Here is a 112,895-nt window from a genome sequence, read left to right on the forward strand (position 1 = left end):
AGGCACGGACGCATTGGATCGCGACCGCGCGGGTGCTCGGAGCAAGGCGCTCTCACCTCGTCGGCGCGACCGGGCTCGAGGCGCTTGCCGTCGGCATGGCGGCGGCGCTCGTGGGGCTGCCTGCCGGCTATGGCGCGACCGCCCTCGGCTGGCAGCAACTCGTGAAGGCCTACCCAGATGCCCTCATCCCGCCAAGCCTCGCCATCCCGCCGTGGGTGGGCCTGGCACTGCTCGCGCTGCCATTGACCATCGCGGCGATCGTGGGTGCGGTGCCTGCCTTCTGGGCCGCCAAGGTGACACCGGCGGCAGCGCTCAAGCCCGTTGCCCCGATGTCCACGGCACAGGTGTCGCGACCGGTGCCGCTGTGGCCGCTGCTCGCACTGTGGGCCCCGCTGGCCCTCCTCACGTCGACCTCCATCTCGGCGGTCCTCAACGAGTCCGGCTGGGCCGGCTTCCTCGCGTCGACGATGCTGGGCTGGATCACGATCGGCGCGCTGTGGGCGGCCACCGCGGTCGCCAGCATCATGCTCGTCATCGAGATCGCCCGGCGAGCGGTCGCAGCCACGACGGCGCTGCTCGGCCGGGGCAGGCGTCCGTGGCAGATCGCAGCGGCCGACGCGCTCGCGGGCCGTCCCCGCCAGGGCTCCGGACCTGCGGCGGTCATCGCGGTCGCTGCCGCGGCGTCGATCGGGCTTCTCACGTGGCTCGGGCTCGCCGCCTGGGCGCAAGCCGAGGCGGGGACGCTCTCCGACGACAGCCCCGTGCGACTCTTCGCCTCCGCCTACAACTGGGGTTGGGGCGACGGCACTCAGCCCACCGAGCAGTGGGCGATGATCCTCGCTTTCGGGACGCTGGTGCTCGTCGCGCTCGCGACGTTCCTGGCAGGGCGCGCGGCGACACGTGCCGAGGCGGACGCGCAGGCCGCGCTCGGACTCGATGGAGGCTCGGCGCGAGCGAGCGCCGCGGTCGAGTTCGCGCTCCCGCTGGTCGTGGGCCTCGCGGTAGGCACCCTCGCAGGCGTCGCGGGCGCGGTCGGCGTGTTCCACCGGTACGTCGGCCTCTACACGTGGGTCGACGAGAGCACGCAGGTGCTCGATGCCCATGAGGTCGGGCCCTGGTGGGCGCTCACGCACCTCACCCACGCGGCCGTGCCAGTCGTCGAGATCGTGCTGGTCGCGCTGCTGTGGATCGCGGCAGGCGCCGCAGTCGCCGCCGTCACGACCAAGGTGACCGCCCGACCGCTCGCACGGCGCGGCGCCTGACCCCGCCCCGCGTCGTCTCCGCACCACCACGCCCGTCCCGCACCGTCCCCTGCTCGCCACTAGGCTGGCGACGGAACGAGACAAGGGAGTTCACCGTGGCCGACTACGCAGGGGACATCACGCCGCAGCAGGCTTGGGAGATGATCGAGGACGGCGCGGTCCTGGTGGACGTGCGCACCGCCGCGGAGTGGCAGTGGGTGGGCGTCCCGGACACGGCCGCAGCGGGCTCCGCACCGATCCAGATCGAGTGGGTCACGTGGCCCGGCGGCGGACAGAACGCGCAGTTCCTGAACCAGCTCTCCGAGGCGGGCCTGTCCGCGGACGGCGACCGGCCCATCGTCTTCCTGTGCCGCTCGGGGCAGCGCTCCATCGCGGCGGCAACCAAGGCCACCGAGGCGGGCATCGGCCCGTCGTACAACATCGTCGGCGGCTTCGAGGGCGGCCCTGACGACGCCGGTCACCGCGGCTCGACCGCCGGGTGGAAGGCCTCGGGCCTGCCCTGGCGCCAGAGCTGAGGTGGGGGCCTACGACCTCCCGCTCGAGGAGCTCGAGCGGTACCGGCCCCGCATCGACGAGCCCGACGACTTCGACGACTTCTGGCGCGTCACGCTCGCCGAGTCTCGTGCGCTCGCGCACGCGCCGACCGCTGAGACGATCGACGCGGGACTGAGCCGCATCGACGTCGCCGACGTCACGTTCAGCGGCTTCGGCGGCGACCCGATCCGCGCCTGGCTGTCGCGCCCGACGGGCACGGACGGCCCGCTTCCGACGATCGTCCAGTTCCAGGGCTACGGCGGCGGCCGCGGGCTGCCCGTCGAGCACACGCTGTGGCCCTCGGCGGGCTACGCACACCTCATGGTCGACACCCGCGGGCAGGGCGCGGCCGGCTGGGGAAGCGTGGGCGACACCCCCGACCCGCACGGCGCCGGCCCCTCCGGAGCGGGCTTCATGACCCGCGGCATCCTCGATCCGCGCGCGTACTTCTACACGCGCGCGATGACCGACGCCGCGCTCGCGGTCGATGCCGCCGCCGCGCTCCCCGGGGTCGACCCGTCGCGGATGATCGTGGCCGGAGGGTCGCAGGGCGGGGCGCTCGCGATCGCGGCGGCGAGCCTGAGCGACCGCCCGGTCGGGCTGCTCGCCGACGTGCCGTTCCTCAGCCACATCCGCCGCGCCGTGGACCTCGCGGACACCGACCCGTACGCCGAGGTGCGCCGCTACCTCGCCGCCCAGCGCGACCACGTTGACCGCGCGTTCCGGACGCTGAGCTACATCGACACCGCCAACCACGCTCGCCGCGGCCGCGTGCCCGCGCTGTGGTCGGTCGCGCTCATGGACACGATCTGCCCACCCTCGACCGTCTTCGCGGGCTTCCACCGCTACGGCGAGCTCGGCGGCGAGCCCGCCAAGCGCATCGAGGTCTACCACTACAACGACCACGAGGGCGGCGGGGCGCTCCACCTCACGCGGCAGCTGGAGTTCGTGCGGGAGCTGCTCGGCTGAGAGTTGGGGCGCGCGGGCTCCTTCACGTCTCCACTCGACCCGCATGCTTCCTGGTGGGACATGAGTGCAGGAACCACGCAAGATCCTGCACTCATGTCCCACCAGCGCGCGATGGCGGGGCGGGGGCAGCCGTGCGGCACGGAGGCCGAGACGCTCCACCACCCCCGAAGATCACGAAAAGGTCACGGCCGACATTGAGGGTTGCATTGTTGCCGCAGGAAACCTAATGTCGAACTATCGAAGCGCATCGACGCGCTTCGATCGGCGAGACGATGGGGTCCGAGATGGCGACTGTGGATGACGTGGCGAAGGCCGCGGGCGTATCCATCAGCACCGTCTCGTACGCGCTGAGCGGCAAGCGCGCCATCTCCCAGGAGACGCGCGAACGCGTGCTCAAGGCCGCGGCCGAGCTCAACTACCAGCCCCACGCGAGCGCCCGGATGCTCGCCGCGAACCGCTCCCACATCCTCGCGGTGACCGCACCCCTGCACGCCGACACCGATTCCACGGTCCACATGCAGTTCGCGATGGAGGTCACCAAGGAGGCGCACAGCCTCGACTACGACACCCTGCTGCTGGTCCACGACGACACGATGCAGAGCATGCGGCGGGCCGCAGCGACCGCGCTCGCGGACGGCGTCATCGTCCTCGACGTCGACGCGGAGGATCCGCGCGCCGACCTCGCCCGCAGCCTCGACTACCCGGTGGTCTTCATCGGCATCCCCCACGATGCTCGCGGCCTCATCTGCGTGGACATGGACTTCGAGGAGGCTGCCCGCATGTCGGTGGACCGCCTGGCTGACGCCGGCCACACCTCGATCGGCATGATCTCCCACCCGCGCCTCACCGTGCAGCGCGGCTCCAACTTCCCGCTCCGCTTCCGCGACGCCTTCATCGCCAGGTGCACGGAGCGGGGACTCGAGCACTCCGTCGCATACCCCCTCGAGCACTCCGCCCGAGAGTCCGTCGACGAGCTGCTCACCGCGCTGCCCAACATGACCGCGCTGGTGCTCAACACCAGCTCGGACGTGGCGGCCGACGCCTCGTCGGCGCTCGCAGCGCACGACCTGACCATCCCTCACGACGTCTCCGTCATCGCAGCCGGAGCCGCCTACCCGACGCACCGGTTCCCGGTGCCTCTCGACAGGATCCCGCTCGACGCCGAGGCGTCCTGCACCGCCGCGGTCGACCTGCTGGTCGCCGCCATCGACAGGGGGGAGCGCGAAGCGCGCACCGTCCTGATCCCGCCCGAATACCAGGATTTCGGCTCCGTCCGCGCCGTCGCGGTCGGGATCGAGAAGGCGACCCAGCACTAGTCCGGAAGCACCACGCCCCCGCGCTGGCTCGCCAGCATCGTCGAAGCGCTTCGATGACGATGCGGAACCATCAGGCCTGCGAGGCCGACTACAAGGAAGTAGGAGAGAAATGAAGCACCGCACTGGAGCAGCGGCCGCCGTGCTCGCCATCGGCGCGCTGGCCCTCACCGCTTGTTCGTCCGGAGGGGACGACGCCGACGCCTCGGCATCTGGCTCGAGCTCGGACGGCGCCGCCGCCGACTACACCGGCGAGACCCTCACCGTCATGCACTACGAGGGCGAGGACTCGGCGATGGGCATCGCCTGGAACAAGGCCATCGAGATCTTCGAGGAGGAGACCGGCGCCACCGTCGACCTGCAGACCACCGCATTCGAGGACCTCAACGCCTCGGCCGAGCAGCTGTTCGACTCGTCCGACGCGCCAGACGTGTCCGAGTACAACAAGGGGAACGCCACCGCCGGCCAGCTCGCCGCGATCGGCGTGATCCAGAACCTCGACGACGCGTACGCGGAGTACGGCTGGGCCGACCTGCTGGGCGAGGGCGTCGACACCATCGCGATGTACGACGAGGACGGCATCATGGGCTCCGGCTCGTACTACGGCGTCCCGAACTACGGCGAGTTCGTCTTCATGTACTACAACCAGGACATGTTCGACGAGTACGGCATCGAGATCCCGACCACGATGGACGACCTCGAGGCCGCGATGCAGACCTTCGTCGACAACGGCGTCACGCCGCTGACCACGTCGGCACAGGAGTACCCGATGGGCCAGCTCTGGTACCAGCTCGCGCTGAGCCAGGCCGACCGTCAGTGGGTGAACGACTACCAGCTCTACGAGAACCCGGTTGACTGGACCGGCACCCAGGTCACGTACGCCGACGACACGCTCGTGGACTGGCTCGACAAGGGCTACATCTCCTCCGACGTCTCCGGCATGACGGCCGAGGACGCGGGCCTGCAGTTCATCAACGGCGAGGCGCCGATCTTCTACTCCGGCTCGTGGTGGTACGGACGCATGCTGTCCGACATCACGGACTTCGACTTCACGATCGCCAACTTCCCCGACACCACCCTCACGCCGGGCTCCGGCGGCAACATGTGGGTGATCCCGGTCGAGTCGAAGCAGCCTGAGCTCGCGAAGATCTTCATCGACATCACGATGAGCCCCGAGGTCCAGGCCCTGCTGGGCGAGTCCGGCGGATTGCCGGTCGCGGCCGACACGGCCGACATCCAGGACGAGGACGCGCAGAAGCTCATCGAGGTCTTCAACGAGGTCAACGACCGTGACGGCCTCTCGTTCTACCCCGACTGGCCGACGCCGGACTTCTACGGCGACCTCAACTCGGTCATGCAGGGACTCGTGAACGGTGACTACGACGCCACGGCCGCCGGGTCGCAGCTCGAGTCCTACTACGAGGACTACGTCTCCACCGTCCGATAACCACACCCCTTGACGGCGGGGCCCGGGTCCACGGGTCCGGGCCCCGCCAGAGACGGACCCCTCCATGTCTTCCTCCCTCCCCCTCGTGCGCGAGAAGCGCCCCAAGAAGCGCACCGCGGAATCCGCGCGGATCCCGGAGCGCAGCGGCAGCAAGCTCGGCTACTGGCTGTACTTCATCCCCGGCACGATCGCGGTCGGCGTCATCATCTTCTACCCGCTGGTCCGGAACCTGCGGCTGAGCTTCTTCCACTGGCGCGGAGGCCGCGCCGAGGAGAGCTTCGCTGGCCTCGAGAACTGGACCGCCCTGTTCTCCGACCACGAGTTCCTGCAGTCGTTCCAGAACATCTTCCTGGTGATCATCGCCATGGTGATCGTGCCGACGCTGCTCGGCCTGGTCATCTCGGCGCTGCTGTTCGACGTCGTCGGCCGCCGCTTCAGCGGCAAGCTGTCGAGCTTCCTGCGCGCCACGTACTACCTGCCGCAGATCCTCCCGATCGCGGTCGCCGGCGTCATGTTCAGCTGGATCCTCAAGCCCAACACGGACGGCGTGCTCAATCAGTTCCTGTCCACGATCACGGGTTCGACGGTAGAGATCAACTGGCTGGGCGGGTCGTACGGCACCGCCATGGGCTCGGTCATGGTCCTCATGATCTGGATCCAGATCGGCTACCCCGTCGTGATCTTCATGGCGGCCCTGGGTCGCGTCGAGCCGCAGCTGTACGAGGCCGCGGAGCTCGACGGCGCCAACTGGTTCCAGCGCTTCCGCGCGATCACGCTGCCGATGATCCGCCCCGAGGTGTTCGTGGTCTCGCTGACCACCACGATCGCGGCCCTCAAGGTCTTCGCCCCGGTGTTCATCCTCACGGGCGGCGGCCCCACCAAGTCCACCTATGTGCCCTCGTTCTACGCGTACAACGAGTTCATCAACGGCACCGACAAGGGCTACGCGGCCACGATCGCGTCGGCCATCACCATCGTCGTCTTCGTGGTCGCGGTGATCTTCATCCGCGTGCAGAACGCCGTCGAGAAGAAGGAGGCGTGACGCCATGACCACCCTGACCGCATCGTCCGGCAAGGCCACGAGGACGGAAGCGCCGGAGCAGGCCAACAACAAGTCGCGGCCCCGCACCCCGGCCGAGTGGATCCTCATGGTCCTCGCGGCGCTCGGCGCCGCGATCATCGTCTTCCCGATGCTCCTGCTGCTGCTCAACGCGTTCAAGTCCCCCGCGGACTACGCGAACTCGAGCCCGCTGGACTGGCCGGAGGCGCTCGACTTCACGGGCATCAAGACCTTCTGGGAGACGCAGAACTTCCCACGCGCGCTGTGGAACTCGGTCTTCATCTCCACGATGGTCGCGATCCTCGCCGTGGTCCTGTCGGTGCTGAACTCGTTCGCGATCGGCATCGGCCGCGTGAAGGGCCGGACGTGGATCGTCCTCGTGTTCCTCATGGCGAACCTCATCCCCCAGGAGATGCTTTTCGACCCGCTGTTCAAGCTCTACGACGACTGGGGCCTGCTGTCGAACCCGTGGTCCGTCATCATCACCTTCACGGTGATCCAGGCGGCCTTCGGCACCTACCTGCTGTCGAGCCTCCTGGGCACGTTCCCCAAGGAGATCCTCGAGGCCGCCGCGGTCGACGGCGCCAGCCGGGGCAAGATCCTCCGCTCGGTGATCGTGCCGATCATCCGGCCGACGCTGTCGGTCCTCATGGTGTTCTTCTTCATCTGGACGTGGAACGAGTTCCTGCTGCCGCTGGCCTTCCTCAACACGTCCGACTCGCTCACGGTGCCGCTGCTGCTCGAGCAGCTCAACGGCGAGCGTCAGACCGACACCACCACCCTGATCGCGGGCACGCTCATCAGCATCATCCCGACGATCATCTTCTTCCTCATCTTCCAGCGCACCCTCACGCGCGGCATCACGGCAGGAGCAGTCAAGTGAAGTTCACCGACGGGTTCTGGATGCGCCGCCCCGGCGTCACCGCCCACTACGGCCAGGAGGCCTACGACGTCTGGGTCGACGGCTCGACCCTCGAGGCCTACGCCCCGACCAAGCGCATCGTCGGGCGCGGGGACGTGCTCAACCTCCCGATGCTCACCGTGACCCTGTCGTCGCCCCTCGAGGGCATCGTCAGGGTCCGCATCGACCACCACCAGGGTGCGCATCGCTCCCCCGGCTTCGCGCTCCCTGGCGCGGTCGAGGGCACGGGCACGGCTCACACGGACGATGCGGGAGGCACGCTGGTCTCGGGCCCGCTGACCGCTCGGGTCACCAAGGGCGCGCCGTGGCAGCTCGACTTCGAGGTGGACGGGGTCCGGGTCACAGGCTCGGGCCACAAGTCGATCGGCTACATCGAGCTGGGCAAGGAGTCGACGGTCACCGCAGAGCCCGCGGGCGTCACCGGGTACACCGAGGACGGCATGGCGCCGGCGCGGACGTACGTGCACGAGCAGCTCGACCTCGACGTCGCGGAGACGATCTACGGCCTGGGCGAGCGCTTCGGCGCGTTCGTGAAGAACGGCCAGTCCGTCGACATGTGGAACGCCGACGGCGGGACCAGCTCCGAGCAGGCGTACAAGAACATCCCGTTCTACCTGTCGTCCAAGGGCTATGGCGTCTTCGTCAACCACCCCGAGCACGTGAGCTTCGAGGTCGGCACCGAGACGGTCGAGCGCGTCCAGTTCTCCACGGCGGGCGAGTCGCTCGAGTACTTCGTGATCGCGGGCCCCACGCCCGCGGACGTGATCCGCCGCTACACCGCGCTGACGGGCCGCCCGCCACGCGTGCCCGCGTGGTCGTTCGGCCTGTGGCTCACCACGTCGTTCACGACCGAGTACGACGAGGCGACCGTCACGAGCTTCGTCGACGGCATGGCCGAGCGGGACATCCCGCTGTCCGTGTTCCACTACGACTGCTTCTGGATGCGCGAGTTCAACTGGACCGACGGCGTGTGGGACGACCGCACGTTCCCCGACCCCGAGCTCATGCTCAAGCGGATGCACGAGGACAAGGGCCTGCACGTCTCGGCCTGGATCAACCCGTACATCGCGCAGCGCGGCACGATGTTCAAGGAGGGCGTCGAGGGCGGCTACCTCGTGAAGCGCCCCGACGGCACCATCTGGCAGTGGGATCAGTGGCAGGCCGGCATGGGCCTCGTCGACTTCACGAACCCCGAGGCGAAGGCCTGGTTCCAGGCGTTCATCCGGCGGCTCGTGGAGCAGGGCGTCGACGCGATCAAGACCGACTTCGGCGAGCGCATCCCCACGGACGTGGTGTGGCACGACGGCACGGATCCGATGACGATGCACAACCTCTACACGCAGCTGTACAACGAGGCAGTGTTCGAGGTCCTGAAGGACGTCAAGGGCGAGGGCGAGGCGGTGCTGTTCGCGCGGTCCGCGACCGCGGGCGGCCAGACGATGCCCGTGCACTGGGGCGGCGACAACTCGTCGTCCTACGTGTCCATGGCGGAGTCGCTGCGCGGCGGCCTGTCGCTGCTCTCCTCGGGCTTCGGCTACTGGAGCCACGACATCGGCGGCTTCGAGGGCACCCCCGACGCGAGCGTCTTCAAGCGCTGGCTGGCGTTCGGCCTCATGTCCTCGCACTCGCGCCTGCACGGCTCGAGCAGCTACCGGGTCCCGTGGGCCTTCGACGACGAGGCCGTCGACGTTGCGCGCACGTTCACGAAGCTCAAGCTGTCGCTCATGCCGTACCTGTTCCGGACGTCGGCGCAGACGGCAGAGAGCGGACTGCCGATGATGCGGCCGATGTTCATGGCGTTCCCGGGCGATCCCGCGACGCAGCACCTGGACCGCCAGTACATGCTGGGCGACGACCTGCTCGTCGCCCCGGTGTTCACGGCGAACGGCGACGTGACGTTCTACCTGCCGCCCGGCATCTGGACGTCGCTGCTCACCGGCGGCAGGGTGGAGGGCGGCCGCTGGGTCACCGAGCACCACGGCTTCGAGTCGATGCCGCTGTACGTCCGCGAGGGCGCGGTGCTGCCGCGCGGCACCCGCACGGACCGCCCCGACTACGACTTCCTGACCGAGGTCGAGCTCGAGGTGTACCCGGGCGCCGACGGCGACCGGCGCATCGTCCTCGAAGGATCCGATGGCGCGACCGACACGGTCACCGTGTCCGTGAAGGACGGCGAGGCGACGGCATCGTCCACGTCCGGGCGCGCCTACACGGTGACGATGATCTGACGCTCTCCCCCACTCCCTGAAGGGGCCCTCGCCGCGAGGCGGGGGCTCCTTCACGTCTCCACTCGACCCGCATGCTTCCTGGTGGGACATGAGTGCAGGAACCACGCAAGATCCTGCACTCATGTCCCACCAGCGCGCACGGGCCAGGGACGATGCGGGCGCGGCCGGGTCGCGCGGGTCCAGGAACGATGGCGTTCGGCCGCGGTTCGGGCATGATGAAAGCAGCGAGGACGTCGCACCGCCCCCGCGGAGACGAGGAGCACGCCCATGACCGAGACGCGACCGCGGCTGCTCCTCGCCGAGGACGACCCGCAGCTCGGCCCCATCACCGCGCAGGTGCTGGGTGAGAGCTACGACGTACGGCTCGAGGTCGACGGCGCCGACGCCTTCGAGGCCGCGCGCCATGGGGGCTTCGACGTGCTGGTGATCGACCGGCGCCTGCCCTCGCTCGACGGCGTCGCGCTCATCGAGAGGCTGCGCGCGGCCTCGGTGACCACCCCCGCCCTGATCCTCACCGCGCTCGGCACCGTCCAGGACAAGGTCACGGGCCTGGACGCGGGCGCGAACGACTACCTGGTCAAGCCGTTCGAGTTCGACGAGCTGTTCGCCCGCCTGCGCGCGATCCGGCGGACGACAACGCCCGAGGAGGAGCCGACCCTGAGCATCGGGGCGTGGACCTTCGCCCCCGGGTCCCGCACCATGAAGGCGTCCGGCTCGGGGCGGAAGGTGCTCACCGAGCGCGAGACGGAGCTGCTCCACCTGCTCGCCGCGCATCCCGAGCGCACCTTCACCCGCGAGGAGATCCTCGACGCCGTCTTCGACTCGACGGACACCCCCGGCACGGTCGACACCTACGTCCACTACCTGCGCAAGAAGACCGCGAGCGACGTCGTGACGACCGTGCGAGGCCGCGGCTACCGCGTGGGCGCGCCGTGACTCCTTCCTCGCCGCAGGCCGAGGGGGACGCGCGCCTGGTGCGCGAGGCCTCGCGCCGCGTCGGGTTCTGGATCGCCGCCTCGCTGTCGGTGCTGGTCCTCGTCGTGCTCGTCACCGAGGTCGTGATCGTGCTGGACCAGGTCCCGCTCGGTCAGCTCGTCGACCCGAGCCGCGACGAGCCCGTCATCACGGTCGAGGGGCGGGACGTCATCTGGGGCGGCGCGCTCGTCGGAGTCCTCGCCGTCGTCGTGTCCGGCGTCCTTGCGCTGGCGGCGACCAAGCGCGCGGTCGCTCCGCTCGTCGACGCCCTCGGCAGGCAGCGCCGCTTCGTCGCCGACGCCTCCCACGAGCTCCGCACGCCGCTCGCGATCCTCGACGCGCGCCTGCAGCTGCTCGAACGCTCGATGGACGGGGACGATGCGAACCTCACCCTCGTGCGCCAGCTGCGGGAGGACTCGCGCGGGGTGATCGGCGTCGTCAACGACCTCCTCGACTCGATGGAGCCGGCCACGCAGGACGAGCCGACGCCCACGCCCGTCGCCCCGGTCGTGGACGATGCGGTGGCGGCCCTGGGCATGCTCGCCCAGGAGCGGGGCGTCACCGTGACGAGCGTGCCCGCGGAGGACGCCCCGTCCGCCCTGGTCGCGCGGGCGGGCCTGCAGCGCTCGCTCGTCGCACTCCTCGACAACGCGATCAAGCACTCGCCCGAGGGCGGCACCGTGACCGTCGCGTGCAGCTCGGAGCGGGCCATGGTCGCGATCGCCGTCGCTGACCAGGGACCCGGGATCCGCGGGATCGACCCGGCGAGGGTGTTCGACCGCTTCGCCCGCTCCTCCGACGCGACGGACGGCGGCGGGTCGGCGCGCACCGGCTTCGGCATCGGGCTGAGCCTGGTGCAGGAGACGGTCGGACGCTTCGGAGGCGCGGTCGAGGTCACCGACACGTCGGCGTCGGGGACCACGATCACGATGCGGCTGCCCCGCTCCAAGGCCTGAGGCCGCATCGTCCTCGCCACCCGCAGGCAACTGACGACCTCCCCGCCGCTGAGTACGCTGACCTCATGACCGACGCCGACGTCCCCGCGTTCCGCCCCGACACGCTCGCCGTGCGCGGCGGCCTGCACCGCACGCCCTTCGATGAGATGGCCGAGCCCATCTTCATGACGCAGGGCTACATCTACCCGACCGCCGCCGAGGCCGAGGCCGCGTTCGCGGGCGAGATCCAGCGCTACCAGTACTCGCGCTACGCGAACCCGACGGTGACGATGTTCGAGGAGCGGCTCGCCGCGATCGAGGGCGCCGCTGACTGCTTCGCCACGTCGACCGGCATGGCCGCGGTGTTCGTGTCCCTCGCGGCCGTCCTCAAGCAGGGCGACCGGCTCGTCGCCTCGCGCGCGCTCTTCGGCTCGTCCATCAACGTCTTCGACGACTACTTCGCGGGCTGGGGCATCACGGTCGACTACGCCGATGCGACCGACCCCGCCGACTGGGAGCGCGTCCTCGCGACTCCCGCGACGGCGGTGTTCCTCGAGTCGCCCACCAACCCGATGCAGGACCTCGTGGACATCGCGCACGTGGCCGGGCTGTCCCACGAAGTGGGCGCGCTGCTGATCGTCGACAACGTGTTCGCGACCCCGCTCGGCCAGAAGCCGCTCGAGCTCGGGGCCGACGCGGTCGTCTACTCCGCGACCAAGCACATCGACGGCCAGGGCCGCGTACTCGGCGGCGCGGTCCTCGGCGGACTCGAGTACGTCGACACGGTGCGCCAGCTCGTGCGCAACATCGGAACGTCGCTGTCGCCGTTCAACGCGTGGGTGCTGGGCAAGTCGCTCGAGACCCTGAGCGTGCGCGTGAAGGCGCAGGCCGCATCGGCCCTGGACCTCGCCACCTGGCTCGACGCCCACCCCAAGGTCGCGGTCGCCCGCTACCCGTTCCTCCCGTCGCACCCGCAGCACGAGCTCGCCAAGCAGCAGATGACGCTTGGCGGCACCCTGGTGACGATCGACATCGCGCTGCCCGACGGCGTCGACCCGCACGGCGACGAGGCGAAGGCCGCCGCGTTCCGCTTCATGGACGCGCTCCAGGTCATCGACATCTCCAACAACCTGGGCGACGCGAAGTCCATCGCGACGCACCCGGCGACGACCACCCACCGCAAGATCGGCGCCGAGGGTCGCGCCAAGGTCGGCATGTCGGCCGCCACGGTGCGCCTCAGCATCGGGCTCGAGGACGTCGAGGACCTTCGCGAGGACCTTGACCGCGCACTCGCGGCGGTCTAGCAGGGACGATGCTGGGGGCACCGACAATGCAGGAACCAGGGACGATGCGGGGGACAGGGCGTCCTGGCTCGCTCGGCCGCGGTCGGCGTCGCCGAGGCGGGAGCCCGCGGTGACCCGAGCCTCGGACGCGACCGCGCACGTGCGCGACCGCGCGCTCACCGCCCCCGCCGCCGACTACGGTGCCCCCGAGGACGCCGAGGCCTGGCTCGCGGGGATGGACGTCGCGATGCCCGGCGTCGTCGTGACCCTGATCTGCGGCTGGGACGGCACCACGTCCCTGCTCATGAGCACGGGCGGCGGCATCGTCGGCGCGGGCACGCACGACGCGGTCCGCCACGCCGCGCACGCCTTCCTCGTGGAGGCGGGCGCGTGGGTCGACGAGATGCTCCCCCTGCCCGACCTGTCGTTCCCCGACACGGACCGCGTCCGCTTCTTCGTGCGCCAGGACGACCGGTGCGTCGTCGCCGAGGCCTCCGACCTCGAGCTCGCCGAGGGCAGGCACGATCTCGCCGGCCTCTATGAGCTCGCGCAGGCCGTCGTCACCCAGGTCCGCAGGGCGACGGCCCACCACTGAGCCGACCGCGTCCGCGAGGCCGGCACCCTCCACGCGACGCCTCCTGGCCCCTGACCATCGCGCGCACACGGGATATTCTGGGCGCAGGCCCGAGGGGCCAGGCGTCGAGCGCGAGGGGAGAGAGCATGTTCCTCCCCGAGACGGGCGTGACCGGCCGCGTCCCTCTCTCGATCCGCCTCATCGGCAGCACCGGGATCCGCAGCGCGATCATCGTCGCCCTCATCGCCGTCCTGTACCTCGTGGGCCTCCCGCTGCTCGACGTCGTCCTGCGCGCCCCTGCCGTCGACGCGGGCCGCATCGTCGCCGCCCAGGGCACGAGCGTCGTCCCTCCCGAGGACTGGGCGTACGACGCCGACTCCGACACGTTCCACGTCTTCACCCAGGCCGGCGCGACCCTCATCGTCACCCCGGTGATCGAGGTCAGCGGCACGCTCGAGGAGGCGATGCAGCCCACGCGAGACCAGCTCGAGGGCGACGCCGAGGGTCAATGGGTCGTGAGCGAGCCGCAGGAGTTCGAGACCATCGCGGGCGACCCCGCGATCCTGCTGTCGGCCCAGAACGCCACGGACGCGCAGCTCGTGTGGATCGTCCAGCACGACGATCAGCAGGTCTCGGTCGTGATGACGTCTCCCGCGACATCGCTCGAGACCGTCTTCGGCTCCGCGCAGGCGCTCGTCGAGTCGTTGCGGTTCAGCGGGAGCACCTCATGATCGCTCCCCGCACCACCTCCGTCATCGACCTGCACCATCCCGTGCTGTGGGTCGGGATCGCGCTGTTCTCGGCCGGCGCGGCAAGGCTCGTGCCCACGGTCTACACCGCGCTCGTCACCGAGCCGGCGCTCGGCCTCCTCGCGTTCTCGCTGTGGACCGCCTACGGCGTCGTCGCGGGCCTGCTCATCTACCGGTTCGAGATGTTCGAGCGCCGGTCGATGCGCACCACGTCCGTGGCGTATCTGAGCGGCGCGATCCTCGTGGCGGGCATCGCGATGGTCGCGGCGCCAGCGATGCACGGTGTCCTCGCGTCCCTGCGAGGCGAGCCCTCCTCATGGGACTCCGCGATCGCGGCCCCCCTCGTGGAGGAGCCCCTCAAGATGCTCGTCGTCGTCGCGCTCGCGATGATCCCCGGCGCGCGCGTGAGATCCGCGTCGGACGGGCTGTTCTTCGGCGTGTTCGTGGGGCTCGGATTCCAGGTGACCGAGAACTTCCTGTACTCGACGCAATGGTCCGCCCAGGGCGCCGACGCGTCCGTCGTGCTCCAGACCTTCGTGCTGCGGGGGTTCGTCACCGGCCTGTGGTCGCACGCGACGTACACGGCGATCACGGGCGCCGCCGTCGGATACTTCTTCGGCTCGGTCAGCAGCCCTGTGCGGCGATGGTCGGTGCTCCTCGGGTCGCTCGGCGCGGCCATGCTCCTGCACGGCTTCTTCAACTCGCCGCTGATCCAGCTGGGCACGGTGCCGACCGCGATCATCAAGGGCATCCCCGTGCTCATCCTCGCGCTCGCGACCCTGCGCTGGGTGCACCTGCGCGAGCGGCGCGCGCTTCACCTCGACGCGCGCGACCTGGTCCCGGACGAGCACGTCAGCGCCGTCGACTTCGCGAGCCTCGAGTCGCGCCGCGAGCGCCGCCGCAATCGCCGTGCGGTGGCAGAGCGCTTCGGCCCGGTCGCCGCGCTGGCCTTCGCGCGCTTCCAGCGAGCGCAGCTCGACGCTCTCATCACCGCGCACGACGACGGAGTCGGCTCAGTGCGCTACAACCAGGCGATCCAGGAGCTCGAGCATGCGCGCCGGGCCCTCGAGTTCGCGCAGGAGAGCAGCAGCACGGGGGCTCCCCCACGACGGCCGAGCGCGCCCGAGCCCACCCGGCCGACGCGTGAGGCGACGGCCACGCAGGAGATCCCGGCGTCGCGCGACGGCGGGAGCACCCCTCGCGAGGGTGCTCCGGATCAGCGCGCGGACGCCGACCGGTAGCCCGCGAAGCCTCGCAGCCGCAGGGAGTTGCCGACGACGAACAGGCTCGAGCCGCCCATCGCGGCCGCGGCGATCATCGGGTTGAGGATGCCGAGCGCCGCGAGCGGGATCGCCGCCGTGTTGTAGGCGAACGCCCAGAAGAGGTTCCCGCGGATCGTGCCGAGCGTGCGGCGCGACAGGGCGATCGCATCGGCCGCGGCCCTGAGGTCGCCCGAGACGATCGTGAGGTCCGAGGCCTCGCGCGCCACGTCCGTGCCGGTCCCGACCGCGAGGCCCAGGTCGGCCTGCGCGAGCGCGGGGGCGTCGTTGATGCCGTCGCCGACCATCGCGACGCGCGCACCCTCGGCCTGAAGGCGGGCGACGACGTCGGCCTTGTCGGCGGGCAGCACCTCGGCGATCACGCGGTCGATGCCGACCTCATCGGCGACAACCTTCGCTGCCCGCATGTTGTCGCCCGTGAGCAGCACGACGTCGAGCCCGAGGTCGCGGAAGGCCTCCACGGCCTCCTTCGAGGTGGGCTTGACGACGTCGCTCACGACGAGCAGCGCCTCCGCGACGAGCGGCTCCCTCACCGCGAGCACCCCGGTCCCCAGACCCCCGGACGATGCGGCACGTCCGGCCAGCACGGCCGTGCGACCTTCGCGCTCGGCCGCCTGGGCGAGGCTCTCGATCTCCTCGGGCACCTCGTCGAACAGGCGGCGCGAGCCGACGTGGACCTCGGCGTTCGCCCCGTCAGCGCCCGCGCCCTTGACCGTGGCGACCACGCCCGAGCCCGCGAGCGCGCGGAAGCCCTTCACGGGGACGCGGGTGGGACGCGCCTCGGCGATGGCCTTGGCGATGGGGTGCTCCGAGCGGGCCTCGACCGACGCGACCGCGTCGAGCAGCGCGTCGGCCTCCTCCGCGTGGTCACCGGCCGCGATGGCCGAGACGAGGGTCATGCGCCCCTCGGTGACCGTGCCGGTCTTGTCGAGGACGATCGTCGTGACCTCGCGGGTGTCCTCGAGCGCCTCGGGACCCTTGACGAGCACCCCGAGCTGGGCGCCCCTGCCGGTGCCGACCATGATCGCGAGCGGGGTCGCGAGGCCGAGCGCGCACGGGCAGCTGATGATGAGGACCGCGACCGCGGCGGTGAAGGCGTCCGCGGCGCCGTGGCCCGTGACGAGCCAGCCCGCGAGCGTCAGGAGGCTCAGCGCGATGACGGCGGGCACGAAGATGCGCGCCACGCGATCGGCGAGCCTCTGCACGCGCGCCCGCCCGTTCTGCGCCTCGTCGACCATGCGCGCGATCTGGGCCAGCATCGTCTGGGAGCCGACGCGCGTGGCCTCGATCGTGAGGGCGCCGTCGGTCGCGACCGTGCCGCCGACCACCTCTCCACCCTCCACGACCCGGACGGGCACGGACTCCCCGGTCACGAGGCTCGCGTCGACCGCCGCCTCTCCCTCGACGACGATGCCGTCGGTCGCGACGATCTCGCCGGGGCGCGTGACGAAGCGCATCCCGATCTCGAGCGCGGCGCGGTCGATGACGGTGCCGTCCTCGAGGGTCGCGGTCGAGGCCTGGTGCGTGCTGAGCGCGCGGATCGCGTCGCCCGCGCGAGCCGACGAGCGCACCTCCATCCACTTGCCCAGCAGGATCAGGGTGACGATCACGCCGCCCGTCTCGAAGTAGACGTGCGTGTGGGCCATCGAGCCCGTCGCGTGGCCGACCAGGACGACCGTGGACCACGTCCAGGCGGCGACCGTGCCGATCGTGACGAGCGTGTCCATCGTCGTCGCGAGGTGACGGGCCGCGCCGATCGTCGCGCGATGGAACGGCCACGCGGACCACGCGATCACGGGGGTCGCGAGGACGAACGCGAGCCACTCCCAGCCGTCGAACTGCAGCGCCGGGATCATCGAGATCGCCATGAGGGGCACGGTGAGGGTGGCCGCGACCGTGAAACGGCGCCGGTAGTCGGCGATCCGCTTGCGGTCCGACTCGGCGTGCTGCTCGTGCTCGTGCGCGAGCTGGTCGCCGTCGGCCTGCTGCTCCGGGACCTGGTAGCCGAGCGAGGTGATCGTGGCGCGCATCATCTCGGCGAGCGCCTCGGGATCGATCGTGCCGTCCGCCTGCACGGTCGCGCGGCGGGTCGCGAAGTTGACGGTCGCGTCGGCGACGCCGTCGAGGTGCGACAGGCCGCCCTGGATCGTGGCGGCGCAGCTCGAGCACGTCATGCCCTCGACGGGGAGGGTGACGGGGGCGGCGTCCGGGCTGGTTCCGGGGGCGGTGTCGGTGGGGGTGGTCATCGGGGTCTCCTCAAGGGAGCAGGCATCAGCTGCCTACAGGTGACATGTCGAGCGCCTTGGCAGGCATCAGTGGCCTGCAGGTGCATCCGGGGTGGGGCGGAGCGGCCGACGCGGGGGTGACGTGGCCGCTCCGTCCCGTCCGGGGTCTGAGGTGAGGTCAGCTCTGGGGCGAGGTCAGACGACCGAGTAGCCGACGCCGGTCACGGCCTCGTCGATCGCGAACTCGAGGTCGTCGGCCGGCACGGTGCCGTCCGTGAGGACCTTGACGGCTCCCGAGGCGACGTCGATCTCCGCGCCGGCGATGCCGGCGGTCTCCTCGAGGGCCTTGCGGACCTTGCTGGCGCAGCCGCCGCAAGTCATGCCCTGGACGGTGATGTCGATCGTGGACGCCATGGAGTGCTCCTTCTGGTCGAGGCTTCCCTTCGGGAACGCCGGATGACCTCGAGGCTAGACCTTCCAGTGGAGGGGAAGGTCAAGCGGGGCGCTCAGCCCTCGCCGACGACTCGATAGCCGAGCCCCGTGATGGCGGCCTCGGCGAGCATCTCGAGGTCCTCGGTGGGAACGGTGCCGTCAGGACGCAGGGCCGCCCGATGCGTGACGGGGCTGACCCCTGCGGACGCGACGCCGGGAAGCTGGAGGAGACCGTCGCGGATCGTGGTCGCGCAGCCCGCGCAGGTCATGCCGGCGATCCTCAGCTCGACATCGCCGCTCGCGGGCGCGCCCGACCCTGCGGGGCCGTGCGAGCCGGCCACGCCGGGACCGGCATCCGCGCCTGCGCCGCGCGGGTCGGCGGCCGCCACCCGGTCGGCTCTCCGGGGAGCGGGCAGCCGGAACCTCATGCGCCGGCCCTCACGGGGATGGACGCACCGAGGTGCGCCTTGGCGCTCGCATGGCCATGGCCCTCCGCCCGGCCCGCCTCGATCACCTGGCACCGGGCGGGATCCGTGCACGCGCCCGGGTCGAGAGTCGACGCTCGCGACTGCATCGCGAGGAGCTCTGCCTTCGCGGCGAGCAGGCTCTCGATCTGACGCTCGATGTCCTCGAGGCGACGCTCGAGCAGCTCGCCGGTGTGACGGCACGTGGACTCGCCCGCGCGCTTCATCGCGAGGATCTCCCCCGCCTCGGCGAGCGACAGCCCGGCCGCCTGGGCGTCGCGGATGAAGCGGAGCTGGTCGAGCGCGTCCTCGCCGTAGTCGCGATAGCCGTTGGAATGGCGCGGAGCCTCCTCCATAAGACCGATCTGCTCGTAGTAACGGATCGTCTTGGCGGTGACGCCGGCCTGAGCCGCGAGATCTCCGATGCGCATGATTCCAGTTTACTGGAAGGTATGGCGCCTTCCGCGGACGGCGCAACCGCAGGCGTTCCCGACGATGCAAAGGGACTTTCTCGCCCAGACCACACCCCTGGGACTAGGGTCAAGGACATGCGCACCTCACCTCGCAGACTCGGCCTGCTCGGCGGCATCACCTGGCACAGCACCCTCGTCTACGAGCGCCTTCTCCACCAGGGCGTGGCCGCGGCGATTCCGGACCGCACCGCCGACCTCGTGATCCGCCACTACGACTTCGGCGACGTCGGCCAGTCCCAGCATGCGGGCGACTGGGTCGGGCTCGCCCGCACCTTCGCCGCCGACGCGAAGTGGCTCGTCGCGGGCGGCGCCGAGGCGATCATCATCTGCGCGAACACGATGCACGTGGCCGCCTCCTCGGTCCAGGCCGCGGTGGACGTGCCGGTGATCCACATGATCGACGAGACGGCCAAGGCGATCAAGGCGCAGGGCCTCGACACCGTCGCGCTGCTCGGCACGGGCTTCACCATGAGGATGCCGTTCTACCGCGAGCGCATGGCCGCGAACGGCGTCACGGTGCTCGTCCCCGAGGAGCCGGAGCTCGAGCAGGTCCACCAGCTGATCTACAGCAAGCTCACCCACGGCATCGTCGACGACGAGGGCCGGGACCTGGTGCGGGACGCCACCGCGCGCCTCGTGGAGCGCGGCGCGCAGGGCGTGATCGCGGGCTGCACGGAGATCCCGATGGTGCTCACCGCCGACGACATCGACATCCCCTACTTCGACTCCCTCGAGATCCACGCGGAGGCCGCCCTCCAGTTCTGCCTCACCTGAGCCGATATCGTTCTTGAACTCGGGAAGGAGGGAGGGCGATGACGCTTCCCTCGCGCGTACCTCCGCCTGGCCGCGGCGCGCCCTCATGGGCCGCCCGCGACCAGCTCGTCGCCGCCCACCTGCGCTTCGACGCGATCGACCGCGATGCGGCGGCCCACGCGGCGATGCTGCGCGGCCTCGGGCTCACGAGAGTCATCTGGGACAGGTTCGACGAGGACCCGGGCTCGCGCGTGACCGCCCTCGACGCGCTCCGTCGCGAGGGCATCGCGCTCGACGGCATCTGGGCGCCCCACCCCCTGCCCGACCTCGGGGAGCCCGAGTACGCGAGCCGCTTCGGCATCGTCCCCGCAGGCCTGCGCAGCCTCCTCGACATCGCCACGCGCCGAGGCCTCTCCCCCGACATCTGGGCGCCGATCGCGTTCGACCCGCCCGGCGCGCCCGCGCCGCTGTCCGACCGCGGCCATCAGGTGGAGGTCGAGCGGGCGGCGGACCACCTCACGCCGCTCGTGCGGCTCGCGCACACCCATCGGCTGTGCGTGGTCCTCACCAACCACGGCGGGTGGGCCGGCGAACCCCGGACGATGCTCGACATCGTCGACGCGCTCGCGCGGCGGGGCCTCAAGAACGTCGGCATCGGGCTGCAGCTGCACCACGCGCAGCACCACGCCGCCGACCTCGACGAGACGCTGACGATGCTCGGCGACTCGCTCGTCGCGATCGTCGTGTCCGGGGTCGACGCCGGTGCCGAGCTCTCGGGCAGGCTGGTCCTCCCGTTCGGAGCCGGCAGCAGGGACCGCTGGGTCTCGCACGTCCTCGTCGACTCGGGCTGGAACGGCCGGGTCGTGGTCCACGCCGTCGGGCACGACGACGCGGGAGCGCGCCTCGCCGACAGCATCGAAGGCCTCGAGTGGGCGGTGGCGCGAGTCGCGGGCGACCGGTCGCCGAAGCCCACGCAGCGGATCGTCGAGCCCACCTGGCCGCCGGGCTGGGCGTGGCGCCCCGACACCGACGCCCAGCCCGCCTCGCAGAGCGCTCCCCCACGGGCGCCCCTGCCCACGCCGTACGGACAGCCCGAGCCGAGACGTGCCGTCGCGCGCACGGATGCGGCCGCCTCCTTCGTCGCCGGGACGCACGGCAAGCGGCCACGCCAGGCCACGCCGCCGACGTCTCCCGTGAACGCAGCGCCCCCGGTGCCCCCAACCGCCACGCCCGCGGCCCCGAGCCCCGCATCGTCCACGTCGTCAGCGTCGCCCCAAGGCAGCCGGGCGCCTCAGGCGCCGCTCACCCGTCGGCCCGGGCTCGCCGCGGCACGCTCGTTCCTGCCCCGACGCCGACGCAGCGTCGTCCTCGCGCCGCGACCCGGCGAGCGCATCGTCCTCATGGCCCCGGCCGCGCTCCTGGGGCCGCCGACGGCGCCGAGCCCGGCCGCGCCCACCCCGGCCGCAGCTCCGACGGCACCCGACACCATCGACCGCTCGCGCATCGACTCCGAGGCCCCCGACCCCTACTCGGGTGCGCTGCACGCGCTCCTCACGCACCTCGAGAGCGTCGGCTTCACGGGCGCGCCGCGCTCGTTCGGCTGGGACGACCAGGGCCGACACCTGGTCGAGTTCGTGCCCGGCACCAGGCTCGACGACCCCGCCGCGCCCGCGGGCGTGCTCGATCCGGTGCGCATCGGCCGGTTCGTGCGTGACATGCACGACGCGCTCGAGCACTTCGTGCCGCCCGTCGACGCGCAGTGGTTCGAGGGGATCCCGTCTCCCGGGCAAGACCTCGTCGTCCACCAGGACCTCGTCCCGTCCAACCTGGTGCTCCGCGCCGACGGGACGCTCGCCGCGATCGACTGGGACGCCGCCGCGCCCGGCACGCGGCTGTGGGACCTGGCCCATGTGGCGCACTCGTTCGCGCCGCTGTACAGCGAGGACTCGGACCTGCGCGGCAGCACCGAGCGGCTGCGCGGGATCGTGGACGGCTACGGTCTCGACGAGGCCGAGCGGGAGCGGCTCGTCCCGCTGCTCGCCCAGCGCTCGGCGCGGATGTACGACTACCTCGAGACCATGGCCCGCACCGGCGTCTCGCCGTGGACGGACCTGTGGCAGCGCGGCGTCGGCGCCGTGTGGCGGCGCGATGCGGCGTGGATCCGCGCGCACGAGCAGGACTGGCGCTGGGCGCTGCTCGCCGACGCCGTCGTCAGGTAGGAGCCTCCGGAGGGGCGACGGCCCTCGCTACCAGCCGATCTCGGCCAGCAGCTCCTCGGCCGTCTCCTTGGCGGCGCGGTCGACGTTGTCGACCACCACATCGTCCAGGTTCAACTCCTCCAGGACATCGTCGAGCTCGACCGTGCGAGCGTTCGCCCAGTCGCGCCAGTAGCCCTCGGGCTCGCGGTTCTCGATGCGCGCGCGGCGCACGTCCAGGGGCGCCGTGACCCTGGCCACGATCACCTCGGGCGCACCGACGTCCGACGCGAAGGCGCGCGACCAACGAGCGCGATCGTCGACGTCCTCGACCACGCGCGGAACGACGATGCAGCCGTAGCCTCGATGCCGGTACACGGGCGCGAGATGGGTGAGCGCCGAGAACATGAGCTCCTGGTGATACGGGTCGTCGTCACCCGAGGGCGCGGCCTGGCACAGCGAGTCCGCGTCGATGAAGGCCGCGCGGGCGCCGCGCTCGCGCAGGACGTCGAGCACGCCCGCCGCCACGGCGGTCTTGCCCGCGCCGATCGTGCCGTTGATCACGAGCAGGCGCGTGGGAAGGACCCGCGAGTAGCAGAGCGTCCCCGGGTCGTCCTTCCACTCGCCATAGTTCGCGATGCGGTCGTAGCCGACGCGCTCGTACAGGTTGATCGCCTCGGGCTGCTGGTCGCCGCTCTCCAGGACGATGCGGGTCGCGCCGGCGCGTCGCGCGACGGACTCCGCCGCGCCCATGAGCGCGCGCGAGTGGCCTCGACCGCGGTGCTCGGGGTGGACGTACAGGCGCTTCAGCTCCATCGCGCCGGCCTCGTGATACGGCGACCAGCGCAGCAGCACGGTCGCGACAGGCTCGCGGTCCGCGTAGCCCACGAGCGAGGCGACGAAGGTGGGGAACACGGTCTCGATCACCAGGTCCGGGTCGTCGTAGCGTTCCATGAGCTCGAGCTGCTGGTCGTGCCACAGGGCGAGCGCCTGGGGGTCGTCGGCCGCGACCTCGCGGATCGTGATCATGGCTCCACCGTATCCGGCTCGCGGGCGCTCGCACGTCAGGCGATCGCGGGCGCCGGAATGGTGTCACGCGCCCTACTGTTGAAGGCGAGGATGGCCGCGCCTTCGCGCGCGCGGCGCCTCGTAGGAAAGGCAGTGGAAGGACGATGCTGAGGATCGGGTTCCTGTCGTTCGGCTGGTGGTCGGCGGCGCCGGGCTCGCGCGTGCGCACCGCCAAGGACGTCGTCGACGACACCCTGCGGCTCGCCGAGGCGGCCGAGGACGCGGGGATGGACGGCGCCTGGCTGCGCATCCACCACTTCGAGCAGAACACCTCATCGCCCTTCCCGCTGCTCGCCGCGATGGCCGCGCGCACGTCGCGCATCGACCTCGGCACTGGCGTCATCAACATGCGTTATGAGAACCCCCTGTACATGGCCGAGGCCGCCGCGACCGCGGACCTCGTCTCGGGCGGACGGCTCCAGCTCGGCGTCTCGCGCGGCTCACCCGAGCCCGCGGCCGACGGGCCCGGCACCTTCGGCTACCCGCTGCCGGTCGGCGTCACGCCCGCCGAGGACGCGGCGGAGCGGATCGCGCGGTTCCGTTCCGCGATCGCTGGCGAGGGGATCGCGGTGCCCGGCTCCCGCGCTCACGCGCTGCCCGGCGAGCTCCTGCCGATCCAGCCGCAGTCCCCCGGGCTGCGCGACCGCATCTGGTACGGCGCTGGCGGCAACGAGTCCGCGCGACGCGTCGGCGAGCTCGGCATGCACCTCATGTCCTCGACCCTCGTCGCCGAGGCCACCGGCGAGCCGCTGCCCGTGATCCAGAAGCGTCAGATGGACATCTTCCGCGCCGCGTGGCGCGACGCGGGGCACCCCGGCGAGCCCCGCGTGTCCATCTCGCGCTCGATCATGCCGATCGTGGACGACGAGACCCGCACCTACTTCGGCCCGCACCTCGAACGCGACCTCATGGGCGCGAACCGCGACCAGATCGGCGAGCTCGACAACGCCGTGTCGACGTTCGGCAAGACCTACGTGGGAGACATCGACAAGCTCGAGAAGGAGCTGCGCGACGACGAGGCCGTGATGGACACGGACACCCTGCTCGTCACGATCCCGAACCAGCTCGGCGCGGACCTCAACCGCACGACGTTCGAGGCCTTCGCGGAGCTGAGGAACCGCCTCAGCGCCTGACCTTCTCCATGCACTCCGCACGGATTCGCGCGCGGCGCGCCAGCGTGTCGCCGACTGTGTCGGCGTGTCGGCCGCGTGTCGGATTCAGATCCGTGCGGAATGCATGGGGCGCACGCGCGAAGTCGGCGTCCCTGGGCCGGAATCCCCGGGACGCCGACGATCGAGCGTCAGTCCACCGGGTGGGCCGCCGCGAACATCCCGCTCGGGTCGTAGATCGCCTTGAGCTCGCGCAGGCGGGCCAGCGACGTCCCGAAGCCGGGTCCGTGCGGGGCTCCGCCGTCGATGAACGTCAGTGCGAGCGCGGGCGCGTGCCACGGGGCCATCGCCGCGACGACCCCGTGCACGGCCTGCTGCGCGACCGCCGCCGCCTCGGGCACGGGCACCATCGCGATGCCCGCGACCAGGTAGTCGGCCGCGAGCGCTCCGACGGCCCCCGCATCGTCCGGGCGACGCGAAGCCGCCCCGCCCACGTGCCGAACCTCGGCGAAGGTGAGCCCCGGAGTCGTCGTGGCCGCGGCGATCCAGGCGTCCACGGCATCCTCCGTGAACGCGGTCAGCGTCGCCCCGGCCGAGGCCGCGGGCGACGGCTCGGGCGGGTCCATGTGCATCTGGACGACGGCGCCCGACGGGATCCTCGCGATCGTGTCGAGCTCGGGAGCCAGGGCCCGCAACGGGGCGGCGAGCCGCTCGGCCTCCTCGTCGTCCCCGAGGAACACGCCGTCGATGACGACGACGCTGCGCCCCGACAGGAACGGCGGCAGCTCGGGCAGCGGCGGGAAGTGCATGACCCTGAGCGACGTCGAGACGGTCTCGGGAGCGAAGCGCGTCCACTCGGCCCACGCGTGAGCGACGCGCGGCGCCGCGGCGGCGTCCCACAGGAGCATTCCCGCGACGACCTCGGAGTACGGCAGCAGGTCGATCTCGAGCGAGACGACGATGCCGAAGGCTCCCGACCCGCCGCGGACAGCCCAGAACAGCTCGGGGTTCTCGTCGGCGCTCGCACGCACCAGGCGCCCGTCGGCGGTGACGATCTGCACCGCGCGCACGCTGTTGATCGCGAGGCCGTGCGCGCGGGCGTAGAACGACAGGCCGCCGCTCAGCGCGTAGCCGACGACGCCGACGTCGCCCGAGCTGCCGTGCAGTGCGGTCAGCCCGTGGGGCGCGGCCTCGGCGAGGACGTCGTTCCACTGCGAGCCTCCGAGGACGCGCGCGGTGCGGGTGGCGGGGTCGACCGTGGCGCCCCGGAGGCCTGCGAGCGAGACGAGGACCGCATCGTCCAGGCTGCCGTCCGCGAGCGCGCCGGCGCCGTGGCCCGTGGACTGCGGGGCGACGCGCAGGCCGAGCGCCGCCGCGGCGCGCACGATCTCCACGACGTCCTCCGCGGACTCGGGGCGGGCGACCGCGAACGGCCGCTGGTCGATCGCGAGGTTCCAGGGCGTGCGGGCGGCGTCGTAGCCGAGGTCGCCTGCCAGGACGATGCGGTCGCCCAGGCGGTCCCTGAGGCGCGCCGCGGTATCGGTGGTGTCGAGGATGGTCATGTCGTGCTTCCTATCGGTGGGGACCCCCGAAGCGGGGCCGTGTCTGATGCCATCCATGGTTCGCCCGGGCCGCGGCCGCGCACCATCCCAGACCCGTGGGATCTTTCGCGCCCCCAGGCTCGCGGGGGGTGCGCATCCCCCAGAACGCTGTGCCCCCACAACCGGTGCCCCCACAACCGGTGCCCCCACAACCGGTGCCCCCACAAGTGTGGGATGGCGCGGCACGGACCCCGCGCGCACACTGAGGACATGTCAACCGCACTGGCGCTTGGCCGCGCGCGCAGCGACATCGACGTCATCTCGCGCGCGGGCCTGCCGCTTCACACCTTCATGGACGAGGCCACCGCGGTCGTCGAGCGCGCGCTCCCGATCGTCGGCGGATGCCTCGCCACGCTCGACCCGTCCACCGCCATGGTCTCGAGCAGCCGCAAGTTCTCCGACATGGCAGGCCGCAACGAGGGCGACATCCTGTGGGCGCGCGTCGAGTACGGCGAGGAGGACGCGACGTCCATCCAGTCGCTCGTGCGCACGGGGTCCGCCTCGATCGGGATGCACGACCTCACGCACGGCAGGGTCGAGACCTCCGTGCGGATGGCCGAGGTCATGATCCCGCACTACGACTTCCGCGACGAGGCGCGCGCCGTGCTGCGCGACCGCCACGGCGCGTGGGGAGCGCTCGCGGTCTTCCGCGGCGACGACGACGCCCCCTTCGAGCGCTCCGAGCTCGAGTTCCTCGACGCGATCGCGCCGTCGTTCACGCGCGGCATCCGCATCGGCATGCTCGCCCAGGTGTGCGCCGCTCGGGCCGTCCGGCCCGACGGCCCGAGCGTCGTCATCGTCGATAGGGACGATGCGGTGGCGCAGGCCAGCACGGGCGCCGCGACGCATCTGGAACGGATGGCGAGCGCGCCCAACGCGGGCGACCCGCTGTCACTGGTCCACGCGCTCGTCGCCTCGGCACGGCGCATGGCGCGGGGAGAGGCCGATCAGATGCCGCGCGCACGGGTGCGTACCGGCGACGGCATCTGGCTCGTGCTGCACGCCTCGCCGCTCGGCGGCGCAGGGGAACGCGCGGGCGACGTGGTCGTGACGATCGAGGAGGCCCGCCCTCAGGAGGTGGTCGGGCTCGTGGCGGACGCCTTCGACCTCACGACGCGCGAGCGCGACGTCACCGCACAGGTGCTGCGAGGTGCCGACACCAAGGAGATCGCCGCGACCATGCACGTGTCGCCCTACACGGTGCAGGACCATCTCAAGTCGATCTTCGACAAGGCCGGCGTCACGAGCCGCCGCGAGCTCGTGGCGCGCGTGTACTTCGACCAGTACATGCCGCGCCGCGAGGAGGACGCCGTGGGGTTCTTCGCGGCATAGACCCCGCGTCCGCGTCTGGCGAGCCTCCCGCACGGTGTTGAATCATGACCATGGCAACGATCCGCGCGGGCCTGGTGCCCGACGACGTCGAACAGTGCGTTCGCATCTGGGTGGAGGCGATCGCGCACCGCGACGGTCACGCTCCGGCGCATGAGGTGGGAGCACCGGTCCGTGAGGCATTCGCTCGCCCGCTGGTCCGGTTCGCGATCGCCACCGGGTCGCGAGCAGGTTTCGCCACCGTGGAATCGGAAGACCGAGATCCGTCGGGGGCCTACCTTCACTACCTCGCCGTCGACCCGCACGGCACGGGCTCAGGGGTCGGCGGACAACTGCTCGCCGACGCGATCTCGCACGCCGCGGCAGGCGGGTTCACCACGCTCGCGCTCGAGGTTCGCGAGCACAATGCTCGTGCGATCGGGCTCTACGAACGCGCGGGCTTCGTCGCTACGGGAGCGCCGGTCCCGCACGCGACGGCTCCGTACCGCATGCAGCCGTACGTCCTCATGCTGCGCTGAGTCTGGCGGCGCGCTACGGGCGCTCGGCCTCGGAGTACACGACGCGGAAGCGCTCGCACACGACCGGCATCTCCGGAGAGAAGCCCGAGGTCGAGTACTCCTCCCAGAACTCGGCGTGCACGGCGCGCCAGTGAGCGAGCGACAGGTCGCCCTCGCCCTCGGACGCCGCATGCTCCTCGTCCACCTCGTGGAACGGCATCGTGCGGATGTCGGTGGTCTGGACGACCGCCCGCGGAGCCCCATCGCCGTCGACGATGATGTTGACCTCGCCCACCTCGGGAAGCGGGTCCTCGTCGGCCTCGAAGTCCCACAGCGCAGAGGCGGTGCCGGTCTTCGCTCCGGCGAGCACGAGCTCGAGCAGCTTCGCCGCCTGCGCGCGGGTGCCGCCGAACGCCCACGCCGCGGGAACCTCAGCCGGCATGCTCGGCTCGTCGGCGCGGCAACGCTCCCAGAACGCGGCGAGCGCCGCATCGTCCGGGTCGCCGGGCTCGTCCGCCCACGCGTCGCGGTCTCCCGTGAGGTCCTCGCCGTAGTGCTCGACGGTCGGCACGGGCTCGTAGAACGGGTGGAGGATGGCCTTCCACTCCTGGTAGTCGGCCGACTCGCGGAAGCTCTGCTCGTGCGCCTCGACCGTCTCCCACTCCACGGTCAGCAGGTAGGTCGAGGGCTCCTCGACCCCGCGACGCAGCGAGTGGGAACCGTAGCCGGGCTGGCGCGCGAGGAGGGGCGCGGCCGCGCGGAAGGCGCGCTCGAAGGCGGCCTCGAATCCGGGCTTGACGGGCAGGACGACGGACTCGACGATCACTGGATCTCCTCAGGGGTGGACGACGATGAACGACCCGCAAGCGCTCGGGGGCGCCGAGGATCGACGGTGAGCGACCCGCGACCGGAGTCCCCGACGGGACACCGGGTCAGGCGAGCGTCAGCAGGCCCTTGATGGCGGACGTGAAGAACGCGAGGCCATCGGTGCCGGCGCGCCCGGCCTCGACCGAGTCGGGGCCGAAGCCCTTCTCGACCGCGTGCTCGGGGTGGGGCATGAGGCCCACGACGTTGCCACGCTCGTTCGTGATGCCGGCGATGTCGCGGCGCGACCCGTTCGGGTTCCAGCCGACATAGCGGAACGCGACGCGGCCCTCGGCCTCGAGCTGGTCCAGGGTGTAGTCGTCGGCGACGTACTGGCCGTCCTGGTTCTTGAGCGGGATGACGATGTTCTCGCCCTCGCGGTACTCCGTGGTCCAGCTGGTCTCCGCGTTCTCGACGCGCAGCGTCTGGTCGCGACACACGAAGTGCAGGTGGTCGTTCTTGATCATCGACCCGGGAAGCAGGTGCGACTCGGTCAGCAGCTGGAAGCCGTTGCAGATGCCAAGCACGGGCATGCCGCCGTTCGCGGCGTCCACGACCTTGTCCATGATCGGGGCGAAGCGGGCGATCGCGCCGGCGCGCAGGTAGTCGCCGTAGGAGAAGCCACCGGGCAGCACCACGGCGTCGACGCCCTCGAGGCTCTCGGAGCCGTGCCACAGCGGGACGGCCTCGGCGCCGGCGAGGCGCACCGCGCGCGCGGCGTCGCGGTCGTCGAGCGTGCCGGGGAACGTGACGACACCGATGCGGGCGGTCATGCTCAGACGTCCTCGACGGCCACGGACACGACGTCCTCGATGACCGGGTTGCTCAGCAGGGTCTCGGCGGCCTTGCGGGCGGCGGCGAGAACCTCATCGGTCACCTCACCGTCCACGGTGAGCTCGAAGCGCTTGCCCTGGCGGACCTGCGCGAATCCCTCGATCCCGATGCGGGGAAGGGCGGAGGAGACGGCCTTGCCCTGGGGGTCAAGGATCTCGGGCTTGGGCATCACGTCGACGACGATGGTGGGCATGGCGCCAGTCTACAAGCACGGAAGCGCGCCCGAGCCGGGCCGCCGAGCGGCGGCCGAACGGCGCCTGACGGCTACAGCCCCGAGCCCGCGAAGGACTGGGTGACGTCCTCGTCGACCGTGAGCAGGCACACGAGCTGACGGTCGTCGACGTCCCAGCTGTCCTGCGTGGGGAACATGGTCGAGATGTAGATCGAGGAGTCGACGTAGGCGACACCCACGTAGTCCTCGAACTCGTCGTCGCACGCCTGCTTCACCTCGTCGTACAGCGCGTCCTCGTCGAACTCGGTGTCCGTGGTCTCGGAGACGTAGTAGACCTCCGCGTCGTGCGCCTCGGTGCAGTCCACGACGGGGATGGTGCCGGTCTGTGTCGCGTCGCCGCTCACGACGCCGTCGGTGTCGAGGCACTGCCCGACCTCGAAGTCCTGGAGCACCGGGCCCTCGAGGATCCCCTGGATCGTCGAGCAGCCCGTGAGGGACGTGGTGACGAAGCCGAGCAGGGCGATCGGGGCGAGGATACGGGCGCGCATGAGGCATGAACCTAGCAGCGCGCACCCGGCCGCATCATCGTCCTGTGCGGGGATTCACACCCGACCGACGCGTCGTCCCCGCGCCGCCCGCGTACGCTTGGACGTCGCCCGAAGGGAGGGAACCGATGGATCTGCTCACGAGCGTCGCGACCGACGCGATCCTCGACGACGCGCTCGGCGCGCTCCGCGTGGTCCTCGAGTACCTCGGCACGGTCGCGTTCGCGATCTCGGGCGCGGTCGCCGCGAGCCGGCGCCGCATGGACCTGGTCGGGGCCGTGGTCCTCGCGGGCGTGGTCGCCGTGGGCGGAGGGACGATGCGCGACCTCCTGCTCGGCAAGCCCGTCTTCTGGATCGAGAACCCGGCGCTCGTGGTGGTCGCCGTCGGCGTCGCCCTCGCGATCGCGCCGTTCGCGCGCAAGCGTGACCTCGGCGCGTTCGCCCGCCACCGCATCGTCGAGTACTCCGATGCGGCGGGACTCGCGATCTTCGTCGTCATCGGCACGGGCCTCGCGCTCGACGCCGGCGCGCACCCGGCAGCGGCCGTCATCGTCGGCATCGCGAACGGCGTGGGCGGCGGCGTGCTGCGCGACCTGTTCTCCGCGCAGGTGCCCGAGGTGTTCTGGAACGGCCAGCTGTACGCGACCGCGGCGCTCGGCGGCGCGATCGTCTACTGGGCGCTGTGGGCGTGGGGCCTGCCGCCGCTCGTCGTGTTCTGGATCCCGCTGCTCGTGATCCTCGCGCTGCGCGTGCTGTCGCTCAAGCGCGGCTGGGGCGTGCCGTCCGTGGCCGTGGTCCAGAAGCGCGAGCTGCAGAACGAGAGCCGCGCGTAGCGGGTCAGCACGTCCGCCTGGACCCGAGCTCCTGTTCGCAGGATCAGGGCGCCTTGCCACGTGTCCGGGCACTTTCTGACACAGTGCGCGTGCGCTCGACGGCGTGTCCTCCGCGACACGCGGGAACGCCGTCCCGCGATGTGTCAGAAAGTGCCCACACCGGGGGCGGAGAGCTGCGCGGCAGGTTGGATCAGTCGGCGCAGGGCGGATCAGTCGGCGCAGGGCGGATCCGCCCGGCAGGTGAATCAGGTCGGCACTGAGGTCAGCCCGCGCAGGCGTGGCCCGCGAGCACCGGCAGCGTGGCGTCCGGCTCTTCCTCCATGCGCTCCGCGGGCGTCGATACGGGAGGCTCGACGTCGTACCAGACCAGCAGTTGGCGGCCGCGCTCGACCACCGAGTAGGAGCCCTCGGCGAACGGGTGATAGCCGTCATCACCAGGAACGTAGGCGACCTGGGTGATCACGAGCCCGTCGCGCTCGTAGATGGACCCCGAGCTGCCCATGAGGAACGACTTCTCGAGCACGACATAGCCGGTGTCGCAGCCGTCGACCTCGAGCGCGACCGCCGTGTCCTCGAGCGAGAACAACCAGATCAGACCGGCGACTCCGCACGCGCCGAAGGTCACCACCCGCGCGGGGACGAGCAGCAGGTACCACCACCGGTTCCCAGGGATCACGCACAGGAGCAGCGCCAGCACTCCTAGCCCCAAGAACACCGCGAGCTCTTGAAGCGCATACGAGTCCTGGCTCCCGAGGAGCACGCGGGTGCCTCCCTCCGAGCGCACCGCGACCACGGTGACCCCGGCGTAGAAGGCGACAAGGATCGCGAGCGCGACGCCACAGGCAGCGATCAACCCCCGCCGCGCGCGCCCTGAGAGCAGTCGATCGGAGACGGCCGGCTGCGTCGCGGTGGTAGGAGCGGCGCGCGATGGGTCGTCGCGGGGTTCTGTCGGGAGCACTCAGCAGATCCAGTCGTAGTCGATGACGTCCGTCGTGAGCCAGCCGTCGCTGACGCCGGAATCGGACACCCAGTAGGCGAAGTCGCCCTCGTAGATCACCATCGTGCCGATGTCGTCTCCCGGGTCCGGGGGAGCGATGGAGGCTGCCGCGACTGCGCGCGCCGCGGAGGCCGCAGCGGCGACTGTTCCCGCGCCGATGGGCAGATAGACCGGGTCGACGAGGGCCGCGGCTTCGGTCACGCCGGCGTCCTCGAGGGGGTCGTCGGGGAAGTCCGCGAGGTTGGTCGGCTGGTACGGATACCAGGCGACGCCGTCGATCGTCAGCGACTCGTCCCCGCACGCCGGGTAGTACTCGACAGCCTCACGCACGTCGATCACGGCGCCGGGCGAACCGTGATCACCGTGCTCATCGCGCGACGCATCGTCCCCCGCCGAGCAGCCCGCGAGCACAGCGACGACGACCGCGCTGACAAGAATCCCCCTGATCCCCATACCGGTACAACGCACAGCGGCGCGGAAAGGTTGGGGTTCGCTCAGCACTCCCACGCGTACTGGATCTCGTCCATGGTGAGCCACGTCGCCAGGTCGCCCGAATCCGACTCCCAGTACGCGAGCTCGCCCACGTAGATCACGAGCGTGCCAGTGTCGTCCCCCGGGCCGGGCGCGACGACCGCGGGAAGGACGACCGCGGACGACTCGGTCGAGGCCGTCACCGCGAGCGGATCATCGGGGAAGGCGTCGAGGTTCGTCGGAGTGAACGGATACCAGGCGACGCCGTCCCGGCGCAGCACCTCGTTGCCGCACGCCGGGTAGTACGAGACGTCCTCGTCCGCCTCGAGCACGTCGCCGGGAACGCCGTGATCCCCGCGGCCATCGAGCGAGATCCCGTCGGAGGCGTCACCGGTGGGAGGCGGGTCGTCGATCGTCTGAGCGCAGCCCGCGAGCGCCGCTCCCGTGACGGCCACCGCCGCCAGCCACCGCATCGTCCTCATGCAAGATCGACGACCGGGCCGCCCGAATCGTTGGGCGGCGGCCGCGAGATCAGTGCTTGGCGAGCCTGTCGAAGGCCTCGACGTACCGCTGGCGCGTGCGCTCGACCACGTCCTCAGGAAGGGCGGGAGGCGCATCGTCCGACTTCTTGTCCCAGCCCGACTCCGCCGAGGTGAGCCAGTCGCGGACGTACTGCTTGTCGAAGCTGGGCTGAGCGTGGCCGGGCTCCCACTCGTCCATGGGCCAGAAGCGGCTCGAGTCGGGGGTGAGGACCTCGTCGGCAAGCAGGATCTCGCCGTCCGCGGTGCGGCCGAACTCGAACTTCGTGTCGGCGAGGATGATGCCCTTCTCGGCGGCGATCTCGTGGGCGCGCGTGTAGACCGCGAGCGTGAGGTCGCGCAGCGCCTCGGCGTCCTCGAGCCCGATCATCTCCACGACGGCCTCGAAGCTGACGTTCTCGTCGTGCTCGCCCACCGCGGCCTTGGCGGCGGGGGTGAAGATCGGCTCCGGCAGGCGCGAGCCGTCGACCAGGCCTTCCGGCAACGGGATGCCGCAGACGGTGCCGGACTCGTTGTACTCCACGAGGCCCGACCCGGTGAGGTAGCCGCGCGCCACGCACTCGACGGGGAACATGTCGAGCCGCTTGCAGACCATCGCACGGCCCTCGACCTCGGCGGGCACGGGCGCCTCGACGGTGTGGTTGGGGACGATGTCCGCGACCTGATCGAACCACCACAGGCTCAGGCCCGTGAGGATGCCGCCCTTGCCGGGGATCTCGGTCGGCAGCACCCAGTCGTACGCGCTGATGCGGTCCGAGGCCACGACGAGGACCACGTCACCGCGCGGGTGCGGCTCGGCGGGCTCGTAGAGGTCGCGGATCTTGCCTGAGTAGACGTGCTTCCAGCCCGGCAGCTCGGGGGCGGTCGGCGGGACGACGTGGCCGGGCATCAGGCCTCCAGGAGGTTCTCGCCGGCGGCGGCGCGCTCGGCGATGTCGGAGCGATGGTGGGATCCGTCGAGCTCGATCGGCGCGACGCCCTCGTAGGCCTTCGCACGGGCGGCGGTCAGGTCCGCGCCCTGACCGACGACAGACAGCACGCGGCCGCCCGAGGCGAGCAGGTGGCCCTCACCGTCGGACGAGGTGCCCGCGTGGAGGACGTGGACGCCGTCGATGCGCTCGGCCACCTTGATGCCCGTGATGCGGTCGCCCTTGCGGGGGTCCGCAGGGTAGCCGTGGGCGGCGACGACGACCGTCACCGCGGCGCCGTCCTTCCACTCGAGAGGGGGCTGCTCGGCCAGGCGACCCTCGGCCGCCGCCATGAGGACGCCGCCGAGCGGGGTCGCGAGCTGGGACAGCACGACCTGCGTCTCAGGGTCGCCGAAGCGCGCGTTGAACTCGACGACGCGCGTGCCCTTGGAGGTCAGCGCGAGGCCGCAGTAGAGGACGCCGATGAAGGGCGTGCCGCGACGGGCCATCTCGTCGACGGTGGGCTGGGCGACGGTCGCGACGACCTCATCAACCAACCCCGAAGGCGCCCAGGGCAGCGGCGTGTAGGCGCCCATGCCGCCCGTGTTGGGACCGGCGTCGGCGTCGTAGGCGCGCTTGAAGTCCTGGGCGGGCTGGAGCGGGATCACGGTCGTGCCGTCGCAGAGGCAGAAGAGCGAGACCTCGGGGCCGTCGAGGTACTCCTCGATGACGACCTGGCCGCCCGCGCTCACGATCGCCTCGCCGTGCGCGAGCGCCTCGGCGCGGTCGGACGTGACGACGACGCCCTTGCCGGCCGCGAGCCCGTCGTCCTTGACCACGTGCGGGGCGCCGAACTCGTCGAGCGCGGCGGCGACCTCGTCGACCGTGGTGCACACGCGGGGCGCGGCGGTCGGGACGTTCGCGGCGGCCATGATCTCCTTGGCGAACGCCTTGGAGCCCTCGAGCATCGCGGCCTCGCCGCTGGGCCCGAACACGGGGATGCCCTCGGCGCGCACGACGTCGGCGACGCCCGCGACGAGCGGGGCCTCGGGGCCGACGACGACGAGGTCAGCGTGGACCAGGGCCGCGAGCGCGGCCACGGCGACGCCGTCGTTCGCGTCGACCGAGTGCAGCTTCGCGATCTCGCCGATGCCGGGGTTGCCCGGGGCGGCGTGGAGCTGGGTGACGGCGGGGTCAAGGTGGAGCGCGCGGGCGAGCGCATGCTCGCGGGCGCCGCTTCCGACAAGAAGGACGATCACGCCCGCGAGTCTACCGACGGGTCTCCCACCATCGCCGCCTGAGGACCGCGATGACGGTCCACGCCACGGCGAACGTGAGGACCCACGAGACGGACGAGCGGAAGAAGAACGCCCAGATGACGCCCACGACGAGCCCCTCGATGAGCGCGCCGCGCACGTAGCCGACCATCCGCCTGTCCATCCGCGCCCCCTCCAGCGTGCGTGGCCCCATCCTTGCATGCGCCGCGCGCCGCGCCCTTGCTCCCGGCGGCGCCCGCATCGTCCCGTCCCACCTGCTGAACCCGGTTTCCTCGACACTCCGGTTGCCGACTGAACGAACGTTCAGTACCGTCGTTGCTATGGGAACCATGGACGATGCGACCGTCGCCGACTCGCTCGCGCCGGGTCGCGAGGGCCGCGCCACAGCCCCCGCGAGCGCGCGGGACCAGATCCGCGCCTGCGCGCTCGAGCTGTTCGCCGAGCGCGGCGTGGCCGGCACGAGCGTGCGCGACATCGCCGCCTGCGCCGGCACCTCGCCCGCGAACGTCCTGCACCACTACGGCTCCAAGGAGGGCCTCCGGGCGGAGGTCGACGCCGAGGTCGCCGCACTGTTCGACGTGGCCGCGGCCGCGCCGCCCGAGGAGATCGCCGCCGCCATGGCCGCGGACCAGGGGTCCGGGAGCTTCGCGGAGCTGCTGCTCACGCAGGTCCCGCCCGACTCCCCCGTGCCCGCCTACGTGCGACGTCTCCTCCTGGACGGCGGCGACGCGGGTCGCCACCTGTTCCGCGGCTGGTTCCAGGCCGCGAGGACGATGCAGGAGGGCCTGGTCTCCACGGGCGCCGCCCGACAGCCGGCGGACCCGGACGCCCGCGCGGCGTTCCTGCTCGTCAACGACCTCGCGATGATCCTGCTGCGCGAGCACGTCGCCGACGCGATCGGCACCGACCCGCTGACCCCCGAGGGCGCGGCCCGCTGGACCGTCGACGCCCTCGACGTCTACCACCACGGCGCGTTCCACGTACCTGCCAGACCCACCGAGACCGACCCGACCCCTGCATCGTCCCTTCCCCACCCACCGAGCCCGACCACCAAGGAGCACGCATGAGCACCGACACCACCGTCGCGACCGACCGCGGCGTCCGCGTCACCGGCCTCACCAAGGTCTTCGGCGAGGGCGACAGCGCCGTCCACGCCCTCAAGGGCATCGACCTCGACATCCCGTCGGGCGAGCTCGTGGTCATCCTCGGGCCGTCGGGCTCGGGCAAGACGACGCTGTGCAACATCATCGGCGGCATCGAGACGTCGACGGACGGCAAGGTCGAGGTCGCGGGCGTCGACATCAGCGACGTCGCGCCGGCCAAGCTGTCCGACTTCCGGCGCGACCACGTCGGCTTCATCTTCCAGTTCTTCAACCTCATCCCCACGCTCACGGCGCGCGAGAACGTCGAGGTGATCATGGAGATGACCGGCCGCGGCGATAAGGCGCGCGCACCCGAGGCGCTCGAGGCGGTGGGCCTGGGCGACCGGATGGACAACTTCCCGTCGCAGCTCTCGGGAGGTCAGCAGCAGCGCGTGGCGGTCGCGCGAGCGCTCGCGACCGACCCCGACATCCTCTTCGCCGACGAGCCCACGGGCGCGCTCGACCTGCCCACCGGCCAGCAGATCCTCGGACTGCTCCAGGATCTCAACCGGCAGGGCAGGACGATCATCATCGTCACGCACAACGTCTCGGTCGCCCAGATCGCGGACCGCGTGATCACCCTCGTGGACGGTCAGATCGCCTCGATCGAGCGTCACGACAGCCCCGCCGACGCCGCCGACGTCACCTGGTGAGCACGATGCAGGCGCGCACCAAGAAGACGTATCGGGACCTGTGGCGACAGCGCACGCAGGTCATCGCGGTCGGCATCACCATCGCGCTCGGCGTGATGCTCTACGTCGCGACCGCCGGCGCGTTCCAGAACCTCACGGTGTCGTACGAGCAGACCTACGACCGCCTGGCGTTCGCGGATCTCACCGCGCTCGGCGGCGACTCGGAGGCGGTGGTGCAGGCCGCGCTCGACGCCGGTGCCGAGCAGGCGATCACGCGCACGCAGGTGGACCCACCCATGCTCATCGGCGACACGAAGCTGCTCGGACGGGTGGTCGGGCTGCCGACCGACGGCCGCGCGGCCGTGGACGACGTCGGGGTGATCGAGGGCTCGTATCTCGACTCGGGGGCGACCGACGAGGTGCTCGTCGAGAGGCACGCCGCCGACACCTTCGACCTCGCGGTGGGCGACACCCTTCAGGTCTACTCGGCGACAGGCTGGCAGGACGTGACGGTGCAGGGGATCGTCGAGTCCGCCGAGTACCTGTGGCCCGCCCGCAGCCGTCAGGACGCCCTGTCCGACCCGCACTCCTTCGCCGTGCTCTACGCCTCCGAGGACGCGGTCCAGTCGTGGGCGGGCACCGGGCCCAACCAGGTGCAGGTGCTGCTCCCGTCCGGCGACGACGATGCGCTCGAGGCCGACGTCACCGCCGCCATGGAGTCCGCCGGGGCCACCTCGGTGACCACGCAGCTCGAGCAGGCCTCGCACGCGACGCTCAACGAGGACCTCGAGGGCTTCGACGAGATGTCGAAGGCCTTCCCCGCGCTGTTCCTCATCGCCGCGGGCGTCGCCGCGTGGGTGCTGCTCACGCGCCGCATCCTGCAGGAGCGCCCCGTGATCGGGACCATGATGGCCGCCGGCGCGCGTCGCGGTCGGGTCCTGCGGCACTACCTGGGCCAGGGGCTGATCATCGGGCTCGCGGGCGCGATCGTCGGCGCGGCGCTCGGAGCCCTCGCGAACGGTGCGATCACGTCCGCCTACACCGGTGCGCTCGGGATCCCCGACACCGTGGTCGAGACCCACCCGTGGATGATCGCGCTGGGGCTCGTGTTCGGCGCGGTGGTCGGCATGCTCGGCGCGCTCGGCCCGGCCATCGTCGCATCGCGCACCTCCCCCGCGCAGGCCATGCGCCCCGTGGCGGACGCCTCACCTCCCGGGCCATGGAGCCGCTTCGTGGCCCGCCGGCAGGGGCTTCCCGTCGGCCTGCGCATGGCGCTGCGCGACGTCGCCCGCTCCAAGCGCCGCACCTTCGCAACGATGCTCGGCTCGGTGCTCGCGCTCGTGCTGGTCCTCGCGTCCGCCGGGATGATGGTCTCGATCATGGACGCGATCCGGACGCAGTTCGACGACGTCGTGCTCTCCGACGCGGCGGTGGCCGCGCAGCCAGGCACGGAGATGCTGAGCACGCTCGAGGGAGTGGACGGCGTCGACGTGGTCGAGACCACCATGAGCGGGTCCGTCACCGTCATCAGCGAGGACGGCAGCTACGCGACCAGCCTCACCGGCTACGAGACCGACACGATCATGCACGGCTTCCGCGACTCCTCAGGAGAGGCCGTGACCCTGCCGGAGGACGGCATCCTGGTCGGCCTCGCGATGCAGGACATGCTGGGGGTCGAGGTCGGCGACACCGTCACCCTGTCCACCGATGCGGGGGACCTGCAAGCGGCCATCGAGGGATTCGTGGACGAGCCGATGGGCACCGCGGTCTACGCCTCGCTCGCGACCGCGACCGAGGCGCTCGGCTCGGCCTCGGTCGACCAGTTCGCGCTCACGTTGGACGACGGGGTGGACCGCGACGCGATGCGCGACACCATCACCGGACTCGACGGCGTGGTCGCCTACCAGGACCAGCGGGCCATCCTGAGCTCCGTCGAGCAGTATCTGGGCCTGTTCTGGGCGTTCATCGGCGTCATGGTCCTGCTGGGCGCCGTGCTCGCGCTCGCGGTGATGTACGTGACGATGGCCGTGAACGTCGTCGAGCGCACGGGTGAGCTCGCGACGCTGCGCGCGGCGGGCGTGCCGCTGCGGCGGGTGGCCGGAGCGATCGCGACGGAGAACATGCTCGCGACAGTGATCGCGGTCCCGTTCGGCCTGGTGCTCGGAGTGGTCGCGGCGGACGGATTCCTGCAGACCTTCAACAACGACATCTTCTCGCTGTCGATCGACTGGCCGTGGTGGTCGCTGCCCGCGGCCGCCCTGGGCGTGCTGCTCGCGGCGCTCGTATCCCAGTGGCCGGCGTCGAGGCAGATCGCCCGGGTGGACATCGCGAGGGTGGTGCGGGAGCGGGCGTCCTGATCCAGGAACCTGTCGCGCCCCGGCGGGGCATGTGGGGCGGGTCCGCGTTGCGGGCCCTGCACCCGTGTCGCGTCATGGAAAGGCGCATGCGGGTCGGCTGACCCCTGGCGGACGTCCGCTCACGCGACTCGTCGCCGCCCATAATCCCCCAGGGCGACGGAGGCGTGATTCGCGAGCCGGGCGCCCGCCAGAGGCCCCTCAGCGCACGGCGGCCGATGGCGAGCCGCCGCGACGCGTGCGCCAGAGGAGCACGCAGTGCCACCTTAAACGCGGAGGCTTTCCTCCGCAAGAGGACATGTCACCGAAGCCACGTCGTCGCATCGCTCTTGCACGTACGCGCTGGCAGTCGCTCAGTGCGGGGATCCGCACCGCAAGCAGCGCTCATGGGCTACCAGCGCGCAGAGTGGCGGGAGCCGGGCGGACACCAGGCAGCACGCGGCACGGTCCTGCCGCCGAGCACGTCGGGGCTCAGCCCTCGACGGCACCCACCCCCAGCCGGACGTTGGGCACGCCGTCCACGGGACCCCACTCCACCGTGAGCCACCGATGGGTGCTGCTCGAGGAGTACATCGCCGAGCCGGCCCCGCCGTCTCCGAAGGTGACGACCGGATCGTCGCCCACCCCGTCCCAGTCACCCTCATCAAGATAGGCACGCAACGAGGCCTCGGCCTGCTCGATGTCGGTCACCTCGTACGTCGCGGAGACCCAGGCAAGGCCGCCTCCCGCAGGGTCGGGGATCAGCGCGCCCCGGTCGACCTCGTAGTCGAGCAGCTCGACCCCGGACGTGAGCGCATCACTCGGGAGCAGGGCGCGCTCCGTGGCCGCATCGGGAAGCAGCGACCAGACCGCGCCCCCAAGACCGAGGACGACGATGACCGCAGCCGCCCCGAGGACTGCGCGCCTGCGACCGCGAGCCGATTCCGCCACTCCAGCCTCCTCTGCCCGCCGCACCCGCTCCTGCTCTCGCACCGATCGCGCCGGCTCACGCCGATGCGCCCTGGAATCGCACCACGCCCGAAATCGGGGCCCTGATCAGGCGTGGCGCGATGCTAGCGCGCTCGGAGCCGGCGACAGAGGTGACAGACCGGTCAGCGCGTGTGGATGAGGTCGTGACGAGCGATGATCTCGTCGCGCGCGGGACCCACGCCGATCGCGGAGATGCGGCAGCCCGAGATCTTCTCGAGCGCGAGCACGTAGTCCTGGGCGTTCGCGGGCAGGTCCTCGAAGGTGCGCGCCTTCGAGATGTCCTCGGTCCAGCCGGGGAAGGTCTCGAAGATCGGCGTCGCCTTCGCGAAGGCCGCCTGGTCCTGCGGGAGCTCGTCGTAGCGCACGCCGTCCACCTCGTAGGCGACGCACACCGGGATCTCCTCGATGCCCGTGAGGACGTCGAGCTTGGTGAGCACCAGGTCGGTGAGGCCGTTGATGCGCGACGCGTAGCGGCAGATCACCGCGTCGTACCAGCCGCAGCGGCGGGGACGCCCGGTGGTGGTGCCGAACTCGTGGCCGACGTCGCGCAGGCGGTCGCCCCACTTGTCGAGCAGCTCGGTCGGGAACGGTCCCTCGCCGACGCGCGTGGTGTACGCCTTGACGATGCCGATGACGGAGTCGATCGCGGTCGGGCCGACGCCCGAGCCGGTGCATGCGCCGCCGGCCGTCGCGTTGGAGGACGTGACGAACGGGTACGTGCCGTGGTCGACGTCGAGCATCGTCGCCTGGCCGCCCTCGAACAGCACGTTCTTGCCCTCGGCCAGCGCCGACGCGAGCACGAGTCCGGTGTCGGCGACCATCGGCGCGATCTCGTCGCGGTAGCCGAGCAGCTCGTCCGCGACCTCGTCGACCGTGATCGCGCGGCGGTTGTAGACCTTGACGAGCATGTGGTTCTTGGGGGCGAGCGCGCCCTCGATCTTGTCCCGCAGCAGCTCCTCGTCGAACAGGTCGCCGACGCGGATGCCGAGGCGGTTGATCTTGTCGGCGTAGGTGGGGCCGATGCCGCGACCGGTGGTGCCGATCTTCTTCTTGCCGAGGAAGCGCTCGGTCACGTTGTCGAGCGTGCGCGCGTACGGCGTGATGAGGTGCGCCGCGTTCGAGATCAGCAGCTTGGAGGTGTCGACGCCGCGCTCCTGGAGCGCGTGGAGCTCTCCGAACAGCACGCGCAGGTCGATGACCACGCCGTTGCCGATCACGGGGGTGACTCCTGGCGTGAGGATGCCGGACGGCAGCAGGTGAAGCGCGAACTTCTGGTCCCCGACGACGACCGTGTGGCCGGCGTTGTTGCCGCCGTTGAACTTCACGACGTAGTCGACGCGCGAACCGAGCAGGTCGGTCGCCTTTCCCTTGCCCTCGTCGCCCCACTGGGCTCCGACGATCACCACACCAGGCACGGTGCTGCTCCCCTCACCCCGGTGCTTCGCCGGGGGCTTGGTCGATTGTTGGGACGATTGCGCCCCGATTCATAAGGTTATCCGGCCAGGACGATGCGGCGGTCACCGCACGCCGCAGGGTCGCCGATCGCTCGGCACAGGCCGGAACGTGGCTGAGCCCCCGGGGTCGAGGACCGCGGGGGCTCAGCTCACGAGTCGGATCGTCAGATCTTCTTGCCGACCGAGCCGAGCTGCTGGCAGGCCTCGACGACGCGAGCGGCCATGCCGGCCTCGGCGAGCTTGCCCCAGGCGCGCGGGTCGTAGGCCTTCTTGTTGCCCCACTCGCCGTCGACCTTGAGGACGCCGTCGTAGTTCTTCATCATGTGGTCGACGACCGGACGCGTGTACGCGTACTGGGTGTCGGTGTCGATGTTCATCTTGATGACACCGTGCGAGACGGCCGTGGCGATCTCCTCGGCGGTCGAGCCGGAGCCACCGTGGAAGACCAGGTCGAACGGCTTGTCCTTGCCGAACTTCTCGGCGGCGGCGGCCTGGATGTCACCGAGGATCTCCGGGCGCAGCTTGACGGCACCGGGCTTGTAGGCGCCGTGCACGTTGCCGAACGTCATGGCCGTCATGTAGCGGCCCTTCTCGCCCAGGCCCAGCTTCTCGATGGTCTTGATGCCGTCCTCGGGGGTCGAGTAGAGCTTGTCGTTCACCTCGGCCGAGTGGCCGTCCTCCTCGCCACCGACGACGCCGATCTCGATCTCGAGGATCGTGTCAGCGGCCTGCGACATCTCGAGGAGCTCCTCGGCGATCAGCAGGTTCTCGTCCATCGGCACGGACGAGCCGTCCCACATGTGCGAGTTGAAGATCGGGCCCTTGCCGGCGGCGATGGACTCGGCCTCGAGCTTGAGGATCGGCTTCAGCCACTCCTCGAGGTAGACCTTGTGGCAGTGGTCGGTGTGCAGCGCGATGGTGACGCCGTACTTCTCGGCGACGACGCGGGCGTAGGCCGCGAGCGCGAGCGAGCCGACGACCGCGTCCTTGATGGTCGAGCCGGAGGCGTACTGACCGCCACCGACGGAGACCTGGATGATGCCGTCGGACTCGGCCTCCGCGAAGCCCTGGATGGCTGCGGTGACGGACGAGGACGACGTGATGTTGATCGCGGGGAATGCGTAGCCGCCGGCCTTGGCGGCGTCCAGCATCGCGGCGTAGGACTCAGTGGTGGCGATAGCCATGGGTTGCTCCTGAGATTGTGCGGATGGAACCGCTTGTCATTCTTGCAGACATCGGGACGATGCGCGGGCGGGCTTTGGTCCCGCGGAAGGCCCAGGACGATGCGGGGATGGGCGCGCCCATCCCTCACATCCGGGTGCTGCTCGCCGATGAGGAGACGAGGTCCAGTCCCAGGAGCCAGGAGGGTGCAGGTGGAGAGCTCCCGCATCCTCGTCGTGGACGACGACGAGATGATCCGCGCGCTCGTAGGCGCGGTGCTCGGCCTTCACGGCGCCGACGTGATCGAGGCCTCCTCGGGCCCCGAGGCCCTCGACATCCTCTCCATCGAGACCCCCGACCTCGTCATCAGCGACGTGATGATGCCGGACATGAACGGCTTCCAGCTGATCACCAAGCTGCGCAGCCAGGCCGAGCTGAGGTCGGTGCCGGTCCTGTTCCTCACGTCGCGGATCGATCCCGGAGACGCGACCACCGGGCTCAGGCTCGGAGCGAACGAGTACCTGCGGAAGCCGTTCACACCCGATGACCTCGTCGCGCAGGTGAGCAGGCATCTCGAGTCCCCCGACGGCGCCGGCGATGCCACGATCGCGCGCCTCCTCCCGAGCGGCGACGGGCTCGCGAGCGCGATCGACGCGGCCCGCGCGGACGGGCATCGCGTCGCGGTGGCCCGCCTCGCCATCGCGGAGCGCCTCATGGTGCAGGCACGGTTCGGGGTCGACGGATGGGACGACATCCAGGAGCAGCTCGCGTCCCTCGCGGTCGCGGGGCTCGGCGAGCGGGTGGTCCTCGGAACGGACGACGGCGATCTCGTCGTCGCTCTCGTCGACCACGCCCCGCGCGGCGTGGCCTCCTCTCTGTCGGCGCTCGGCAAGGCGGTCGCGGACGCCGACCTGTCCGTGAGGGGCGAGTCGGTCCGGCTCACCGCGAGCATCGGGTGGGCCGCCGCGACCGGCGAGGTCTCGAGCGCCGCCGTGATCCGGCGCACCGCCGCCGCAGCGGCCGCCGCGGGCGAGCAGCTCGACCTCGAGCCCGTGCGGTGGAGCGCCTCGCTGCGCATCGACTCCGCGCTCGAGCCGTCGCGCTTCGGGCGTCTGCGCGCCCGGCTCACGACACCGTTCCAGATCGCGCTCACCTTCGCACTGGGCGTCGTCGGCCCTTTCCTCATCTACCAGGCCCTCTACCGCGTCGGGTGGGACGTCTCGACCCCCCTGTACCTCGGCATCGTCCTGTCGCTCGCGATCACCGGCGCGCTCATCTGGGCTGAAGGCCTCCACGCGCTCGACCCGGTCCGACCTCCCCAAGAGCCCGGCGCTCCCCAACCGACCGCGACGGCGATCATCGCCGCCTACCTCCCCAACGAGTCCGCGACGATCATCGACACGATCGAGTCGTTCCTGCGCGTCGACTACCCCGACCTTCAGGTGATCCTCGCCTACAACACCCCGCGCGGCCTCCTGATCGAGCAGACGCTGCGCCGCCTCGCCGAGCGGGACACCCGCTTCCTGCCGCTGCGAGTCGAGGGATCCACCTCCAAGGCGCAGAACGTCAACGCGGCGCTGCGCCACACTCGCGGCGAGTTCGTCGGCATGTTCGACGCCGACCACCACCCGCAGCCGGACGCCTTCACCCGCGCCTGGAGGTGGCTGTCGAACGGCTACGACGTCGTCCAGGGCCACTGCGTGATCCGCAACGGCGGCATCAGCCGCACCGCGCGCACGGTCGCGGTCGAGTTCGAGGCCATCTACGCCGTGAGCCACCCTGGCCGGGCACAGTTGCACGACTTCGGCATCTTCGGCGGCTCGAACGGCTACTGGCGCACCGAGGTGCTGAGGCGCACCCGCATGCGCGGGGTGATGCTCACCGAGGACATCGACTCGAGCATGCGGGTCATCGAGGACGGCGGCCGCATCGCGAACGACCCCGCGCTGATCTCGCGCGAGCTCGCTCCGACCACGTGGAGCCACCTCTGGAACCAGCGCATGCGCTGGGCCCAGGGATGGTTCCAGGTCTCCAAGAAGCACCTGAGGCGCGCGTGGCGCTCGCGCACGCTGACCCTGCAGCAGAAGGCGGGCATGACGTTCCTGCTCGGCTGGCGCGAGGTCTACCCGTGGGTGAGCCTCCAGATGTTCCCCCTCATCGCCTTCCTCGCCTGGCGGGACGCCGGCATCGAGAAGCTGGACTGGTTCATCGCGATCTTCGTGCTCTCGACGCTCTTCACGCTCACGGTGGGCCCCGCGCAGACGCTGTTCGCCTGGCGGCTCGCCGCGCCGGACATCAGGCGCCACCGCGCCTGGTTCTGGATGTACCTGCTGTTCGCATCCCTGTTCTACACGGAGTGGAAGAACATCATCGCGCGCGTCGCGCAGGTCAAGGAGACGTTCGGCGACCGTCAGTGGAAGGTGACCCCGAGGATGTCCGGACGATGAGCGAGAGATCGAGGATCGCGGGCGTCTGGCGGGCCCTCTCGGAGTCGCCGCTGGGCGCCCGCCGTGCGCGCCGGGAGATGCTGTCCGTGGCGATGGGGACGTCCGTGTTCGACTCGATGGCCTCCACCGCGCAACGGCTCCTCGGCGCCGATGGAGCGGCTGTCGTCCTGCGCGCCGACGGCCGCCTCCTGGTGATCGGCTCCTCCGGGCTCGACAGGAGTCCTGCCGCGCACCCGACCGCGCTGCTGTCGGAGACGCTCGTCGGCGCCTCCCCGCTCGCGGTCCACGACACCGAGGAGGCGAGCGTGCCTGCCGGCGCGATCCGCTCCTTCCTCGGAGCGCCGTTCGACCTCCGGGACTCGGCCAGGGGCGCTCTCGCGGTCATGTCGAGCGAGCCCCGCGCGTGGACCGACGAGGACCTCGGCCTCCTCGCGGACCTCGCGCAGTGGCCCGAGGCGGAGCTCGCGCGGATCGACGCCTCAGCCCGGCTCGAGGTCGCGCAGACCGCGCTCGACAGCGCCGAGCGGGTCTTCAACGCGATGGCCGAGGGAGTCGTCGGCCTCGACAGCGACGGCACTGTCGCGCTCGTCAACGCGTCCGCCTCCCGCATGCTCGGGTGGGAGCCGTCGGAGCTGATCGGGCGGGAGCTGCACGCGCTCGCCCACTTCCAGCGCGAGGACGGGAGCGCCTACCCGCACACGCAATGCGCGGTGCTCTCGACGCTCGCGGACGGGGCCGCACGCACCGCCCGGAGGGAGACCTTCTGGCGTCGGGACGGCTCGCCGCTGCATGTGGACCTCTCCGTAGGCGCCCTCGTGGACGCGGATGGAGCGAATGCCGCGATCCTCGTCTTCGACGACGTCTCCGAGCGCCTGGACCTGGAGCGGGTCAAGGACGACTTCGTCTCGATGGTGAGTCACGAGCTGCGGACCCCTCTCGCCGCCGTCCACGGCTCGCTCGAGCTGCTCGAGGACCTCGGCGACGATCCGGACGCGGGGGCGCAGATGCTCGGGGTCGCGCAACGCAACACGGTCCGACTCATGGGCCTCGTGGACGACATCCTCGACCTCGAACGAGCCGCGACCGGACGCCTGCAGATCGACAGGACCGGGTTGACCGTCCAGGACGCCATGGCCGAGGCCGCGGAGGCGGTCTCCGGCCTCGCTGCAGCGGGCGACGTCGTCGTGCGTGTCCTTCCGACCCAGGCCCGATGCTGGGGAGACAGAAGGCGCATCGTCCAGGTGCTCACGAACCTCGCGAGCAACGCGGTGCGGTTCTCGGAGCAGGGCGCGACCGTCACGATCAGCGCGCACGGCGACGATGCGGGACTGCGGATCGACGTCGTCGACACGGGTGCCGGCATCGCGGACTCCGCCCAGGCTCACGTCTTCGACCGGTTCTGGCAGGCGCCCGGAAGCGCGCCGCGCGGCAAGCGTGGCTCGGGGCTCGGCCTCGCGATTGCCCAGTCGATGGCGCGAGCGCACGGCGGCTCGATCACCGTGCGCAGCGCGCTCGGAGAGGGGAGCACCTTCTCGCTCAATCTTCCCGTGCGTGCCGGCCAGAGCGCGGTGCCGGTCGACCGACGCGCCCAGGGGGTGGAGGCATGACCAGGACGATCCTCGTCGTCGACGACGAGCCCGACCTGCGCGCGATCGCGCGCGTCGCGCTCGAGGTGATCGGCGGGCTCACGATGGTCGAGGCCTCGGACGGGGACGACGCGGTGGCGGCCGCGCTCGAGGAGGTCCCGGATGCGGTCCTGCTGGATCATCTGCTTCCCGGCGACGACGGGCTCGCGGTCGCGGCGCGGCTGCGGGCTCTGCCCGCGCTTGCACGCACCCCCATCCTCATGATGAGCGCCTCCCCCACGCCGCCCGTCTCGGACGACGTCGACGGCTTCATCCCCAAGCCCTTCGCGCCGCGAACGCTCGCGGCTCAGGTCGCCGACGCCGCGGGGTGGTCCTCGTGAGCGCGCAGGACGCCACCGCGATCATCGCGGCGCTGTGGGAGCGATTCCGTCCCACCGTGGCCGAGCGCCTCGACACGCTCGACGCCGGGCTCGACGCGATCCGCGCCGACGCGCCCGGCACCGCACCGGCCGTGAGGGACGCGCACCGCGCGGCCCACAACCTCGCGGGCGCGCTGGGGTCGTACGGACGCCCCGACGGCAGCGTCGTCGCCCGCCGGCTCATGGCAGAGCTCGACGCGCCTCGACCCGACGCCGAGGCCGTCGCCGCGCTGGTCGCCGAGGTCAGGGGGCACTGTGCCTGATCCCGCCATCGCGTCTGAGACCAAGGCACCCCGAACGCCTGCTCGCCCCGAGCCGGGCGCCACGATCATCCCCACCGACGAGCCGGCGCGCGCGGTCGGCGCGCGCTTCGCGGGGCTCGAGGGCTACCGCGGGATCGCCGCGCTGCTCATCGTCGTGTTCCACGTGTTCCAGCAGATCGACAACGCGACGCCCGACTCGTTCGGCGCGGAGGCCTCATGGGGCTACCGCGCGCTCCACGGCCTCGACGGGTTCGTGAGCCTGTTCTTCGTGCTGTCGGCCTTCCTGCTGTACCTGCCGTACGTGCGTGGCGTCGTCGCTGGCGGCGACATGCCGAGCGCCCGAGCGTTCCTCGTGCGCCGCGCCGCGCGCATCGTCCCCCTGTACCTCGTGGCGATCCTGGTGGTCTGGTCGTCACGCAACTGGGGGCTGCTCGACGCGAACTGGCGCGACCTGCTCGAGCACCTCACGTTCACCCAGGTGTACGACGACTCGCGCATCTTCTACACGATCGGTCCCGCCTGGTCGCTCGCGATCGAGGTGCAGTTCTACGTGCTGCTCGCGGTGATCGGCCTGGGGCTGTCCTGGCTAGCGCCGAGGCTGTCCCGAGGGGCGGGGCTCGCGCTCGCGACGGCCGCTCCTGTCGTGCTGTTCGCGGGCAGCCTCGCCTACAAGCTGCACGCCTGGCTCGTCCTGGGCGCCGCGGGCGACGACTGGAGCGTGTGGTTCGGCCTGCCTGCGAAGCTCGACGAGTTCGCGCTGGGCATGCTGCTCGCGGTGATCGCGGCGATCCGGACGGAGCGCGTGGGCCGCGCCACGGCGCTGGCGCTACGGTTGGGCGGCCTCGCGGTGCTCCTTGGCGCGCTCGCGCTGAGGCCCACAGGGGCGGCCCTGCACGCGTGGTTCCACACGGCCACCGCAGTCGGCTTCGTGCTGATCCTTGCCGCGAGCGTCCTCGGCGCGGACGACCGGTGGTCGCGCGCGCTCGCGACGCCGGCGCTCGTGGCGCTCGGCGCGATGAGCTACAGCCTGTACCTCTGGCATGAGCCCTTGATCCTGCTGCTCGATGGGCATGGGCTGCTGCCGGGCGCGAGCGGCTTCGGCGGGCTGGCGATCGACCTCGCGATCGCGCTGCCGCTGTCGATCCTCGTCGCGTGGCTCAGCTATCACCTCATCGAGCGGCCGGGGAACGCGATCCGCGGGCTGATCGATCGGCGCGGGCGGGCCCGGAACTACTACAACGGCGACTAGCCGCGCATCTGTCAGCCGCCGTGTCCCGCGGCGATGTCACCGTGCTGGCGCACCCACGCGTGCATCGCGATCGCGGCGGCAGCGCCCGCGTTGATGGATCGGGTCGACCCGTACTGCGCGATGGCGAGCGTCGCCTGCGCGACCTCGCGCACCTCGTCCGTCAGCCCGACCGATTCCTGGCCGAACACGAGGACGCACTCGCGCGGCAGCTCGTAGGTCTCAAGCGGCACGGAGCCGGGGAGGTTGTCGATGCCGATCACGGGCAGGGACGATGCGGCGGCCCACGTCGCCAGGTCGTCGGCCGTCGGGTGGTGGCGGACGTGCTGGTAGCGGTCGGTGACCATCGCGCCCCTGCGGTTCCAGCGTCGTCTGCCGACGATGTGAACCTCCTGCGCGAGGAAGGCGTTGGCGGTGCGCACGACGGAGCCGATGTTGAGGTCGTGCTGCCAGTTCTCGATCGCGACGTGGAACGGGTGCCGACGCTCGTCGAGGTCGACGACGATCGCCTCGTGCCGCCAGTAGCGGTAACGGTCCACCACGTTGCGACGGTCGCCCTCGCGCAGCAGCTCGGGGTCCAACCGCGGGTCCTCGGGCCACGCGCCCTCCCACGGCCCCACGCCGTGCGTCGGCGCCTCGTCCGACGCAGCGGCCCCGTCTCCCGGGCCTGCCGTCTCCGTGTCCTGCTCCACGCGAGACAGCGTAGTCACGCCTCGAGCGCCCGGGGCGCGGACCGATCCACCTTCCTCCCGAGCGAGATGTCAGCCCTGCGCCCCGCGGCGTCCCCCTCGCTCCATCCCTCCCACGAGGTGAGCACGCGCCGCCGCGCCGTGCGGAGGTTCGGGAACATGTCGTCGTACGCGAGCTCGACCTGCCGCGCGCGGTCGACGAGCACCATCTCCGAGCCGGTACCCTCCGACTCGGCCTCGCGCAACGCACCCGCATAGAAGTCCGCCAGGCGCTCGGCGACGGTGGCCGTGTACGACGACGCGAACGCCTTCCTTCTGGACTGCGAGCCGCCGTAGGCCTCCATCTCGAGCCGCATGGCAGGCAGCAGGGTCTCCACGAGCGCGGCGACGATCGTCAGGTCGGACGCGAACCCGACCGCGATGACCCGGCGATCGCCGTGGATCACGCTCTTGCACGAGAAGACCCTGGCGATCGCGCACACGAGGACGACCTGGTCCTTGAGGTACGTGCCCGACAGGTCGAAATCCCGCGTGGTCGGTCGAGCCGCCTCCTCGGCGGTCATCCGCACCCCGGCCTCGTCGATCGCGAGGCGCACCATGAGCTTCTCGGCCCTCTCCCTCGCGAGCGCGCGCTCCTCCGGATACGGCGAGCCGCCGTCAGCGATCCTGAGCAGCGTCCTGACGCGGTCGAGCAGCTGTGCCTGTGTCGCCATGTGGCCCCCCTGAGGAATCGGCGTGGGGACCAGGCTCGCACCGGGGTGTGACAGTTGGCTCGCCCGTCCGCCCACCCTGGGGATAGCGCCTACGGGGCGAGGTCGATGTGGAGAGCGGCCGCGGCGGCCTTCGCGCGCAGGCGCGCGTGCTTGACGTCGTCGCCCCGCGCTACGGTCACCGCGACGCGGCGACGTCCGTCGACGCGCGGCTTGCCGAACAGCCGCAGGTCAGCTCCCGCGACCCCGAGCGCCTTGTCGACCCCGGAGAAGACGGGCACGCCGCTTCCCTCCGCGAGCACCGCGCACGACGCGGACGGGCCCCGCAGCGGCTGCGGCCCGACCGGCAGGCCCAGGATCGCGCGCGCGTGCAGCGCGAACTCGGACAGGTCCTGAGAGACGAGCGTGACCAGCCCCGTGTCGTGAGGCCGCGGCGAGACCTCGGAGAACAGCACCTCGTCGCCCTTCACGAACAGCTCGACGCCGAACACGCCCCAGCCGCCCAGGGACTCCGTGACCGCGCCCGCGATCCTCTCGGCCTCGGCGAGCGCCGCATCGGACATCGCCTGCGGCTGCCAGGACTCTCGGTAGTCGCCGTCCTCCTGGACGTGCCCGACCGGGGACAGGAACGTGGTGCCTCCCGCGTGACGAACCGTGAGCAGCGTGATCTCGTAGTCGAAGTCGACGAAGCCCTCGACGATCACCCGCTCCCCGCCCGCGCGACCGCCCTCGACCGCGTAGGCCCACGCATCGTCCATGTCCTCAGGGGACCTCACGACCGACTGGCCCTTGCCCGACGACGACATCACCGGCTTGACGACGCACGGCGTCCCCAGCCGCTCGACCGCGGCGCCGAAGTCCCCCCGCGAGGACACGAACTCGTACGGGGACGTCGGCAGGCCGAGCTCCTCGGCAGCGAGGCGGCGGATGCCCTCGCGGTCCATCGTGAGTCGGGTCGCGCGGGCCGTCGGGACGATGCGGGTGTCGCCCTCCGCCTCGACCTCCAGGAGGACGTCGGTCGCGATCGCCTCGATCTCGGGGATCACGAGGTGCGGGCGCTCGGAGACGATCACGGCGCGGAGCGCGTCGGCGTCGAGCATGTCGACCACGTGGCTGCGGTGCGCGACGTGCATCGCGGGGGCGCCGTCGTAGCGGTCGACGGCGATCACCTCGACGCCAAGGCGCATGAGCTCGATCGCCACCTCCTTGCCGAGCTCGCCCGAGCCGAGCAGCATCGCGCGGGTCGCGGTGGGGGTGAGAGGGGTGCCGAGGGTGACTGCGTCGCCTGTCATGGCCACCATCGTGCCAGGCCCGCGCTCACAGGCGCCCGCCGAGCGTCACACGCACCGCGTACCCTGATCCCGTGCCTATGACGACAGCGCTCGCCGCCACGCCCCTGCCCGCCCTCCTGCCCGACTGGATGGACCCCGACACGCTCATCAACGGGTTCATCGCTCAGTACGGCACGTGGGCGCTCGCCGCGATCTGCGCGATCGTCATCATCGAGACCGGCCTCCTGTTCCCCTTCCTCCCCGGTGACTCGCTCCTGTTCACCGCGGGCCTGTTCACGGGCACCGGGCAGATCCACCTGCCGATTTGGGCCGTCGCCGGCATCCTCGGGCTCGCCGCGTTCATCGGGCCGCAGTCGGGCTACTGGATCGGGCGGCTCTCGGGACCGAAGATCTTCAACCGGCCCGACTCGCGCTTCTTCAAGAAGGCGTACATCGACCGCACCCACGCCTTCTTCGAGCGGTACGGCGGTCGCGCGATCGTGCTCGCGCAGTTCGTGCCGTTCGTCCGCACGTACATCCCCGTCGCCGCGGGCGTCGGGAAGATGCCGTACCCGCGGTTCATCAAGTTCAACGTCATCGGCGCGCTCGTGTGGGGTGTCGGCGTGACGCTGCTCGGCTACTGGCTCGGCCGCTTCGACATCGTGAAGGACAACATCGAGGTCGCGCTGATCCTCGTGGTGTTCGTGTCGATCATCCCGATCCTCGTCGAGACGGGGAAGCACTGGCTCGAGGCCCGCAAGGCCGCGCCGGCGCTCGAACCCACCGAGGACTGACCCGCCAGAACCGGGTACCTGGTGATCGCCCGCCCGGCACCTGACTGGAGCTGATCGCGAGGCGAGACCGACCTATCGACCCGTCGCGTAGTCGGTGAACACGAACGGCGGCACCGCGTCGCGCACGGTCGACACCGCGTCGAGCACCGCGTCGAGGTCCGACAGGTCGGACGGACGCTCCTTCGCCACCACGAGCGCGTCGCCCTCGATGAAGACGATGCGCCCCTTGAGCACGGGCGCGAGCAGCGCCTCGATCACGGTCGGCGCCAGGACGGCGTGAGCGAACGCGGGGTCGTCGGCCGTGACGCGCCACCGCTTGTTGAACTCGTCAGACTCCACGTCGATGTCCCGCAGCCTGAGCGCGCGCATCACCGCGTGGTCGGGTCCGAACGCGAGAGGCGGGAGCGCCCCGGGAAGCCCGATCCACGTGATCTGCCACGTGTGGGTGTCCGAGTCGGAGGTGCCGTTGGTCGACGTGCCGCTCGAGGTCTCGTAGACGTACAGGAACGTGGTGAACCACAGGCCGTTGCGCTCTCCCGAGACGACGTCCATCGCACGGCGCCGCCACCCGTCCTCGAACGGATGCGTGCTGAACCGATGAGTGAGCGCCGGGTCGGACGCCCAGTACCGGTAGCCGTGGGCCGACGCGTACGCGCGCACCGCGTTCCGTCGGCGGAAGTAGGACACGATCGCCCACACCGCGAACGCGACGAAGCCGACGAACATCGCGACCATCAGCACCGGCACGACCGCGAACAGACCGGTCTCAAGCCCCGACGAATCCCCGAACGGATCCACGCCCCACCCCTTTCATGGCACTCGATGCCCCCGGACAGACTCTAGCGGGCACCGAACCGGCACGGCTCACACCTCGGGAGGTCGCCGGGTCAGCGAACGGCGCGGGGGCCCGCCTCAGACACGACGAAGGCCGGCCCCGCGGACGCGGGACCGGCCTCGTGCGCTGCTGTGCGCAGCGATGACGGTTCGACTCAGGCGAGCGCCTTCGCCTTGATCGCCTCGAACTCGGCCTCGGTGATGGCGCCCGCATCAAGCAGCTCCTTGGCCGCCTTGATCTCCTGAGCGGCGCCGGCCTCGGTCATGAGTCCCTTGGTGTACTCGACCTGCGCTGCCCGCATCTGCTCGGCGGCGGCCACGTCGCGCGCCGACATCGACTTGCCGCGCACCAGCACGTAGACGAGCGCGCCGACCACGGGGCAGATGATGACGAACGCGGCCCACAGGAACTTGCGGAACCCGCCGAGCTCGCCGTCGCGGAAGATGTCCATGATGATGCGGAACACCAGGAAGATGAACGCGACCCAGACCATGATCCACAGCGTGAACAGCAGGATCTGGAAGAAGTTATGGATGAAGTCCATGGCCAACCCCTCTTGAGGAGAACCGCGCGGGTGCATTCGACCCGCGTCCCTCCCAAAGTAGCGCGATTACCAGGCGAAGGGGTGCCTATTTGACACGGCAATGGTTCGATCGTCGCGGAGCGAGCCATGCGCCGCGCCTGTGAGTCCGCACCTGACGGCGGGACGCGCGGAGCGCGCTGACGTCAGAACTGCACGCCCGGCACCTGCCGCGCGGCCTCGACGATCTCGAAGTACTCCTCGCGGTGGAAGCCGAACGCCCCAGCGATGAGGTTGGTCGGGAAGGTCTCGACCTTGGTGTTGAGCGAGCGCACGTTCGCGTTGTAGAACCGGCGCCCCGCTGCCACCCGATCCTCGGTGTTCGTCAGCTCCTGCTGGAGCTGGAGGAAGTTCTGGTTCGCCTTGAGATCCGGGTACGCCTCCGCGACGGCGAAGAGCCTGCCGAGCGCCTGGGTCAGCACGTTCTCCTGCTGCGCCTGCTCGGCCGGACCCGAGCCCGGGGCCGCCGCGGCAGCGCGCGCCGCCGTCACCTCGTCGAGGGTGGAGCGCTCATGCGCGGCGTAGCCCTTGACCGTCTCCACCAGGTTGGGGATGAGGTCGTGCCTGCGCTGGAGCTCCACGTCGATCTGCCGCCACGACTCCTGCACCAGGTTCCTCAGGCGCACCAGCCCGTTGTACTGGGCGACCGCCCAGACGACGATCAGCGCGACGACGACGAGCACGATCCAGCCGACGGTGTCCATGACCCTCCCTCGAGTTCTCCGTCGATGCTAGCGGGGAAGGCCAGAGGCGGACCAGGGCCCCACGCGGCCGCGCCCGTGGGCCGCGCGTCAGAGGCCGCGCGTGCGCGGGTCCATCCTGAGGATGTCGAAGTCGTCCTCGTGCGATCGGCGGGCACCCTCCGCGTCGGGGTCGACGCCGGTCCAACGACCGCTCGTGAGCGCACCGGGCGTCGTCGCCCACGACGGCGCAGAATCGGCGAAAGGGCGAGTGGCCGCGCTTGCGCACGCTGGCCGCCCGTAGTCCTGGACCACGTGCTCGCGGATCTGCCTCGCGATGCCGGTGAGCGCGCCAAGCCTGGACGCGAGCGTCCCGACGCCCTGCGACCCCTCTCTCCACGCCATGAGCGCGGACCCGTCCAGGCGAAGCGCGAGACCTTCGGCATCGGGTCTGAGGAGGCGCGCGATCATCAGCGGGTTCAGGATCGCGTGCGCGTAGCGCGGGTCGTCCGCGAGCACCCGCCACCGCCTGTTGAACTCATGCGACTCGACGTCGACGTCCCTGCCGCCGAAGGCCTTGACGGCGCGGTCCGCGACGCTCTCGGGGACGATGTCCAGCCTCGGCAGCGCGACGGGGAGCTCGACGAGCGTCACCTGATAGCGGTAGTGCTCGGTGCGCGTACGCCGCCCGGTGCCGGTGGAGAACCACAGCAGCTCATCGCGCGCGGGTGCTGACCAGTCGGTGCGCTTGATCTCGAAGCAGTGCGTGAAGGTCGCGCACCGCGCGCCCGAGAATGTGCCCGAGAGCACATCCTCCTGCCGCTGATCCACTCCCTCGCCGAAAGGCAGTCCGTCGAACCTGGCCGAGTACTCGAACGCCCGCTCGCGATACTCCCAGCCATGCATCGCAGCGAACTCGGTGAGCTCGCGGCGATGGCGCCATCGTCCGTACTGGTCCCACCCGAACCAGCCGACGCCCGCGACGATCGCGAGCAGGAGCGCGACCGAGCGGCCCGCTGCGCCGGCGAAGAGGAAGAGCACACCGAGGATCGCCGCGACGAGCACGACGATCGCGCCGCTCGTCCCTCGCATCCTCAGCCGGGGCCCCATGGGGCCCACCCTAGCGAGGCGGCCTCGAACGCTACAGGCCCAGGTCCTCGAGCCCGTACAGGTACAGGTAGGGAAGGCCCTCGGCCTCGATCTTCTCCTTCGCGCCGGTGTCTCGGTCCACGATCACGGCGACGGCCACGACCTCGGCACCGGCCTCGCGCAGCGCCTCGACCGCGGTGAGCACCGATCCGCCCGTCGTCGACGTGTCCTCGACGGCGACGACCCTACGGCCCGCGACGTCCGGCCCCTCGATCCGACGCTGCAGCCCGTGCGCCTTGGACTCCTTGCGCACCACGAACGAGTCGAGCTCGAGCCCGCGCGACGCGGCCGCGTGCATGAGCGCGGTCGCAACCGGGTCCGCGCCGAGCGTGAGACCCCCCACCGCGTCGACGTCGGCGGGGCCGAATCCGGCCTCCTCGAGCGCGTCGAGCAGCACGTGTCCGACGAGCGGCGCCGCACGGTGGTGCAGCGTGATGCGGCGCAGGTCCACGTAGTAGTCGGCCTCCTTGCCGGAGGCCAGGGTGATGCGGCCGTGCACCACGGCCAGGTCCTTGATGAGATCGCGGAGCTGCTCGCGAGGCGTACCGGAGGTCATGGCCCCCAGCCTACCGACGCATCGTCCCGAGTCTCCCGCTTCATGCACTGCGCACGGATCCGAATCCGACACCCCGACGACACGCCGACACGAGCGGCGACACGCTCGCGCGCCGCGCGTGAATCCGTGCGCAGCGCATGGGGTGGTGCGAGTCAGCCCTCGCTCTGACTCCTGCGACGACGGGTGAGGCGCGCGGGCAGGAGCCGCAGGCCCGCGCCCGCGAGCCCGTACATCGCCGACGGCGTCACGACCGTCTGGCCGCGGCGCAAGGCCGCGAGCGCGCTCGTCACCACCTGCTCGGGCTCGAGCCACAGCGCCGAGGGGAACTCGTCGCGCATGTGGACGAGCTCGTCGGAGTCGTGGAACGACGTCTCGACCAGGCCCGGCAGGACCACCGTCGCCGTCACAGGAGTGTCCGCGAGCTGCCCCGCGAGCGCCTGCGTGAACTCCACGACCCACCGCTTGTGCGCGGCGTACGTCGAATTGCCCAGGTGCGCCGCGATCGATGCGACGTTGAGGATCGCGCCATGCCCGCGGGAGATCATGCCCGGCAACGCGGCGTGGCTCAACCGCATCGGCGCGGTCACGAGGACATCGAGCATGCGCTTCTCGTCCTCCCACGTGCTGCCGAGGAAGCCCTTTCCCAGCCCGAAGCCGGCATTGTTCACGAGCAGGCTGACCGGGTTGTCGGGATCGGCCACACGCGCGGCGACGAGCTCGAGTCCTTCCGGGTCGGCAAGGTCGGCGGCGAGGATCTCCGCGCGCTGCCCCGTGGCCGAGGCGATCACATCCGCGATCTCGCTCAAGCGATCGCGCGAGCGCGCCACCAGCACCACGTCGTGTCCCGCGGTGGCGAGCTGCCACGCGAACTCCTCGCCCAGGCCCGCTGAGGCCCCCGTCACCAGTGCCGTCGCCATGGCACCAGGCTACTGGGACCCGGAACGGCCCCGCCTCGCCCCGCGCGCCGCACCACCACGCGAGCCCGTACCCTGGTCGCCATGCGTCTCGCCACCTGGAATGTGAACTCCGTCCGCGCCCGCGAGGAGCGGATCCTCGACTGGCTCCGCCGCTCCGAGACCGACGTGCTCGCGATGCAGGAGATCAAGTGCAAGCCCGAGCAGTTCCCGCTCGCGGGCTTCGAGGAGCTCGGCTACGAGGTCGCGATCCACGGCCTCAACCAGTGGAACGGCGTCGCCATCGCCTCACGCGTGGGCCTGGACGATGTTCAGGTCGGCTTCCCCGCCCAGCCCGCCTTCGGCAAGCCCGGCCAGGAGCCGGTGGTCGAGGCTCGCGCGCTCGGCGCGGTGGCTGGCGGCGTGCGGGTGTGGAGCCTGTACGTGCCCAACGGGCGCGGCCTGAACGACCCTCACTACGCGTACAAGCTGGACTTCCTGGCGAAGCTGCGCGACGCATCGTCCGCGTGGAAGGACGAGCCGACCGCGCTCGTGGGCGACTTCAATGTCGCCCCGCTTCCGGCGGACATCTGGTCGGAGGAGGACTCGGAGGCCGAGACCCACGTGACGCCCGAGGCGCGCGCGGCCTTCGCGGCGCTCGCCGATCCTGGCTATGAGGAGCTGTCGCGGCGCTTCCTGCCGGACGACGGCACCTACACGTTCTGGGACTACAAGCAGCTGCGCTTCCCCAAGAACGAGGGGATGCGGATCGACTTCGTCTACGCGTCGCAGCCGCTCGCGGCGCGGACCACGGGCTGCACGATCGTGCGGGACGAGCGCAAGGGCAAGGGCGCGTCGGACCACGTGCCCGTGGTCATCGAGATCGACTGAGTCGAGGCGTTGCTGAGTCAGTGCGCTGCTGAGCCAGTGCGCTGCTGAGCCAGTGCGCTGCTGAATCAATGCGCAGTGCGGGCGCCGATGGCGCGCTGCACGGCGGGGTCCCCGAGGGACGAGAGCCACTCGAGCAGGCTGGCGGGCGTGGCCGGGTTGGCCGCCACGACCGGCCGCAGCGTGGGCTCCGCATAGGCGATCTCGGCCAGGTCCTCGGCACGCGCGGTCGGGTCCGCGGCGAGGGCATGACCCTCGTGAAGAGTCTCATCGACCGCGTCATCGACGATCGGAGCGGAAGAATCCCCCTGGGCGCTCATGGCGGGGTCCCGATCACGTCGCTCAGCGGCCCCCACCGCCAAGGCGTCACGAATCAGGACCCCGATGACCATGAGCGGCACCAAGGGCAGCACCCACAGCAAAGGCGGGTAGCTCGCTTCCTCAATCGTCGCCAGAGCGGCCGCGGCCCCGACGAACACCACAGCGCCGATGGCAAACGCGCGGCGAGATGTCAGGGTCAGTTCTACTCTGGGCAGACGTGAGGACGCGACGATCCCTGCAAACAGAACCCCCGTGATGCCGAGAACGAATTCCTCCGCCGACCAGTGCATCACTTCTCCTTGCTGGAACCAGACCCGCCTCTCGACGAGCCTGTTATGAGACTGCCATCGGGTGACACCCGCGAAAAGCCCCCACTTATGGGGGCACCAGAACGGGGGTGTCAGTAGAGTGAGCGCAGAGATCTGGACTGGGGGTGGGCGATGCCCATGCGCACCATCGCGCTCGTGGAGGACCACGCGCTGATCGCCTTCGGCTTCCGCGACCTCATCGCGTCCACCGAGGACCTCACGCTGGCAGGGTCCGTCGAGACTGCTGCGGAGCTCGCGACGCTCGGGACCCCGCTCGACCTCGTCGTCCTCGACCTCCGGCTCGCGGACGCCTCCCTGCCGGCCGACAACGTCGCCGCGATCCACGCGTTGGGCGCCCACGCCCTCATCTACACGGGCGCTGACGACCGCCGTCTCATCCAGTCGGCCGCGCGCTCAGGCGCGCTCGGCCTGATCCGCAAGTCGGCGGCCCCCGACGTCCTGCTGGACGCGATCCGCACCGCCGCCGAGGGCCGCGAGGTGTTCAGCGCCGACTGGGCGGCCGCGATCGACGCGGACGCCGCGCTCACCGACGCCAAGCTCTCCCAGCGGGAGCAGGAGATCCTCGGGCTGTACGCCTCTGGCGAGACGGCCACCTCGGTCGCGATCCGCACGGGGCTGTCGAAGGAGACGGTCGCCGACTACGTGAGCCGGATCCGCAAGAAGTACGCCGAGGCGGGCCGCCCCGCCCACTCGCGCGTGGACCTGTACAAGCGGGCGGTCGAGGACGGGTACCTGGGGACGTCCGAGTGATGGCAGGCGCCGCCACGGTCCCCGACGCCCCCGACGCTCCCGTCCGCTCGACCGCGGGCACCACATCCCCCGGCCCCGCCGCCGAGCGGATGCTGCGCAACGTGTACCTGTCGTGCGGCATCGGCGGGCTGGTCTTCGCCGCGCTCCTGCTCCCGCGCGCCACCGATCAGCTGCAGTACCTCAGGCCCGTCTACGGTGAGGCGCTGATCCTCGTCGGGCTCATCGCGCCGATCAGCCTTGCCGTCCTCGCCCGCTGGGCCCCGCTGCGCGTCATGCGGGCCGTGGCAGGCGCGACCGTCATCACGTTCGCGGTGCTGCACCTGATCTTCCCGCTGTGCCTGACGGACGGCCTCCACTCGCTCGACGGCGCGCCGTGGCTGCAGGGGATCAACGCGCTGCACGCGGTCATCGCGACCGTCGTGTGGCAGAACCAGTGGGTGTGGCTGTACGGCGTCGCGCAGGCGCCGATCGTGATGGTCACGCAGATGGCCTCACGCGCGGAGTCCGCGGCGGCCGCCTTCCAGGACGCGATCGGCGGCACGCTCTACGCGCTCATCCTCATGGGCATGTCGCTCGCGGTCGTGCGCACCGCCGCGAAGGTGGACGAGGCCGCGGGCCGAGCGCGCGACGAGGCTGCCGCACAGGCTCGCGCGAAGGCGCTCGAACGCGAGGAGAACCGCATCAACGCGATCGTCCACGACGACGTCATGTCGGTGCTGTACGCCGCCGCCGGCCCCTCGTCGACGGACGGCCTCCAGGACCGGGCCGCCGAGGCGCTCGAGGAGATCGAGAGGCTCGCCGAGGACGTCTCCCCCGCCCGCGACTACCTTCCCGAGGAGCTCGTGGCGATGCTGAGGTCGACCGCCCTCGACGCGTCGCACGACGTGAGGTACCACGCTGCATGGGAGGGCGACGAGAGGATCCCCTCCGACGTGGCGGTCGCCATCTCGGAGGCGCTCGGGGAGGCGTTGCGCAACAGCCTGCGCCATGCCGGCCCCGCGGAGGTCGTCACCCGTCGCGTCGAGGTCGACGCCAGGCCGAGCGCCGTGAACGTCACGTGCGTCGACGACGGGGAAGGCTTCGACGGCAAGCGGGTATCCACGCGCAGGCTCGGGATCCGAGTGAGCATCATCGACCGCATGAGCGCGCTCGAAGGCGGCGCCGCAGGCGTCTCGAGCGCGCTCGGCGAGGGCACGTCGGTCTACCTGAGATGGAAGCGGCCATGAGCGGCGTCGGCGCCCGGATCGCGACGGACACGGTCAGCCTCCTGAGGCTCGACTCGCGGAAGGCGCAGCTGCTGCTCGCGTTCTACGGCGTCGCGAACATGGTCTTCGTCGTGATGACGGCGGACCTGGTCCGCAGCCCGTGGGTCTCGCTCACCGCGGTGCTGCTGGTCATGGTCGCCGCGTCGCTCCTCATCCAACCGGGCACCGACCCGTTCCCGCTGCGGGAGAGCTGGTTCGTGGTGGCGGTCGTGGTGCTCACCACCACGATGGTGTCGTGGAACCTCCCCGTCGAGGGGGAGCTCGGGCGCGCGACCTGGCATCAGGGAGCGAACGCCTGGCTGCTGTTCTTCATGTCGATCCGCAGACGCAGCGGCCTCGCGTGGCTCGGCTTCGGGCTGATGACGGCCATCACCGCGGCCTGGGGCCTCTCCTCGGGGCGCGGGGCGCTTACCGCGGTGCTGATGCTTCAGAGCCACGCCGCGACCCTCGTCGTCGCCGCGCTCTTCGGCAGTGGCCTGCACAGGGCCGCGCGCGAGATCAACGCGTTCGCCGAGCTGACCGAGCAGGCCGCCGAGGCGTCGGCCATGACGCAGGCCCGGCGCGAGATCCGGCGCCGCCGGGCGACCGAGGTGCGCGAGATCGCGAGCCGACCGCTCGAGCGGATCGTCGCGGGAGAGAGCTTCGACGAGTCCGACAGGCGCGAGATCGGCGCCACCGAGGCGGCGTTGCGGGACCTCGTGCGCGCCCGTGGCCTCACCTCGCCCGCGATCGTCACGGCCGCCAGCGCCGCCCGCCGTCGCGGAGTGGACGTCACCCTGCTCGACGACCGGTCGACGACGATCGCCGACGGCGACGTGATGACCCGGCTGTCGCACGCTGTCGCCCGCTTCCTCGACGATGCCGATGACGGCGCGGTGACCGTGCGGCTGCTGCCCGAAGGCCGCCACGCGCTGGTGACGGGCGTCGCTCAGGCTGGCGACAGCATCGTCCGGTTGGAGCTGGACGATGCGGGGGCGCCTGTGGAGCTCGAGGCGCCGGCGGGCGACTGACACGGCCCCGGGCGATGCTGGGGAGGGCGCGCGGAAGGCCGTGGAGCCGCTCGGGCGGGGATACGCGAAAGGCCGGAACTGGTGTCCCGGCCTTCGACGTTCAGCGCGCCCGGAGGGATTCGAACCCCCAACCTTCTGATCCGTAGTCAGATGCTCTATCCGTTGAGCTACGGGCGCGTGGCCCTTGCGGGCCGAGAGACAACTATACACGAATCCAGAGGACCCGATGCACAGTCGGCTCGGAGCGGAGACGGTGGGATTCGAACCCACGGATAGGTTGCCCCATCACATCCTTAGCAGGGATGCACCTTCGGCCACTCGGTCACGTCTCCTCGGCACCAAGGCCGGGGACCAGGGTACCGGTCGCGGGACCCGCCGAGCAACGCGCAGCACATCCCGTGAGCGGAGAGTGTGGGATTCGAACCCACGGAGACGGGTTACGCCTCAACGGTTTTCAAGACCGTCACCTTCGGCCGCTCGGTCAACTCTCCTTCTTGGGCGAGGCGGCCGGGGCCGCCGCAGCACCGGGCCCATTCTGCCAGCCTTCCGGCAACCCAGGGCTCACGACCTCGAGCCCGTACAGCGCTGCCACGCGCGCGAGCTCGGCGTCGTAGGTCGCGATCGTGTCGATCGCGGGGTGCGCGGCAGCCGCACCCAGGTGCAGCGCGGCGAAGGGCTTGAGGACTGCCGCCGCGTGGGTCGAGACCGTGACGTTCTGATCCGAGAACCTGATGAGCGGCATCCTCGCGCGGATCACCTCGACGACCTCGAAGGCCTTCTCCTTCTCCTCGCGCGGATACAGCTCGGCGGCCTGACGCAGCTCGGTGAGGCCCAGCTGCGTCGTCGCGACCTGCTGGATCCGGGGCACGACCCAACGGTTCCACTCCTCGAAGTACCGCACCCCTGGCAGGAAGCGGCACAGCGCGGTGCCGTCGACGTAGATCACGCCTCAAGGCTAGCCGCCCCCGGACGCGACGAGGCCGCGCCCCGCCCATGGCGGAGGCGCGGCCTCGTCTGACGATGCTGGGCCCGGGGCTCAGGCGCCCTTGAGACGCTTCATCGCGAGCTGGACGACCGCGATGAGGGCCTGCTTGGTGGCGGCCTTCTCACGCGCGTCCGTGTACATGATCGGCGTGTCCATCCCGATGCCGAGCGCCTCGCGCACGTCCTCGAGCTGGTGACGGGCGACGCCGTCGAAGCAGTTGACGCAGACGACGAACGGGATGCCCTTGCCCTCGAAGTAGTCGACGGCGGGGAAGCACTGATCCAGGCGCTCCGTGTCGACGAGGACGACGGCGCCGATCGCGCCGCGCACCAGGTCGTCCCACATGAAGAGGAAGCGGTCCTGGCCCGGGGTGCCGAACAGGTACAGCCACAGCGCGCCTGGCAGCGCGATGCGGCCGAAGTCCATGGCGACGGTGGTCGTGGTCTTACGGTCGCTGACGCCGCCGGCGTCGTCGACACCGATCGACTTCTCGGTCATCGCCGCCTCGGTGTTGAGGGGGTCGATGTCCGAGATCGAGCCGATGAACGTGGTCTTGCCGACGGCGAAGCCGCCAGCGATCACGATCTTGACGACGGTGGGCGCGACGTGTGGCGCGGTGGCCGCCGGCGCGTACGCGTCAGAGGGCTGCGATGCCATCGAGGACACTCTCCAAGAGACTCAGGGAAAGGCCGCCTTGCTCGTCGTGAGTCGAGGCGTCGTCGGCCGTTCCGCCGGTGTGGATCTTCAGGTGGTTTTCTTGCGCAAGGTCCGTCACGAGCACCCTGACCACACCCAGAGGCAGACGGGTGTGGGCAGAGAGCTCCGCCACGGACTGGTACTGACCTGTAGCGAGCTGCAGGATCGTCTTCTTCTCCGGGGTGAGACCCCTCAGAGCCTGAGGCGTGGAGAGCGACTCGACGAGCGCCTCCATCGGCAGGTCCTTGCCGGCGGCCTTCACGCGCCCGCCGGTGACCGCGTAGGGGCGGACGGCGTAGGTCTCCTCGTCGAGAGGCTCGTGTGCGTCGCTCATGACTTCCTCCTTGGCGCTCCTAGGCGCGGAGCTGCCCATCGACCGGAAGGTTCTGCCGCATCTCGGTGATGAGCTGCGGGGTGAGGGCGTTCTCGGTACGCGTGACCAGGAGCGTCATCTCGTAGCCGACAAGGCCGACGTCGCACGTCGAGTCCGCCGCGACCGCGAGGACCGAGCCGTTCGACACGGACATGAGGAACAGGAACAGCTCGTCCATCTCGATGATCGACTGACGGACCTCTCCAGCCTGGAGCTGGCGAGCGGCTCCGCGGGTCAGCGACGCCATTCCGGAGACGACTGCCGCCAGGGTGTCTCCACCCGTGCGGTCGAGGTTCTTCGACATGGCCATCAGCAGACCGTCGGCGCTCACGACGAGCGTGTGGCGCGTTCCGGGCACCGTCTGGACGAAGTTGTCCAGCAGCCATCCGAAGTTCGTGGCCTCGGGACTCAGTTCGGTCACTGCTCCTCCTTGGGGGTGTCGCTGCTCCAGGGACGGAGCACGGTAGTGGTCGAGATCATGGCTGATCCTGGCTGGGGGTCTCGGACTGACGCTGATACTCCGCGACGTCGGAGCGTGCGCGCTGCGTCCCGGAGTAGAAGCTCGAGAACCGCTGGCGGACCGCGTCGGCGTCGCGAGGCGCCTCGGCGATCTTGACCTCGGCCTCGAGCGGCTTCGGCGCCTCCGCGGCCTTGGTGCGCTCGCGCTTGGCGAGACCGGCCTTGGTCTTCTGGACCTTCGGACGCTCGGTGGCGAACGAGGCGAACTCCGAGAACACCGCCGACGCGACGTCGGACTGGTCGCCCTCGTCGGAGTCGGGCTCGGGGTTGATCTGGAATGCGGGGCTGTAGCCCACCGCGGGGCCGGCAGCCTCGAGCGCGCTCGCGCCCGCGTGCTCCCAGCCGGTGGGGTCGGCCAGCTGGTCCGGTGAGTACACCTCGGAGGCGCTCTCCCTGTGGCCCTGCTCGACCGCCGCGAGCTCGCCCTGCCAGGAGGACGCAGCGGACTCGTCGGGCATGAAGCCTCCGCCCGCAGGAACGAAGCTGGTCGGCGCGGACGGCGCGCTCGGCATCGCCGACGGGGCGCTCGGCATCGCCGACGGGGCGCTGGGCGCCACGAAGGACTGGGCCGGCGCGGCGGGGGCCGGGCTCGGGGCCGCGGGCGCAAACGCGCTCGGTGCGGGGCTCGAGGGCTGAGCCACGGGCTCCTCCGGCTGGGCGGTGGGCAGGTTCACCGGCTCGACCGCCTGCTCCGCGGGGGGCGCAGGAGTGAAGGCGGCGGGCGCGACGGCCGGCGTCAGGGCGACGGGCTCGGCCGAGAGGGCCGCCGGCGGGAGCACTGCTGCCGCGCTCGGCGCGACAGCGGAGGTCTTGCGGCTGCGGCCGAAGAGCCTGTTGAAGAACCCACCCTTGTCGGTCTCGCCCGTGGAGTCGTCGCCGATGAGGTCGTCGAAGCCGACGGCCGGCGTCGCCGCGGGGACCACGGCGGGCGGCTGCGGAGCCGCGACCTGCACCGCGGGAGCCTCGGCGGCGGGCGCAGGCTGAACCGGCTCGGGTGCCACGGCTGCGGGCGTCGCGGCCTCGACCTCCACCACGGGCGTGGGCTCGGCGAGGGCGGCGAGCTCGGCCTGCGGGGCGAACAGCGACACACGCTCGGCCTGCGGGGCGGGGGCGGCGCTCTGGGCGGGCAGCGCCGAGGCTGCACTCGGCGCCGTCGCTGCCGAGGCCGCGGAGGCGACGGACGGGGCGGTGAAGACGGCGCGCTGAGAAGGCAGTGGTGCCGGGGGCGTGGCCGGGGCCTGCGGAGCCGCCTGCTGCTCCCAGTAGGGCTCGGGCGCGAGCGCCGGCGCGACGACCTCGCCCGGCTCCTCGACAAGCGACACCGACTCGACGCCCGCGCGCGGCTCGTCGTCCTCGAGCAGCGGGATCACGAAGCCGCTGGTGTCGGCGGGCGCCTCGGCGTCCTGACTGCGCGGGTCACCGAAACCGTGCTGGATCAGGGGCGACTGTCCGGTGACCAACGGCGCCTCGCCGTTGAGCTCGGCGCGCTGGTCGGCGCGGGCGATGCCTGCGGCGAACGCCGCCGCGATTCCCGCGGTGGGGCCGATACCAGGAGTGTCAGCCGGCATCTGCGCGGACCGTGCGGTGGGCGCGGTGGGAGCGGTCGGCGCGAGCGGATCGAGCCCCGACTCAGGGAAGAACGCGTCGACGGTCGAGGCCGCAGACGGAGGGACGTCGGCCGCGCGGCTCGAACGGAACCCGCGGAACATCGCGGCGCGCTGCTCGGCGCTCTGCGGCGCGAGCTCGGATGCCGAGACCGCGGGGGTGAAGCTCGCGCCGGCCTCGCCCTCGAGCGCGGACAGCTGCTCGGCGGTCGCCCGCGCGGGAAGGCCGATGACGTTCGTGCTGTTCGGGTCCGCGGCGCTCGGCGCTGCGGGCTCGGAGGCGCGGCGACGGCGCGCGGGGAGGCCAGCGGCGGTCGCTCCAGCGACGAGGCTCGACGAGTCGACCGCGGCACCCTCGGGCGCGGACGCGGCGTCCTCACGGATGAGCCCCTCGACCGAGGAGCCGCTGTCAACGACGGGCTCGGGCGAGGCGGGGGCGGATGCGGCAGCCTCAGCGCCGGCGCCACGCGTCGGGAGTCCCCCGCGCTGCGGCAGGTCGCCACCGCGGCCGGAGAGGGGCGCGCCCTGCTGGACCGTGGCGGGGGCGTAGGAGTCCACCGACACCGGAGCGGAGCGGGCCATGCCGGCGGCCTCGGCGGGCCCGGTGAGCGGGTTCTCGATGACCTCGTCGACCACCATCGCCGACGGGCGGGTGAGGGCCGGCTGCTCCTGCAGACGGTCGTCGAACAGCGACACGGGGAGTCGGACGGAGACGACGGTCCCCGCTCCCTCGCTCGACTCGATCTCGACGGCGGCGCCGATGCGCCGGGCGATGCGGCCGACCACGAACAGTCCCAGTCGCTGCGCGCCGAGGATCTCGGACGCCTGGTGGGAGGAGACTCGCGAGTTCGCGTTGTGGAGCTCCTCGGGGTTCATCCCGATGCCCGTGTCAGCGACCTCGACGACGTAGCCGTCCTCCGACGCGATGGTGCGGACCGCGACCATCGTGCCGGGGTCGGAGAAGACGGTGGCGTTCTCCAACAGCTCCGCGAACAGGTGCGCGGTGGTGAGCGCCGAGTGGCCGACCATCTGCGGGTCGGCGTCGAGCTGCAGGTCGATGCGCTCGTACAGCTCGATCTCGGACGATGCGGTACGGATCACGTCGGACAGCGGCATCGGGCGACGCAGGCGGCGTCCGGTGTCGATGCCGGCGAGCACCAGGAGCGACTCGGAGTTACGGCGCATCCGGGTCGCGAGGTGGTCGAGCGCGAACAGCTTGGTGAGCGTGTCGGGATCGTCCTCGGAGCGCTCCATCTCGTCGATCGAGGCGAGCTGGCGGTTGAGGAGCACCTGGTCGCGACGCGCGACGTTGACGAACATCTCCGAGATCGAGCCACGCAGAGCGGCCTGCTCGGCGGCGATGGACAGCGTCGCCGCGTTGACGCCGTTGAACGCCTCCGCGAGACGGCCGACCTCATCCTCGGACTCCACAGGGATCTGCACCTCGGAGAGGTCCACGGTCTCACCCGGCATCGCGACCCGCTCCACCAGGCGCGGCAGCTCCTGGCGGACCGCGGTCGCGGTGGTGGTCAGGCGGCGAAGCGGGTTGACGATGCGGCGGGCGATCGCGTTCGCGACGACGACGGCGATGAGGAACGCCGCGACGACCGCGGCGACGACGATGAGGAGCTGGGCGGTCAGCGACTGCACGTCGGAGGTCGCGCCCGACTTGACCTCGTCCCACACCTGGTCGGCGAACGGCTGGTAGCGGGCGACCTCGTCATCGACGGCCTCGACCCAGGGCTCGTCCTGCGCCGCGACGAGCGCCGAGTCGCCGCCGAGCAGCAGGGCGGTCTGGATCGCGGTGTAGTTGGTGCCGGTCGTGTCGGATGCGGTCGACGCGAACGCCGGCACTGCGCTGAGCGTGGAGACGATCTCCGAAGACGTCTGGGCGTCCTCGAGTGAGAGGTCGGCGCGCACGGAGAGCTCGCGAAGCTCGCTCTCACCGTTGTCGCCGAACTCACCGTCGAGGATGAGGCGCTGGACCACGATCTTCTCGTACTCGAGAGACTCGGTGAGCGCGGACAGGCGTCCGAACGCATTGATTCGCGACGTGAGGGCGGCGTCCGCGGCGGCCGCGGACGCGGAGCTCGCGGCCTGGAGGTTCAGGGCGATCAGCTCGGAGTAGTACTCGAGCGTCGAGGACGAGTTCGCCGAGCCGAGCGCCGCGGACTGGCGGGTGCTCTCCAACTCCTGAAGCAGCTCGTTTCCGTCCGCGACTCGTGCGAGAACCGCGGCGTTGTCGTCGTTGTCGGCGATGTCGGCGACCGAGTCGGTCAGCTCGGTGATCGCGCTCTCGGTCGGCGTCCACGCCGCGAGCATGCCCTCGAGGAACGGCACCGGCGTGGTGAAGAGGATGCGCGAGGCGAGACCCTCGGCGTCGAGGCTGGCCGCAAGCGTGTCGAGCTGGGTCGTGGTGCCCGTTGCGCTGGCGTCGGCGCTGACGGCGAGCTTCTCGACCGCGGCGGAGACATCGGCGTAGTCGAGTCGCAGCTGGTTCGCCGCGGAGGTCGTGGGGAAGGACAGGCCCTCCTCGGTCGTCTCGATCGTGACGGAGCGGAGGTCGGGCAGGAAGTCGTCACTGGTGCCGAGCATCGACCCGACCCGCTTGATCAGCTGGTCGGCCGTTTCGGTGTCCTCCGAGGCCTCGAGCGCCGCGATCAGGTCCCCGTAGGCCTGGTTCGTCGCGAGGCGTGCGGCGGTCTGGTCGTTGCGCCCGATCTGAAGGGCGTCGAGGAAGCTGACCGCGTAGTAGCGCTCGTCGGTGAGCGCCTCACCGAGGTCACGAGCGTCATCGAGGGCGACGACGACCGTCTCGGCGTTGCGGGCGTAGCTGAGGTCGACCCAGGAGAATCCGACGACGCCGACACCGGTGAGCAGCAGCACAAGCAGCGGCACAGCGACTGTCAGCAGCATCTTGCTGCGGATACTCATTCTCTGGAGCATCGACTCTTCTCCCTCGCCCTACGAATCGTCACCCGTAGGCGTCAGCCTCGCGCATCCGGTATGCGCCGGCACTCCCTGTTATCGACCCGGTCTTCGAGAACATGAGCGCGTGTGGCCTGACTCACCCTGAGACGCTATACCGTCGTGACTATGACGGGACAGGGCCGGAGAGTGTGATGAATATCACCCGCTGCGCCACATCCGGAGGTCCGGAGGTGCTGAAACCAGCCACCTTCCGGGATCCGTCGGCGGGCCCCGGAGAGGTCATCATCGACGTTGCGGCATCTGGTGTCAATTATGCGGACGTCCTCCAGCGCCGGGGGCTCTACCCTTCGCCGCCTGGCGCTCCCGACTGGCCGGGGCTCGAGGTCGCAGGAACGGTCTCCGCGGTGGGCGAGGGCGTGACGGGACGATGCGTGGGCGACCGGGTGTGCGCGCTGACGTCGGGCGGCGGTTACGCGGAGCGGATCGCGATCCACGAGTCCCTCACGCTGCCCGTGCCCTCCGACGTCTCCATGGTCGAGGCCGCGGCGCTCGTCGAGGCCTCCTGCACGGCGCTGTCCAACCTGCGCGAGGCGTCCGCGATCCCCGGAGAGACGATGCTCGTGCACGGGGGGCTGGGGGGCGTCGGGTCGATCGCGGTGCAGCTCGGCGCGGCGCTCGGGCTGCGGGTGCTCGCGACGGCAGGCGGCCGCGCGCGCGCCGACCGCTGCCTTGAGCTGGGCGCCGCGGCAGCGTTCGACTACCGCACCGAGGACTGGGCGACCGAGGTCTCCGCCCTCGGCGGCGCGGACATCATCCTCGACGTGGTCGGCGCCGCCTACCTCGAGCCGAACCTGCGCGCGCTTGCCACGGGCGGGCGGCTCGTCGTGATCGGCATGCAGCGGGGAGCGCGAGGCGAGCTCGACCTCGGGATGCTGCTCACGAAGCGGGCTCGGGTGATCGGCACCGCGTTGCGCTCTCGTCCTCTGGCCGAACGCGCGGCGATCGTGGCCGACGTGGAGCGCACGGCGTGGCCGCTCGTGCCCGAACGCGTGCGGCCGCTGGTCCACGCGACGTTCCCGCTCGCCGACGCGGCCTCGGCGCACACGATGCTCGAGGCCGGAGGGGTCACCGGCTCGCTCGTGCTGACGGTTTGAGCCTGCGCCCGCATCGTCCTTCTGCCTCCGCCCGCCGGCAACCTGACGACGAGAGGCCGGGCTACCCGCGGTCCAGGTTGCCCGCGGCGAGCGAGGCCGCGAGCGCTGGCGAGGCGGGCAGGCGTGGCAGGAGCGTCGCCTGGAGCGCGTGATAGAGGTCGGGCTTGCCGGCCCAGACCGTGGAGGAGAGCTCGTTGGCGGTCGACAGCTCGTGATGCCACGAGCCCTTCTCCAGGTCGATGAGGTGCTCGCCCGCGAAGTCCCACCACCGCTGATAGTCGTTCGCGTAGTCGAGCGCCTTCGTCGCGCGCCACAGCACGCCGGCAGCGCCGATCGCCTCGGCGAGCACCCAATGCATCCGTTCCCGGACGACGGGGGCGCCCTCCCAGTCGGTCGTGTAGACGAAGCCCGAGTGCCCGTCGACATGCCAGCCGTCGCGCACCGCGGCCGCGTACAGCTCCCGCGCCGCGGGGATCATCCAGTCGGGAGCCGCGCGTCCGGTCTGCTGGAGCGACGATGCGCACTGCACGATCAGCCGCGACCATTCGAGCGCGTGCCCGACCGTCGCGCCGTACGGGCGGAACGGGTGCGCGGGCTCGTCCTCGTTGTAGTCGAGCAGCGGATTCCACTCGGCGTCGAAGTGCTCGGGCAGGCGCCAGCCGTTCGCGCGCCCGAACTCGTCGATCACCCGTCCCGTGATGCGGGCCGCCCGGCCCAGGAGCTCGCGATCGCCCAGCACGTCGGAGGCCGCGAGGTACGCCTCGACGGTGTGCATGTTGGCGTTGACCCCGCGGTAGTCCTCCTCATCCGACCAGTCCCGCGAGAACGACTCGCGGCTCATGCCGGCCTCGTCGTCCCAGAAGTGCTCGGTGTGGACGGCGACGGCCTCCTCCAGCAGCGCGGTCGCGCCCGGGCGGCCGATCGCGGCGGCGGAGGCGGCGGCGAGGATCACGAAGGCGTGCCCGTAGGCCTCCTTCGCCGTGTTCGTGGGGCCGTCGGCGCCGATCGCGGCGAACCAGCCGCCGTGCTCGTCGTCGCGCAGACGCCCCAGCAGCGCATCGAGGCCGTGGTCCACGTACGCGGTGCAGCCGGGCCTGCCCAGGAGCGCCCCGAGCGCGTAGACGTGGGTCATGCGGCACGTGATCCACAGCTCCACGTCGCGCGTCGCGTCGATCGCGCCCGAGTCGTCGAGGTAGCCGAAGCCGCCCCGGGCGTCGCGCGCGTCGCGGCCGAACGCGAGCAGCCTGTCGGTCTCGCCCTCGAGCCAGCGGCGGTGAGCATCGGAGGTCAGCCACGTCATGCGGCCAGACTAGCCAGGCACCAGGGGCTACGTCACGAGATGCGCGGGGCGCGCATCGTCCCTCCCCATCCCCGGACACTTTGAACCAATCTCGCCACCGACACGCGAGCGTGTCGCGGGACGATGCGGCGTGTCACCGGGGTGCCGGCATCCAGATTGGTTCGAACTGTCGGGCGGGCGCGGGGGGGGACAGGGGGACAGGGACGATGCGGCGGCCGGGCGGCGGGACGGGCGGGCCCGGCCGGGTCGGCCAGGCCGGGTCAGATCAGAGGACTGCGAGCCGCTCCGGGTCGATCAGCGGCAGCAGCACCTCGAGCACGCCGTCCTCGTCGACCGAGCCGACCACCTGGTCCGCGACAGCGCACACGCCCTCGGGGGCGTTGCCCATCGCGGCGGAGAACCCCGCCCACTTGAGCATGTCGATGTCGTTGTTGCCGTCGCCGACCGCGACCGTGTGGTCGGGGTACACGCCCAACTGGCGGCGCAGCGCCTCGAGGGCGGACGCCTTGGTCACGTTGGGCGGGGTGAGGTCGAGCCACGCGGAGTAGCCGACCGCGTAGGTCACGTCGTTGAGGCCGATGCGGTGGACCAGGTCGTCGAAGTGGCTCACGTCGGCGTCGGGCTTGCGGATGACGACGCGCGTGACCTCCTTGGCCGCGAGCTCCTCGAACGAGTCGACGACGATCTGGCGGCCGTCGAGCTCGCCCATGGGGAACTCCCGGTTCACGCGGAAGCCGACGCCGAGGTCCTCGACCGCGAAGAACGCGTCGGGCATCTCCTGGCGGATCAGGTCGAGCGCGGCGGTCGGATCGAAGGTCGTGGTCTCGACGATGTCGTAGCCGCCGGGGCTCTGGGGGTTGAGCTTCACGGTCACGGCGCCGTTCGCGCACACCGCCCAGCCCCGCCGGATGCCGAGCCGCTCGAGCACCGGCATGGTCCCGATGATGGTGCGACCGGTCGCGAGAATGACGTGCGAGCGGCACATCCTGACCTTGGAGACCGCCTCGACCACCGCATCGGAGATGTCCCCGCCCCAGTGCATGAGGGTGCCGTCGATGTCGAGCCCGACGAGGCGCCAGGCATCGCGATCGAGGGGCGGGTGCATGGTCGCCGGGTCGCGCGTCATGCGTGGCACCCTACGCCAGCGATGCGGCGGGCAGGTGAACCTGTGGACCGGCTCACACGACGGGGCGCAGGTACTCCTCGCCGCCCAGGTAGGGACGCAGGATCTCGGGCACGTAGACCGAGCCGTCGGCCTGCTGGTGGTTCTCAAGCAGCGCGACGAGCCAGCGCGTGGTGCCGATCGTGCCGTTGACGGTCGCGACGGGCTCGGTGCCGCCGGACTCGCGCTTCTCGCGGATCTTGAGGCGACGCGCCTGGTACGTGGTGGTGTTCGAGGTCGACGTGACCTCCATCCACCGCTCCTGGCTCGGGAGCCACGCCTCGCAGTCGAACTTGCGGGCCGCGCTCATGCCGAGGTCGCCGGCGGCGGTGTCGATCACGCGGTACGGAAGCTCGAGCGCCTGCAGCATGTACTCCTCGGCGGCCAGGAAGCGCGCGTGCTCCTCGGCGGCGTCCTCGGGACGGCAGTAGGCGTACATCTCCACCTTGTGGAACTGGTGGACGCGGATGATGCCGCGGGTGTCGCGGCCCGCCGACCCGGCCTCGCGGCGGTAGCACGCGCTCCAGCCCGCGTAGCGCAGCGCGCCATCCTCGAGGTCGAGGATCTCGTCCGAGTGGTAGCCCGCGAGCGCGACCTCGGACGTGCCGACCAGGTAGAGGTCGTCACGCTCGAGGTAGTAGATCTCCTCCGCGTGCTTGCCGAGGAAGCCGGTGCCCGACATCGACTCGGGGCGCACGAGCGTGGGGGTGATCATGGGCGAGAAGCCGTGGTCGATCGCGGTCGCCATCGCGGCGTTGAGGATCGCGAGCTCGAGGCGCGCGCCGATGCCCGTGAGGAAGTAGAAGCGCGAGCCCGACACCTTCGCGCCGCGCTCCATGTCGATCGCCTTGAGGCCCTCGCCGATCGCGAGGTGGTCCTGGACCTCCACGCCCTCGGCCGCGAAGTCGCGCGGCGTTCCGACGTGGCGCAGCACGGCGTAGTCATCCTCGCCTCCGGCGGGGACGCCGGGCTCGGGGATGTTGCCGAGCGACCACGCGAGCTCGACGGCCTTGGCCGAGGCGGCGTCGGCGTCGGCCTGGAGCTGCTTCACGCGAGCCGACAGCTCCTTGGTGCGCGCGAGGAGCTCCTGCTTCTCGTCGCCCTTGGCCTGCGCGACGAGCTTGCCGAGGGACTTCTGCTCGGCGCGCGCGACCTCGAACTCCTGGAGGGCGGAGCGGTTCGCGGCGTCGGCCTCGAGGACCTGATCCACGATCGCGGGGTCGTCGCCACGGGCGATCTGCGACTGCCGGACGACGTCGGGCTCGGCGCGGAGGAGCTTGAGGTCGATCATGCAGGCGAGTCTATCCGCGTGGCCGTAGGCTCGGAGCATGGTCGCCGACGTGCTCGCGATCGTCGCGGTCATCATCGCGACGGCCTCCTTGTCCCTCACCGTCGTGATCACGCGGCGGATCGGGTCGCGCGATCCCATGGCGGTTCCCCGCATGTGGCGACGGATCCTCAAGATCCAGCCGCTGCCATCGTCCATGACGCCGTTCACGACCCCCCGCGAGGGCCACGAGCAGGTCGCGTTCATCGCGAACCCCACCAAGCCCGGCATCGAGGAGCTGCGCGAGCAGGCGCTCCGGGCATGCTCGATCCGCTACCTGCCGCAGCCGATGTGGTTCTACACGACGGCCGACGACCCGGGCACGGGCCAGGCCAAGCAGGCGCTCGAGGCCGGCGCGGACCTCGTCGTGGCAGTGGGGGGCGACGGCACCGTGCGCGCCGTCGCGCAGTCGCTCGCGGGCAGCGGCACGCCCATGGGCATCCTGCCGATGGGCACGGGCAACCTCTTCGCGCGCAACCTCTCGCTGCCGCTCGGCGAGACGCAGACCCTGCTGCGCACCGTCCTCGAGGGCGACGAGCGCACCGTCGACGTCGGCTGGATGGACATCACCCGCGCCCACCCCGGCCACGGCGAGGACGGGCGCCACCTGTTCCTCGTGATCGCGGGCGCCGGCTTCGACGCCGAGATGGTCGCGGGCGCCGACGAGGGCCTCAAGAAGCGCCTGGGCTGGTTCGCCTACTTCTTCGCCGCGATCCACCACCTGGGCGAGAAGCGCATGAAGGCCCGCGTCTCCGTCGACGGCGGCCCCGAGGTCGAGAGCACCATGCGCACCGTCATGATGGCCAACATCGGGCAGCTCCCCGGCGGCATCACGCTCGTGCCCGACGCGACCATGGACGACGGCCACCTCGACATCGCGACCCTCGACGCGCGCGGCGGCCTCGTGGGCTGGACCGAGCTCTTCGGTCAGGTGATGGCCCAGGGCGCGGGCATCAAGGACACGAGCCTCCTGCGCGTGCTCAACACCTCGCGCATCGACCACGTTCGCGGCACGCAGTTCGACATCGCGATGGAGCAGCCGCAGAAGGTCCAGGTGGACGGCGAGTCCCTGGGCCGAGCCTCGAAGGTCCATGCCTTCGTGCAGCCCGCCGCGCTCACCCTGCGCGTGCCGCCGGGCACCGCGCCCAAGATCGAGTGGGCGGCGACGGACGACGCGGGCGACGATCCGAGCATCTGAGCCGCCGCCTCGCCCGCTCTCCCCACCCGCCCGGAAGGAACCATGACCGACGCGTCCCCAGCGCCGAGCGCCCCCGATCGGCCCCGCCTGGATCGGCCCCGCCTCGCGACGCTCGCGCTCGCCCAGCTGGTCGCGGGCATCGGCGTCGCGGCGGGCATCTCGGTGGGAGCGCTGCTCGCGGAGGAGATCGCGGGCACGGCGGCGTGGTCGGGGCTGCCGCAGACCGCCCTGGTGCTCGGCTCGGCGCTCGCAGCCGTGCCGCTGGCGCGCCTTGCCGGACGACGCGGGCGTCGGGTCGCGCTCACGACGGGCTACGGCCTCGCGGCGGCGGGAGCCGCGCTCGCCTTCGCCGCAGGGACGATGCGGGTCCTCCCCCTCCTGCTGGTCGCGATGTTCGTCACGGGCGGCGGCATGGCGGCCGGCCTGCAGGCGCGGTTCGCCGCGACCGACGGGGTCGCTGACCATCTGCGCGGGCGCGTGCTGAGCATCGTGGTGTGGGCCTCCGCCGTGGGCTCCGTCGCGGGCCCGAACCTCCTGTCCCCGGGGACCGATCTCGGAGAGGCGCTCGGGGTGACAGCGCTCGCGGGGCCGTGGCTGTTCGCGGTCGCGTCGCTCGCGATCGCCGCGGTCGGCATCGGCCTGCTGCTGCGCGATCCCAGGCCAGTCGCGCCCCCCGCTCCCCGCAGCATCGTCCGGACCCTGAAGGATCTGTGGGCCCACCCGTCGGGCCGACTCGGCCTGACCGCGATGGCCACGGGCCATGCGGTGATGGTGGGCGTCATGGCGATGTCGAGCGTGCACCTCCACGGGCACGGCTCGACGCTGACGTTCATCGGCGTCGTCGTCAGCGCGCACGTCGCGGGGATGTACGCGCTCGCGCCCGTGTTCGGCTGGATGACCGACCGGCTCGGACCGTGGGGCGCGGTGGGCGTCGGCGCCGCGCTTCTGCTCGCGGGCGCGATCCTGACCGCCGTCTCGGGGCGGATCGACGCCGCCGGCGGGATGCACAGCCATGCCGAGGGCTTCGCGACCGCGGGCCTCGTGCTGATCGGCCTCGGCTGGTCGGCGGCCACGATCGCCGCGGCGACGCTCGTGTCCGTGCTGTCGCACGAGGGCACCGCGAGCCCGACGGACGTCCAGGGCGTCGCGGACCTCACGATGGGCATCGCGGGCGCCCTTGCGGGAGCCCTGTCAGGCGTCGCGCTGGCGGCGTGGGGCTACGACGGGCTGTCGATCGCGGGCGCGGCGCTGCTCATCCCGCTCGTGTGGGAGCTCATCCGCGCGAGGCGCCTCGACAGCGCGCACACGCACGCGCTCGAGAACTAGCCGACGAGGGCGTCGGCCGCAGGCGCGGCGAGCCGCGCGACGGCGGTCTCGAGGTCGGAGAGCATCGTCTCGGCCTCGGCGGCACGCCGGTCGATCGCGGCGACCGAGCCGTCGCCGGCGAAGTCCGTGAACATGCCCAGCGCGATCGCGCTGCGGATGCCGAACATCTGGAAGTTCGCGACGATCTGACGCCACTGCTCCACGGCGCGGACCCCGCCGTCGGCGCCGTAGGAGACGAAGGCGACGGGCTTGTTGCGCCACTCGGGGCCGAGCGAGTCGACGGCGTTCTTGAAGGCGCCGGGCACGCCGTGGTTGTACTCGGGCGTGACGAAGATGAAGGCGTCGCACGCGTCGATGGCCGCGCTCCAGCGCTGCACCGCGGGGTCCTCGTAGGCCCGTCCCGCAACCGCGGGCGACACCGAGCTCGTGAACAGCGGGACGTCGTGCTCCTTGAGGTCGATCAGCTCGTAGTCGGCGTCCGGGCGGTTCGCGGCGTGAGCGAGCACCCACTGCCCGACGCCTCGGCCACGACGGCCCTCACGGATGGACCCGACGATGATCCCGATCTTCATGCACTGCCTGTCTTTCACGAAACGTTGAATGTCACATCAATTACAGCATGCGTTCGTGGACAGATGTCACGCACTGTGGCGCGGGCCACGCCCGTTGACCGGCGCACGCGGTGCCGGACGGCCCCGCACGCGCGGGCGCGATGCGTCCTACGCGCGGCCGTCCCTGAGCGCCTGGACCCAGTCGCGCGCCTCGTCGAACGACGCGTCGGTGGTCTCGGGAGCGACGGGCGTCGCCTCGCCGTTGAAGGCGGGATACGAGCCGAGGAAGCGGACGACGGGGCACGTGCGCCGCAGCCCGATGAGCGCCTCGGCGACCCGCGCCTCCGCGATGTGCCCCATGGCGTCCATGGAGAACGAGTACTCCCCCGGCTTGTCGCCGCGCGGGCGCGACTCGATGCGGCTGAGGTTCACGCCGCGCACCGAGAACTGCTCGAGCATCTCGAGCAGCGCTCCCGCGCGGTCGCTCGGCAGGTGGACGACGAGGCTGGTCTTGTCGGCTCCGGTGGGCGCGGGCATCGCGCCGGGACGCCCGATGCGGACGAAGCGGGTGCGCGACGAGTCGCGGTCGCTCACGCCGTCGACGAGCACGTCGAGCCCGAGGCTCGCCGCGGTCCCGGGCGGTGCGAGGGCGGCGTCGATCTCCTTGGAGCCGTCAGCGAGCGCGACGGCCGCCGCGGCGTTGGACGGTGCGGGCACCTGCACCACGCCGGGGAGGTTCTCCGCGATCCAGCGCCGGCACTGGTTGAGGCCATGCGAGTGGGCCGAGACGCGCGCGACGTCCTCGAGCCGGGTCCCCGGCTTGGCGACCAGCTCGAACGAGATCGGCAGGACGTGCTCGCCCAGGATCATGAGCGGATCCCCCTCGGCGAGGGTGTCGAGCGTCGCGGTGACGCCACCCTCGACGGAGTTCTCGATCGCGACGACCGCGAAGTCGACCTCGCCGGACCTCACGGCTCCGAGCGCCGACGGGACGTCGACCATCGGCACGTGCTCGGCGGTGCCCTCGGGCGCCATCGCGCGCAGCGCTGCCTCGGTGAAGGTGCCGGCGGGACCCAGGTACGCGTAGCGGGGCAGGGTCACTCGTCGTCCTCCCGGGCCTGGCCGGCGCGGGACAGGCGCATCCTGCGCGCCCCGATCGCCATGAGCACATCGCGGTACTGGTTCGCACGGCCGGGCAGCGTCTTGGCCACGCCGGAGCGGGAGTTGCCTGAGATCTCGCACTCGACCTCGGTGACCGTGAGCCCGGCATGGAGCACGTCGAGGGTCATGGCGGGCTCGAGGCCCGATCCGCGCGCGAGCGGCAGGCAGGCCTCGAACGCCTTGCGCGTCATGCAGCGGATGGAGCTCATCGGCTGCCTGGACTCCCAGTTCGAGGAGTTCTTGATCGCCTTGCGGGAGGCCTTGGTGCTGAGCCCGAGCGCGTCGCCACCGCCGGCCGTGAGCGCGATCGCGAGGTCGCACACGCCCTCGCTCACCGCGGGGACGAGCGGCGCGGCGCCGATCGCCTGGTTGCCCAGGCGGCCGTCGAGCAGCAGCAGCGCGCGAGGCGGCATGCTCGGGTCGTCGCGCATCGCGATGACGGCGGCGCCGGTCTCGGTCGCGGCGCTGCGCCCGCGCGGATGCGGGTGCCGCACCACGACGGCGCCCGAGTTGCGCGCGAGGTCCTGGGTGTTGTCGGTCGAGCCGTCGTCCACCACGAGCACCATGTCGACGCCGGGGATCGCGGCCGCGGCGCGCACCGTCGCGGCGATCCGTCGAGCCTGATTGTGGGCGACGACGAGCGCCGCGCAGCCCTGGGTCACGGGTGCAGGGGCGTCGGCGCGGGACGCACCGGCACGGCGACGCGGCGACCTCTTGCCCGAGGCGCCGGCCACCTTCGACGAGGATGTCGCAGCCACGGACTCAGCGTAGCGACTGCGCGGGTCCACGCAAACTCCTTTTTACCTTCTCCTGAAGAACCTGTGACCTGATTGTCGGGACCCTCACAGGGCCCCGATCCAGGCCCGATGCGTCAGCGGATGGTGACCTGACGCGAGACGAGGCCCGCGCGGGCACGACGCTCGTCGGCCGTGAGCGGCGCATCGTCCGCGAGCGCCGCGGCGAGCTTGGGCGCGAAGGCGGCGACCGGCTTCTCGAGCTCGTCGGGCTCGGTGCCCGCGACCATCTCCCACACGGGGATCTGGAGGCCGCACGCGCGGAAGGCGCCGAGGAGCTTGGTGCCCTCCTCGATCGCGGTCTCGCGCTTGGCCTGGAGGCGCGCGAGCGCGTCGAGCAGCTTCTCCTCGTCCACCGACTGACCCCAGCGCAGGTACTCGCGCGCACCCATGCGGCACCAGTAGGCGCCGTCGACGGAAGCGAGCTTGACGGTGGGGAAGATCCCCTCGTTGGCCTGCTCGAGCGCGGCCTGCACCTCGGGGTCCTTCTCGCCCTCGGGAAGCCAGAAGTCGTAGCCCTCGGTCACGGTGACCGCCCACGGCACGGTGGGGTCGAGGATGTCCTGGAGGCGCGGTCCGGCCTCGAGGTTGCCGAGCTGCGGAAGCAGGTCACCCTCCTCGAGGTCCTTCGCCGCGAGGATCGCCGCGGCGATGTCGCGCGACGGGTCTCCCGAGGCGCCCGCGCCGCGCATCGCGACGAGCAGCAGGCCGTCCTTGCGGCGCATCGCGGGGCGGTCCAGGGGCAGGACGGTCACGAGCAGGAGGTCGTCGCCGCCGAACTCGGCCGTCAGCCTCGCGGGCGCCGAGGCGGCGGGCACGATCTCGCGCATCGCGACGAGGTCGACCTCTCCTGCCAGGCCCTCGAAGGGACGGGGAACGAACGGGACGCGGTTCTTCTTCGCCATGGTGTCCAAGGGTAGTGCCGCATCGTCGCTCCCGGGCGCCCGCAGCCCCACCGGACAGTTCGAACCAATCTCACTGGCGACACGCGAGCGTGTCCCAGGACGATGCGGCGGCCAGGACGATGCTCGGGCTCCCAGACACCGCACGTCCTGCACACACTTCGCCCTGCGCAAGGCGTGTCGCACGTGGATTCGGCGTCGACACGCCGTCTGCAGTGTCACCTGTGTGCAGGACGTGCGGCGGAGCCGGGGACGATGCGGTTCGGTGGCTTGGACGCGACGGTCACCGCATCGTCCATGAAGGTCGGCCGAAGGGCCCGCGACATCCGGGCGCTCTTCCTGCAAGACTGGCCGCATGCATGAGCGCGCTGGCACGGTTGCCCTTCCCGAGGATCTGATCGACGTCGACGCCCTTCTGGGCGCGTACTACGACCTGGTGCCGGACCCCACGGTCCCGGCGCAGCGGGTGGCCTTCGGCACGTCCGGGCACCGCGGCTCGGCCTTCGACACCGCGTTCAACGAGGCGCACATCGTCGCGATCACCGCGGCGATCGTCGAGTACCGGCGCAACGAGGGCGTCGACGGCCCGCTGTTCATGGGCAAGGACACGCACGCGCTGTCCGGTCCCGCGCAGGAGACCGCGCTCGAGGTGCTCGCGGCGGCCGGCGTCGAGGTGCGGATCGACGCGCGCGACGGCTTCACTCCCACGCCCGCGGTCTCGCTCGCGATCCTCGTCGCGAACGGCGCGGTGTCCGACACCGGCCTGCGAACCACGGGCAAAGGCCTGGCCGACGGCATCGTCATCACGCCGTCCCACAACCCGCCGCGCGACGGCGGCTTCAAGTACAACCCGCCTCACGGCGGCCCCGCGGACTCCGACGCGACCGGCTGGATCGCGAACCGCGCGAACGAGCTGCTCGCGGGCGGCTGGAAGCAGGTGCCCCGCTTCCAGCTCAAGCAGGCCCAGAACGCGGACACCACGCAGGGCTTCGACTTCCTCGACCTGTACCTCCGGCACCTCCCGAGCGTGATCGACCTCGACGCGATCGCGAAGGCGGGCGTGCGCATCGGCGCGGACCCGCTCGGCGGCGCGGCCGTCGACTACTGGGGCGCGATCGGCGAGGAGTTCAAGCTCGACCTCACGGTCGTGAACCCCAAGGTGGACCCGGCCTGGTCCTTCATGACGCTCGACTGGGACGGCAAGATCCGCATGGACTGCTCGTCGCCGTCGGCCATGGCCTCGCTCAGGACCCTCATGGCCGGCGCCGACAGCCCGTACGACGTCGCGACCGGCAACGACGCCGACTCCGACCGCCACGGCATCGTCACGCGCGACGGCGGCCTCATGAACCCCAACCACTACCTCGCCGCCGCGATCTCCTACCTCTACGGAGGTGCGCGCCCCCAGTGGCCGGCAAACGCCCGCATCGGCAAGACGCTCGTGTCGTCGTCGCTGATCGATCGTGTCGGCAAGGACATCGGCCGCGAGGTGGTCGAGGTCCCCGTCGGCTTCAAGTACTTCGTGCCGGGTCTGCTCAGCGGCGACATCGCGTTCGGCGGCGAGGAGTCCGCGGGAGCGTCGTTCCTGCGCCGCGACGGCCGCGTGTGGTCGACCGACAAGGACGGCCTGATCCTGTCGCTGCTCGCGTCGGAGATCATCGCGACCACGGGCAAGTCGCCGTCGGCGCTGCACACGTCCCTCACGGATCGCCTGGGCGAGTCCTGGTACGCGAGGGTCGATGCGGCGGCCACCAAGGAGGAGAAGGCCAAGCTGGGCGCGCTGTCGCCCGAGCAGGTCCCCGCGACCACGCTCGCCGGCCAGGACATCACGGCCAAGCTCACCGCCGCGCCCGGCAACGGCGCGAAGATCGGCGGCCTCAAGGTGACGACGAAGGACTCGTGGTTCGCCGCGCGGCCGTCCGGCACCGAGGACGTCTACAAGATCTACGCGGAGTCGTTCATCTCCGAGTCGCACCTGGGCGAGGTCCAGGCGCAGGCGCGCGAGGTCGTCGCGGAGGCGCTCGAGGGCTGAGCCGGCGCGGGGAGAGCCGCCCGGTCCTCCTAGGCTGTCCCCATGCGTTCCGCCCTCGCCGTCACCCTGCTCGCCGCCGCCTCCTTGGCGCTGAGCCCAGCCGCGACCGCGGCGACGTCGGGCACCCCGTCGCCCACCGCATCGTCCTCATCGACCGCATCGTCCAGCGCCGCCCCGTCCAGCGCCGCCCCGGCCGAGCAGGGCTACTCCTTCCCCGACTCGTGCGACGCATCGTCCATCAACATCTCCGACTCCGACTGCGTGGACGGCAGGACCGACATCGATCTGCATGAGGACGGCACGGCCACCTGGGTGAGCCAGACCGCCTACCCACGCGCGGCCTTCGACGCGTATCTGGTCGAGTACGAGGGATGGGACGGCACGACCCAGGAGTACATGGACGAGCAGCTCGCCGACTCCGAGGACAGCACGGGCACGTCGGAGGCGACCGTGACCGACGACCTCGTGCTCGTCGACATCACGTACGAGCTCACGGGCGACGACGCGTACCAGACCGGGTTCGCCCTCGCCGCCGACGACGAGCTCTACGTCGCGATCGCCGTGGACGATGTCGCGGGATCCTCGACCGTCACCCTCACCGCGCCCGGCACCATCCAGGAGGCCAACGGCTACGTCGACGGCACGACGGTCACCTGGGACGCGGAGCTGCTGGCAGGGACCGACGAGCTCGACGTCAACGCGCTCACCTCGATCGAGTCCGACGGGTCGCTTCCCGTCTGGCTGTGGCTCGTGGGCGGAGCGCTGCTCGCCGTGATCGGGGTCGCGGGCTGGCTCGGCTTCGGCAGGCGCGCAGGGGACGACGGCTGATCCCCTCGATGCCCTAGGTGCCATCCGCTCGCCTGTGGGATCGTTGCTGCATGAACGCGACACTCACGCGCGCGGGGAGGGCCATCGCGGTCGCCCTCTTCGCCACGCTCGCACTGACAGGCTGCATCAAGGTGGACTTCGAGCTGGTGCTCCAGCCGGACGACACCGTCGACGGCTCCATCACCTACGCGATCGCGCAGGGCTCAGGCGAGCTCATGTCCGACGATGAGACGACGTACACCGATGAGGACCTGCTCGACAGCCTCTTCGGCGACATCGACGCGTCGGAGTACGCGAACGGCGTCCTCAGCGACTTCACCGACGACGACTGGGTCGGCAAGACCATCACGTTCGAGGGCGAGGAGCTGTCCGGCTTCTCGCTCGACGAGGACACCGAGGGCGTGACGATCACGCGCGAGGGCGACGAGTTCGTCATCTCCGGTCCGTACTCCACGAGCGAGGAGGACATGACCGAGGGCATGGACGGCGCCGAGATGTCGATGACCGTCACGTTCCCTGGTGAGATCACCGAGACCAACGGCACCCTGAGCGAGGACAAGCACACGGTCACGTGGGACCTCCTGGACCCGCCGGAGTCGCTCGAGGCGCGCGGTGGCGCGACCGAGGGCAGCGACTTCCCGATGTGGATCGTCTACGTCGCCGCGGGAGTCGTGGCGCTCGCCGCGATCGTGGTCGTCGTTGTCGTCCTCGTGAGCCGCAAGGGCAAGAAGAAGGGCTCCGAGGCCGAGGGCGCCGACGAGACCACGGCCGGCGTCGCAGCCGCGCCGATGATGCTGCCCGTGGACGCGATCCCCGCCACGCCCGGCGAGGTGCCGGGGGACGTCGTCATCCCCGACGCGGACGACGAGCCGCCGTTCGAGCCGACGCCCAAGGAGGACGAGTCCACGCCGACCGAGATCCTGCCGACCGAGGAGTCCGAGGACGATGCGGCAGCCGAGGACGAGGAGTCGGTCGCCGACGAGGACGAGGACCACGGGGCCGATGCCTGGGACGATGACGAGGTCGATGCCTGGGACGACGATCCCATCGACGACGACGGCGACGTGAAGGACTGACCGGATCCGACCGCGGCCGGGGCACCGTCTCCTTGAGGGACACTGGGGCGATGGAGTTCCATCCCGAGGCGCCCCGGCCGCGTCGTCTCCGGACCCTCGCGTCGGCCGGGGTCCTCGCACTCGCGCTCGCGGGCTGCGTGCGCCTCGACTCCGCGACCGAGCTGAAGGCGGACGACACCTTCGACCAGCATCTCGTGATCGCGCTCGCGCCCGACATCGGGGATGAGCTGAGCAGCGGCGCGGCCTCCGGCCTCGGCTCGGGGCTGGGCGACCTCACCGAGCTGGGCGATGCGATGGACGGGCTCTCGCTCGAGGACCTTGACCCCTCCGCGCTGTATGACGAGCTCGCGGACAGCGAGGAGCTCCAAGCCTTCGAGGACGAGCACCCGGGCCACGTGACGCTCGAGCCCTACGATGACGGCGAGCTCGTCGGCGTCGAGCTGACCCTCACCGACCTGCCGCTGTCCCTGTACGACCAGGCGCTCGCCGGCGCGGGTGCGGACGTGGGCCTCGCCGCGACGATCGAGCATGCCGACGGCGAGTTCGTGGTGACGATCCCGGCCGACGAGGCACGCGACGCATCGTCCCTGGGGCTGACCTCCGCCAACCTCGCGCTGCTCGGCAGCGCGGTCGAGGTCGAGGTGAGCTTCACGTTCCCCGGCCTCGTGACCGAGGCGCCCGACGGGACCGCCGAGGGTCGCACCGCGACCCTCGCGCTCGAGGACCTGCTCACTCCCGACGAGATCCGCATCGTCGCCTCCGACGAGCGCCAGATCTACTGGGCGCCGATCCTGACCTGGGGCGGCATCGTGCTGGCGGCGATCGTGATCGTGGGCGGCGCGACCCTGCTCGTGCTCCAGGACGTCCGGGCGCGACGTCACACCGGCCTGCCCGCGCCCGACGCACGTCACGAGAGCCGGATCGGCACGCTCGAGCCAGACGAGCCCGAGGTGGCCCCCGACGACGACTCCGGGCAGGAGGAACCCCCCGCAAGGTGAGACGATGCGCTGGTGCTCACCACCTATCGCGCCCTGCTCGCCCGCCCGGGCGCGCTGGCCTTCACGCTCGCCGGGCTGCTGTCACGCTTCCCGACGTCGATGCTCAACCTCTCCGTCATCCTCCTCATCGAGGGCACGTACGGGAGCTGGGAGATGTCGGGGCGCGTCGCCGCGGTGGGCGTGATCGCGTGGGCCGCGCAGTCGGTGCCGACGGCCCGCTGGGTCGACCGGGTGGGGCAGCGCAAGGCAATGTGGCCGCTCACCGGGATCTCCGTGCTTGGCGCGGTCATCGTCCTCGTCACCGCCCTCGCGCGCGGCCCCGAGGCGATCCTGTGGATCGGCGTGATCCTCGGGTCGATGTCCGGCCCGCTCGGCTCGCTCACGCGCGCACGGTGGTCGCACGTGCTCGAGACGGACGACGAGATCCACTCCGCGTTCTCCATGGAGGGCGCGCTCGACGAGATCCTCTTCATCCTCGGCCCGACGCTCGTGACGATCCTCGCGACCACGGTCCACCCCGCCGCCGGAATGCTCGTCGCGATCGCGGGGCTCCTCCTCGGCATGACGTTCCTGCTGTCACAGACGGCGACCGAGCCGCCTGCGCGCGGATCCGAGGGCGCGAGCGGCCTCGGCCTGCGCATCCCCGGCGCGGTCGCCGCCATCTCGGTGCTCACGATCGGCGTCGGCGTCACCTTCGGCTCGGTGGACATCACGACCGTCGCGTTCGCCGAGGACGCGGGCCGGCCCGCGCTCGGAGGACTCGTGCTCGGCGTCCTGTCCGGCGGGTCCTTCGTGGGCGGACTGCTCTACGGCGCGCGGCGGTGGACCACGCCGCTGTGGGCGCGCGTCGTGGCCGTGAGCATCCTCTTCGCGATCGGCTTCGCCCTGCTCGGTCAGATGCCGAACCTGTGGGCCTACGCGGCGATCGGTTTCCTCGCCGGCGCCACGGTCGCGCCGCTGCTCGCGTCGGCCGACACCGTCGTGCAGCGCGTCGTCTCCCAGGAGCAGCTCACCGAGGGCATGGCGTGGGTGCGCATCGGCATGGGCGCGGGCGTCGCGTTCGGCGCGTGGATCGCGGGCAAGGGGATCGACGAGTCGGGCCACACCGCGGGCATGACGGTCACCGCGTGGGCGGCCGGGAGCGTCGCTGTGCTGGCCCTCGCGATGGCGTGGTGGATCCGGAAGGACACGCTCCCCACGAGGCCTGCGGCGCCCGAGGAGGAGACGGCGCCCGACGAGCACGTCGACGGCCCGCCGCTTCCGCCTCAGGTGTAGCTCAGCAGCCGCAGGCGAACCAGGTGGCGGCGTTGTCGGTCGCGGCACCCCACTCGATGCTCCCGTCCCACGTGCCGCCATCGGCCTCCGGCATGGCCTCGAGCTCGGACACGTCCCCGGAGTCGATGTCGATGCTCACGACCGCGGTGTCCTCCCCGTCCGCGCCCCAGGTCTCCACGAGGAGGGCGCGGTCCGCGAAGCGAAGGTCGAGGCTCGTCGTGTCCAGGCCCGACGCCTCGTCGATCGTGAACTCGTAGGACGTGTCCGCGGCCAGGTCGTAGACGACGAAGACGCTGTCGAGCTCCCCGTCGAGACGGAGCGCCACCAGCTCGCCGTCGTCGGAGACCGTCCTGCCCCACGTTCCCGGGTAGGACCACTCGGAGTCGATGTCCGGGTAGGTGTCCACCAGGGACGATGCCGACCACTCGCCGGTCGCCGCGTCCCACCGATAGTGCTTGGTCCCGTTGTCCGAGGTCGCGCTCCAGAGCTCGTTGCCCGCGGCATCGGCCGCGACGAACGCGGGTGACGACGCCTTCGCGCCGTAGACCGCGAACGTGAGATCCTCGGTCTTCCCCGTGCGCAGGTCGTAGCGCGCCGCGCCATCGGCCCACTCGAGGCGGATGTACCCCTCGTCCTCGACCCACGAGACGACGCGCGCGTCGTCCCACATGCGCTTCGGCAGCTGCCCGACCTCGAAGTACACCTCCTCCGGGCTCACGAGGTAGACCACCGCCGCGGGCTGCGTCCACGCCTCGTCGTAGTAGTACTGCTGCGTCGCCACCACCTCCACGGCCCAGTCCTCGCCCACGCGGTCCCACACCCAGTCCTCCATCACGAGGGCGTCGGGGTAGGAGATGGCGTTGCTGTACTCCAGGGCGGTGTTGGGATCGGTGCGGGTCGCGGCAGCCGCCGGGTACTCGTCGTCCAGGATGCCGTCCGCGTCGCCCGCGTACGGGTCGACAGAATCGCTCGGCTCGGCGCTCGGGCTGGCGCTCGCGCTGGGTTCGGCGGTGGCCGAGGACGATGCGACGACCGGCTCGGCGGACGCCGTCGCGGTCACCTCCACGTCCGGGGCGGCCTCCACGCCACCCTTGGAGCCCGCGAGCGCCCACCCGACACCGACCGCGAGCACCGCGACAGCGCCGACGGCCCCGCCGATCCAGGCATTCCTCGAGATCCTCACAGCCATGTCATCCCCCTCAGCAACCGCAGGTCCAGAAGGTCGCGCCCGTGGGCGTCGCCTCGCCGTAGCCGATGCGGCCGTCCCAGGCGGCCACATCGTCCATCGCCATCTCGCCGATCTCCGTGAGCACGCCGCTCGCGATGTCGTAGCTCACGACGGTGAGCTCATCGTCGTCACCATAGACCTGCATCACCACGGCTCCGTCGACGATGTCCCGGGTAATCGCACCGAGGTACACGCCTTCCGCCTCGGGAACCGTGAACTCGGAGGAGGTGTCGGAGGCGAGGTCGTACACCCCGAAGCGCCCGGTGGTGGCGCCGGAGCCGCGCCCACCGTCGTACTCGACGAGGAGCACGGAGTCCCCGTCGTCGGAGGTCACGGTCTCCCACTCGATGTAGTCCCACCACGCGTCGAGCTCCGGATGGTCGTCGACCACCGAGGCGGCGGACCAGTCGCCGGTCGCGGCGTCCCAGCGGTAGAGCTTCGTGCCACTCTCGGACGTCGCGCTCCACAGCTCGTTGCCTTCGGCGTCGGCGGACACGAACGAGTTCGAGTCGGCCGTCTCGCCGTAGGCGGAGAACACGACGTCCTCGGTCGCGCCCGTGAGCAGGTCGTAGCGGGCTCCGTAGTCGCCGCCGCTCCAGGTCACTCGGACGTAGCCGTCGTCCTCGACCCACGAGACGACGCGCGCGTCGTCCCACATGCGCTCGGGCAGCTCGCCGACCTCGAAGTACACGTCCTCGGGGCTGACCAGGTAGAGCACGGCGGGCGGCTGGTCCCAGCTCTCGTCGTACCCGTACGACTGAACGGAGACGACCTCGACCGACCAGCCCTCGCCCACGCGGTCCCACACCCAGTCCTCCATGACGAGGGCATCCGGGTAGGAGATCTCGGTGCCTCCCTCCACGCCCGCGTTGGGGTCGGTGCGGGTCGCGGCCGCCTCGGGGTACTCGTCGTCCAGGATGCCGTCGGCGTCACCCGCGTACGGGTCGGCGGTCTCACTCGGCGTGGCGCTCGGAGCAGCGCTCGCGCTGGGCTCTGCTGAGGACGATGCGTCGGACGACGCGGTCACCGTCACGTCAGCGGACGGCTGCGCGACCGGCCCGGTCGACCGCGTCGACGTCGTGACCGCCCAGCTCGCCCCGCCGATCGCGAGCACTCCCACCGAGGCGGCGACGACGGACAGCAGCGTGCGCGACCTGCGTCGGCGTCCGGCACCGGCCAGCACCGCGGCGACCACCGCGTCGGGCGCGGCACCGCGGTCAGCATCAGCCTGCGCGAACAGCCCGCGCAGCTCGTTCCCCAGATCCTCAGCCACGGCCGACACCTCCTCCCGTCGCGATGCCCGACCATTCGGGCGGCATCGCCTCCACGCCCAGCAGGGTGCTCAACTTCTTCGAGCCATCGTGCACGTAGCGCTTCACGCTGCCCTCGCCCAGGCCGAGCTCGTGCGCGGTCTCCGCGGTCGTGAGCTGCTCGACGTAGCGCAGCACGATGCACGCGCGCTCGCGCGGGCTCAGGGTCTGGAGCGCCTCGGCGACCGACACGGAATCGACCGCGCGCTGCTCGGGACCGGCAGAGAGGTCGATCTCCCTCATCAGCAGCGTCCGCTCGCTCTCGCGCTTGCGCGAGCGCGCCCTGTCGATCGTGCGGGTCACGATCGCCCGCTTCACGTATCCCTCGGCCGCCCGGAGATTCGGGAAGGTCCGCGCGCGGCCGAACACCGCGATCATCGCCTCCTGCACCGCATCCTCCGCCTCCGAAGGATCCGCGCACACCAGTCGCGCATAGCCGACCAGCGCGCCGTAGCGCTCGGTCAGCAGCTGCGTCGCCTCGTCCTGCCAGCCCACGTGGATCCCCCTACGACTTGCACGGTCCCTCCGTGCGCATCCACCCAAGAGAACGGGCACTGAGGCGCGGAAGTTGGGGGAATGCTCGCAGAATCTTCACCGTCGGGAAAGGACGTGCGTCACACATCGGCAGTCGCACGCCCAGGGAGCCTCCCCGAATCCTCAGTCGGTCCGACTTCGGGGACCAAGGTCCCGAGCGCGCTATCCAACTGACTCGTAGTGTCTACATCAGACGTGACGGCGACTGAAGAAGTCGCCCGATATAGATCGTGGCTCGGACAGTCATCCGGGGACTTGACTGTCCGGGCCGCACCCCCTTTCTGGCGCTGAGATCTCGCTCCCTCCCCTGAGATCCGGCGCCAGAATTTTGTCTGCGGCCAGGTTGCCGCCGCACGCGCACGCCAGCCCTCTCGCGAACCGCTAGGTTGCCGCCATGACGCGCATCGCCCTCGCCACCACCCGCGACCTCGCAGAGATCGACGCCGAGGACGCCCTGCTGCTCGCCGCGCTTCCCGAGTCCGAGCTGCTCGCGTGGGAGGACGATCACGACTGGGCCGCCTTCGACCTCGTCGTCCTTCGTTCCACGTGGAACTACATCGACAGGCTCGAGGAGTTCCTCGCGTGGGCCGAGCGCGTCGCCTCGGTCACCCGGCTCGCGAACCCCGTCCCGGTGATCCGGTGGAACACCGACAAGCGCTACCTGGGCCAGCTCGCCGACCAGGGCGTGCCCGTGGTCCCGAGCGTCTTCGTGGCGCCCGGCGATCATGCGGACGATGCGGCAGTGGCCGGCAAGGTCGTCGTCAAGCCGACCGTCGGCAATGGATCGAACGGTGCGAAGCTGATCGACCACGACCCCGAGAGCGCGCACGAGCACATCGCCTTCCTCCACTCGACCGGCCGCACCGCGCTGATCCAGCCGTACCTGGACCGCGTGGACGACGAGGGCGAGAGGTCGCTCATCCATCTGAACGGCGAGTTCTCCCACGCCGCCACGAAGGGCGCGATCCTGTCGCAGCAGATGTCCTTCTCCGCGGGCCTCTACGCCGACGAGGACCTGTCGCCCGCGACCGCGACGGACCAGGAGCGAGCGGTCGCGCTCGCCGTGCTCGAGGCCTCGGCACGCGTGCTCCCCGAGGCCGCCGACCTCGCCTACGCGCGCGTCGACCTGCTGCCCAGCGACGACGGCCCGATGCTGCTCGAGCTCGAGCTGACCGAGCCGAGCCTGTTCATGCCGTTCGCCCCCGGATCCCCCGAGCGCGTCGCCGAGGCTTTCCGCACCCTCGCAACGTCCCGTAAGATCTGACCCTCGAGGGGAGTACTTCCCAAGCTCCGACCCGGTCAGTACGAGATCTCCGTGGATCTCCCGGGCGGACGCCGCGCCAGCGGTGAAGGAGACCTCAGGAACGCATCGTCCTGAGGAGACCCATGTCTGCCGTGACCCTGTCCCCGCTCGCCGCCACCGGCATCGTCCCGCTCGGGTCCGAGCCCACCACCGGGCTCGAGACCATCGCGACGCCCGGCCTGTGGGCCATCACGTTCGGCGTCGTCATCGCGCTCATCGCCTTCGACTTCCTGCTCACGCGCCGCCCCCACGAGGTGTCGTTCAAGGAGGCGCTCGGCTGGAGCGCGTTCTACATCGCGTTGCCGCTGCTGTTCGGCGTGTGGGTGTGGCAGGCGCACGGCTCCGAGATCGCGACGCACTACTACACGGGCTACATCGTGGAGAAGAGCCTGTCGGTCGACAACCTCTTCGTCTTCATCCTGATCCTCAGCGCGTTCGCGGTGCCGCGCGCGCTTCAGCAGCGAGTGCTGCTCGTCGGCGTCGTGGGCGCGATCGTGCTGCGAGGGATCTTCATCGCGCTCGGCGCGGGCCTCATCGCGACGTTCGACTGGGCGTTCCTGCTGTTCGGCGCGATCCTTCTGGTCACCGCGGTCAAGGTCCTCCGCGACGCGCGCTCCGAGGAGGACGAGCACATCGAGCCCGGTGAGATCGGCATCGTCAAGGTCATCCGCAGGATCTGGCCCGTCACCGACGACTACCGCGGCACCAAGGTCTCGGTGAAGGAGAGCGGACGACGGCTGCTCACCCCGCTCGCCCTCGTGATGGCGGCGATCATGGCGACCGACCTCCTGTTCGCCGTCGACTCGGTGCCCGCCGTCTACGGCATCACGGGCGACCCGTACCTCGTGTTCGCGACCAACGCGTTCGCGCTGCTGGGCCTGCGCGCGCTGTACTTCGTGCTCGAGAACGCGCTGTCCAAGCTCGTCTACCTCGGCTACGGCCTGTCCGTGATCCTCGCCTTCATCGGCGTGAAGCTCGTGCTGCACTGGGCCCACGGCACGTGGGAGGGCGTCCCGACGGTGTCGACCAACGTGTCGCTGATCGTCATCGTCGCCGTGCTCGCCGTCACCACGGTCGCGTCGCTGTGGAAGTCGGGACGGATGGCCGAGGAGGACCAGGACGATGCGGTGGTCGCCGTGGACGATGCGGCCGACGGCGTCGACGGGGTCGAGCGCTAGGTCCGCGACGGGCGGGAGGCCCGCGGCGGGCGGGAGCTCCGCGCCGCTGGGTTCCGGCGGGCCGGACCAGTAGAGTCGAGCGCGCACCAGGTGCCGCCTGGCGCGGAAGGAGCATCACGTGGCTGACGACGAGCGCAGGAACCCCGACGACCCCTGGGTCGCGCCGCCCCTGGGCAGCGAGGGCGCTTCGAGCGGCACGTACGCCGACCCCTTCGCGGCACCGACCGAGCAGTTCCCGACCCAGGCGACGCCGGGCTCGATCCCGCCGCCGCCCTCCGCATCGTCTCTCCAGCCCTCCGACCCGTTCGCGCAGCCCTACGGACAGCCGTACGCCGCGCCGGGGATGCCGGGCGCGCCGCGCAGCGACAAGAACTGGATGGGCATCACGAGCCTCGTGACGAGCCTCATCAGCCTCCCGTTCATCGCCGTGATCTTCGGCCACCTCGGCCTGCGCGCGGTCAAGCGGGGCGAGGCGAACAACCGCGGGATCGCGCTCGCCGGCACGATCCTCGGCTGGATCGGCATGGCGGTCGTCCTGGTCTGGATCGGCATCGGAATGGTCTGGTTCGTCACCGGCACCCAGAGCGCGTCCACCTTCGACGACGACTTCACCTGGGATGACTCGACTCCCGAGCCCTCCCAGTCCGCGACCGCGGACCCGTACAGCGACCTCGCGCAGCCCGGCGACGGCGTGTTCGGCCTCAGCGAGGCGACCTACTACTTCGTCGTCTACGTGAACGGCACCCCCGCGGCCGACACATGCCTCGCGCCATCGTCGACCTCGGGCTACGACCTCGACGTCGTCGACTGCTCCGAGTCGCACGTGGGCGAGATCTACTCCACGGCGCCGCTGTCCGACCTCATCGTGGACGGCGACGTCACGAGCGACGAGACGTGGGCCGCCTTCGGCGCGGCGTGCGATGCGGCTTTCGACCCGTACCTGGACGCGGACGGAAGCGCGACGACGAACCAGTGGCTGTTCGCCGCCTCGGACGACGACAACGCCTCCGCTGACGACACCCTCATGTGCGTCGCCTCGGACGACTTCAGCGAGACGACGGGTTCGCTGAGCTCGGGCTCGAGCGGCGAGATCTACTAGGCGGCCGACGACCGCATCGTCCCTCCCGGCGACCACACCCGCCGCCCACCCGGCGACCGCATCGTTCCTCCGCCATGCACTCCGCACGGATCTGGATCCGACACCCCGGCGACGCGCCGACACGAGCCGCGACACGCTGGCGTGGCGCGCGTGAATCCGTGCGGAGCGCAGGGGGAGGGAACGGGCGCGAGTCTTCCTAGACACCAAGTGCCACGTTCCCTACGATGAGCCTCAGCTCCCTCCCCCGGGAGCCTTGATGGACCAGCATCGAGCACTGTGGCGCACCCCGGCGCGGCCCCCCGCGACGCGACAGACGATGCTGCGCGAAAGGAACCGCCGTGTGCCCCCACTCGACGCTCGTCGCGCCGCCGATCCCGGCGGGCGAGCATCCGATCCGCGAGCGCCTCACGCTCCGCGAGGAGACGTGCTGCTGGCGCGCGTGGGCCTACAGCGACACCCCCGACGACGAGCCGCGCCCCGGGTCCTGAGCGCGGACCGGCGCGGATCCTGAGACCGTGCACCGGCACCACGTGCCGGACGTAGGCTGGCGGACGTGAACCCCCTCGACCAGCTCACCCTCGACCAGCTCCGCGAGCGCCGCTCCTTCAAGTGGGCGCACTACGACGCGGACGTCATCCCGATGTTCGTCGCCGAGATGGACGTGCCGCTCGCACCCCCGATCCGCGAGGCGCTCGAGCGCGCGATCGCGATCGGCGACACGGGCTATCCCGGCTCATGGCCGATGGTCGACGAGTTCATCGCGTTCGCGGGACGACGCTGGGGCTGGGAGATCGATCCGCGGCTCGTCGCGCCGGCGCCGGCGGTCATCCCCGCCTATGTCGACGCGTTCGTGGAGGACACGGAGCCCGGCGACGAGGTCATCATCACGGCGCCGGTCTACCCGCCCTTCACGACGTACCTGCGTCAGGCCGGTCGCGTCGTGACCGAGGCGCCCCTCACCGAGGATCTCCGCCTGGACCTGGCCGCCCTCGAGGCGGCGTTCGAGGCGGCCACCGCGCCTCGGGAGGGCTCCACGCAGCGCCGCGCCGCGGGATTCCTGCTGTGCAACCCGCACAACCCGGGCGGCACCGTCCACACGCGCGCGGAGCTCGAGGCTGTCGCTGCCCTCGCCCACCGCTACGACGTGACGGTCGTCTCCGACGAGATCCACGCGCCGCTCGTCTACACGGGCGCCGAGTTCGTCCCGTACGCGTCGGTGGACCCGCGAGGCATCGCCATCCAGTCGGCCTCCAAGGCGTTCAACCTCGCCGCGATGCCGGCCGCTCAGACGATCGTCGGCGAGGAGCGCCGCTCATGGCTCGCCCAGTTCCGCAAGGGCGCGCACGGCCACCCGACCTACCTCGGCACCGTCGCGGCCTCGGTCGCCTACCGCGAGGGCGACGCGTGGCTCGCTGGCCTGCTCGCGGGGCTCGAGGCCAATCGCGACACGATGCTCGACCTCGTCGCGACCAGCCTCCCCGGCGTGACGGCCTCCCCGAACCCCGCGACGTTCCTCGCGTGGCTCGACTTCCGCGGCACCGCGGCCGCCGGCGGCCGCGACCTCGGCGATGAGCCCGCGACCGCGCTGCTCAAGGAGGGACGCGTCGCGCTCAACCCCGGCACGTCGTTCGGGGGCGGCGGCGTCGGCCACGCGCGCCTCAACTTCGCGGCGCCCCCGGCGGTGCTGCGCGAGGGTCTCGCACGGATCGCGTCGGTCGTCACCGGCTGACCGGCGCACGGGAGGGGACCGAGATGACCGACATGCGCGTCCTGCTGCTGCACGGCCTGGGCAACCACCGTCCGCGCGAGCACTGGCAGTGGTGGCTCGCCGAGCGGCTTCGCCGCGACCGCGTGCCCGTGCAGCATCCGCAGCTGCCCGACCCCGACGCACCGTCGTTCGAGGCGTGGCGTGAGGTCGCGCTCGCCGAGCTCGAGATGCTCGCGGGTGGCGGCGAGCGGGTCCTGCTCACGCACTCCCTGTCGTGCGTGCTGTGGGCGCGCCTCGCGCCCGAGCTGCCCGAGCGGCTCCGCCCTCACCGCGTCGCGCTGATCGCGCCGCCGTCGCCCGGCCGCCTGGCCGAGGTGCTGCCGGGCTTCCCCTTCGCGACCGACGCCGACCTCGGCGCCGTCACCGACACCCGCCTTGTGGCCCGCGAGCGCGACCCGTACCGCGAGACCTCGGTCGCCGACGCATCGTCCCTGTGGAAGGTCCCCGGGTTCGAGCTGGACGGCGACGGCCATCTCAACCACGAGGACGGCCACGGCCCGTGGCCCTCGGTGCTCGCATGGACCCTCACCGGCGATGATCAGGCATGGAGTGCCGCCACCCGTTAGGGTGGTCGCATGCCCACGGGCCTTGCCCCGGACGCCGAGGTCCGGATCGACGATGCACTGGTGTCACGCCTGCTCGCGGCGCAGCACCCTGAGCTCGCGGCGCTTCCGCTCGGCGAACACCACGAGGGCTGGGACAACGTCACGGTGCGGCTGGGCGACGATCTCGCGGTCCGCCTCCCCCGACGTCAGCTGGGCGCCGACCTCGCCGACCGCGAGCACCGCTGGCTGACCGAGCTCGCGCCCCGCTGGGGCTTCCGCGTTCCCGCGCCGGTGCGCCTCGGCGTGCCCGGCGAGGACTATCCGTGGCGCTGGTCGGTCGTCCCGTACTTCGAGGGCGACCGCTGCTTCGACGCGCCGCTGTCGCGCGACGGCGTCGCGGACCTCGGCACGGCGCTCGCCCAGGTGCACCGCCCCGCCCCCGAGGACGCGCCCCGCAACTCCTTCCGCTCGGCGACGCTCGCGGACCGGGCCGAGGTCTTCGACGCCAGGATCAACACGGTGCTCGCGATCGCGGACGCCCCCGTCACGCTGCTCGAGGAGGAGGCGCGCGAGGCCTTCGAGGCCGGTGCCAACGCGGGACGCGAGATGGAGACCTGGGCACATCTGGACCTTCACGGCGGCAACGTGCTGACCCGCGAGGGCCGGCTCGAGGCGCTGCTCGACTGGGGCGACCTCGGGGTAGCCGATCCCGCGACGGACCTGGGGCAGGCGCTGTCGCTCGTGGGACGAGCGGCGTTCCGGCCGCTGCTCGAGGCGTATGCGGAGGCCGAGGGCGCGGCCGCGAGCGCGGGCGGCGCGCTCGATCAGGTGACGGCGCTGCGCGTGGAGGCGGAGGCCGTCGGCTACTCGCTCACGCTCGCGTGCCACGAGAAGGCGATCCATCCGGGCGCGGGCTGGTCGGCGCTGATCGACCTGGGCTACGCGCGCCCGGCATAGGCCCGATGCGGGTCAGACGCCGAGCGACCTCAGGAACGGCTCGTACTCGACCCAGTTCTCCTCGTCGGTGCGGTCCTCGCGCCAGATCGACTGCGCGTAGGCGAGCTGCTCGTCGCTGAGGCTGTTCCACACGCTCATGATGCGGTCGTGGTCGCCGTGCCAGTAGCCGACGAGGCGCATCGAGGCCATCGGCAGCCCGGCCTCCTTGCGCAGGCTCTGGCGGATGCGCCGCGACTCGGCGGCCTCGCACGCGACCCACACGTAGGGCTCGCAGTCCGCGTCGCGCAGGCCCGGGAGCAGGGACCTCAGCTCCGAGCACAGCACGGACGGCGCGTAGCCGTTGCCACCGAGCCGCCACTCGACGCTGACCTCCGCCGCGGACGGGAGCTCACGCTTGTCCACGAGGGACGCGAGCTCGATCACGACGGAGAAGCGCTCGTCGGGGTTCGCCTCCGCGAGGATGCGCGCGATCGCGGGCAGCGCGGTCGCGTCCCCGACGAGCACTCGACGATGCGCGGCCGACGGGGGCGCGTAGTACGCCTTGGGCTCGGAGACGTCGACCGCGTCGCCGGGGCGGACCTGCTGTCCCCACAGCGCGCCGGGGCCGTGCCCGTGCAGCGCGATCTCCATCTCGAACCCGTCGGACAGCACCTTGCTCACGCTGTAGTGCCGGGAGCTGTGGCCGTCGCCCGCGTCCATGTTCTCCGCGCCGACCTCGACGTGGATGAACTCGTCCGCGGCGCCTGTCGTGACCCACGTGTCGGGGGCCGTGACGCGCACGCGCACGAAGCCGGGGCTCACCTGCTCCACGCCGGTGACGACGGTCGTGATCGTGGTCTCCATGGGTCCTTCCGGGAGCAGGGACGATGCGGCACGGACGATGCGATCCGGGCTCGTTCGGGTAAGGCTCACCTCACCATAGATTAGGAAACGAGTCAATTTCGTAAATACGTCAACTACTTCTCGTGCGAGAATCCCCGCATGCGCGTGTCCGCTCGACGTCGACTCACACGCGCCCTCGCGGGCGCGGCGGTGACGACGTTCGCCGCGCTCGGATCCCACGTCCTCGCCGGCGCACACACCCCGACCCTCGTCGGCGTCGCGATGCCTTTCGCGCTCGCGTTCGTCGTCTGCTTCCACCTGGTCGGCACGCGGCTCACGCTCCCGCGCCTCACCGCGGCGGTGATCGCGAGCCAGGGGATCTTCCACCTCCTGTTCGCGTGGGGCACGGCATCGGCGACGCTCTCGGGGGACACGTCGGCTCACCACGTCGAGCCCGGGTCGCTCGCGGTGCACGCGAGCCACGCGGGTCACTCCGGCACCGGCATGACGATCGCCCACCTCATGGCGGCGGTCGCGACCATCGCGGCGATCCACCGCGCCGACCGACTGTGGGCCGCGCTGCGCGGCCTCGCCACGCACCTCGCCCGCCGCTGGCGCGAGGCGCTGACCGCGCCGGCGCCGCTCCCGGCCCCCGCGACCCGCATCGTCCCGGCCGTGCGACGCCCCGTCGCCGCACGCCGCGCCGTCGTCTCCCAGCCCGCGCTCCTGCGCGGACCCCCGGCCTTCTCTCTCTGACAACGCCCGCGCACGGCCCGACGCCGAGCGCGGACTCCGCACGCGCGCCGCACACCGTGCCGCCGCGAGCGAACCCCAGGAACCAGCCCGTCGTCCCTGCGCGCCCACGCGCGACCCAGGCGACCCCCGCACGGGCGCCCCATGAAGAGAGAACCATGTTCACGTCCCCCACCCGCTTCCCCTCCACCACCCGCCTCGTCGCCGCCGCGGCCCTGATCGGCTCGGCGTTCGCGCTGACCGCGTGCTCGACCGACGCCGAGGCGGAGACCTCGGAGCCCCTCACCATCACCGATGCCTGGGTCAAGGCCGTCGACGACGGCATGACCGGCGCGTTCGCTCTGATCGAGAACACCTCGGACGAGGCCGTCACGATCGTCGGCGCCACGACCGACGCCTCCTCGATGGTCCAGCTGCACGAGACCGTCGCCGACGAGTCCGGGAGCACGACGATGCAGGAGGTCGACGGCGGCTTCACGATCGAGCCCGGCGCGGCCCTCACGCTCGAGCCCGGCGGCGACCACCTCATGCTCATGGGCGTCGCCGACCCCCTCGAGGCGGGCGCCGACGTGGACATCACGCTCGAGCTGTCGGACGGCACCGAGTTGCCGTTCACGGCCGTCGTGAAGGAGTTCAGCGGCGCCCAGGAGGAGTACAGCGCCGACATGGACGGCATGGACATGAGCTCCGACGACTCGGACATGGAGATGTCGCCGAGCGCGTCGATGTCCATGGACGGCGAGTGATCCGGCGCACGAGCGCCACCGCGTCCGGTCCGAGCCGCCGCGGATTCCTCACGGGATCCGCGGCGGCGGCCGGAGTCGTCGTCGGCGCGGCGGGCGGGGCGACGGTCGCGCGCGCGGCCGAGCCCGAGGCGACGACCGACACGACCGGGTTGAACGGCGCGCGCACCGCGTCGTTCCACGGCGCGCACCAGGCGGGCGTCACGTCGAGCCCGGGCGCGCACGGCACGTTCGTGACGTTCGACCTGGTAGAGGGGTCGACGAGGGACGACCTACGCCGCCTCATGCGGCTGTGGACGGACGATGCGCGCCGCCTCATGGCGGGCGACGGCGCCCTGGCCGACACCGAGCCCGAGCTCGCGAGCGCCCCGGCGGGCCTCACGATCACCGTGGGCTGGGGCCGCGCCGCCGCCCTGCTGGCGGACGAGAGCCAGGTCCCGTCCTGGCTCGGGCCGCTGCCCGCCTTCTCGATCGACGCGCTCGAGGACCGCTGGTCCGACGGCGACCTGCTCGTGATGATCCACGCGGACGACCCCACGACGGTGAGCCATGCGACCCGCATGATCGTCAAGGACGCGACGAGCCTCGCGACCGAGCGCTGGCGGCAGACGGGCTTCCGCCAGGCGTACGGCAGCCACGCGTCGGGCACGACGATGCGCAACCTCTTCGGCCAGGTCGACGGCACCACGAACCCGCCGACCGCGGCCGACGAGTTCGCGGCCCGCGTGTGGATCGAGGACGGCTGGCTCGCCGGCGGCACCTCCCTGGTGCTGCGCCGCATCCGCATGGACATGGCCACGTGGGACGAGGCCGACCGCGTGGGCCGCGAGAACGCGATGGGCCGCACGCTCGACACGGGCGCGCCCCTCACCGGGACGGCCGAGCACGACGAGCCCGACTTCGAGGCCGTGAACGAGCGCGGCTTCCCGATCATCTCCGACGTCGCCCACATCCGGCGGGCGAGGCCCGACGATCCCAGCCGGCGCATCGTCCGTCTGGCCTACAACTACGACGAGCCCGCCAGGGGCGGGGACGACGCCGAGGTCGGGCTGCTGTTCGGCAGCCTCCAGGCGGACGTGGACGCGCAGTTCGTGCCGATCCAGGAGCGCCTGGCCGAGGCGGACCTGCTCAACGTGTGGACCACGCCCGTGGGCTCGGCGGTCTTCGCGATCCTGCCGGGCTGCGCCGAGGACGGATTCCTGGGGGACACGCTGCTGGCATGATTCTTCGCATGGACTCGCTCTCGACCCGCTTCCCGCGGGTCAGCGCGGGCACGATCCTTCCGGACGAGTTCGTGCATGCGCTGCTCAAGGAGAGCGCCCCGGAGTACGCCCACCTTCCGCTCGGGCACCGGTACACGGATGCCGAGGAGCACTTCGCCATCAGGCTCGGGGACGAGATGGTCGTGGAGCTTCCGCACGCGCGACGCACCCCGTCCTGGGACCCCGTCGCGATGCGATACCTCGCGCACGCGGCGCCAGGCTGGGACTTCCATGCGCGCGTGCCCTCCCTGGTGTGCGAGCCCGCGCTCGGCTACCCGCACCGCTTCGAGATCTCGCGATGGATCGACGCCTCCACCGCGAGCCGCTCCCCTCTGCACGTGGATGCGGCTCCGGCGATCGGTCGCGCGCTGGCCCAGGTCCATGCGGGCCCGGTCGGGCCCGACGCGCCGCTGCACGGCTCGTTCGCCGACAGCCTCGCCTCGCGGCTCGCGCGAGCGCACGACCGCCTGGACGATGCGGCTCCCGCCTCCTCGCCCGAGGGCGCGCGGGTGCGCACGGATGCGGTGAGCGCAACCTGGGAGGCGGCGCTCGACGCCCCCGCGGTGCTCGAGCACGGCTGGATCACCGGCGCGCTCGATCCGCGCGTGGTGATGGCGCGAGGCGGGCGCTTCCTGGGCCTCGTGCACTGGCGCGAGCTGTCCGTCGGCGATCCCCTGAGCGATCTGGGCGCGGCGGCGCTGCTGTTCGAGCCGGCCGGGCTCGACGGACTCCTCGAGGGCTACGGCCAGGACGGCCCGGACCTGCGGGCGCAGATCAGGGCCGCCGCCGTGGCCCGCGCCCTCGGGTACGTCGGCTCGAGTGCTGCGCCGATCGCGCGGCTCGGCTGGACGCGCCTCGAGGAGATGGGGATGCTCGGCGACCCGAGCCGCGACTGACGGCGCACGCACGCCGCATCGTGCCAAGGTAGGGGCATGGACATCTTCGAGACGCCCCTTCCCGGGGTCGGCGTCCGCTACGAGTTCACGGCGGAGAGCGGCGACCGCGTCGGCATCGTGGTCAGGCGCGACGGCAAGCGCGACATCGGCATCTACGACCGCGAGGACCCGGACGACTGCACCGGCACGCTCGAGCTGTCCGAGGGCGACGCGTCCGCGCTCGCCGAGCTGCTCGGCGGCACGAACATCACCGCCCGGCTCGAGTCGCTGCGTCACACGGTCGAGGGCCTCGCGATCGAGTGGATCACGATGCCCGCGCATGGGGGCCTCACGAACCGGACCATCGGCGACGGCCGCATCCGCACCACGACGGCCGCGTCCATCGTGGCGGTCATCCGCGACGAGGTCGGCGTCCCCGGCCCCGGCCCGAGCTTCGAGCTGCGCGCCGGCGACACCGTCCTGGTGATGGGCAGCGAGCACGCCGTGGGCCAGGCGCGGCAGATCCTGATCGGATAGGACGATGCTCCCCACCGGCAGCGTGAGCGCGCTGAGGCTTGCCGCCGCCGGTCCGGAGGGGACGAGCGACATCCTCGTCGAGCTGGGCATCGTCCTGCTCGTGCTCGCGATCCTGGGACGGCTCGCGGCGCGCATGGGGATCCCGTCGATCCCGCTGTACCTGCTCGCGGGCCTCATGCTCGGCGAGGGAGGGCTGATCCCGCTCGACGCGGGCGAGGAGTTCCTGGCCGTCGGCGCGCAGATCGGCGTGGTGCTGCTGCTCCTCCTGCTCGGGCTCGAGTACTCGCCCGAGGACCTGCGGCACGGGCTCAGGACCACGTGGCTCGCGGGGCTCGTCGACGGGCTCGCCAACGGCCTGCCCGGCTTCGCGCTCGGCCTCCTCATGGGCTGGTCCGTGACGGCGTCGCTGCTGCTCGCGGGCGTCACCTACATCTCGTCGTCCGGGATCATCGCGCGCCTCCTGGGCGACTTCGAGCGCTACACCAACCGCGAGACCCCCGTCATCCTCAGCATCCTCGTGATGGAGGACATCGTCATGGCGGTGTTCCTGCCGATCATGGCGGTGCTGCTGGTGGGCGCGTCGGTCGCGCAGGGGGCCGTGGCCGCGGGCGTCGCGATCGCGCTGGTCGCCGCCGCGGTGTTCGTGTCCTTCAAGTTCTCCCGCCACGTGTCCGCCGCGGTGCACTCCCGCTCGCGCGAGCTGCTGCTGCTGTCGGTCCTCGGCCTCACGTTCCTGGTCGCGGGCCTCGCCGAGGCCGCGCAGGTCTCCGCCGCGGTCGGGGCGTTCCTCCTGGGGCTCACGCTCTCGGGCCAGGTCGCCGACGACGTGCGCGACCTCATGCCTCCCCTGCGCGACGTGTTCGGCGGCATCTTCTTCGTGTTCTTCGGCGTCACGATCGACCCGCGCGACCTGATCCCCGTCCTGCTTCCAGCGCTCGCTCTCGCGGTCGTCACGGCCGCCACCAAGATCGCCACAGGGATGTGGGCCGCCAAGCGCGCCGGGATCGGGCCCAAGGGCCAGTGGCGCGCGGGCGTCTCGCTCGTGCCCCGCGGCGAGTTCTCGATCGTCATCGCGGGCCTCGGCATCGGCGCAGGAGTGCAGCCTCAGCTCGGACCGCTCGCCGCCGCGTACGTGCTGATCCTGGCCTTCTCGGGAAGCCTCATGATGCGCTACGCCGCGAAGATCGGGCCGCCGTCGCGCTGGCTGCCGGCGCGAGCCGACGCGCGGTGACCACGCGCTGAGAAGGCGCCCCCGCATCGTCCCTTCGCCGCCCGGCCCGTGAACCGGGGGCCGCTCGCCGTGTGAGACGATATGGCATCGTCCCGCGAGGCCTGAGTCCCGCGGCCGCGGGACGATGCGCCGGTCGCGTCGCGCAGGTGGTGCGGCAGACGTGCGATGCAGCGCGTCGTCTCCTTCACACAAGCGGGGTGGACATGTTCTCGCGCTATCGCGACATCCTTGCGCTTCCTGGCGCGTCCGCGTTCTTCTGGTGGGGCCTGATCTCCCGCATCCAGATGGGCATGACGTCGCTCGCGACCTTCCTGCTGGTGCAGATCGAGTACGGCTCCTACGCGACCGCGGGCCTCGTCGTGGGAGTGTTCGCGCTGGGCGCCGCCGTGATCAACCCGCAGATCAGCCGCCTCGTCGACGAGTACGGGCAGTCGCGCGTGCTGCGGTTCGGGTTCGCGGTCGCGGTGCTCGCGCGCCTCGCGTTCGTCGCCGCCGCGCTCATGCACGCCCCCACCTGGGCGCTGCTGATCATCGTGCCGTTCTTCGCCGGCGCCGGCTCCCAGGGAACCCTGACACGCGCCAGGTGGACCCACATCGTCCCCGACAAGCACGCCCTGAACTCCGCGTTCTCGCTCGAGAGCTCGATGGAGGAGACGCTGTTCATCGCGGGCCCCGCGCTCGCGACGATCCTCGCGACCCAGGTCGCGTCATGGCTTCCGTCCGTGGTGGCCGCCGCGACCCTGCTGGTCGGCGGCTACGTCTTCCTGTCGCTGCGCGACACCGAGCCGCCCGCCAAGCGCGTCGACGGCGGCACGTCGCCGCTGACGACTGTCGTGCCGATGATCGACGGCTCCCTGCCGCGCGTGGGCTACCAGGAGCCGCCGCGCAAGGTGCAGCGCTACCGCCGCCCGCTGCGCGGCCACCTGCTCGTCACGACGCCCGCGCTGGTCCTCACGTCCTTCGTGTTCGCGACGCAGGGCGCGCTGTTCGCGTCCGCCGACGCGGCGACGGTCGCGTTCGCGGAGGAGCTCGGGCTCAAGTCATGGTCCGGGCCCGTGCTCGCGGTGTTCGCGCTCGGCTCGCTCGTGGGCGGGCTGCTGTACGGCTCGCGCGTGTGGAGCCGCACCCTCGCGTCGCGCCTGCTGTGGGGCGTGACCGCCTCGGGCATCGGCGCGATCACGTTCCACCTCGCGGGGAACCTCGTGTGGCTCGGCGCGCTCATGTTCCTCACGGGCCTCGCGATCGCGCCGACCATGGCCGTCGGCGACGGCGTGGTCCACGCGCTCGTGCCCCGCACCCGCGTCACCGAGGGCATGGCGTGGACCCGCGTCGGCCTCGACGCGGGAGTCGCGCTCGGCGCCTGGGTCACGGGCATCGCGATCGACAGCTACGGCGCCCACGGAGGCTTCACCGTCACCGCGTGGTCCGGCGCGCTCGGCATCGTCCTCATGCTCAGCGGCTGGAGCTACCTGCGCCGCAAGAAGGCCTACGAGGAGACCGTGTCGCGAGCGCCCGCGGTGGCGTGAAGGACGCCGTCTACCAGGCACTCCGTGCCTTGGTGGACATATCACCCAGGTGATTGCGCGCGGAGGCGATCCTCCCTATCCTCAGCGACATGTCCCCCACGCTGAGGCCCCTGTCCCTGTCGCGCGCCTGGGGGGAGTCCCCAGCCAGCTCGCCCGCATCATCGCTGCTGCGCCGATGGTTCACGGCCGCGCTCGTCGCGGCGTTGATGCTCGTGACGGCGGCCGTCGTGTCGCCTCCCGCGAGCGCCGTGGCTGTCGCGGGCACGATCAGCGGCATCGCCAAGCCGACGGGCGTCGCCTTCAGCCCCGACGGCAGCATCGCCTACGTCACCGACTTGGGCGCCAACAGGGTGCGAGTGGTCGACACCGCCACCGAGACGATCATCGCGACCGTCGCGGTCGGAACCGCGCCCTATGCCATCGCCGTCACCCCCGACGGCACGCGCGCGTATGTCACGAACTGCACCAACGGCACCGTGTCCGTCATCGACACCTCGTCCGCCACGGTGATCGCCACCGTCGCAGTCGGAACCACGCCCTACGGCATCGCGGTCACCCCCGACGGAAGCAAGGCCTACGTCACGAATTACTCCACGAACAACGTCAGCGTCATCGATACCGCCACGAACTCCGTGACCGCGACGGTTGCGACCGGCGCGGGCCCGGTCGACCTCGCCGTCAGCCCCGACGGCAGCAAGGTCTACACGTCGAACGCGAACAGCCCGACGATGACGGTGATCGACACGGCGACGCACACCGTGACGGCCACGATCCCTACGGAACGCTACAACTACGGCATCGCGCTGAGCCCCGATGGGACGAAGGCCTACGTCTTGTTGGCCAGCCTGGATCGGGTGGACGTCATCGACATCGCCGCGGAGACGACGATCGCCAGCGTGCCCGTGGGCGACAACCCGCTGTACATCGCGGCAAGCGCCGACGGTTCGACCCTCTACACCGCGAACCAGTCCGACGGCACCGTCTCCGTCATCGATACGGCCACCGCCACCGTCACGGAGACCGTCGCGGTCGGGCGCTATCCGTTCGACATCGCGGTCAATCCGAACGGAGAGACCGCGTACGTCGCCGTCTGGGGGGACTCGGCGGTCAAGGTGATCAATCTGGCGGCCGCGCCCACCGCCCCGACCTCGGTGACCGCCACCGCCGGCGAGTCCTCGGTGTTCGTCACGTGGGACGAGCCCGTCGACGACGACGGCGAGGACGTCACCGGCTACACCGTCACCGTCTCCGACTCCTCGGGGGTCGTCGCGACGGCCCAGGCCGGTCCCGAGCTGCGCGGCCGCACGATCGGCGATCTCGAGAACGGCGTCGAGTACGCCGTCACCGTCACGGCGACGAGCGCGGCGGGCACGAGCCCGGCCTCGAGCGCGGTCACCGCAACCCCGGTCGACGCGGCCGGACCGAACGCCGAGACCGGCACGATCGACGCGGGCGCCGGCCCGTGGGGCGTCGCGGTCAGCCCCGACGGCTCCACCGCGTACGTCGTCAATCACGACCCGGAGACGGTCTCCGTCGTCGACGTGGCGACAGGGACCGTGACCCACACGATCACCGTCGGCACCTGGCCCAGCGCCATCGCGCTCACTCCCGACGGCGCCAAGGCGTACGTCACCAACGGCCTGGGTGGAATCGTGTCGGTCATCGACACCGCCGCAGGCGCCGTCATCGCGACCGTCACGGTGGGCACCTACCCCTACGGGGTCACGATCAGCCCTGACGGCACGATCGCCTACGTGACCGCCTTCAACGGAGGCACCGTGACCGGGATCGACACCGCGACGGACACGGTGCTCTTCACCGAGACGATCGGTGGCAACCCCGCAGGCATCGTCTCGAGCCCCGACGGCGAGACGCTGTACGTGGTCGACCTTGGCGGAGCCCGCATCGTCGTGCTCGAGGCCGCCACCCAGCACACGCTCGCGAGGATCCCGGTCGGCGCCGACCCGTACAACATCGCGATCTCCCCTGACGGGGCCACGCTGTACGTCAGCAACAGCTCAGACGACACCGTGACGGCGATCGACGCCGCGACGTACGGCGTGCTCGACACCATCGCGGTCGGGGCCTCGCCGTACGGCCTGGCAGTCACCCCCGACGGCACCGCCGTCTACGTGCTCAACGGCTCCGATGACAGCGTCTCCGTCATCGACACCGCGACGGCGATGGTGACACGGACCTTCGACGTCGGCGACCGGCCCTACAGGATCGCCTTCGCCCCCGACGGCACCACCGCGTATGTCACGAACTTCTTCGACGGCACGCTCTCGGTGGTCACGTTCACGACGACGCCCGCCGCGCCGACCGCTCTCGTCGCCACGCCGGACGATGCGTCGGTCGCGCTGACGTGGGACGCTCCCGCGGACGACGGCGGTCTCCCGGTCACCGACTACGTTGTCGAGTTCCGCGCGGCCGGTGACGCGTGGGCGGCATTCGACGACGGAGTCTCCGCCGCGACGTCAGCGACGGTCACCGGACTGACCAACGACACGATGTACGAGTTCCGCGTCAGCGCCGTCAACGCCCATGGCACCGGCGTCGCCTCGGCGACCGCGACCGCGACGCCCGTGACACCTGTCACCGTCGAGGACGCCGACCAACCCGACGACGGGGAAGCCGCCACGCCCGCCGAGTCCGACGACTCCGACGCGCTCGCGACGAGCGATTCCGCGGACGCGTCGGCCGGACGGTCGGAGGAGCTCGCGGCCGCAGACACGGCGTCCGAGGAGACCGTCTCGACGGACGACGAGCTCGCGGCGACCGGCGCGAACGGCGCCTTCAGCATCGTCCTGGCGCTCGTCCTCGCTCTCGGAGGTGCAGCCCTGCTCGCGGTGCGCCGCGTGTACGCAGAGCGCTGAGAGAGGCATCGGCGCCCGGATTCCGGTCCGGGCGCCGATGCTCCCCCTCAGGGGTGAGCTCACGGCTCAGCTGAACTCGCCGACCTCGTAGACCTCGTCGGCCATGATCCCGTTGGCCTCCTGATGCACCGCGTTCGGTGCGGAGGCGTCGGGTGCCTCGGACAGGCAGAAGACCTTGCCCTGCTCCTCATCGAGCCAGTACTTGAGGAACTGGACGCCGTGAGCCTTCTGATGCTCCAGATCCTTGGCGTGGATCGCGGCGACGGTGGCGGCATCGATCCCGCCAGCGATGTTGTGGACATCCATGTACTTCGGCATGTGAACCTCCGGGGACTTGCGCCGAATTGCTGCGGATGGGTGGGGCGGAGCGCCCCGGACAGGCCCGTCACGGCCCGGCACACGGTAGGTGCGCGACAGGCGGGCCCCTCATCCCGCCTGGCTTGAGGCTAACCCCGCGCGAACGGGTGCGCTCAGCAAGGGCACCCGGTGCCGCACCAGGGGTGACAGGTCCGCGCGGAGGCTGGGACGATGGGGGCATGCAGCCCACCCTTGTGCTCCGCGACGCGACGCCCGACGACGGCGCCACGCTCGCCGCGATCTACAACCCCTACGTGCGCGACACGGTCATCACCTTCGAGACCGAGGAGGTCCCGGCCGAGCAGATGGGCGCACGCGTCGCGAAGGTGCAGGCCGCCGGCCTGCCGTGGCTCGTGGCCTCGGATCCGGACAGCGGGACGATGCTGGGGTTCGCGTACGCGGGTCCGTTCCAGGATCGCGACGCGTACCGGCACGCGCTCGAACTCACGATCTACCTCGCCTCCGACGCGCGCGGGCGCGGCCTGGGGACGATGCTGTTCGAGGCCGTGATCGCCCGCGTGCAGGACCTCCCCGCCTCGTCGAAGCACGCCCCCGCGCACGGCCTGTACTCGCGCATCGCGCTCCCGAACGCCGCGTCGGCGGCGCTTCACGACAGGTTCGGCTTCACGCAGGTCGGCACGTTCGGCGAGGTCGGGCACAAGCTCGGGCGATGGATCGACGTCGGCGTCTGGCAGCTGCTGCTCGACGACTGAACGGGCCCGGCTTTGGGCCCCGCATACCCGACATAGCAGGCACTTCCACGTGCGCCATTGCGTCACGCCACCGAGTCGGTCACCATAGTGAGAACAGTTGCCGCCCCGGGGCAACGGCGCGAGGGGCGCCGTGGCCGACGGGCCGAATGGGGATCACCGTGCTTCGCCACAGGACTCACACGAACGACAGGGGATTCTCCCTGGTCGAGCTGCTCGTCGTCATCATCGTGATCGGCGTGCTCGCCGCGATCGCGATCCCGATCTACCTCGACCACCAGGCGAAGGCGAAGGACTCCGTCGCGCAGTCCGACGCGATGAACCTCGGCATCCAGATCCGCGCCGCGTTCGATGAGGACACGACGGCGGTCACCGTCACCGCGGACACGACTGCCGGCGTGTACAAGGTCAACGGGGAGGCCGTGCTGGGGATCTCCCCCGGCGTCGAGTTCGTGGGCTTCACCGGCTCGGCGATCGATGACTGGTGCGTCCAGCTCAAGAACCCGGGAGGCTACGTCTCCAACGAGCCCGGCGTCAGCTTCGACTCCGCGCGAGGCTACGTCGAGAACACCGCCTGCGCCGCCCTCGCGACGCCCTGACGCCGGACGCACAGCGCGGCGCCGCCCCTCAGGACGACGCCGCGCTCGCTTGAGTCCTAGCGGACGGCCTTGGTGGCCTCGATGAGGTGCTCGAGGCTAGCGACGGTCTCCTTGTAGCCGCGAGTCTTGAGACCGCAGTCGGGGTTGACCCACAGCTGGCGGCCGGGGATCGACTCCTTGGCGAGGCTCAGCAGCTCGGTCATCTCCTGCGTGGAGGGCACGCGCGGCGAATGGATGTCCCACACGCCCGGCCCGATCTGGCGCTCGTAGCCGTGGGTGCGGATCGCGGGCAGCACCTCCATGCGGGAGCGCGCGGCCTCGATCGACGTGACGTCGGCGTCGAGGCCGTCGATCGCGTCGATGATCTCGCTGAACTCCGAGTAGCACAGGTGGGTGTGGATCTGCGTGTCGTCCTTGGCGCCCGCGGTGGACAGGCGGAACGAGCCGACCGACCACTCGAGGTACGCGGCCTGGTCGCGCTTGCGCAGCGGCAGGAGCTCGCGCAGGGCGGGCTCGTCGACCTGGATGATGCCGATGCCCGCGGCCTCGAGGTCGGTGACCTCGTCGCGCAGCGCGAGACCGACCTGGTCGGCGGTGACCCCGAGAGGCTGGTCGTCGCGCACGAACGACCACGCGAGGATCGTGACCGGGCCGGTGAGCATGCCCTTGACCGGCTTGGTGGACAGCGACTGCGCATACTGGGCCCAGCGCACCGTCATCGGCGCGGGGCGCGAGACGTCGCCCCACAGGATCGAGGGGCGCGTGCAGCGCGAGCCATAGGACTGGACCCAGCCGTTCTTCGTGACCGAGAAGCCGTCGAGCAGCTCGGCGAAGTACTGGACCATGTCGTTGCGCTCGGCCTCGCCGTGCACGAGCACGTCGAGCCCGAGGTCCTCCTGGAGGCCGATGACCGAGTCGATCTCGGCCTTCATCGCGTCCTCGTAGGCGGCGTCGTCGATCTCGCCCTTGGCCCACGCGGCGCGGGCCTTGCGGATCTCTGCGGTCTGCGGGAACGAGCCGATGGTCGTGGTCGCGAGCTCGGGCAGGTCGAAGCGGTCGTGCTGGGCCGCCTCACGCGCCACGTACGAGGAGCGATCGCGGTCCGCGGGGGTGACGGCCGCGAGCGCCGCGCGCACGTCGGCGCGGTTGGTGCCCGGGTGCGCGGCGCGGTCGGCGAGGGCCGCACGAGCCTCGGCGAGCGCGTCGGCGACGGCGTCCTCACCCTCCCGCAGCGCGGTCGCGAACGTGACGACCTCGCCGATCTTCTCGTCGGCGAACGACAGCCAGCTGAGCAGCTCCTCGCCCAGGTGCTCCTCGCCCTTGAGGGTGTGGGGCACGTGGAACAGCGAGGTCGCGGTGCCGACCGTGACGGCGCCGCCGAGCTCGGCGACGGCCGCGAGCTTCGCGAGCGCCTTGTCAGGGTCAGTGCGCCAGATGTTGTGGCCGTCGACGACGCCCGCGACGACCGTGAGACCCGCGAGGTCGACGTCGGTCGGGACCGCACCCTTGACGAGGTCGAGCGCGACAGCCTCGACGCCGGACGATGCGAGGACGGGCAGGGCGTCCTCGAGCGAGCCCATGGGGGCGGCGACGAGGATCTGCGGGCGGTCCGTGGACGATGCGAGGGCCGCGTAGACCTTCTCGGCGCCTGCGAGCACGTCCTCACGGGAGGCGTCGATGTCGGCGACCAGGACGGGCTCGTCGATCTGGACCCACTCGGCTCCCGCGGCCTTGAAGGCCGCGAGGAGCTCGACGTAGATCGGGAGCAGGTCGTCAAGGCGCTCGATCGGCGCGAAGCCCGTGGGCGCATCGTCCGTGGGCTTGGCGAGGTACAGGTAGGTGAGCGGGCCGGTGATGACCGGGCGGGTGAGGAAGCCCGCCTCCTTGGCCTCGACGAACTCGTCGACCCAGCGGGTCGACGACAGCGCGAAGACCGTCTCGGGGCCGATCTCGGGGACCAGGTAGTGGTAGTTCGAGTCGAACCACTTGGTCATCTCGAGCGGGGCGTCGGCGCCCTCGCCGCGGGCGATGGTCGAGTAGCCGGCGAGATCCACCGAGCCGTCCTCGGCGCGCAGGCGCGAGAAGCGGGCGGGGATCGCGCCGAACGTCACCGACGCGTCGAGCACGTGGTCGTAGAACGAGAAGTTGGAGGGGATGGACGAGTCGTCCTTCGTAAGGCCCAGCTCGGCCATGCGCTCGCGCGTGACGGACCGGAGCTGCTTCGCGGTCGCCTCGAGGTCGGACTGGGCGGTGTTGCCCTTCCAGAACGACTCGAGCGCCTTCTTGAGCTCACGGTTACGGCCGATGCGGGGATAACCCAGGACGGTGCCACCGGGGAACGCGGGTGCGGTCGCGGCAGCATCAAAGTTGTCAGACATGACTACCTCAAGCAGATGTTGCGCGGCGGGCTCGCCATTGCGCTTTGTCGACGCGCGCTCAGGCGCACCGAGATTGTGTCGGGGATGTTACGCGGGTTTTCGCGCGTCTGCCAGGGGTATTCAGGCGATTATGGAAATGCCAGGCACCTTGGACAGGTGTCGGGCGACCTCCAGTGCCGTCCGGAGTGTGGTCAGACCTTCTCAACCAGTGAGACGGGAACGCCGGCCTCGACGGTGCGCGACACGGTGCAGTACTTCTCGTGACTCGCCTTGAGGGCCGAGGCGACGCGCGCGCGAGCCTTGTCGCCGTCCTCACCCTCGGGGAAGGCAAGGTCGAAGGCGACCTGGATCTCGCGCAGGATGTTGCCCTCGTCGTTCTTGACGGCCTCGGCGGTCGCCGTGACCTCGAAGGTGTCGGGCTCCGCGCGGCGCGTCGTCATCATGTCCACGTCGATGCTCGAGCAGCCCGCGATCGCCGCCAGCAGCATCTCGACCGGCGACACGAGCCCCTCGCCGCGGCCGAACGTGAGCTGCGCACCCGACTCGGTCGTGACCGTGTACACGCCCTCCGACTCGCGGCTCATCGTGATCTTCTTGGGGGTGGTCTGGTCGGGCATGCGTTCCTCTCGGGGCGTCGGCGTACGACTGAGGCTAACGCCCCGAGCGGGTGATGGCTTCCACGTGGGAAGAGGCCACCCTGAGGTGGAGCGCGATCTCATCACCGGGTCGGAGTAGTCCTCCCTCGTTCGCGTCGACGCCAAAGCATGCGGCCCAGCACGTACGCCAACAGGCCAGGAGCAATGACGAACACGGCCCACTTCACCAGCATCGACCCAAGGAGATCTGTCCGGGCGAAGAGCCACCCCCAGACGACGGAGAGCGCCAGGCTTCCGTAGACCACGCCCGTCCGAAACCGCGTGAACTCGTCTCGGTCGCCGTACGCGATGGAGAACGCAACCACCGTGGTCAAGACCGACATCACGGTCACGATGATCCCAACCATCAGAACGCCCTGATCAACGAGACGCAGCTCCCAATTCCCAGCCACTCCGACAGTGCATTGGACCCGAATTCAACCACGGCCGCCAGCTGCGCCTTGGATGCCTTCGACATTGAACTGTAGCCGGTGGCGGCTTTCTTGATGAGTCTGAGCGTCGCCTTGAGGCCACCGATCGCGTCCACAGCCTTCTTGAGCCTGGCAGAGCTCGCAATGATCTTCTCCACCTTCGCGAGCGCAGCAGCGATCTTCGCCTCGCCAATGAAGGGCGCGACAAGTGCAGCCACCTGGACCGCGCAGGTCGCCGCGGTGGCCACCCACCACCATACTGCGGGGTCCGCGGTGACGGGGAAGGCCGTCGAATCGTCGGTCTGGATGACCTGGGTCAGGGTGGAGCCGTCCAACTCGTAGGAGGTGTCCAAGGCTTCGCCGTTGGCATCGACGGCCCAAGGCGCGGCCACGCTGGCAACAGTAGTCTCGACCGTCTCCGTCGTCGTCGCCACCGGCTCGATCGCGTCGAGCGCAGCCCACTGCTCGTCGGTGAGGTCGTCCAGGTCCTCGACGCCGTCGAGGAGCGCATCGACCTCGGCATCCGCCCGCGCCTCATCGGCAGGATCCGCAACCTCAACCTGTTGCTCCACGACCACGTCGATCGAGCCGTCCTCCTGCTCGACGAGCTCCGCACCCTCGGGGATGTCCAGCGCGAAGTCCACGCTCGCGGCAGCCTCCGCATCCTCCAGGACTGCGACGAGCTGCACGCCGTCCTCAGTCGCGCGCGTCACCACGTCGGTCCCGTCCGCGACATCCTGCGCCACCGAGGCACCATCGACGAGCTCGCTCTCGGTCGCGTCGCCGACCGCGGAGATCCCCAACTCCACACCGGTCTCATCCGACATCGTCGCGCCAGCATCGGTCACCGTGACGTCCACCGGCTGCAGCGTGCCCGTCTCCACCGAGGCCTCGTCGTCCGTACCTTCAAGCGCCACTGCATCCGTCGCGGACGCCGCCTCGACCAGCTCAGCCGCGCTCGCGGAGTCATCGGCGTCGAAAACTTCCGCCGCCGCGGCGATCGCCGCCGCATCGTCGGACGCCCCGGTCGCCGAGGCCTCCACGGCCTCCTGAACCACAAAGTCCGATTCCGTCGTCTCGTCGGCGCTGGCCGACGTGAACGCCAGACCGCTGATCACCAGACTCATCGCCATGGCAGCCGCCACACGCCCGAACGCACGACGCGTTCCCCCATTGAGATGCACCAACTGAAACCCCTCGCAAATCCCCCAAAATGTGACCCAGTGCCACAAAGTTCCTGAAGTATATGGGGGGGGGAGGCACTCGGTGTCAATAATCGCCGGCTTGGCGCGCGTCGGCGTGTCGCACCGCCGCCCGACAAACGCGATTCATGCGGCCGCCGCCCCCGCCCTGTGACGACGCCACACCGCGCCCGCGAGCACTCCGAACACGATGCGCACGACGTCGCCCACCTCAGCTCACCCCGCCGATGCGGTTCCACCACGACAGCAGCAACGCCCCCACCACGATCCCTGCGACGTAGCCCGCATTCTCGAGCGCCCACCGGCGCCAGAAGCCTCGATCGAGTCGCCCGCGC

109 protein-coding genes and 3 tRNA genes (2 of these 112 only partly in view) are annotated in these 112,895 nt (G+C 71.2%); 58 read left to right on the forward strand and 54 right to left on the reverse strand.

What is annotated here, in order from left to right; translation table 11 throughout:
* The 14 genes from AOP78_RS12685 to AOP78_RS15285 all read left to right on the forward strand — a co-directional run.
* Window positions 1-1,262 carry the 3' portion of an FtsX-like permease family protein gene (locus AOP78_RS12685; protein ID WP_062205379.1) on the forward strand. 889 nt of this gene lie to the left of the window's left edge, so the window shows 1,262 of its 2,151 coding nt (coding positions 890-2,151); its start codon lies off the left edge, out of view; it ends in the stop codon at window positions 1,260-1,262.
* A 95-nt stretch (window positions 1,263-1,357) separates the two neighbouring features.
* Entirely contained in the window at window positions 1,358-1,777 is a 420-nt protein-coding gene (locus AOP78_RS12690) for a rhodanese-like domain-containing protein (protein ID WP_083980134.1), read from the forward strand.
* A 1-nt stretch (window position 1,778) separates the two neighbouring features.
* Window positions 1,779-2,765, forward strand: a complete 987-nt coding sequence (locus AOP78_RS12695) for an acetylxylan esterase (RefSeq protein ID WP_062205382.1) — start codon at window positions 1,779-1,781, stop codon at window positions 2,763-2,765.
* Between the two features lie 284 nt (window positions 2,766-3,049).
* Entirely contained in the window at window positions 3,050-4,081 is a 1,032-nt protein-coding gene (locus tag AOP78_RS12700; RefSeq protein WP_160297640.1) for a LacI family DNA-binding transcriptional regulator, read from the forward strand.
* Between the two features lie 109 nt (window positions 4,082-4,190).
* Window positions 4,191-5,525, forward strand: coding sequence for an ABC transporter substrate-binding protein (locus tag AOP78_RS12705; RefSeq protein WP_062205387.1), 1,335 nt, complete (start codon window positions 4,191-4,193; stop codon window positions 5,523-5,525).
* A 64-nt stretch (window positions 5,526-5,589) separates the two neighbouring features.
* Window positions 5,590-6,567: a carbohydrate ABC transporter permease gene (locus AOP78_RS12710; protein WP_062205391.1), complete on the forward strand. Its 978-nt coding sequence runs from the start codon at window positions 5,590-5,592 to the stop codon at window positions 6,565-6,567.
* Between the two features lie 4 nt (window positions 6,568-6,571).
* Window positions 6,572-7,468, forward strand: a complete 897-nt coding sequence (locus tag AOP78_RS12715; RefSeq protein WP_083980136.1) for a carbohydrate ABC transporter permease — start codon at window positions 6,572-6,574, stop codon at window positions 7,466-7,468.
* Window positions 7,465-9,735 carry an alpha-xylosidase gene (gene yicI / locus AOP78_RS12720; protein ID WP_062205394.1) on the forward strand — a complete coding sequence of 757 codons (2,271 nt, stop codon included), beginning with the start codon at window positions 7,465-7,467 and terminating at the stop codon, window positions 9,733-9,735. Before AOP78_RS12715 ends, yicI begins: the two co-directional genes overlap by 4 nt.
* A gap of 267 nt (window positions 9,736-10,002) precedes the next feature.
* Entirely contained in the window at window positions 10,003-10,671 is a 669-nt protein-coding gene (locus tag AOP78_RS12725; RefSeq protein ID WP_062205397.1) for a response regulator transcription factor, read from the forward strand.
* Window positions 10,668-11,666 (forward strand): sensor histidine kinase, encoded by a 999-nt coding sequence (locus AOP78_RS12730; RefSeq protein WP_062205400.1) that lies wholly within the window; start codon window positions 10,668-10,670, stop codon window positions 11,664-11,666. The genes AOP78_RS12725 and AOP78_RS12730 overlap by 4 nt, the downstream gene beginning before the upstream one ends.
* 65 nt (window positions 11,667-11,731) lie before the next feature.
* On the forward strand, window positions 11,732-12,949 hold the full coding sequence (gene metZ / locus AOP78_RS12735) for an O-succinylhomoserine sulfhydrylase (protein ID WP_062205403.1): 1,218 nt from the start codon (window positions 11,732-11,734) through the stop codon (window positions 12,947-12,949).
* 109 nt (window positions 12,950-13,058) lie between these two features.
* Window positions 13,059-13,523, forward strand: coding sequence for a hypothetical protein (locus AOP78_RS15275; protein WP_062205406.1), 465 nt, complete (start codon window positions 13,059-13,061; stop codon window positions 13,521-13,523).
* Window positions 13,524-13,648: 125 nt separating this feature from the next.
* On the forward strand, window positions 13,649-14,233 hold the full coding sequence (locus AOP78_RS15280; protein WP_062205409.1) for a hypothetical protein: 585 nt from the start codon (window positions 13,649-13,651) through the stop codon (window positions 14,231-14,233).
* A complete protein-coding gene (locus AOP78_RS15285) occupies window positions 14,230-15,492 on the forward strand; it encodes a PrsW family intramembrane metalloprotease (RefSeq protein ID WP_062205412.1) in 1,263 nt (420 codons plus the stop codon). The genes AOP78_RS15280 and AOP78_RS15285 overlap by 4 nt, the downstream gene beginning before the upstream one ends.
* Here AOP78_RS15285 and AOP78_RS12755 read toward each other — a convergent pair.
* The 4 genes from AOP78_RS12755 to AOP78_RS12770 all read right to left on the reverse strand — a co-directional run bounded on the left by AOP78_RS12755 (window position 15,468) and on the right by AOP78_RS12770 (window position 19,083).
* Entirely contained in the window at window positions 15,468-17,777 is a 2,310-nt protein-coding gene (locus AOP78_RS12755) for a heavy metal translocating P-type ATPase (protein WP_062205415.1), read from the reverse strand. The two genes, AOP78_RS15285 and AOP78_RS12755, sit on opposite strands and share 25 nt — an antisense overlap.
* Window positions 17,778-17,951: 174 nt before the next feature.
* Window positions 17,952-18,170, reverse strand: coding sequence for a heavy-metal-associated domain-containing protein (locus AOP78_RS12760; RefSeq protein WP_062205418.1), 219 nt, complete (start codon window positions 18,168-18,170; stop codon window positions 17,952-17,954).
* Between the two features lie 92 nt (window positions 18,171-18,262).
* Entirely contained in the window at window positions 18,263-18,616 is a 354-nt protein-coding gene (locus tag AOP78_RS12765) for a heavy-metal-associated domain-containing protein (protein ID WP_083980140.1), read from the reverse strand.
* A complete protein-coding gene (locus tag AOP78_RS12770; RefSeq protein ID WP_083980142.1) occupies window positions 18,613-19,083 on the reverse strand; it encodes a MerR family transcriptional regulator in 471 nt (156 codons plus the stop codon). The genes AOP78_RS12765 and AOP78_RS12770 overlap by 4 nt, the downstream gene beginning before the upstream one ends.
* 117 nt (window positions 19,084-19,200) lie before the next feature.
* On the opposite strand from AOP78_RS12770, the gene AOP78_RS12775 reads away from it, so the two are divergent.
* Both AOP78_RS12775 and AOP78_RS12780 read left to right on the forward strand, forming a co-directional pair.
* Window positions 19,201-19,899 carry an aspartate/glutamate racemase family protein gene (locus AOP78_RS12775; RefSeq protein WP_062205425.1) on the forward strand — a complete coding sequence of 233 codons (699 nt, stop codon included), beginning with the start codon at window positions 19,201-19,203 and terminating at the stop codon, window positions 19,897-19,899.
* 38 nt (window positions 19,900-19,937) lie between these two features.
* Window positions 19,938-22,097: a phosphotransferase gene (locus tag AOP78_RS12780; RefSeq protein ID WP_062205428.1), complete on the forward strand. Its 2,160-nt coding sequence runs from the start codon at window positions 19,938-19,940 to the stop codon at window positions 22,095-22,097.
* Between the two features lie 27 nt (window positions 22,098-22,124).
* Here AOP78_RS12780 and AOP78_RS12785 read toward each other — a convergent pair whose 3' ends face one another.
* Window positions 22,125-23,102: a GNAT family N-acetyltransferase gene (locus tag AOP78_RS12785; protein ID WP_062205431.1), complete on the reverse strand. Its 978-nt coding sequence runs from the start codon at window positions 23,100-23,102 to the stop codon at window positions 22,125-22,127.
* 143 nt (window positions 23,103-23,245) lie between these two features.
* Here AOP78_RS12785 and AOP78_RS12790 point away from each other — a divergent pair, with 143 nt between their 5' ends.
* Window positions 23,246-24,274, forward strand: a complete 1,029-nt coding sequence (locus AOP78_RS12790; protein ID WP_062205433.1) for an LLM class flavin-dependent oxidoreductase — start codon at window positions 23,246-23,248, stop codon at window positions 24,272-24,274.
* Window positions 24,275-24,441: 167 nt separating this feature from the next.
* Here AOP78_RS12790 and AOP78_RS12795 read toward each other — a convergent pair whose 3' ends face one another.
* Window positions 24,442-25,812: an FAD-binding oxidoreductase gene (locus AOP78_RS12795; RefSeq protein ID WP_062205436.1), complete on the reverse strand. Its 1,371-nt coding sequence runs from the start codon at window positions 25,810-25,812 to the stop codon at window positions 24,442-24,444.
* 249 nt (window positions 25,813-26,061) lie between these two features.
* On the opposite strand from AOP78_RS12795, the gene AOP78_RS12800 reads away from it, so the two are divergent.
* Window positions 26,062-27,183 carry a helix-turn-helix transcriptional regulator gene (locus AOP78_RS12800; RefSeq protein ID WP_062205440.1) on the forward strand — a complete coding sequence of 374 codons (1,122 nt, stop codon included), beginning with the start codon at window positions 26,062-26,064 and terminating at the stop codon, window positions 27,181-27,183.
* Window positions 27,184-27,233: 50 nt separating this feature from the next.
* A complete protein-coding gene (locus AOP78_RS12805; RefSeq protein ID WP_160297641.1) occupies window positions 27,234-27,698 on the forward strand; it encodes a GNAT family N-acetyltransferase in 465 nt (154 codons plus the stop codon).
* Window positions 27,699-27,711: 13 nt separating this feature from the next.
* Here the strand turns inward: AOP78_RS12805 and AOP78_RS15620 are convergent, their stop codons facing one another.
* From AOP78_RS15620 to AOP78_RS12825, 4 genes are all read right to left on the reverse strand, one after another.
* Window positions 27,712-28,503, reverse strand: a complete 792-nt coding sequence (locus AOP78_RS15620) for an antibiotic biosynthesis monooxygenase (RefSeq protein ID WP_369401093.1) — start codon at window positions 28,501-28,503, stop codon at window positions 27,712-27,714.
* A 106-nt stretch (window positions 28,504-28,609) separates the two neighbouring features.
* Complete coding sequence (gene purQ, locus AOP78_RS12815; protein ID WP_062205445.1) at window positions 28,610-29,314, reverse strand: phosphoribosylformylglycinamidine synthase subunit PurQ; 705 nt, start codon at window positions 29,312-29,314, stop codon at window positions 28,610-28,612.
* A 2-nt stretch (window positions 29,315-29,316) separates the two neighbouring features.
* On the reverse strand, window positions 29,317-29,568 hold the full coding sequence (purS, locus tag AOP78_RS12820; RefSeq protein WP_062205457.1) for a phosphoribosylformylglycinamidine synthase subunit PurS: 252 nt from the start codon (window positions 29,566-29,568) through the stop codon (window positions 29,317-29,319).
* A 71-nt stretch (window positions 29,569-29,639) separates the two neighbouring features.
* Complete coding sequence (locus AOP78_RS12825; RefSeq protein ID WP_062205460.1) at window positions 29,640-30,095, reverse strand: septum formation family protein; 456 nt, start codon at window positions 30,093-30,095, stop codon at window positions 29,640-29,642.
* Between the two features lie 125 nt (window positions 30,096-30,220).
* Here AOP78_RS12825 and AOP78_RS12830 point away from each other — a divergent pair, with 125 nt between their 5' ends.
* On the forward strand, window positions 30,221-30,925 hold the full coding sequence (locus tag AOP78_RS12830) for a trimeric intracellular cation channel family protein (RefSeq protein WP_062205463.1): 705 nt from the start codon (window positions 30,221-30,223) through the stop codon (window positions 30,923-30,925).
* 262 nt (window positions 30,926-31,187) lie between these two features.
* Here the strand turns inward: AOP78_RS12830 and AOP78_RS12835 are convergent, their stop codons facing one another.
* The 6 genes from AOP78_RS12835 to AOP78_RS15390 form a co-directional block, all read right to left on the reverse strand.
* Entirely contained in the window at window positions 31,188-31,778 is a 591-nt protein-coding gene (locus AOP78_RS12835; protein WP_062205466.1) for a hypothetical protein, read from the reverse strand.
* A gap of 105 nt (window positions 31,779-31,883) precedes the next feature.
* Entirely contained in the window at window positions 31,884-32,375 is a 492-nt protein-coding gene (locus AOP78_RS12840; protein WP_062205469.1) for a hypothetical protein, read from the reverse strand.
* Between the two features lie 41 nt (window positions 32,376-32,416).
* Window positions 32,417-32,866 carry a hypothetical protein gene (locus AOP78_RS12845; RefSeq protein WP_062205472.1) on the reverse strand — a complete coding sequence of 150 codons (450 nt, stop codon included), beginning with the start codon at window positions 32,864-32,866 and terminating at the stop codon, window positions 32,417-32,419.
* A gap of 58 nt (window positions 32,867-32,924) precedes the next feature.
* Window positions 32,925-33,821, reverse strand: a complete 897-nt coding sequence (locus AOP78_RS12850; RefSeq protein WP_062205475.1) for a phosphoribosylaminoimidazolesuccinocarboxamide synthase — start codon at window positions 33,819-33,821, stop codon at window positions 32,925-32,927.
* The gene (gene purD, locus AOP78_RS12855) at window positions 33,821-35,098 is read right to left on the reverse strand and encodes a phosphoribosylamine--glycine ligase (protein WP_062205479.1); all 1,278 of its coding nucleotides are present in this window, start codon (window positions 35,096-35,098) and stop codon (window positions 33,821-33,823) included. The genes AOP78_RS12850 and purD overlap by 1 nt, the downstream gene beginning before the upstream one ends.
* Before the next feature lie 10 nt (window positions 35,099-35,108).
* Window positions 35,109-35,279, reverse strand: a complete 171-nt coding sequence (locus AOP78_RS15390) for a hypothetical protein (protein ID WP_174442390.1) — start codon at window positions 35,277-35,279, stop codon at window positions 35,109-35,111.
* 157 nt (window positions 35,280-35,436) lie between these two features.
* Here AOP78_RS15390 and AOP78_RS12860 point away from each other — a divergent pair, with 157 nt between their 5' ends.
* The 3 genes from AOP78_RS12860 to AOP78_RS12870 are packed head-to-tail and all read left to right on the forward strand — an operon-like array spanning window position 35,437 to window position 39,247.
* Entirely contained in the window at window positions 35,437-36,183 is a 747-nt protein-coding gene (locus AOP78_RS12860) for a TetR/AcrR family transcriptional regulator (protein ID WP_062205482.1), read from the forward strand.
* A complete protein-coding gene (locus AOP78_RS12865) occupies window positions 36,180-36,911 on the forward strand; it encodes an ABC transporter ATP-binding protein (RefSeq protein WP_062205485.1) in 732 nt (243 codons plus the stop codon). The genes AOP78_RS12860 and AOP78_RS12865 overlap by 4 nt, the downstream gene beginning before the upstream one ends.
* A 5-nt stretch (window positions 36,912-36,916) precedes the next feature.
* On the forward strand, window positions 36,917-39,247 hold the full coding sequence (locus AOP78_RS12870) for an ABC transporter permease (protein WP_083980174.1): 2,331 nt from the start codon (window positions 36,917-36,919) through the stop codon (window positions 39,245-39,247).
* A 468-nt stretch (window positions 39,248-39,715) separates the two neighbouring features.
* Here the strand turns inward: AOP78_RS12870 and AOP78_RS12875 are convergent, their stop codons facing one another.
* The 3 genes from AOP78_RS12875 to fbaA all read right to left on the reverse strand — a co-directional run bounded on the left by AOP78_RS12875 (window position 39,716) and on the right by fbaA (window position 42,851).
* Window positions 39,716-40,174 (reverse strand): hypothetical protein, encoded by a 459-nt coding sequence (locus AOP78_RS12875; RefSeq protein ID WP_062205490.1) that lies wholly within the window; start codon window positions 40,172-40,174, stop codon window positions 39,716-39,718.
* Window positions 40,175-40,335: 161 nt separating this feature from the next.
* The gene (locus tag AOP78_RS12880) at window positions 40,336-41,628 is read right to left on the reverse strand and encodes an adenylosuccinate synthase (protein WP_062205493.1); all 1,293 of its coding nucleotides are present in this window, start codon (window positions 41,626-41,628) and stop codon (window positions 40,336-40,338) included.
* Between the two features lie 203 nt (window positions 41,629-41,831).
* The gene (gene fbaA / locus AOP78_RS12885) at window positions 41,832-42,851 is read right to left on the reverse strand and encodes a class II fructose-bisphosphate aldolase (RefSeq protein WP_062205496.1); all 1,020 of its coding nucleotides are present in this window, start codon (window positions 42,849-42,851) and stop codon (window positions 41,832-41,834) included.
* Between the two features lie 189 nt (window positions 42,852-43,040).
* Between fbaA and AOP78_RS12890 the strand changes: the two genes are divergently transcribed.
* Genes AOP78_RS12890 through AOP78_RS12910 form a run of 5 tightly spaced genes read left to right on the forward strand, consistent with a single transcriptional unit; the run spans window position 43,041 to window position 48,792 of the window.
* Window positions 43,041-45,275: a response regulator gene (locus tag AOP78_RS12890; RefSeq protein WP_201774787.1), complete on the forward strand. Its 2,235-nt coding sequence runs from the start codon at window positions 43,041-43,043 to the stop codon at window positions 45,273-45,275.
* On the forward strand, window positions 45,272-46,882 hold the full coding sequence (locus tag AOP78_RS12895) for an ATP-binding protein (RefSeq protein WP_062205502.1): 1,611 nt from the start codon (window positions 45,272-45,274) through the stop codon (window positions 46,880-46,882). The genes AOP78_RS12890 and AOP78_RS12895 overlap by 4 nt, the downstream gene beginning before the upstream one ends.
* Window positions 46,879-47,241: a response regulator gene (locus AOP78_RS12900; RefSeq protein WP_062205506.1), complete on the forward strand. Its 363-nt coding sequence runs from the start codon at window positions 46,879-46,881 to the stop codon at window positions 47,239-47,241. The genes AOP78_RS12895 and AOP78_RS12900 overlap by 4 nt, the downstream gene beginning before the upstream one ends.
* Complete coding sequence (locus tag AOP78_RS12905) at window positions 47,238-47,543, forward strand: Hpt domain-containing protein (RefSeq protein ID WP_160297642.1); 306 nt, start codon at window positions 47,238-47,240, stop codon at window positions 47,541-47,543. Before AOP78_RS12900 ends, AOP78_RS12905 begins: the two co-directional genes overlap by 4 nt.
* On the forward strand, window positions 47,536-48,792 hold the full coding sequence (locus AOP78_RS12910; RefSeq protein WP_062205512.1) for an acyltransferase family protein: 1,257 nt from the start codon (window positions 47,536-47,538) through the stop codon (window positions 48,790-48,792). Before AOP78_RS12905 ends, AOP78_RS12910 begins: the two co-directional genes overlap by 8 nt.
* An 11-nt stretch (window positions 48,793-48,803) precedes the next feature.
* Here AOP78_RS12910 and AOP78_RS12915 read toward each other — a convergent pair whose 3' ends face one another.
* The 3 genes from AOP78_RS12915 to purT all read right to left on the reverse strand — a co-directional run bounded on the left by AOP78_RS12915 (window position 48,804) and on the right by purT (window position 51,480).
* The gene (locus tag AOP78_RS12915) at window positions 48,804-49,481 is read right to left on the reverse strand and encodes a TrmH family RNA methyltransferase (RefSeq protein ID WP_152659550.1); all 678 of its coding nucleotides are present in this window, start codon (window positions 49,479-49,481) and stop codon (window positions 48,804-48,806) included.
* A 14-nt stretch (window positions 49,482-49,495) separates the two neighbouring features.
* Entirely contained in the window at window positions 49,496-50,191 is a 696-nt protein-coding gene (locus tag AOP78_RS12920) for a DUF7168 domain-containing protein (protein ID WP_062205515.1), read from the reverse strand.
* An 89-nt stretch (window positions 50,192-50,280) separates the two neighbouring features.
* A complete protein-coding gene (gene purT / locus AOP78_RS12925) occupies window positions 50,281-51,480 on the reverse strand; it encodes a formate-dependent phosphoribosylglycinamide formyltransferase (RefSeq protein ID WP_062205518.1) in 1,200 nt (399 codons plus the stop codon).
* 77 nt (window positions 51,481-51,557) lie between these two features.
* Between purT and AOP78_RS12930 the strand changes: the two genes are divergently transcribed.
* Window positions 51,558-52,253: a VTT domain-containing protein gene (locus AOP78_RS12930; protein WP_062205521.1), complete on the forward strand. Its 696-nt coding sequence runs from the start codon at window positions 51,558-51,560 to the stop codon at window positions 52,251-52,253.
* A gap of 72 nt (window positions 52,254-52,325) precedes the next feature.
* On the opposite strand, the gene AOP78_RS12935 is transcribed toward AOP78_RS12930, so the two are convergent.
* The 6 genes from AOP78_RS12935 to AOP78_RS12960 form a co-directional block, all read right to left on the reverse strand.
* Entirely contained in the window at window positions 52,326-53,051 is a 726-nt protein-coding gene (locus tag AOP78_RS12935) for a hypothetical protein (protein WP_062205524.1), read from the reverse strand.
* A 191-nt stretch (window positions 53,052-53,242) separates the two neighbouring features.
* Window positions 53,243-53,632: an SHOCT domain-containing protein gene (locus AOP78_RS12940; RefSeq protein WP_062205527.1), complete on the reverse strand. Its 390-nt coding sequence runs from the start codon at window positions 53,630-53,632 to the stop codon at window positions 53,243-53,245.
* Window positions 53,633-53,814: 182 nt separating this feature from the next.
* On the reverse strand, window positions 53,815-54,372 hold the full coding sequence (locus AOP78_RS12945) for a LemA family protein (RefSeq protein ID WP_062205530.1): 558 nt from the start codon (window positions 54,370-54,372) through the stop codon (window positions 53,815-53,817).
* An 87-nt stretch (window positions 54,373-54,459) separates the two neighbouring features.
* Window positions 54,460-55,458 carry a hypothetical protein gene (locus AOP78_RS12950; protein WP_152659551.1) on the reverse strand — a complete coding sequence of 333 codons (999 nt, stop codon included), beginning with the start codon at window positions 55,456-55,458 and terminating at the stop codon, window positions 54,460-54,462.
* A 31-nt stretch (window positions 55,459-55,489) separates the two neighbouring features.
* Window positions 55,490-56,053, reverse strand: a complete 564-nt coding sequence (gene pyrE / locus AOP78_RS12955; RefSeq protein ID WP_062205536.1) for an orotate phosphoribosyltransferase — start codon at window positions 56,051-56,053, stop codon at window positions 55,490-55,492.
* Between the two features lie 152 nt (window positions 56,054-56,205).
* Window positions 56,206-56,970, reverse strand: a complete 765-nt coding sequence (locus tag AOP78_RS12960) for an SDR family NAD(P)-dependent oxidoreductase (protein WP_062205539.1) — start codon at window positions 56,968-56,970, stop codon at window positions 56,206-56,208.
* A gap of 81 nt (window positions 56,971-57,051) precedes the next feature.
* Here AOP78_RS12960 and AOP78_RS12965 point away from each other — a divergent pair, with 81 nt between their 5' ends.
* Complete coding sequence (locus AOP78_RS12965) at window positions 57,052-57,837, forward strand: exodeoxyribonuclease III (RefSeq protein ID WP_062205542.1); 786 nt, start codon at window positions 57,052-57,054, stop codon at window positions 57,835-57,837.
* Between the two features lie 65 nt (window positions 57,838-57,902).
* On the opposite strand, the gene AOP78_RS12970 is transcribed toward AOP78_RS12965, so the two are convergent.
* Complete coding sequence (locus AOP78_RS12970; protein WP_062205545.1) at window positions 57,903-58,445, reverse strand: variant leucine-rich repeat-containing protein; 543 nt, start codon at window positions 58,443-58,445, stop codon at window positions 57,903-57,905.
* Between the two features lie 150 nt (window positions 58,446-58,595).
* Here AOP78_RS12970 and AOP78_RS12975 point away from each other — a divergent pair, with 150 nt between their 5' ends.
* Genes AOP78_RS12975 through AOP78_RS12985 form a run of 3 tightly spaced genes read left to right on the forward strand, consistent with a single transcriptional unit; the run spans window position 58,596 to window position 61,509 of the window.
* Window positions 58,596-59,234 carry a response regulator transcription factor gene (locus tag AOP78_RS12975; RefSeq protein ID WP_062205548.1) on the forward strand — a complete coding sequence of 213 codons (639 nt, stop codon included), beginning with the start codon at window positions 58,596-58,598 and terminating at the stop codon, window positions 59,232-59,234.
* Window positions 59,234-60,460: a sensor histidine kinase gene (locus AOP78_RS12980; RefSeq protein ID WP_062205551.1), complete on the forward strand. Its 1,227-nt coding sequence runs from the start codon at window positions 59,234-59,236 to the stop codon at window positions 60,458-60,460. Before AOP78_RS12975 ends, AOP78_RS12980 begins: the two co-directional genes overlap by 1 nt.
* A complete protein-coding gene (locus tag AOP78_RS12985) occupies window positions 60,457-61,509 on the forward strand; it encodes a DUF8320 family protein (RefSeq protein ID WP_062205553.1) in 1,053 nt (350 codons plus the stop codon). Before AOP78_RS12980 ends, AOP78_RS12985 begins: the two co-directional genes overlap by 4 nt.
* A 104-nt stretch (window positions 61,510-61,613) precedes the next feature.
* Here AOP78_RS12985 and AOP78_RS12990 read toward each other — a convergent pair.
* From AOP78_RS12990 to AOP78_RS13025, 8 genes are all read right to left on the reverse strand, one after another.
* Window positions 61,614-61,686: transfer RNA gene (locus AOP78_RS12990), tRNA-Arg, on the reverse strand.
* A 68-nt stretch (window positions 61,687-61,754) separates the two neighbouring features.
* Window positions 61,755-61,841: transfer RNA gene (locus tag AOP78_RS12995), tRNA-Ser, on the reverse strand.
* A 71-nt stretch (window positions 61,842-61,912) separates the two neighbouring features.
* Window positions 61,913-62,000: transfer RNA gene (locus AOP78_RS13000), tRNA-Ser, on the reverse strand.
* Window positions 61,991-62,455 carry a hypothetical protein gene (locus AOP78_RS13005; protein WP_062205556.1) on the reverse strand — a complete coding sequence of 155 codons (465 nt, stop codon included), beginning with the start codon at window positions 62,453-62,455 and terminating at the stop codon, window positions 61,991-61,993. Before AOP78_RS13005 ends, AOP78_RS13000 begins: the two co-directional genes overlap by 10 nt.
* A 90-nt stretch (window positions 62,456-62,545) precedes the next feature.
* A complete protein-coding gene (locus AOP78_RS13010; protein ID WP_062205559.1) occupies window positions 62,546-63,151 on the reverse strand; it encodes a GTP-binding protein in 606 nt (201 codons plus the stop codon).
* Window positions 63,132-63,524, reverse strand: a complete 393-nt coding sequence (locus AOP78_RS13015) for a DUF742 domain-containing protein (protein ID WP_062205562.1) — start codon at window positions 63,522-63,524, stop codon at window positions 63,132-63,134. Before AOP78_RS13015 ends, AOP78_RS13010 begins: the two co-directional genes overlap by 20 nt.
* Before the next feature lie 19 nt (window positions 63,525-63,543).
* The gene (locus AOP78_RS13020) at window positions 63,544-63,984 is read right to left on the reverse strand and encodes a roadblock/LC7 domain-containing protein (RefSeq protein WP_062205565.1); all 441 of its coding nucleotides are present in this window, start codon (window positions 63,982-63,984) and stop codon (window positions 63,544-63,546) included.
* A 55-nt stretch (window positions 63,985-64,039) separates the two neighbouring features.
* Window positions 64,040-68,620, reverse strand: a complete 4,581-nt coding sequence (locus tag AOP78_RS13025) for an ATP-binding protein (RefSeq protein ID WP_160297643.1) — start codon at window positions 68,618-68,620, stop codon at window positions 64,040-64,042.
* Window positions 68,621-68,808: 188 nt separating this feature from the next.
* Here AOP78_RS13025 and AOP78_RS13030 point away from each other — a divergent pair, with 188 nt between their 5' ends.
* A complete protein-coding gene (locus AOP78_RS13030) occupies window positions 68,809-69,771 on the forward strand; it encodes an NAD(P)H-quinone oxidoreductase (RefSeq protein WP_062205571.1) in 963 nt (320 codons plus the stop codon).
* A 61-nt stretch (window positions 69,772-69,832) separates the two neighbouring features.
* Here the strand turns inward: AOP78_RS13030 and AOP78_RS13035 are convergent, their stop codons facing one another.
* The 3 genes from AOP78_RS13035 to serS form a co-directional block, all read right to left on the reverse strand.
* Window positions 69,833-71,071: an AGE family epimerase/isomerase gene (locus AOP78_RS13035; RefSeq protein ID WP_062205574.1), complete on the reverse strand. Its 1,239-nt coding sequence runs from the start codon at window positions 71,069-71,071 to the stop codon at window positions 69,833-69,835.
* A 265-nt stretch (window positions 71,072-71,336) separates the two neighbouring features.
* Window positions 71,337-72,197 (reverse strand): HAD family hydrolase, encoded by an 861-nt coding sequence (locus tag AOP78_RS13040; RefSeq protein ID WP_236685384.1) that lies wholly within the window; start codon window positions 72,195-72,197, stop codon window positions 71,337-71,339.
* A 52-nt stretch (window positions 72,198-72,249) separates the two neighbouring features.
* Complete coding sequence (gene serS / locus AOP78_RS13045) at window positions 72,250-73,524, reverse strand: serine--tRNA ligase (protein ID WP_062205725.1); 1,275 nt, start codon at window positions 73,522-73,524, stop codon at window positions 72,250-72,252.
* A gap of 37 nt (window positions 73,525-73,561) precedes the next feature.
* Here serS and AOP78_RS13050 point away from each other — a divergent pair, with 37 nt between their 5' ends.
* Both AOP78_RS13050 and AOP78_RS13055 read left to right on the forward strand, forming a co-directional pair.
* Window positions 73,562-74,758, forward strand: a complete 1,197-nt coding sequence (locus AOP78_RS13050) for a diacylglycerol/lipid kinase family protein (protein ID WP_062205577.1) — start codon at window positions 73,562-73,564, stop codon at window positions 74,756-74,758.
* A gap of 42 nt (window positions 74,759-74,800) precedes the next feature.
* On the forward strand, window positions 74,801-76,084 hold the full coding sequence (locus tag AOP78_RS13055) for an MFS transporter (RefSeq protein WP_062205580.1): 1,284 nt from the start codon (window positions 74,801-74,803) through the stop codon (window positions 76,082-76,084).
* Here AOP78_RS13055 and AOP78_RS13060 read toward each other — a convergent pair.
* The 4 genes from AOP78_RS13060 to AOP78_RS13075 all read right to left on the reverse strand — a co-directional run bounded on the left by AOP78_RS13060 (window position 76,081) and on the right by AOP78_RS13075 (window position 79,495).
* On the reverse strand, window positions 76,081-76,656 hold the full coding sequence (locus AOP78_RS13060) for an NADPH-dependent FMN reductase (protein WP_062205583.1): 576 nt from the start codon (window positions 76,654-76,656) through the stop codon (window positions 76,081-76,083). The two genes, AOP78_RS13055 and AOP78_RS13060, sit on opposite strands and share 4 nt — an antisense overlap.
* A gap of 147 nt (window positions 76,657-76,803) precedes the next feature.
* A complete protein-coding gene (gene pheA / locus AOP78_RS13065) occupies window positions 76,804-77,736 on the reverse strand; it encodes a prephenate dehydratase (RefSeq protein WP_062205586.1) in 933 nt (310 codons plus the stop codon).
* A complete protein-coding gene (locus AOP78_RS13070) occupies window positions 77,733-78,554 on the reverse strand; it encodes a glycosyltransferase family 2 protein (protein WP_236685385.1) in 822 nt (273 codons plus the stop codon). Before AOP78_RS13070 ends, pheA begins: the two co-directional genes overlap by 4 nt.
* Window positions 78,555-78,667: 113 nt before the next feature.
* Entirely contained in the window at window positions 78,668-79,495 is an 828-nt protein-coding gene (locus AOP78_RS13075) for a DUF5926 family protein (RefSeq protein WP_062205589.1), read from the reverse strand.
* Window positions 79,496-79,847: 352 nt separating this feature from the next.
* Between AOP78_RS13075 and pgm the strand changes: the two genes are divergently transcribed.
* The 5 genes from pgm to AOP78_RS13100 are packed head-to-tail and all read left to right on the forward strand — an operon-like array spanning window position 79,848 to window position 85,701.
* Entirely contained in the window at window positions 79,848-81,524 is a 1,677-nt protein-coding gene (gene pgm, locus AOP78_RS13080; protein ID WP_062205591.1) for a phosphoglucomutase (alpha-D-glucose-1,6-bisphosphate-dependent), read from the forward strand.
* A 42-nt stretch (window positions 81,525-81,566) separates the two neighbouring features.
* Window positions 81,567-82,352 (forward strand): hypothetical protein, encoded by a 786-nt coding sequence (locus AOP78_RS13085; protein ID WP_062205594.1) that lies wholly within the window; start codon window positions 81,567-81,569, stop codon window positions 82,350-82,352.
* Window positions 82,353-82,402: 50 nt separating this feature from the next.
* The gene (locus tag AOP78_RS13090) at window positions 82,403-83,428 is read left to right on the forward strand and encodes an LppM family (lipo)protein (RefSeq protein WP_062205597.1); all 1,026 of its coding nucleotides are present in this window, start codon (window positions 82,403-82,405) and stop codon (window positions 83,426-83,428) included.
* Window positions 83,429-83,478: 50 nt separating this feature from the next.
* Window positions 83,479-84,426: an LppM family (lipo)protein gene (locus AOP78_RS13095; RefSeq protein ID WP_062205599.1), complete on the forward strand. Its 948-nt coding sequence runs from the start codon at window positions 83,479-83,481 to the stop codon at window positions 84,424-84,426.
* A 12-nt stretch (window positions 84,427-84,438) separates the two neighbouring features.
* Window positions 84,439-85,701 (forward strand): MFS transporter, encoded by a 1,263-nt coding sequence (locus AOP78_RS13100; RefSeq protein WP_062205602.1) that lies wholly within the window; start codon window positions 84,439-84,441, stop codon window positions 85,699-85,701.
* A 1-nt stretch (window position 85,702) separates the two neighbouring features.
* Here AOP78_RS13100 and AOP78_RS13105 read toward each other — a convergent pair whose 3' ends face one another.
* From AOP78_RS13105 to AOP78_RS13115, 3 genes are read right to left on the reverse strand one after another with little or no spacing between them, the layout of a single operon-like run.
* On the reverse strand, window positions 85,703-86,890 hold the full coding sequence (locus AOP78_RS13105; RefSeq protein WP_152659552.1) for a hypothetical protein: 1,188 nt from the start codon (window positions 86,888-86,890) through the stop codon (window positions 85,703-85,705).
* 10 nt (window positions 86,891-86,900) lie between these two features.
* Entirely contained in the window at window positions 86,901-88,202 is a 1,302-nt protein-coding gene (locus tag AOP78_RS13110; RefSeq protein WP_152659553.1) for a hypothetical protein, read from the reverse strand.
* Window positions 88,195-88,734, reverse strand: coding sequence for an RNA polymerase sigma factor (locus AOP78_RS13115; RefSeq protein ID WP_062205610.1), 540 nt, complete (start codon window positions 88,732-88,734; stop codon window positions 88,195-88,197). The genes AOP78_RS13110 and AOP78_RS13115 overlap by 8 nt, the downstream gene beginning before the upstream one ends.
* A gap of 433 nt (window positions 88,735-89,167) precedes the next feature.
* Between AOP78_RS13115 and AOP78_RS13120 the strand changes: the two genes are divergently transcribed.
* From AOP78_RS13120 to AOP78_RS13145, 7 genes are all read left to right on the forward strand, one after another.
* Window positions 89,168-90,037 carry an ATP-grasp domain-containing protein gene (locus AOP78_RS13120; RefSeq protein WP_062205613.1) on the forward strand — a complete coding sequence of 290 codons (870 nt, stop codon included), beginning with the start codon at window positions 89,168-89,170 and terminating at the stop codon, window positions 90,035-90,037.
* Between the two features lie 122 nt (window positions 90,038-90,159).
* Window positions 90,160-91,254: a TerC family protein gene (locus AOP78_RS13125; protein WP_083980156.1), complete on the forward strand. Its 1,095-nt coding sequence runs from the start codon at window positions 90,160-90,162 to the stop codon at window positions 91,252-91,254.
* A gap of 118 nt (window positions 91,255-91,372) precedes the next feature.
* Window positions 91,373-92,353: a DUF4190 domain-containing protein gene (locus tag AOP78_RS13130; protein ID WP_062205616.1), complete on the forward strand. Its 981-nt coding sequence runs from the start codon at window positions 91,373-91,375 to the stop codon at window positions 92,351-92,353.
* 338 nt (window positions 92,354-92,691) lie between these two features.
* On the forward strand, window positions 92,692-92,841 hold the full coding sequence (locus AOP78_RS15290; RefSeq protein ID WP_160297644.1) for a hypothetical protein: 150 nt from the start codon (window positions 92,692-92,694) through the stop codon (window positions 92,839-92,841).
* 65 nt (window positions 92,842-92,906) lie between these two features.
* Window positions 92,907-94,082, forward strand: coding sequence for a MalY/PatB family protein (locus AOP78_RS13135; protein WP_062205619.1), 1,176 nt, complete (start codon window positions 92,907-92,909; stop codon window positions 94,080-94,082).
* Between the two features lie 23 nt (window positions 94,083-94,105).
* Window positions 94,106-94,687 (forward strand): RBBP9/YdeN family alpha/beta hydrolase, encoded by a 582-nt coding sequence (locus AOP78_RS13140; protein WP_062205622.1) that lies wholly within the window; start codon window positions 94,106-94,108, stop codon window positions 94,685-94,687.
* A 9-nt stretch (window positions 94,688-94,696) separates the two neighbouring features.
* Window positions 94,697-95,623, forward strand: a complete 927-nt coding sequence (locus tag AOP78_RS13145) for a phosphotransferase (protein WP_062205625.1) — start codon at window positions 94,697-94,699, stop codon at window positions 95,621-95,623.
* 12 nt (window positions 95,624-95,635) lie between these two features.
* Here AOP78_RS13145 and AOP78_RS13150 read toward each other — a convergent pair whose 3' ends face one another.
* Window positions 95,636-96,466 carry a siderophore-interacting protein gene (locus AOP78_RS13150; protein ID WP_062205628.1) on the reverse strand — a complete coding sequence of 277 codons (831 nt, stop codon included), beginning with the start codon at window positions 96,464-96,466 and terminating at the stop codon, window positions 95,636-95,638.
* A 138-nt stretch (window positions 96,467-96,604) separates the two neighbouring features.
* On the opposite strand from AOP78_RS13150, the gene AOP78_RS13155 reads away from it, so the two are divergent.
* From AOP78_RS13155 to AOP78_RS13195, 8 genes are all read left to right on the forward strand, one after another.
* The gene (locus AOP78_RS13155; RefSeq protein ID WP_062205630.1) at window positions 96,605-97,201 is read left to right on the forward strand and encodes a hypothetical protein; all 597 of its coding nucleotides are present in this window, start codon (window positions 96,605-96,607) and stop codon (window positions 97,199-97,201) included.
* A 155-nt stretch (window positions 97,202-97,356) separates the two neighbouring features.
* Window positions 97,357-97,944, forward strand: a complete 588-nt coding sequence (locus tag AOP78_RS13160; protein ID WP_083980158.1) for a copper chaperone PCu(A)C — start codon at window positions 97,357-97,359, stop codon at window positions 97,942-97,944.
* Window positions 97,941-99,164 carry a Dyp-type peroxidase gene (locus tag AOP78_RS13165; RefSeq protein ID WP_236685386.1) on the forward strand — a complete coding sequence of 408 codons (1,224 nt, stop codon included), beginning with the start codon at window positions 97,941-97,943 and terminating at the stop codon, window positions 99,162-99,164. Before AOP78_RS13160 ends, AOP78_RS13165 begins: the two co-directional genes overlap by 4 nt.
* On the forward strand, window positions 99,161-100,099 hold the full coding sequence (locus AOP78_RS13170) for a phosphotransferase (RefSeq protein WP_152659555.1): 939 nt from the start codon (window positions 99,161-99,163) through the stop codon (window positions 100,097-100,099). The genes AOP78_RS13165 and AOP78_RS13170 overlap by 4 nt, the downstream gene beginning before the upstream one ends.
* 36 nt (window positions 100,100-100,135) lie before the next feature.
* Window positions 100,136-100,615 (forward strand): cation:proton antiporter regulatory subunit, encoded by a 480-nt coding sequence (locus AOP78_RS13175; protein WP_062205636.1) that lies wholly within the window; start codon window positions 100,136-100,138, stop codon window positions 100,613-100,615.
* 4 nt (window positions 100,616-100,619) lie between these two features.
* Entirely contained in the window at window positions 100,620-101,846 is a 1,227-nt protein-coding gene (locus AOP78_RS13180) for a cation:proton antiporter (RefSeq protein ID WP_062205639.1), read from the forward strand.
* A gap of 203 nt (window positions 101,847-102,049) precedes the next feature.
* Complete coding sequence (locus AOP78_RS13185) at window positions 102,050-103,372, forward strand: MFS transporter (protein WP_062205642.1); 1,323 nt, start codon at window positions 102,050-102,052, stop codon at window positions 103,370-103,372.
* 89 nt (window positions 103,373-103,461) lie between these two features.
* Entirely contained in the window at window positions 103,462-106,248 is a 2,787-nt protein-coding gene (locus tag AOP78_RS13195) for a YVTN family beta-propeller repeat protein (protein ID WP_152659557.1), read from the forward strand.
* A 66-nt stretch (window positions 106,249-106,314) separates the two neighbouring features.
* Here AOP78_RS13195 and AOP78_RS13200 read toward each other — a convergent pair whose 3' ends face one another.
* Entirely contained in the window at window positions 106,315-106,566 is a 252-nt protein-coding gene (locus tag AOP78_RS13200; RefSeq protein WP_062205649.1) for a DUF4242 domain-containing protein, read from the reverse strand.
* Between the two features lie 218 nt (window positions 106,567-106,784).
* Between AOP78_RS13200 and AOP78_RS13205 the strand changes: the two genes are divergently transcribed.
* A complete protein-coding gene (locus tag AOP78_RS13205) occupies window positions 106,785-107,318 on the forward strand; it encodes a GNAT family N-acetyltransferase (RefSeq protein ID WP_062205652.1) in 534 nt (177 codons plus the stop codon).
* Between the two features lie 158 nt (window positions 107,319-107,476).
* Window positions 107,477-107,914, forward strand: coding sequence for a type IV pilin protein (locus tag AOP78_RS13210; protein ID WP_160297645.1), 438 nt, complete (start codon window positions 107,477-107,479; stop codon window positions 107,912-107,914).
* Window positions 107,915-107,970: 56 nt separating this feature from the next.
* Here the strand turns inward: AOP78_RS13210 and metE are convergent, their stop codons facing one another.
* The 5 genes from metE to AOP78_RS13235 all read right to left on the reverse strand — a co-directional run.
* Window positions 107,971-110,292 (reverse strand): 5-methyltetrahydropteroyltriglutamate--homocysteine S-methyltransferase, encoded by a 2,322-nt coding sequence (metE, locus tag AOP78_RS13215; RefSeq protein ID WP_062205658.1) that lies wholly within the window; start codon window positions 110,290-110,292, stop codon window positions 107,971-107,973.
* 191 nt (window positions 110,293-110,483) lie between these two features.
* On the reverse strand, window positions 110,484-110,909 hold the full coding sequence (locus tag AOP78_RS13220; RefSeq protein WP_062205659.1) for an OsmC family protein: 426 nt from the start codon (window positions 110,907-110,909) through the stop codon (window positions 110,484-110,486).
* Window positions 110,910-111,010: 101 nt separating this feature from the next.
* Window positions 111,011-111,295 carry a hypothetical protein gene (locus tag AOP78_RS13225; protein WP_062205661.1) on the reverse strand — a complete coding sequence of 95 codons (285 nt, stop codon included), beginning with the start codon at window positions 111,293-111,295 and terminating at the stop codon, window positions 111,011-111,013.
* Window positions 111,295-112,485, reverse strand: a complete 1,191-nt coding sequence (locus AOP78_RS13230) for a hypothetical protein (RefSeq protein ID WP_152659558.1) — start codon at window positions 112,483-112,485, stop codon at window positions 111,295-111,297. Before AOP78_RS13230 ends, AOP78_RS13225 begins: the two co-directional genes overlap by 1 nt.
* A gap of 286 nt (window positions 112,486-112,771) precedes the next feature.
* Window positions 112,772-112,895, reverse strand: partial view of a hypothetical protein gene (locus tag AOP78_RS13235; protein ID WP_062205666.1) — the 3' end only. It continues 320 nt past the right edge of the window; 124 of the gene's 444 nt are visible here — the last part of the coding sequence; the start codon falls outside the window, past its right edge; it ends in the stop codon at window positions 112,772-112,774.

It is taken from the genome of Demequina salsinemoris, assembly GCF_000974805.1.
GTDB lineage: Bacteria > Actinomycetota > Actinomycetes > Actinomycetales > Demequinaceae > Demequina > Demequina salsinemoris.

Bases quoted from the DNA above. Each gene is read 5' to 3' on its own strand.
- AOP78_RS13205 (WP_062205652.1), top strand. From the start codon at position 106,785: ATGCAGCCCACCCTTGTGCTCCGCGACGCGACGCCCGACGACGGCGCC.
- AOP78_RS12945 (WP_062205530.1), bottom strand. From the start codon at position 54,372: ATGGACACCGTCGGCTGGATCGTGCTCGTCGTCGTCGCGCTGATCGTC.
- AOP78_RS15390 (WP_174442390.1), bottom strand. From the start codon at position 35,279: ATGGACAGGCGGATGGTCGGCTACGTGCGCGGCGCGCTCATCGAGGGG.
- AOP78_RS13160 (WP_083980158.1), top strand. From the start codon at position 97,357: ATGTTCACGTCCCCCACCCGCTTCCCCTCCACCACCCGCCTCGTCGCC.
- AOP78_RS12950 (WP_152659551.1), bottom strand. From the start codon at position 55,458: ATGGGGCCCCGGCTGAGGATGCGAGGGACGAGCGGCGCGATCGTCGTG.
- AOP78_RS12725 (WP_062205397.1), top strand. From the start codon at position 10,003: ATGACCGAGACGCGACCGCGGCTGCTCCTCGCCGAGGACGACCCGCAG.
- fbaA (WP_062205496.1), bottom strand. From the start codon at position 42,851: ATGGCTATCGCCACCACTGAGTCCTACGCCGCGATGCTGGACGCCGCC.
- AOP78_RS12970 (WP_062205545.1), bottom strand. From the start codon at position 58,445: ATGCACTGGTCGGCGGAGGAATTCGTTCTCGGCATCACGGGGGTTCTG.
- AOP78_RS15280 (WP_062205409.1), top strand. From the start codon at position 13,649: ATGTTCCTCCCCGAGACGGGCGTGACCGGCCGCGTCCCTCTCTCGATC.
- AOP78_RS13180 (WP_062205639.1), top strand. From the start codon at position 100,620: ATGCTCCCCACCGGCAGCGTGAGCGCGCTGAGGCTTGCCGCCGCCGGT.
- AOP78_RS13030 (WP_062205571.1), top strand. From the start codon at position 68,809: ATGAATATCACCCGCTGCGCCACATCCGGAGGTCCGGAGGTGCTGAAA.
- AOP78_RS12840 (WP_062205469.1), bottom strand. From the start codon at position 32,375: ATGGGGATCAGGGGGATTCTTGTCAGCGCGGTCGTCGTCGCTGTGCTC.
- AOP78_RS12765 (WP_083980140.1), bottom strand. From the start codon at position 18,616: ATGAGGTTCCGGCTGCCCGCTCCCCGGAGAGCCGACCGGGTGGCGGCC.
- AOP78_RS13145 (WP_062205625.1), top strand. From the start codon at position 94,697: ATGCCCACGGGCCTTGCCCCGGACGCCGAGGTCCGGATCGACGATGCA.
- AOP78_RS12860 (WP_062205482.1), top strand. From the start codon at position 35,437: ATGGGAACCATGGACGATGCGACCGTCGCCGACTCGCTCGCGCCGGGT.
- AOP78_RS12845 (WP_062205472.1), bottom strand. From the start codon at position 32,866: ATGCGGTGGCTGGCGGCGGTGGCCGTCACGGGAGCGGCGCTCGCGGGC.
- AOP78_RS13015 (WP_062205562.1), bottom strand. From the start codon at position 63,524: ATGAGCGACGCACACGAGCCTCTCGACGAGGAGACCTACGCCGTCCGC.
- AOP78_RS13085 (WP_062205594.1), top strand. From the start codon at position 81,567: ATGCGTTCCGCCCTCGCCGTCACCCTGCTCGCCGCCGCCTCCTTGGCG.
- AOP78_RS13200 (WP_062205649.1), bottom strand. From the start codon at position 106,566: ATGCCGAAGTACATGGATGTCCACAACATCGCTGGCGGGATCGATGCC.
- AOP78_RS12775 (WP_062205425.1), top strand. From the start codon at position 19,201: ATGCGCACCTCACCTCGCAGACTCGGCCTGCTCGGCGGCATCACCTGG.
- AOP78_RS13095 (WP_062205599.1), top strand. From the start codon at position 83,479: ATGGAGTTCCATCCCGAGGCGCCCCGGCCGCGTCGTCTCCGGACCCTC.
- AOP78_RS12865 (WP_062205485.1), top strand. From the start codon at position 36,180: ATGAGCACCGACACCACCGTCGCGACCGACCGCGGCGTCCGCGTCACC.
- serS (WP_062205725.1), bottom strand. From the start codon at position 73,524: ATGATCGACCTCAAGCTCCTCCGCGCCGAGCCCGACGTCGTCCGGCAG.
- AOP78_RS13075 (WP_062205589.1), bottom strand. From the start codon at position 79,495: ATGGCGAAGAAGAACCGCGTCCCGTTCGTTCCCCGTCCCTTCGAGGGC.
- AOP78_RS12800 (WP_062205440.1), top strand. From the start codon at position 26,062: ATGTCAACCGCACTGGCGCTTGGCCGCGCGCGCAGCGACATCGACGTC.
- AOP78_RS13035 (WP_062205574.1), bottom strand. From the start codon at position 71,071: ATGACGTGGCTGACCTCCGATGCTCACCGCCGCTGGCTCGAGGGCGAG.
- AOP78_RS12780 (WP_062205428.1), top strand. From the start codon at position 19,938: ATGACGCTTCCCTCGCGCGTACCTCCGCCTGGCCGCGGCGCGCCCTCA.
- purQ (WP_062205445.1), bottom strand. From the start codon at position 29,314: ATGACCGCCCGCATCGGTGTCGTCACGTTCCCCGGCACGCTCGACGAC.
- AOP78_RS13010 (WP_062205559.1), bottom strand. From the start codon at position 63,151: ATGGCATCGCAGCCCTCTGACGCGTACGCGCCGGCGGCCACCGCGCCA.
- AOP78_RS13185 (WP_062205642.1), top strand. From the start codon at position 102,050: ATGTTCTCGCGCTATCGCGACATCCTTGCGCTTCCTGGCGCGTCCGCG.
- AOP78_RS12960 (WP_062205539.1), bottom strand. From the start codon at position 56,970: ATGGCGACGGCACTGGTGACGGGGGCCTCAGCGGGCCTGGGCGAGGAG.
- AOP78_RS13230 (WP_152659558.1), bottom strand. From the start codon at position 112,485: ATGAGTCTGGTGATCAGCGGTCTGGCGTTCACGTCGGCCAGCGCCGAC.
- AOP78_RS13055 (WP_062205580.1), top strand. From the start codon at position 74,801: ATGACCGACGCGTCCCCAGCGCCGAGCGCCCCCGATCGGCCCCGCCTG.
- AOP78_RS15285 (WP_062205412.1), top strand. From the start codon at position 14,230: ATGATCGCTCCCCGCACCACCTCCGTCATCGACCTGCACCATCCCGTG.
- AOP78_RS13225 (WP_062205661.1), bottom strand. From the start codon at position 111,295: ATGGTTGGGATCATCGTGACCGTGATGTCGGTCTTGACCACGGTGGTT.
- AOP78_RS12705 (WP_062205387.1), top strand. From the start codon at position 4,191: ATGAAGCACCGCACTGGAGCAGCGGCCGCCGTGCTCGCCATCGGCGCG.
- AOP78_RS12975 (WP_062205548.1), top strand. From the start codon at position 58,596: ATGCCCATGCGCACCATCGCGCTCGTGGAGGACCACGCGCTGATCGCC.
- AOP78_RS12700 (WP_160297640.1), top strand. From the start codon at position 3,050: ATGGCGACTGTGGATGACGTGGCGAAGGCCGCGGGCGTATCCATCAGC.
- purS (WP_062205457.1), bottom strand. From the start codon at position 29,568: ATGCCCACCATCGTCGTCGACGTGATGCCCAAGCCCGAGATCCTTGAC.
- AOP78_RS13120 (WP_062205613.1), top strand. From the start codon at position 89,168: ATGACGCGCATCGCCCTCGCCACCACCCGCGACCTCGCAGAGATCGAC.
- AOP78_RS12940 (WP_062205527.1), bottom strand. From the start codon at position 53,632: ATGGACTTCATCCATAACTTCTTCCAGATCCTGCTGTTCACGCTGTGG.
- pgm (WP_062205591.1), top strand. From the start codon at position 79,848: ATGCATGAGCGCGCTGGCACGGTTGCCCTTCCCGAGGATCTGATCGAC.
- AOP78_RS13155 (WP_062205630.1), top strand. From the start codon at position 96,605: ATGCGCGTGTCCGCTCGACGTCGACTCACACGCGCCCTCGCGGGCGCG.
- purT (WP_062205518.1), bottom strand. From the start codon at position 51,480: ATGACAGGCGACGCAGTCACCCTCGGCACCCCTCTCACCCCCACCGCG.
- AOP78_RS12755 (WP_062205415.1), bottom strand. From the start codon at position 17,777: ATGACCACCCCCACCGACACCGCCCCCGGAACCAGCCCGGACGCCGCC.
- AOP78_RS12770 (WP_083980142.1), bottom strand. From the start codon at position 19,083: ATGCGCATCGGAGATCTCGCGGCTCAGGCCGGCGTCACCGCCAAGACG.
- AOP78_RS13050 (WP_062205577.1), top strand. From the start codon at position 73,562: ATGGTCGCCGACGTGCTCGCGATCGTCGCGGTCATCATCGCGACGGCC.
- AOP78_RS13220 (WP_062205659.1), bottom strand. From the start codon at position 110,909: ATGCCCGACCAGACCACCCCCAAGAAGATCACGATGAGCCGCGAGTCG.
- AOP78_RS12870 (WP_083980174.1), top strand. From the start codon at position 36,917: ATGCAGGCGCGCACCAAGAAGACGTATCGGGACCTGTGGCGACAGCGC.
- AOP78_RS13025 (WP_160297643.1), bottom strand. From the start codon at position 68,620: ATGAGTATCCGCAGCAAGATGCTGCTGACAGTCGCTGTGCCGCTGCTT.
- AOP78_RS12715 (WP_083980136.1), top strand. From the start codon at position 6,572: ATGACCACCCTGACCGCATCGTCCGGCAAGGCCACGAGGACGGAAGCG.
- AOP78_RS13170 (WP_152659555.1), top strand. From the start codon at position 99,161: ATGATTCTTCGCATGGACTCGCTCTCGACCCGCTTCCCGCGGGTCAGC.
- AOP78_RS12830 (WP_062205463.1), top strand. From the start codon at position 30,221: ATGGATCTGCTCACGAGCGTCGCGACCGACGCGATCCTCGACGACGCG.
- AOP78_RS12920 (WP_062205515.1), bottom strand. From the start codon at position 50,191: ATGGCGACACAGGCACAGCTGCTCGACCGCGTCAGGACGCTGCTCAGG.
- AOP78_RS13175 (WP_062205636.1), top strand. From the start codon at position 100,136: ATGGACATCTTCGAGACGCCCCTTCCCGGGGTCGGCGTCCGCTACGAG.
- metZ (WP_062205403.1), top strand. From the start codon at position 11,732: ATGACCGACGCCGACGTCCCCGCGTTCCGCCCCGACACGCTCGCCGTG.
- AOP78_RS12710 (WP_062205391.1), top strand. From the start codon at position 5,590: ATGTCTTCCTCCCTCCCCCTCGTGCGCGAGAAGCGCCCCAAGAAGCGC.
- AOP78_RS12980 (WP_062205551.1), top strand. From the start codon at position 59,234: ATGGCAGGCGCCGCCACGGTCCCCGACGCCCCCGACGCTCCCGTCCGC.
- AOP78_RS13090 (WP_062205597.1), top strand. From the start codon at position 82,403: ATGAACGCGACACTCACGCGCGCGGGGAGGGCCATCGCGGTCGCCCTC.
- pyrE (WP_062205536.1), bottom strand. From the start codon at position 56,053: ATGACCTCCGGTACGCCTCGCGAGCAGCTCCGCGATCTCATCAAGGAC.
- metE (WP_062205658.1), bottom strand. From the start codon at position 110,292: ATGTCTGACAACTTTGATGCTGCCGCGACCGCACCCGCGTTCCCCGGT.
- AOP78_RS13105 (WP_152659552.1), bottom strand. From the start codon at position 86,890: ATGGCTGTGAGGATCTCGAGGAATGCCTGGATCGGCGGGGCCGTCGGC.
- AOP78_RS12985 (WP_062205553.1), top strand. From the start codon at position 60,457: ATGAGCGGCGTCGGCGCCCGGATCGCGACGGACACGGTCAGCCTCCTG.
- AOP78_RS13195 (WP_152659557.1), top strand. From the start codon at position 103,462: ATGTCCCCCACGCTGAGGCCCCTGTCCCTGTCGCGCGCCTGGGGGGAG.
- AOP78_RS13150 (WP_062205628.1), bottom strand. From the start codon at position 96,466: ATGGAGACCACGATCACGACCGTCGTCACCGGCGTGGAGCAGGTGAGC.
- AOP78_RS12790 (WP_062205433.1), top strand. From the start codon at position 23,246: ATGCTGAGGATCGGGTTCCTGTCGTTCGGCTGGTGGTCGGCGGCGCCG.
- AOP78_RS12785 (WP_062205431.1), bottom strand. From the start codon at position 23,102: ATGATCACGATCCGCGAGGTCGCGGCCGACGACCCCCAGGCGCTCGCC.
- AOP78_RS12805 (WP_160297641.1), top strand. From the start codon at position 27,234: ATGGCAACGATCCGCGCGGGCCTGGTGCCCGACGACGTCGAACAGTGC.
- AOP78_RS12900 (WP_062205506.1), top strand. From the start codon at position 46,879: ATGACCAGGACGATCCTCGTCGTCGACGACGAGCCCGACCTGCGCGCG.
- AOP78_RS12825 (WP_062205460.1), bottom strand. From the start codon at position 30,095: ATGCGCGCCCGTATCCTCGCCCCGATCGCCCTGCTCGGCTTCGTCACC.
- AOP78_RS12930 (WP_062205521.1), top strand. From the start codon at position 51,558: ATGACGACAGCGCTCGCCGCCACGCCCCTGCCCGCCCTCCTGCCCGAC.
- AOP78_RS13060 (WP_062205583.1), bottom strand. From the start codon at position 76,656: ATGAAGATCGGGATCATCGTCGGGTCCATCCGTGAGGGCCGTCGTGGC.
- AOP78_RS12895 (WP_062205502.1), top strand. From the start codon at position 45,272: ATGAGCGAGAGATCGAGGATCGCGGGCGTCTGGCGGGCCCTCTCGGAG.
- AOP78_RS12795 (WP_062205436.1), bottom strand. From the start codon at position 25,812: ATGACCATCCTCGACACCACCGATACCGCGGCGCGCCTCAGGGACCGC.
- AOP78_RS13125 (WP_083980156.1), top strand. From the start codon at position 90,160: ATGTCTGCCGTGACCCTGTCCCCGCTCGCCGCCACCGGCATCGTCCCG.
- AOP78_RS12850 (WP_062205475.1), bottom strand. From the start codon at position 33,821: ATGCCCGGCCACGTCGTCCCGCCGACCGCCCCCGAGCTGCCGGGCTGG.
- AOP78_RS13140 (WP_062205622.1), top strand. From the start codon at position 94,106: ATGACCGACATGCGCGTCCTGCTGCTGCACGGCCTGGGCAACCACCGT.
- AOP78_RS13040 (WP_236685384.1), bottom strand. From the start codon at position 72,197: ATGACGCGCGACCCGGCGACCATGCACCCGCCCCTCGATCGCGATGCC.
- AOP78_RS12760 (WP_062205418.1), bottom strand. From the start codon at position 18,170: ATGGCGTCCACGATCGACATCACCGTCCAGGGCATGACTTGCGGCGGC.
- AOP78_RS12965 (WP_062205542.1), top strand. From the start codon at position 57,052: ATGCGTCTCGCCACCTGGAATGTGAACTCCGTCCGCGCCCGCGAGGAG.